General features: G+C 62.4%; 98 protein-coding genes. 45 read left to right on the top strand and 53 right to left on the bottom strand.

The features are described from left to right. The 3 genes from Q363_RS40215 to Q363_RS06530 all read right to left on the bottom strand — a co-directional run. Positions 1 to 186, bottom strand: a 186-nt coding sequence (locus Q363_RS40215; RefSeq protein ID WP_211256126.1) for a hypothetical protein, incomplete at its 3' end; no start/stop codon positions are given. A 265-nt stretch (positions 187 to 451) separates the two neighbouring features. Continuing rightward, on the bottom strand, positions 452 to 1,987 hold the full coding sequence (locus Q363_RS06535; RefSeq protein WP_035348778.1) for a fumarate hydratase: 1,536 nt from the start codon (positions 1,985 to 1,987) through the stop codon (positions 452 to 454). Positions 1,988 to 2,170: 183 nt separating this feature from the next. Then, the gene (locus Q363_RS06530; protein ID WP_035348776.1) at positions 2,171 to 2,854 is read right to left on the bottom strand and encodes an outer membrane protein; all 684 of its coding nucleotides are present in this window, start codon (positions 2,852 to 2,854) and stop codon (positions 2,171 to 2,173) included. Between the two features lie 153 nt (positions 2,855 to 3,007). Between Q363_RS06530 and Q363_RS06525 the strand changes: the two genes are divergently transcribed. Further along, positions 3,008 to 3,544 (top strand): c-type cytochrome, encoded by a 537-nt coding sequence (locus Q363_RS06525; protein WP_035348774.1) that lies wholly within the window; start codon positions 3,008 to 3,010, stop codon positions 3,542 to 3,544. Positions 3,545 to 3,550: 6 nt separating this feature from the next. Here the strand turns inward: Q363_RS06525 and Q363_RS06520 are convergent, their stop codons facing one another. Beyond that, positions 3,551 to 4,759 (bottom strand): DUF481 domain-containing protein, encoded by a 1,209-nt coding sequence (locus Q363_RS06520; RefSeq protein ID WP_084080082.1) that lies wholly within the window; start codon positions 4,757 to 4,759, stop codon positions 3,551 to 3,553. A 415-nt stretch (positions 4,760 to 5,174) separates the two neighbouring features. On the opposite strand from Q363_RS06520, the gene Q363_RS06515 reads away from it, so the two are divergent. The 3 genes from Q363_RS06515 to Q363_RS06505 all read left to right on the top strand — a co-directional run bounded on the left by Q363_RS06515 (position 5,175) and on the right by Q363_RS06505 (position 9,083). Continuing rightward, on the top strand, positions 5,175 to 5,909 hold the full coding sequence (locus Q363_RS06515) for a GvpL/GvpF family gas vesicle protein (RefSeq protein WP_035348772.1): 735 nt from the start codon (positions 5,175 to 5,177) through the stop codon (positions 5,907 to 5,909). A gap of 685 nt (positions 5,910 to 6,594) precedes the next feature. After that, complete coding sequence (locus Q363_RS06510) at positions 6,595 to 8,181, top strand: OmpA family protein (protein WP_051978456.1); 1,587 nt, start codon at positions 6,595 to 6,597, stop codon at positions 8,179 to 8,181. Positions 8,182 to 8,309: 128 nt separating this feature from the next. Next, positions 8,310 to 9,083 carry an SDR family NAD(P)-dependent oxidoreductase gene (locus Q363_RS06505; RefSeq protein ID WP_035348839.1) on the top strand — a complete coding sequence of 258 codons (774 nt, stop codon included), beginning with the start codon at positions 8,310 to 8,312 and terminating at the stop codon, positions 9,081 to 9,083. Positions 9,084 to 9,142: 59 nt separating this feature from the next. Here Q363_RS06505 and Q363_RS06500 read toward each other — a convergent pair whose 3' ends face one another. Further along, positions 9,143 to 9,364: a hypothetical protein gene (locus Q363_RS06500; RefSeq protein WP_035348769.1), complete on the bottom strand. Its 222-nt coding sequence runs from the start codon at positions 9,362 to 9,364 to the stop codon at positions 9,143 to 9,145. 214 nt (positions 9,365 to 9,578) lie between these two features. On the opposite strand from Q363_RS06500, the gene Q363_RS06495 reads away from it, so the two are divergent. Genes Q363_RS06495 through Q363_RS06480 form a run of 4 tightly spaced genes read left to right on the top strand, consistent with a single transcriptional unit; the run spans position 9,579 to position 15,909 of the window. Then, complete coding sequence (locus Q363_RS06495; RefSeq protein ID WP_035348767.1) at positions 9,579 to 12,812, top strand: efflux RND transporter permease subunit; 3,234 nt, start codon at positions 9,579 to 9,581, stop codon at positions 12,810 to 12,812. 22 nt (positions 12,813 to 12,834) lie between these two features. Then, positions 12,835 to 14,040: an efflux RND transporter periplasmic adaptor subunit gene (locus tag Q363_RS06490; protein ID WP_035348766.1), complete on the top strand. Its 1,206-nt coding sequence runs from the start codon at positions 12,835 to 12,837 to the stop codon at positions 14,038 to 14,040. 25 nt (positions 14,041 to 14,065) lie between these two features. Further along, the gene (locus Q363_RS06485; protein ID WP_035348764.1) at positions 14,066 to 15,034 is read left to right on the top strand and encodes an ABC transporter ATP-binding protein; all 969 of its coding nucleotides are present in this window, start codon (positions 14,066 to 14,068) and stop codon (positions 15,032 to 15,034) included. Between the two features lie 8 nt (positions 15,035 to 15,042). Further along, complete coding sequence (locus Q363_RS06480; RefSeq protein WP_035348763.1) at positions 15,043 to 15,909, top strand: ABC transporter permease; 867 nt, start codon at positions 15,043 to 15,045, stop codon at positions 15,907 to 15,909. A gap of 4 nt (positions 15,910 to 15,913) precedes the next feature. Here the strand turns inward: Q363_RS06480 and Q363_RS06475 are convergent, their stop codons facing one another. Genes Q363_RS06475 through Q363_RS40210 form a run of 3 tightly spaced genes read right to left on the bottom strand, consistent with a single transcriptional unit; the run spans position 15,914 to position 18,473 of the window. Next, complete coding sequence (locus Q363_RS06475; protein WP_035348761.1) at positions 15,914 to 16,939, bottom strand: YpdA family putative bacillithiol disulfide reductase; 1,026 nt, start codon at positions 16,937 to 16,939, stop codon at positions 15,914 to 15,916. 59 nt (positions 16,940 to 16,998) lie between these two features. After that, positions 16,999 to 17,706, bottom strand: a complete 708-nt coding sequence (locus Q363_RS06470) for a response regulator (protein ID WP_051978455.1) — start codon at positions 17,704 to 17,706, stop codon at positions 16,999 to 17,001. Next, positions 17,703 to 18,473, bottom strand: coding sequence for a response regulator (locus Q363_RS40210; protein WP_035348759.1), 771 nt, complete (start codon positions 18,471 to 18,473; stop codon positions 17,703 to 17,705). Before Q363_RS40210 ends, Q363_RS06470 begins: the two co-directional genes overlap by 4 nt. A gap of 73 nt (positions 18,474 to 18,546) precedes the next feature. Between Q363_RS40210 and Q363_RS06460 the strand changes: the two genes are divergently transcribed. Both Q363_RS06460 and Q363_RS06455 read left to right on the top strand, forming a co-directional pair. Further along, complete coding sequence (locus Q363_RS06460; protein WP_035348758.1) at positions 18,547 to 20,700, top strand: DUF2339 domain-containing protein; 2,154 nt, start codon at positions 18,547 to 18,549, stop codon at positions 20,698 to 20,700. Next, positions 20,697 to 21,989, top strand: coding sequence for a DUF3999 family protein (locus Q363_RS06455; RefSeq protein ID WP_035348757.1), 1,293 nt, complete (start codon positions 20,697 to 20,699; stop codon positions 21,987 to 21,989). Before Q363_RS06460 ends, Q363_RS06455 begins: the two co-directional genes overlap by 4 nt. Before the next feature lie 2 nt (positions 21,990 to 21,991). Here the strand turns inward: Q363_RS06455 and Q363_RS06450 are convergent, their stop codons facing one another. Next, on the bottom strand, positions 21,992 to 24,643 hold the full coding sequence (locus Q363_RS06450; protein WP_035348834.1) for a DNA translocase FtsK: 2,652 nt from the start codon (positions 24,641 to 24,643) through the stop codon (positions 21,992 to 21,994). 366 nt (positions 24,644 to 25,009) lie between these two features. On the opposite strand from Q363_RS06450, the gene Q363_RS06445 reads away from it, so the two are divergent. Further along, complete coding sequence (locus Q363_RS06445) at positions 25,010 to 25,477, top strand: PA2169 family four-helix-bundle protein (RefSeq protein WP_035348832.1); 468 nt, start codon at positions 25,010 to 25,012, stop codon at positions 25,475 to 25,477. A gap of 6 nt (positions 25,478 to 25,483) precedes the next feature. Here the strand turns inward: Q363_RS06445 and Q363_RS06440 are convergent, their stop codons facing one another. The 19 genes from Q363_RS06440 to Q363_RS06350 form a co-directional block, all read right to left on the bottom strand. Continuing rightward, on the bottom strand, positions 25,484 to 26,398 hold the full coding sequence (locus Q363_RS06440) for an undecaprenyl-diphosphate phosphatase (protein ID WP_245632065.1): 915 nt from the start codon (positions 26,396 to 26,398) through the stop codon (positions 25,484 to 25,486). A gap of 49 nt (positions 26,399 to 26,447) precedes the next feature. Next, a complete protein-coding gene (locus tag Q363_RS06435; RefSeq protein WP_245632064.1) occupies positions 26,448 to 27,506 on the bottom strand; it encodes a hypothetical protein in 1,059 nt (352 codons plus the stop codon). Beyond that, positions 27,503 to 28,534 (bottom strand): threonine ammonia-lyase, encoded by a 1,032-nt coding sequence (locus Q363_RS06430; protein WP_035348754.1) that lies wholly within the window; start codon positions 28,532 to 28,534, stop codon positions 27,503 to 27,505. The genes Q363_RS06435 and Q363_RS06430 overlap by 4 nt, the downstream gene beginning before the upstream one ends. A gap of 38 nt (positions 28,535 to 28,572) precedes the next feature. Then, positions 28,573 to 30,852 (bottom strand): patatin-like phospholipase family protein, encoded by a 2,280-nt coding sequence (locus Q363_RS06425; protein WP_051978454.1) that lies wholly within the window; start codon positions 30,850 to 30,852, stop codon positions 28,573 to 28,575. A gap of 211 nt (positions 30,853 to 31,063) precedes the next feature. Beyond that, the gene (locus tag Q363_RS06420) at positions 31,064 to 32,728 is read right to left on the bottom strand and encodes a ribonuclease J (protein ID WP_035348753.1); all 1,665 of its coding nucleotides are present in this window, start codon (positions 32,726 to 32,728) and stop codon (positions 31,064 to 31,066) included. Positions 32,729 to 32,760: 32 nt separating this feature from the next. Continuing rightward, the gene (locus Q363_RS06415) at positions 32,761 to 33,615 is read right to left on the bottom strand and encodes a 2,3,4,5-tetrahydropyridine-2,6-dicarboxylate N-succinyltransferase (protein WP_035348752.1); all 855 of its coding nucleotides are present in this window, start codon (positions 33,613 to 33,615) and stop codon (positions 32,761 to 32,763) included. Positions 33,616 to 33,663: 48 nt separating this feature from the next. Beyond that, positions 33,664 to 34,584: a 4-hydroxy-tetrahydrodipicolinate synthase gene (gene dapA, locus Q363_RS06410; RefSeq protein WP_035348751.1), complete on the bottom strand. Its 921-nt coding sequence runs from the start codon at positions 34,582 to 34,584 to the stop codon at positions 33,664 to 33,666. A 133-nt stretch (positions 34,585 to 34,717) separates the two neighbouring features. After that, positions 34,718 to 35,983 carry an aminotransferase class I/II-fold pyridoxal phosphate-dependent enzyme gene (locus Q363_RS06405; protein ID WP_035348749.1) on the bottom strand — a complete coding sequence of 422 codons (1,266 nt, stop codon included), beginning with the start codon at positions 35,981 to 35,983 and terminating at the stop codon, positions 34,718 to 34,720. A 382-nt stretch (positions 35,984 to 36,365) separates the two neighbouring features. After that, positions 36,366 to 37,637 carry an aminopeptidase gene (locus Q363_RS06400; RefSeq protein WP_035348748.1) on the bottom strand — a complete coding sequence of 424 codons (1,272 nt, stop codon included), beginning with the start codon at positions 37,635 to 37,637 and terminating at the stop codon, positions 36,366 to 36,368. A gap of 61 nt (positions 37,638 to 37,698) precedes the next feature. Further along, complete coding sequence (gene dapB, locus Q363_RS06395; RefSeq protein WP_035348746.1) at positions 37,699 to 38,385, bottom strand: 4-hydroxy-tetrahydrodipicolinate reductase; 687 nt, start codon at positions 38,383 to 38,385, stop codon at positions 37,699 to 37,701. A gap of 11 nt (positions 38,386 to 38,396) precedes the next feature. Beyond that, positions 38,397 to 39,800: a lysine-sensitive aspartokinase 3 gene (gene lysC / locus Q363_RS06390; protein WP_035348744.1), complete on the bottom strand. Its 1,404-nt coding sequence runs from the start codon at positions 39,798 to 39,800 to the stop codon at positions 38,397 to 38,399. A gap of 26 nt (positions 39,801 to 39,826) precedes the next feature. Continuing rightward, positions 39,827 to 40,939, bottom strand: coding sequence for an aspartate-semialdehyde dehydrogenase (gene asd, locus Q363_RS06385; RefSeq protein WP_035348742.1), 1,113 nt, complete (start codon positions 40,937 to 40,939; stop codon positions 39,827 to 39,829). A gap of 75 nt (positions 40,940 to 41,014) precedes the next feature. Continuing rightward, the gene (locus tag Q363_RS06380; RefSeq protein WP_051978453.1) at positions 41,015 to 41,344 is read right to left on the bottom strand and encodes a hypothetical protein; all 330 of its coding nucleotides are present in this window, start codon (positions 41,342 to 41,344) and stop codon (positions 41,015 to 41,017) included. A gap of 10 nt (positions 41,345 to 41,354) precedes the next feature. Further along, the gene (locus Q363_RS06375) at positions 41,355 to 42,161 is read right to left on the bottom strand and encodes a carboxypeptidase regulatory-like domain-containing protein (protein ID WP_051978452.1); all 807 of its coding nucleotides are present in this window, start codon (positions 42,159 to 42,161) and stop codon (positions 41,355 to 41,357) included. 13 nt (positions 42,162 to 42,174) lie between these two features. After that, positions 42,175 to 43,218, bottom strand: a complete 1,044-nt coding sequence (locus Q363_RS06370; RefSeq protein WP_035348740.1) for an isocitrate/isopropylmalate dehydrogenase family protein — start codon at positions 43,216 to 43,218, stop codon at positions 42,175 to 42,177. A 53-nt stretch (positions 43,219 to 43,271) separates the two neighbouring features. After that, on the bottom strand, positions 43,272 to 43,745 hold the full coding sequence (gene nrdR / locus Q363_RS06365; RefSeq protein ID WP_035348738.1) for a transcriptional regulator NrdR: 474 nt from the start codon (positions 43,743 to 43,745) through the stop codon (positions 43,272 to 43,274). Positions 43,746 to 43,775: 30 nt separating this feature from the next. After that, on the bottom strand, positions 43,776 to 44,837 hold the full coding sequence (locus tag Q363_RS06360) for a lysylphosphatidylglycerol synthase transmembrane domain-containing protein (RefSeq protein ID WP_035348737.1): 1,062 nt from the start codon (positions 44,835 to 44,837) through the stop codon (positions 43,776 to 43,778). A gap of 25 nt (positions 44,838 to 44,862) precedes the next feature. Beyond that, complete coding sequence (locus Q363_RS06355; protein WP_035348735.1) at positions 44,863 to 45,603, bottom strand: lytic transglycosylase domain-containing protein; 741 nt, start codon at positions 45,601 to 45,603, stop codon at positions 44,863 to 44,865. A gap of 97 nt (positions 45,604 to 45,700) precedes the next feature. Then, entirely contained in the window at positions 45,701 to 46,681 is a 981-nt protein-coding gene (locus Q363_RS06350; protein ID WP_035348733.1) for an HAD-IIB family hydrolase, read from the bottom strand. A 42-nt stretch (positions 46,682 to 46,723) separates the two neighbouring features. On the opposite strand from Q363_RS06350, the gene Q363_RS06345 reads away from it, so the two are divergent. The 4 genes from Q363_RS06345 (at position 46,724) to Q363_RS06330 (ending at position 52,143) form a co-directional block, all read left to right on the top strand. Continuing rightward, a complete protein-coding gene (locus tag Q363_RS06345; RefSeq protein WP_035348732.1) occupies positions 46,724 to 47,998 on the top strand; it encodes a threonine synthase in 1,275 nt (424 codons plus the stop codon). 144 nt (positions 47,999 to 48,142) lie between these two features. Next, positions 48,143 to 49,483, top strand: coding sequence for a serine hydrolase (locus Q363_RS06340; protein WP_035348731.1), 1,341 nt, complete (start codon positions 48,143 to 48,145; stop codon positions 49,481 to 49,483). A 76-nt stretch (positions 49,484 to 49,559) separates the two neighbouring features. Beyond that, a complete protein-coding gene (locus Q363_RS06335; RefSeq protein WP_035348730.1) occupies positions 49,560 to 50,351 on the top strand; it encodes an MOSC domain-containing protein in 792 nt (263 codons plus the stop codon). Between the two features lie 427 nt (positions 50,352 to 50,778). Then, positions 50,779 to 52,143: an MATE family efflux transporter gene (locus Q363_RS06330; protein WP_035348729.1), complete on the top strand. Its 1,365-nt coding sequence runs from the start codon at positions 50,779 to 50,781 to the stop codon at positions 52,141 to 52,143. Positions 52,144 to 52,179: 36 nt separating this feature from the next. On the opposite strand, the gene Q363_RS06325 is transcribed toward Q363_RS06330, so the two are convergent. Both Q363_RS06325 and Q363_RS06320 read right to left on the bottom strand, forming a co-directional pair. Then, positions 52,180 to 53,097 (bottom strand): DMT family transporter, encoded by a 918-nt coding sequence (locus Q363_RS06325; protein ID WP_035348728.1) that lies wholly within the window; start codon positions 53,095 to 53,097, stop codon positions 52,180 to 52,182. A gap of 70 nt (positions 53,098 to 53,167) precedes the next feature. Then, positions 53,168 to 55,282, bottom strand: a complete 2,115-nt coding sequence (locus Q363_RS06320; protein WP_245632063.1) for a M13 family metallopeptidase — start codon at positions 55,280 to 55,282, stop codon at positions 53,168 to 53,170. A 260-nt stretch (positions 55,283 to 55,542) separates the two neighbouring features. Here Q363_RS06320 and Q363_RS06315 point away from each other — a divergent pair, with 260 nt between their 5' ends. Beyond that, positions 55,543 to 57,138 (top strand): hypothetical protein, encoded by a 1,596-nt coding sequence (locus Q363_RS06315; RefSeq protein WP_157466576.1) that lies wholly within the window; start codon positions 55,543 to 55,545, stop codon positions 57,136 to 57,138. Positions 57,139 to 57,194: 56 nt separating this feature from the next. Here Q363_RS06315 and rpsT read toward each other — a convergent pair whose 3' ends face one another. Then, positions 57,195 to 57,470, bottom strand: a complete 276-nt coding sequence (gene rpsT, locus Q363_RS06310) for a 30S ribosomal protein S20 (protein WP_035348725.1) — start codon at positions 57,468 to 57,470, stop codon at positions 57,195 to 57,197. Between the two features lie 431 nt (positions 57,471 to 57,901). Between rpsT and Q363_RS06305 the strand changes: the two genes are divergently transcribed. The 3 genes from Q363_RS06305 to Q363_RS06295 all read left to right on the top strand — a co-directional run bounded on the left by Q363_RS06305 (position 57,902) and on the right by Q363_RS06295 (position 60,913). After that, a complete protein-coding gene (locus Q363_RS06305) occupies positions 57,902 to 58,939 on the top strand; it encodes a PhoH family protein (protein WP_035348723.1) in 1,038 nt (345 codons plus the stop codon). Between the two features lie 91 nt (positions 58,940 to 59,030). Further along, entirely contained in the window at positions 59,031 to 59,540 is a 510-nt protein-coding gene (gene ybeY / locus Q363_RS06300) for an rRNA maturation RNase YbeY (protein WP_035348823.1), read from the top strand. Then, positions 59,537 to 60,913, top strand: a complete 1,377-nt coding sequence (locus Q363_RS06295) for a hemolysin family protein (protein ID WP_035348721.1) — start codon at positions 59,537 to 59,539, stop codon at positions 60,911 to 60,913. The genes ybeY and Q363_RS06295 overlap by 4 nt, the downstream gene beginning before the upstream one ends. 10 nt (positions 60,914 to 60,923) lie before the next feature. On the opposite strand, the gene Q363_RS06290 is transcribed toward Q363_RS06295, so the two are convergent. The 3 genes from Q363_RS06290 to Q363_RS06280 form a co-directional block, all read right to left on the bottom strand. After that, positions 60,924 to 61,391 carry an RES family NAD+ phosphorylase gene (locus Q363_RS06290; RefSeq protein WP_035348719.1) on the bottom strand — a complete coding sequence of 156 codons (468 nt, stop codon included), beginning with the start codon at positions 61,389 to 61,391 and terminating at the stop codon, positions 60,924 to 60,926. Next, a complete protein-coding gene (gene parS / locus Q363_RS06285; protein WP_051978451.1) occupies positions 61,388 to 61,801 on the bottom strand; it encodes a type II RES/Xre toxin-antitoxin system antitoxin in 414 nt (137 codons plus the stop codon). The genes Q363_RS06290 and parS overlap by 4 nt, the downstream gene beginning before the upstream one ends. 154 nt (positions 61,802 to 61,955) lie before the next feature. Then, positions 61,956 to 63,020, bottom strand: a complete 1,065-nt coding sequence (locus tag Q363_RS06280; RefSeq protein WP_035348715.1) for a rod shape-determining protein — start codon at positions 63,018 to 63,020, stop codon at positions 61,956 to 61,958. A gap of 163 nt (positions 63,021 to 63,183) precedes the next feature. Here Q363_RS06280 and ald point away from each other — a divergent pair, with 163 nt between their 5' ends. Genes ald through Q363_RS06265 form a run of 3 tightly spaced genes read left to right on the top strand, consistent with a single transcriptional unit; the run spans position 63,184 to position 68,103 of the window. Next, entirely contained in the window at positions 63,184 to 64,296 is a 1,113-nt protein-coding gene (gene ald, locus Q363_RS06275) for an alanine dehydrogenase (RefSeq protein WP_035348713.1), read from the top strand. Between the two features lie 22 nt (positions 64,297 to 64,318). After that, positions 64,319 to 66,727, top strand: coding sequence for a sensor histidine kinase (locus Q363_RS06270; protein WP_051978450.1), 2,409 nt, complete (start codon positions 64,319 to 64,321; stop codon positions 66,725 to 66,727). Next, entirely contained in the window at positions 66,724 to 68,103 is a 1,380-nt protein-coding gene (locus Q363_RS06265; protein ID WP_035348711.1) for a sigma-54-dependent transcriptional regulator, read from the top strand. The genes Q363_RS06270 and Q363_RS06265 overlap by 4 nt, the downstream gene beginning before the upstream one ends. 8 nt (positions 68,104 to 68,111) lie before the next feature. Here Q363_RS06265 and Q363_RS06260 read toward each other — a convergent pair whose 3' ends face one another. The 3 genes from Q363_RS06260 to era all read right to left on the bottom strand — a co-directional run bounded on the left by Q363_RS06260 (position 68,112) and on the right by era (position 70,982). Continuing rightward, positions 68,112 to 69,095: a sugar phosphate isomerase/epimerase family protein gene (locus Q363_RS06260; RefSeq protein ID WP_051978449.1), complete on the bottom strand. Its 984-nt coding sequence runs from the start codon at positions 69,093 to 69,095 to the stop codon at positions 68,112 to 68,114. 170 nt (positions 69,096 to 69,265) lie between these two features. Beyond that, on the bottom strand, positions 69,266 to 69,817 hold the full coding sequence (locus Q363_RS35780) for a GNAT family N-acetyltransferase (protein ID WP_051978448.1): 552 nt from the start codon (positions 69,815 to 69,817) through the stop codon (positions 69,266 to 69,268). Between the two features lie 118 nt (positions 69,818 to 69,935). Beyond that, a complete protein-coding gene (gene era, locus Q363_RS06250) occupies positions 69,936 to 70,982 on the bottom strand; it encodes a GTPase Era (protein ID WP_035348710.1) in 1,047 nt (348 codons plus the stop codon). On the opposite strand from era, the gene Q363_RS06245 reads away from it, so the two are divergent. From Q363_RS06245 to Q363_RS35775, 9 genes are all read left to right on the top strand, one after another. After that, positions 70,951 to 72,222 carry an esterase gene (locus tag Q363_RS06245; protein ID WP_245632062.1) on the top strand — a complete coding sequence of 424 codons (1,272 nt, stop codon included), beginning with the start codon at positions 70,951 to 70,953 and terminating at the stop codon, positions 72,220 to 72,222. The two genes, era and Q363_RS06245, sit on opposite strands and share 32 nt — an antisense overlap. Positions 72,223 to 72,255: 33 nt before the next feature. Then, positions 72,256 to 73,350: an alpha/beta hydrolase gene (locus tag Q363_RS06240; protein ID WP_084080086.1), complete on the top strand. Its 1,095-nt coding sequence runs from the start codon at positions 72,256 to 72,258 to the stop codon at positions 73,348 to 73,350. Positions 73,351 to 73,437: 87 nt separating this feature from the next. Further along, positions 73,438 to 74,745: a rod shape-determining protein MreC gene (mreC, locus tag Q363_RS06235; protein ID WP_035348705.1), complete on the top strand. Its 1,308-nt coding sequence runs from the start codon at positions 73,438 to 73,440 to the stop codon at positions 74,743 to 74,745. Between the two features lies 1 nt (position 74,746). Beyond that, a complete protein-coding gene (mreD, locus tag Q363_RS06230) occupies positions 74,747 to 75,271 on the top strand; it encodes a rod shape-determining protein MreD (protein WP_035348702.1) in 525 nt (174 codons plus the stop codon). Positions 75,272 to 75,307: 36 nt separating this feature from the next. Further along, entirely contained in the window at positions 75,308 to 77,239 is a 1,932-nt protein-coding gene (gene mrdA / locus Q363_RS06225; RefSeq protein ID WP_035348699.1) for a penicillin-binding protein 2, read from the top strand. Between the two features lie 37 nt (positions 77,240 to 77,276). After that, positions 77,277 to 77,819: a Uma2 family endonuclease gene (locus Q363_RS06220; RefSeq protein ID WP_035348698.1), complete on the top strand. Its 543-nt coding sequence runs from the start codon at positions 77,277 to 77,279 to the stop codon at positions 77,817 to 77,819. Positions 77,820 to 77,852: 33 nt separating this feature from the next. Further along, positions 77,853 to 78,953: a rod shape-determining protein RodA gene (rodA, locus tag Q363_RS06215; RefSeq protein WP_035348696.1), complete on the top strand. Its 1,101-nt coding sequence runs from the start codon at positions 77,853 to 77,855 to the stop codon at positions 78,951 to 78,953. Between the two features lie 532 nt (positions 78,954 to 79,485). Next, positions 79,486 to 82,884 (top strand): Rne/Rng family ribonuclease, encoded by a 3,399-nt coding sequence (locus Q363_RS06210; RefSeq protein WP_035348695.1) that lies wholly within the window; start codon positions 79,486 to 79,488, stop codon positions 82,882 to 82,884. A 190-nt stretch (positions 82,885 to 83,074) separates the two neighbouring features. Beyond that, positions 83,075 to 84,052, top strand: coding sequence for an outer membrane beta-barrel protein (locus Q363_RS35775; RefSeq protein ID WP_051978447.1), 978 nt, complete (start codon positions 83,075 to 83,077; stop codon positions 84,050 to 84,052). 69 nt (positions 84,053 to 84,121) lie between these two features. Here Q363_RS35775 and Q363_RS06200 read toward each other — a convergent pair whose 3' ends face one another. The 5 genes from Q363_RS06200 to Q363_RS06175 all read right to left on the bottom strand — a co-directional run bounded on the left by Q363_RS06200 (position 84,122) and on the right by Q363_RS06175 (position 89,782). Beyond that, on the bottom strand, positions 84,122 to 85,486 hold the full coding sequence (locus Q363_RS06200; protein ID WP_035348694.1) for a M24 family metallopeptidase: 1,365 nt from the start codon (positions 85,484 to 85,486) through the stop codon (positions 84,122 to 84,124). A gap of 442 nt (positions 85,487 to 85,928) precedes the next feature. Next, positions 85,929 to 87,560, bottom strand: a complete 1,632-nt coding sequence (locus tag Q363_RS06190; RefSeq protein ID WP_035348691.1) for a cellulose synthase family protein — start codon at positions 87,558 to 87,560, stop codon at positions 85,929 to 85,931. 86 nt (positions 87,561 to 87,646) lie between these two features. Next, positions 87,647 to 88,693, bottom strand: a complete 1,047-nt coding sequence (gene mqnC / locus Q363_RS06185) for a cyclic dehypoxanthinyl futalosine synthase (protein ID WP_035348690.1) — start codon at positions 88,691 to 88,693, stop codon at positions 87,647 to 87,649. 233 nt (positions 88,694 to 88,926) lie between these two features. After that, positions 88,927 to 89,307 (bottom strand): hypothetical protein, encoded by a 381-nt coding sequence (locus Q363_RS06180; protein WP_035348688.1) that lies wholly within the window; start codon positions 89,305 to 89,307, stop codon positions 88,927 to 88,929. Position 89,308: 1 nt separating this feature from the next. Next, positions 89,309 to 89,782, bottom strand: coding sequence for a vitamin K epoxide reductase family protein (locus tag Q363_RS06175; protein WP_035348686.1), 474 nt, complete (start codon positions 89,780 to 89,782; stop codon positions 89,309 to 89,311). Between the two features lie 102 nt (positions 89,783 to 89,884). Here Q363_RS06175 and Q363_RS06170 point away from each other — a divergent pair, with 102 nt between their 5' ends. Further along, positions 89,885 to 90,796 (top strand): metallophosphoesterase family protein, encoded by a 912-nt coding sequence (locus Q363_RS06170; RefSeq protein ID WP_035348685.1) that lies wholly within the window; start codon positions 89,885 to 89,887, stop codon positions 90,794 to 90,796. Between the two features lie 12 nt (positions 90,797 to 90,808). Here Q363_RS06170 and Q363_RS06165 read toward each other — a convergent pair whose 3' ends face one another. Further along, a complete protein-coding gene (locus Q363_RS06165) occupies positions 90,809 to 91,663 on the bottom strand; it encodes a DNA-methyltransferase (protein ID WP_035348682.1) in 855 nt (284 codons plus the stop codon). A gap of 91 nt (positions 91,664 to 91,754) precedes the next feature. Between Q363_RS06165 and Q363_RS06160 the strand changes: the two genes are divergently transcribed. Next, positions 91,755 to 92,585 (top strand): PP2C family protein-serine/threonine phosphatase, encoded by an 831-nt coding sequence (locus Q363_RS06160; RefSeq protein WP_035348816.1) that lies wholly within the window; start codon positions 91,755 to 91,757, stop codon positions 92,583 to 92,585. 15 nt (positions 92,586 to 92,600) lie between these two features. Here Q363_RS06160 and Q363_RS40205 read toward each other — a convergent pair whose 3' ends face one another. Continuing rightward, entirely contained in the window at positions 92,601 to 93,050 is a 450-nt protein-coding gene (locus tag Q363_RS40205; protein ID WP_157466572.1) for a hypothetical protein, read from the bottom strand. 60 nt (positions 93,051 to 93,110) lie between these two features. Between Q363_RS40205 and Q363_RS06155 the strand changes: the two genes are divergently transcribed. The 3 genes from Q363_RS06155 (at position 93,111) to Q363_RS06145 (ending at position 95,346) form a co-directional block, all read left to right on the top strand. Further along, positions 93,111 to 93,965, top strand: coding sequence for a 3-hydroxybutyryl-CoA dehydrogenase (locus Q363_RS06155; RefSeq protein ID WP_035348814.1), 855 nt, complete (start codon positions 93,111 to 93,113; stop codon positions 93,963 to 93,965). 618 nt (positions 93,966 to 94,583) lie between these two features. Beyond that, on the top strand, positions 94,584 to 95,042 hold the full coding sequence (locus Q363_RS06150; RefSeq protein WP_035348681.1) for a MaoC family dehydratase: 459 nt from the start codon (positions 94,584 to 94,586) through the stop codon (positions 95,040 to 95,042). A gap of 55 nt (positions 95,043 to 95,097) precedes the next feature. Next, a complete protein-coding gene (locus Q363_RS06145; RefSeq protein WP_035348680.1) occupies positions 95,098 to 95,346 on the top strand; it encodes a hypothetical protein in 249 nt (82 codons plus the stop codon). Positions 95,347 to 95,432: 86 nt separating this feature from the next. On the opposite strand, the gene Q363_RS06140 is transcribed toward Q363_RS06145, so the two are convergent. Continuing rightward, on the bottom strand, positions 95,433 to 96,062 hold the full coding sequence (locus Q363_RS06140; RefSeq protein ID WP_035348679.1) for a PEP-CTERM sorting domain-containing protein: 630 nt from the start codon (positions 96,060 to 96,062) through the stop codon (positions 95,433 to 95,435). A 328-nt stretch (positions 96,063 to 96,390) separates the two neighbouring features. Between Q363_RS06140 and Q363_RS06135 the strand changes: the two genes are divergently transcribed. The 3 genes from Q363_RS06135 (at position 96,391) to Q363_RS06125 (ending at position 98,973) form a co-directional block, all read left to right on the top strand. Continuing rightward, complete coding sequence (locus Q363_RS06135; RefSeq protein ID WP_035348678.1) at positions 96,391 to 97,365, top strand: MBL fold metallo-hydrolase; 975 nt, start codon at positions 96,391 to 96,393, stop codon at positions 97,363 to 97,365. A 123-nt stretch (positions 97,366 to 97,488) separates the two neighbouring features. Next, complete coding sequence (locus tag Q363_RS06130; RefSeq protein ID WP_035348677.1) at positions 97,489 to 97,977, top strand: hypothetical protein; 489 nt, start codon at positions 97,489 to 97,491, stop codon at positions 97,975 to 97,977. 180 nt (positions 97,978 to 98,157) lie between these two features. Further along, positions 98,158 to 98,973, top strand: a complete 816-nt coding sequence (locus Q363_RS06125) for a rhomboid family intramembrane serine protease (protein WP_035348676.1) — start codon at positions 98,158 to 98,160, stop codon at positions 98,971 to 98,973. An 88-nt stretch (positions 98,974 to 99,061) separates the two neighbouring features. On the opposite strand, the gene Q363_RS06120 is transcribed toward Q363_RS06125, so the two are convergent. From Q363_RS06120 to fabG, 3 genes are all read right to left on the bottom strand, one after another. After that, complete coding sequence (locus Q363_RS06120; protein ID WP_035348812.1) at positions 99,062 to 99,409, bottom strand: helix-turn-helix domain-containing protein; 348 nt, start codon at positions 99,407 to 99,409, stop codon at positions 99,062 to 99,064. A 238-nt stretch (positions 99,410 to 99,647) separates the two neighbouring features. Then, on the bottom strand, positions 99,648 to 100,148 hold the full coding sequence (locus tag Q363_RS06115) for a GNAT family N-acetyltransferase (RefSeq protein WP_035348675.1): 501 nt from the start codon (positions 100,146 to 100,148) through the stop codon (positions 99,648 to 99,650). 3 nt (positions 100,149 to 100,151) lie between these two features. Then, the gene (gene fabG / locus Q363_RS06110) at positions 100,152 to 100,898 is read right to left on the bottom strand and encodes a 3-oxoacyl-[acyl-carrier-protein] reductase (protein ID WP_035348674.1); all 747 of its coding nucleotides are present in this window, start codon (positions 100,896 to 100,898) and stop codon (positions 100,152 to 100,154) included. 63 nt (positions 100,899 to 100,961) lie between these two features. Here fabG and Q363_RS06105 point away from each other — a divergent pair, with 63 nt between their 5' ends. Both Q363_RS06105 and recA read left to right on the top strand, forming a co-directional pair. Next, the gene (locus Q363_RS06105; protein WP_051978445.1) at positions 100,962 to 102,542 is read left to right on the top strand and encodes an FAD-dependent thymidylate synthase; all 1,581 of its coding nucleotides are present in this window, start codon (positions 100,962 to 100,964) and stop codon (positions 102,540 to 102,542) included. Between the two features lie 105 nt (positions 102,543 to 102,647). Then, entirely contained in the window at positions 102,648 to 103,724 is a 1,077-nt protein-coding gene (gene recA / locus Q363_RS06100; protein WP_035348673.1) for a recombinase RecA, read from the top strand. Positions 103,725 to 103,821: 97 nt separating this feature from the next. On the opposite strand, the gene Q363_RS06095 is transcribed toward recA, so the two are convergent. From Q363_RS06095 to Q363_RS06085, 3 genes are read right to left on the bottom strand one after another with little or no spacing between them, the layout of a single operon-like run. Next, entirely contained in the window at positions 103,822 to 104,634 is an 813-nt protein-coding gene (locus Q363_RS06095) for a Spy/CpxP family protein refolding chaperone (RefSeq protein WP_035348672.1), read from the bottom strand. Position 104,635: 1 nt separating this feature from the next. Then, entirely contained in the window at positions 104,636 to 105,163 is a 528-nt protein-coding gene (locus tag Q363_RS06090) for a hypothetical protein (RefSeq protein WP_035348670.1), read from the bottom strand. Further along, positions 105,160 to 105,756, bottom strand: coding sequence for an RNA polymerase sigma factor (locus Q363_RS06085; protein ID WP_035348668.1), 597 nt, complete (start codon positions 105,754 to 105,756; stop codon positions 105,160 to 105,162). Before Q363_RS06085 ends, Q363_RS06090 begins: the two co-directional genes overlap by 4 nt. 97 nt (positions 105,757 to 105,853) lie before the next feature. Here Q363_RS06085 and coaD point away from each other — a divergent pair, with 97 nt between their 5' ends. Continuing rightward, positions 105,854 to 106,348, top strand: coding sequence for a pantetheine-phosphate adenylyltransferase (gene coaD, locus Q363_RS06080; protein WP_035348666.1), 495 nt, complete (start codon positions 105,854 to 105,856; stop codon positions 106,346 to 106,348). Between the two features lie 313 nt (positions 106,349 to 106,661). Here the strand turns inward: coaD and Q363_RS35770 are convergent, their stop codons facing one another. Beyond that, positions 106,662 to 107,456 carry a DUF2490 domain-containing protein gene (locus tag Q363_RS35770; RefSeq protein ID WP_051978444.1) on the bottom strand — a complete coding sequence of 265 codons (795 nt, stop codon included), beginning with the start codon at positions 107,454 to 107,456 and terminating at the stop codon, positions 106,662 to 106,664. Positions 107,457 to 107,972: 516 nt separating this feature from the next. Here Q363_RS35770 and cax point away from each other — a divergent pair. The 3 genes from cax to Q363_RS06060 all read left to right on the top strand — a co-directional run bounded on the left by cax (position 107,973) and on the right by Q363_RS06060 (position 112,015). After that, complete coding sequence (gene cax, locus Q363_RS06070; protein ID WP_035348664.1) at positions 107,973 to 109,049, top strand: calcium/proton exchanger; 1,077 nt, start codon at positions 107,973 to 107,975, stop codon at positions 109,047 to 109,049. 100 nt (positions 109,050 to 109,149) lie between these two features. Next, on the top strand, positions 109,150 to 110,391 hold the full coding sequence (locus tag Q363_RS06065; protein WP_035348662.1) for a beta propeller repeat protein: 1,242 nt from the start codon (positions 109,150 to 109,152) through the stop codon (positions 110,389 to 110,391). A gap of 115 nt (positions 110,392 to 110,506) precedes the next feature. Continuing rightward, the gene (locus tag Q363_RS06060) at positions 110,507 to 112,015 is read left to right on the top strand and encodes an LssY C-terminal domain-containing protein (protein ID WP_157466570.1); all 1,509 of its coding nucleotides are present in this window, start codon (positions 110,507 to 110,509) and stop codon (positions 112,013 to 112,015) included. Positions 112,016 to 112,095: 80 nt separating this feature from the next. On the opposite strand, the gene Q363_RS06055 is transcribed toward Q363_RS06060, so the two are convergent. Further along, complete coding sequence (locus Q363_RS06055; RefSeq protein ID WP_035348658.1) at positions 112,096 to 113,703, bottom strand: flavin monoamine oxidase family protein; 1,608 nt, start codon at positions 113,701 to 113,703, stop codon at positions 112,096 to 112,098. Positions 113,704 to 113,754 lie beyond the last annotated feature (51 nt).

The following is a 113,754-nucleotide window of genomic DNA, read 5'->3' as shown; positions in this document are numbered from 1 at the left end:
TCGCTCCAGCCGCCCGCTCCGTAGTTGCTGTTTGCGAATCTTCCGCACATACTCGAAGCTCACCGCGTAGCGCTCGGCCAGCAGTCGCAGCGACACCCCACCCCGCGCATACGCCTCTAGAATCCGGCAGCGCAAATCGTCGGAAAATGCTCGCCCCATCGTCTCGTGTCGCAGAAAACTCGCCACTACCACTCTGCCCTATGACACTACTCCCTGGGTATAACTACCTTGGAACTGCTCTAATTACCTCTGACTTGCTATACTTGAAACAGATAAGAAAAGCCCCGGACCTCGATCCGGGGCTTTTTCATGAATGTCTTTATTTTTGAATACTTTGCGCGGAGTCCAAACTACAAGCCAAGCAAAATCAATACTTTGCAAACAGGCTAAAACCGAAGTACCGACCTAACCCATTATTTTGGAATACCTTGCACTAAAACCGGTGGAGGGGTCACTGCAGGATCGGTACCCCCGCCAGCGCGCCAGCGATCCGAGCCTTCCACTCCGCCGGACCCGTCTGGTGGACGCTCGTGCCCTCGGAGTCGACCGCAACCGTCACTGGCATATCGACCACCTCGAACTCGTAGATCGCCTCCATGCCCAGGTCGCCGAAGGCCACGAGCTTCGAGCTGCGGATCGCCTTCGAGACCAGGTAAGCAGCGCCGCCCACGGCCATCAGGTACACCGCGCCGAACTCCTCGATGGCGTCGATGGCAACCTGCCCACGCTCGGCCTTGCCGACCATGCCCAGCAGACCCGTCTGCTCCAGCATCTGCCGCGTGAACTTGTCCATGCGCGTGGCCGTCGTCGGCCCAGCCGGCCCCACCGCCTCGTCCCGAACTGCGTCGACAGGGCCGACGTAGTAGATAAACCGGTTCGTGAAATCGACCGGCAGCTTCTCGCCGCGGTTCAGCATGTCGGTCAAGCGCTTGTGCGCGGCATCGCGCCCCGTCAGCAGCTTGCCGTTCAGCAGCAGAACCTCGCCCGGCTTCCACGTCCGCACCTCGTCGCGTGTGACGGTGTCCAGATTCACCCGCCGCGCCTTCGAGGTGTCATACGTCAGCTCCGGCCAGCTCTCGAGCGCCGGAGGCTCCAGCGCCACCGGCCCTGACCCATCCAGGTGGAAGTGGGCATGCCGCGTAGCCGCGCAGTTCGGAATCATCGCAATCGGCAGATTCGCCGCGTGTGTCGGATAGTCCTTGATCTTGATGTCGAGCACGGTCGTCAGTCCGCCCAGCCCCTGCGCCCCAATGCCCAGCTGATTGATCCTGTTGTAGAGCTCGATGCGAAGCTCCTCGATCTTGTTCTGCGGCCCCCGCACGATCAGCTCCTGCATGTCGATCGGGTCCATCAGGGACTCCTTCGCCATCACCATCGCCTTCTCCGCCGTCCCGCCGATGCCGATCCCCAGCATCCCGGGCGGACACCAGCCCGCGCCCATCGTCGGCACCGTCTTCAGCACCCAGTCGACGATCGAGTCCGAAGGATTCAGCATCGCAAACCTCGACTTCGCCTCCGAGCCGCCGCCCTTGGCCGCAACCGTCACGTCGACGTCGCCACCAGGCACCATCTCGACCGAGACCACGGCCGGCGTGTTATCGCCCGTGTTCTTGCGCGAGAACGCCGGATCAGCCAGGATGCTCGCCCGCAGCTTGTTGTCCGGATGGTTGTAAGCCCGCCGCACGCCCTCATCGACCATCTGCTGCACGGTCATCAGCGGCGAGCCCGAGTTCTCCCAGCGCGCCTCCATCCCGACCTTCACAAAGGCGGTCACGATGCCGGTGTCCTGGCACACAGGCCGGTGCCCCTCGGCACACATGCGCGAGTTGATCAAAATCTGCGCCATCGCATCCTTCGCCGCCGGCGACTGCTCCAGCTCATAGGCGCGCGTAAGGTTGGTGATGAAGTCCTCAGGGTGGTAGTAGCTGATGTACTGCAGCGCATCAGCGACAGACTGGATGAAATCGGATTGCTTGATGGTGGCCATGGCACCATCATTCTAGGGTTTCTGAAGTATCGTTGTCGTGGTTGTAAGTCAGGGTGCGCGGTTATCGAAAGGAGTGAGATGGTTCCTCATCCGCGTCTTCCAGGATACAAAGAACATGACCGAACCTCGTGCCAAAACATCCTGACGCAAAGATTCGGTCTATTCCTGCGAAGAGCTACAGAGCTACTTGATGCGTCCGAAGCGATAGATCAACCCGACGTTCACGCCGAGGTTGTTCTGGATCGTTCCTCCCCACGTCGAGCCGAGGTAGAGCGGCGTTACACGAGCGGCGAAGTTCGGGTAGAAGTTGTAGTCAAGGTTCGCGCCGACCGAGAAAACGGCGCGCGTCTCTGAGGGCCAGAGACCGAGGTTCTCCGCAGGGATTCCCTTCGAGCCCGAGTCGAACTTGCCGATGCCTGCGCCTGCCGTGCCGAAGACGCTGACGGCGTACTTCTCCTTGGCATAGACGCGGTAGTTGGGGCCGGCAATGAAGGTGTACTGGGAGATCTGCGGATTATTGATGTTGTAGATCGTGTTGCCGACTTTGGCGTTGCCGTAGGCTCCGCTCGTTTCGGCAAGAATGCCCCACTTCTGCGTCTTGTACCAGGTTCCAGAGAGCCACCACGTGACCTCGTTGTTGCGCTGCAGGTCTTCGCCGGAGCGGAAGCGCAGGTAACCGCCGCCGCCGCCGACCTCCCAGCGATGGCTGTAGGTCTCCTGAATGGTGCGCTCGATGCGCGCTCTGCGGTTGGCGTTGGACTCGCGGCGCTTGCGGCGTGTGGTTTGCCCCTCGAGGTGGGTTGCTCCGCTGGCGAATAAGACTGCCATCAAAACGGCAGCGACAGACTTCACACTGAAACCGAACATCAACGATTACTCCTGCACATGCTGGGCGCTTGCTATGGTGGAACTGAAGGCGCGCCGCGGGAACTCGAACCGCGGGCCAATTCTTATTAGAACATCCCACGGCGGTTCTCTGAGCGCAGATGGGCAAAACGCGCTCAAAGGGAGCTGAGGTTCATGGCGAAGAAGAGCAGTCGCGGTGGTGGCGGCAAGGTGTTTCTGGGTTTTCTGCTGGGAGTGGCAGGCGCCGCAGGTGCAGGATATGCCTGGCTGCACTACGGCGGGAGTACGTCCGCGCTGCATGGAAAGCTTCCTTCGCTGCCAGCGGGGCTCACGGGCGAAGTTGCGAAGACTTCGCCGGAGCATGCGAAGAGAACTCCGCCGTTTGGGACGAGCGAAGACGTCTTTGAAGGCGGAGCGCACGTGTACAAGGCACGTTGCGCAAACTGTCACGGAAGCCCGAAGAGCGACGCCGCCTTCGGCAAACAGATGACTCCGCCGGCAGGGCAGTTGTGGAGACGCGGCAGAAACAGAGTGACCGATGCCAATCCAGGGGATGTCTACGCCAAGATTGCGAAGGGCGTTCCGGGCAGCGGAATGCCGGCTTATGCGCATACGTTGTCGGACACCGAGATATGGCAGGTCACGCTGCTGCTCAAGAGCGCCGGTAAGGAACTGCCCGATCCGGTGTTGAATATCCTCGACGCAAAATGACGCTCGTTAGTGCAGCGTATAGGTCACTCCGGTGATGAACTGCAGGCTGTTCTTCTTGTAGCCGAACGCCGGATTGTTCAGGTAGTTGTCCAGGAAGTTCACGCTCAGGCTGAAGCGGTGGTAGACAGGCAGCGCAAGGCCGAAGGCTCCGATCGCCGACCAGGCGTTGGTGTTGTTCCAGGACTGGATGTAGGTTCCGCTCTGCGTGAACAGAATCTTGCCAGGAAGCGTGCGTTTGTAGGCCTCGCCGAAGGTGGAACCGATCAGGTCCAGATCGGGAGTCGAGACGAGCGGCGGAGCGTATTCGGTGAAGTTCTGCCGCTCGTAGTGCACGTCTGCCTTGACGTCCAGTTGATGAACGGCGGTCTGGAGGACGGTGTAGCCGGCTCCGAAGCCGTAGATCTGCTGGAAGTCCAGCCCTTGGGAGAAGTTGTGGTCGAACATTACACCGCCGAGCAGGTAAAAGCGCGGGGTGAGGTACTTGTCGTGCTCGAAGTCAGTGTGGAAGATGTTGGTCTTCGCAACCGAATCGGGCGTTGGTGGAGTCGTCTGCGGGATCGTCGGTTGGGTCAGCTTGCCGTAGGTCTCAAGCACGTTGAGGGTCGTGCGCGTGCGCGCCGGGAGATAAGCGACCGTGGGAACCAGCCGGACGAGGGAGGCTGCGGCGGTAAACGTCTCGCCGTAGGTGCTCGACTGCAGGACCGTCACTCCGCCGGTCACCGAGCCGTCCCAGTCGCGGAAGAAACCGGGATTTTTGGTCAGCTCCCTGGTGTAGGTCTCTCCGTCGATGACGTGGCCGACGTCCTTGATTGCCATGGTCTGGGTCGTTCCGCTGGGCAGCGTTTGCGTAATCGTGCTGTCCTCGATGGTGACCGGAGCGGCAGGTCGGGGCTCGCGGGAGATCTTTTCGTCCTTTTTGAGAAGCACGAAGTTGCTGCTGGAGCGCAGCTCTTTCACCTTGTCGAGCGAGACGGTCACCTCGCCGACGACGTCACTCTTGAAGACGATGTTGCCGTCGATGCTGCGCTCAAACTGGCCGGTGAGTTGGTCGCCGTTTTTGAAGACGACGACGTCAGGCGGCGCGGCGGGTTTTTCCTGGGCGGAAGCAAGCGGGGCGAACGCGGTTGCGAGCAAGCTGAGGACCGCGAGGCGGAACACAGGGTTCCAGCGACCTCGCGAAGGGACAGGATTCTGCTTCTGCGTGGGATTTACCATTCAACAGCCTGATGGAACGAGATTTAGCTAGCTGGCCTAACGGAGCAGGGAACAGTAACTGGTTTGTTTAGATAGAACTTCCGCCGCTCCGGTTGTCAGAAGCCCCGAGACCGGCCGAGTGCTCCGTCTGTTTTTGCCGGTAAAAAGTCGGCGGCGAATTCGGACGCAAGTGGCCTGAGATGTTGGTATTTAGCTTTCGGTGCATTTTTTTCTTATCAACCTATTGCCAATCGTTATTTCGTGGGCTTAGTATGCGTTTCGGTTCGGTGCAGTTCGCTTATCGCGCACGCGCCAGAACGCAAAACCTTAGAAATGAATCATTTGCTGACCACTTTCGTATCAGTGTGAGTTACACAAACAACTACCTGCCTGGGGTGGTGACGCCCTAGCAGCGCGCAATGGAAGGGTAAAAACGATGTCATGGTATGCCTATTGCATTGCTGAGAGACAGGCCTTTCCGGAGCTTTGCCGGCATCGTCGTCCGATGCCGCTTTCCGGTATCACAGGCCTTTTCGGTAACCAAACCTTTCTCTTTCCAGCCAGCGATCTTGCGGTCATCGTCTCCGAGCACAATTCGGAAGACAATGCGCGGATGGACCAGCAAGCGCAGAAAGACCATGCACGCGTGATTGCTGACTGCTTTAAACACTCTACGGTCCTGCCTTTTCGTTTCGGCACGACGTTTGAGGACGACGATGCCCTCAGGCGCTCGGTCCGATCAAATCAACGTCACTTCCTGGCCAACGTCGAGCGGTTGCGCGGCAAGGCCGAGATGCACCTCAAGGTGCTGGTCGACGACATCTGTCCGGGCACGACTCACCGCGACATGACGGTCGGCCAGCAGTACCTGACGAGCCTGCGCGAGAGCGCGAGCCGTCAGCGCGAACGGCAGTCAAAGGCGCGGGCGCTTTCGGTGCAGATGCACCGGATGTTCCTTCCTCTGGCTGAGGAGATCACGTGCAAGCGTATGGAGTCAGGCAAGATGCTGCTCGATATCGCTCACCTGATCGACAACAAGACGATCGAACGTTACCAGAACAAGTACACGTCGGCGACCCAGCAGATGAAGGAGTGCCAGATGCAGCTCTCCGGACCCTGGCCGCCGTATCACTTCGTCCACCGGCCGAACGCACATACGCACTCGGCATAGGCGATCTCGCAAGAGGGCGGTCCCGGCATCCTTGTCCCCGGACAAGGGTGCCGGGACCGCTCTTCGGCTTTTGGGGGACCCCCATCTATCCGATAAAATTTCTATATTCAATGACTTACGTGATTTTAGCGATGCAAAATATTGAATACATGGGGTTTAGGGGTCAAAATCTTGATTCTAAAAGAGAAAGCCCCGGCTAGTGGCCGGGGTTTCCTTTTCTTGCTTGTATTGCCAGTATAACGGGCCGAGAGAAATTAATCGGCAACCTATATTTCCTTTATTTTTAGTGAGATGTCGCGTTTTGGGGCTTGACTTTATGTTTTGCTGGTGTTTTTTGAAGTGCGTGGTCGTAAGTGGTGGGCGATGAGATATTTGTGGCTGCACGGAGAAAACCCTTGCCGTCGCGCGCGGAAAGACGATCCTAGGAGGGTGCTGAAAGAGTGGCTCGCGGGGGAAAAACGCGACCTCAGCGGCTAAAGCCGCATTCGAAACAGGGCACTTAAGGGCACGGCTGAAGCCGTGCCCTTAAGCAAAACAGAGTTTTCAGCATTCTTCTGGGTGGGTATCTGGCTTATCCGTGAGACTACCTTTGCCATCGACCGCGGCATCGCACAGATGCCCGGGTGCGCGTGGTCGCTGAATTGAGGATCCCCGGTGCCTTCCGAGAGTGAAAGAGAGGACGTTCATGCTGAGGATTGACGATCGAACGATGTTGACTGCCTTAGTGTTTGCCGGAGTTTCCGTCGGGATCACCACCGGTGGGGCGATGGATGTGCGGGCCCAGGAAGCGAACCCGATGTCGCAACAGGCGCCGGCGAGCGATAACAAGATCACGAAAGAGTCCGAGGGCGTGTACCTGTACCGCGTGAAGGTGGTGCAGCGCGATCTGGATGCGGTGAACTATCTGCACCGCAGCGGATCGACGAAGCTCGCGTTCAAGGGGACGCCGCTGCTTCCGATGGCCAAGGGCGAGGCGAAGGTGATGAGTGAGCGCGGCGGCATCACGATCGAGGCGAAGTTCGAGGGGCTGACGCCGGCGAACGGGTTTGGGAAGGAGTACCTGACCTACGTTCTGTGGGCGATCACTCCCGACGGCCGGCCGAACAACCTGGGCGAGGTTCTTCCGGCTGGGACGAAGAACGAAATTACGGTGACGACGGCGCTGCAGTCGTTCGGGCTGGTCGTGACGGCGGAGCCGTACTTTTCGGTGACGCAGCCGAGCGATCTGGTGGTCCTGGAGAACCAGAGCATCGAGGACAAGACGAACGGCATGATGGAGAAGGTGAACGCGCACTACATGCTGCTGCCGCGCGGGACCTATGCGGAGACCGAAGGGTCGAAGACGGTGATGAACCCGATTACACGTGACGAGAAGCTTCCGCTGGAGCTGTACGAGGCGAACAACGCGGTGCGCATTGCCCAGCAGGCGGGCGCGGAGAAGTACGCGTCGGATATCTACAGCGAGGCGATGCTGGACCTGAAGAACGCGACCGACATTCTAGAGGGGAAGAAGCCGGACACGAAGATGGGCATTACGTATGCGCGGCAGGCGGTGCAGCGATCCGAAGACGCTCGGCTGGTGACGCTGCGTAAGCAGGCGGCGGAGCGGCAGAGGGACGCCGAGGCGCAGGCGCATCAGTCGGCGCAGCTGGCGGCTCAGGCCGAGGCGGCTGAGGCGCGAGCGGATGCGGAACGTGCCAAGGCGGAGGCTGCGGCAGCGCGCTCGCAGGCCGAGGCTGCGGCGGCGAGCAAGAGCGCGGAGAGCGCAACGGCGGCGCGTGAGCGTCTGCGGACGCAGCTGAACAGCGTTCTGGCGACGAGCGAGTCGGCGCGCGGGCTGATCGTGAACATGTCGGACGTGCTGTTCGATACGGGCAAGTACACGCTGAAGCCGGAGACGCAGATCAGCCTGGCGAAGGTCTCGGGGATTTTGCAGTCGTACCCGGGGTTGAAGCTGCAGGTGGAAGGATATACGGACAGCACGGGAAGTCCGGAGTTCAATCAGAAGCTTTCGGAGAATCGCGCCGGCGCGGTGCGGGACTTCCTGGTGACGCAGGGGGTTGCTCCGGACAACATCGCCTCGACGGGTTATGGCATGGCCAAGCCGGTGGCCGATAACAATACGGCTCAAGGAAGGGCGCTGAACCGCAGGGTGCAGCTGGTGGTCTCGGGCGATGCGATCGGCGTGCAGCAGAAGGGGCCGGACGCGGCAGAGGCGGCTCCTGCTCCTGCGGCTCCGCCGGTAACGGGGACAGCGAATCCTCCGCAGTAGTGGGCGGTTGGAGGCGCTTGAGATTCTGCGACCTCTCAAATAGAGAGGGGGCGCACCTGCGCCGGAAATTGAGGCGAGTAGGGGTAGTGTCCTATGCGGTCTTCCCGATTTTTCGCTATAAGGAAATCATGAGCGATTTGGCGGGACAGACGGTATTGGTGACGGGAGCGAGCTCCGGGATTGGCCGGGCGACGGCGTTGGCGTTTGCGCGCGAGGGAGCGCGGCTGCTAGTGTGCGCTCGGCGCGAGGAGCGGTTGAAGGAGCTGGAGGCTGAGCTGGCGAACTCGGGCGTAAACGCGGTGCAGAGCTTCGTAGTGGATGTTCAGGATCGCGAGGCAGTGAACGCTGCGATTGCGGCGCTGCCGGCGGAGTGGAGCGCGGTGGACGTTCTGGTGAACAACGCCGGGCTGAGCCGCGGGCTGGCGAAGATGTATGACGACGACTATCGAAACTGGGAGGAGATGATCGACACCAACGTGAAGGGGCTGCTGTATGTGACCCGCGCGGTGGTTCCGGGCATGGTGGAGCGCGGGCGCGGGCATGTGATCAGCCTGGGGTCGACGGCGGGCCATCAAACATACGCCAACGGCGCGGTGTACTGCGCGACGAAGGCGGCGGAGAAGGCGATCAGCGAGGGGTTGAAGCTGGACCTGATGGGGACGGCGGTGCGCGTGACGTCGATCGACCCGGGGATGGTGGAGACGGAGTTCAGCGAGGTTCGGTTTCGCGGGGACACGGAGAGGGCGGAGAAGGTGTATCAGAACATTACGCCGCTGAGGGCCGAGGATGTCGCCGATGCAATTGTGTGGGCGGCGTCGCGGCCGGCGCATGTGAACATCCACACGATCCTGATGACGTCGATCGATCAGGGGAACTCGGTGACGTTCCATCGGCACGGTTAGGCCGAGGTTCTCCGCTGTGCTCGCAGTGCCGGAGTGGAGCGACGGCGTGCGGGCGTGGGCTACAGGTGCACGGTCCAGCCGAGTTCGGCGAGCTTCTCCTCGATATCGGCGAGCGCGTAGGTCAGTGCGCTGCGGCGATGCGGGCTCGAGGTCCGCTCGGAGAGGATGCGCTCCCGCTGGAGTTCGAGCGCCTGACGGAGACGAGTTCGCTCGGGGGCTCCGGCGGGGTTCTCTTCGGAGGCGGGCTTTGGAGCGGACGCCTGTGTTTGCTGTTCTTCCACGGATTTACTCTCCCATCCACGTGACATGGGTTAATTTTACGCCGGACAGGTGAAAGGCCGATGAGTTTGTGGAACCGAAGCGCAAGAGGAACATCTGTTGAATAGGTGATGCAGGCCGTTATCCGCACATGGGAGCGATGATCGACGCTCTCGTGAAACAATGCTTACGTCCCCATCGTCATTGACTTAGGCACCGCACACAGAAGGAATCGTTATGTGGATTGTTCGACTTGCACTCCGGCGACCCTACACCTTTGTCGTCATGGCGGTGCTGATTCTCGTGCTGGGAATCGTGAGCATCGAGACGATGAGCACGGACATCTTCCCGGTGATCGACATCCCGGTGGTGACGGTAGTGTGGTCGTACTCGGGGACGAGCCCGGACGAGATGGAGAAGCGCTTCACGACGATCAGTGAGCGCGCGATGACGACGACGGTGAACGACATCGAGCACATCGAGTCGCAGTCGGTGAGCGGCATCTCGATCATCAAGATCTTCTTCCAGCCTGGAACGAAGATTGAGGCGGCGGTGGCGCAGGTGACGGCGGTCAACCAGACGATTCTGCGGGTTCTGCCTCCGGGGACCACACCCCCATTTGTGCTGCAGTTTAGCGCGTCGAATGTGCCGATTCTGCAGGCGGTCATGTCGAGCGACAAGCTGTCGGAGTCGGACCTGTACGACCTTGGGTTGCAGTTTGTCCGCACGCAACTGGCGACGGTGCAGGGTGCGCAGGTTCCGGCGCCTTATGGCGGCAAGGCGCGCCAGATCATGGTGGATCTGGATGTTGGGCAGCTGTATGCGAAGGGTCTTTCGCCGACGGATGTGGTGAATGCGCTGACGGCGCAGAACCTGATTCTTCCGGCAGGCACGGCGAAGATCGGGACGACGGACTACATTGTGCGGACGAACGCGAGTCCGCAGGTGCTGGAACAGCTGAACGATATGCCGATCAAGAGCGTGAACGGAGCGATGGTGTACATACGCGATATCGGTCACGTGCATGAAGGATTTGCGATTCAGCAGAACATCGTCCGGGTCAACGGGCAGCGGGCGGTGCTGCTGACGATCATGAAGGCGGCGTCGGCCTCGACGCTGGACATCGTGAAGCGGGTGCGGGAGCGGCTGCCGGTGATTCAGGCAGGACTGACGAAGGACCTGAAGATCGATCTGCAGTTTGATCAGTCGCTGTTTGTGCGGGCGGCGCTTGAGGGAGTGGTGAAGGAGGCGGTCATCGCGGCGAGTCTGACGGCGCTGATGATCCTGCTGTTCCTGGGAAGCTGGCGCAGCACTCTGATTGTGGCGATCTCGATTCCGTTGTCGATCCTGACCTCGATCATCGTGATGAAGTTCCTGGGGCAGACGCTGAACACGATGACGCTGGGCGGGCTGGGGCTGGCGGTCGGCATCCTGGTGGATGACGCGACGGTAGAGATCGAGAACATCCATCGCAATCTCGGGCAGGGCAAGGAGATCGAGCCGGCGATCCTGGATGGCGCGGCGCAGATTGCGGTTCCGGCATTTGTCTCGACGCTGGCGATCTGCATTGTGTTTGTGCCGGTGGTGTTTCTGTCGGGCGCGGCGAAGAGCCTGTTCACGCCGCTGGGCATGGCCGTGGTGTTTGCGATGCTGGCGAGCTATCTGCTGTCGCGAACGCTGGTTCCGACGATGGTGAAGTTCCTCCTCTCCAGCGAAGTGGAGATGTACCAGGAGCACGAGCCGGGCGAGGAGCACGCCGCGGCTCCGAAGAATGCGAACTGGATATGGAAGGTACACTTCCGCTTCAATGCGGCGTTTGAGCGTTTTCGCGTGCGCTACACCCGTGTGCTGGACTGGGTGCTGGGGCACGCGGCGGCATCCCTGGGCTGCTTCGCCGTCTTCATCGCCATCTCGGCGTGCCTGCTTCCGTACATTGGGCAGGACTTCTTCCCGGATGTGGATGCGGGAACGTTCCGACTGCATGTGCGGGCCGCACCGGGTACGCGGATCGAGGAGGTCGAGCGCATCTTCGGCCAGGTGGATGCTACGATTCGCGAGGTGATTCCGCAGAAGGAGCTTGGGCTGGTTCTGGACGACATCGGGATTCCGAACGGCAGCTTCAATCTTGCGTTCGGTGACGGCAGCCTGACGGAGGTGCAGGACGGCGAGGTTCTGGTGTCGTTGAACGAGGGTCACCGTCCGACGGTGGAGTACCGGCGTAAGCTGCGCGAGATTCTGAACAAGAGATTTCCCGATGTCACGTTTTATTTCCAGGCGTCGGACATCGTGAACCAGATCTTGAACTTCGGCCTGCCGGCGCCGATCGACATTCAGATCAGCGGGCGCGCGTTCTATCCGAACTACGAAGTCGCGAAGAAGATCCGTCAGGAGGTGGCGGGTGTTCCGGGGGCGACCGATGTTCACATCAATCAGGTGGTCTATTCTCCAGAGCTGCGAGTGAACGTGGACCGCAGCCGCGCACAGACGATTGGATTGACCGAGGGCAACGTAGCCAACAGCATGCTGTACGCGCTGGCGGGGAGCGGGCAGGCGTCACCCAACTACTGGCTGAATCCGCAGAACGGCGTGAATTATTCGGTTGTCGTCCAGACTCCGCAGTACCAGATGGATTCGATCGATAAGCTGACGAGCATTCCGGTGACGGGGACAGGCCCGGCGCGCGGCGTGGTGACGGATTCGTCGTCGCTTGCGGCACCAGGTCCGCAACTGCTCAACAATCTGGCGCGTGTGGAGCATCAGTTCAGTCCGGCAATCACGAACCACTATAACGTGCAGCCGGTCTTCGACGTGTTCGCGAGCGCACATGGACGCGACCTCGGCGGAGTTGCGCGCGACATCGACAGGATCATCGCGAAGTACCAGAAGCAGGTTCCTCCGGGAACGCAGATCACGATGCGCGGGCAGGTGAAGAGCATGCGCGAGTCCTTTACGGGCCTGGGAATGGGAATGATCTTCGCGGTGCTGCTGGTGTACCTGCTGATGGTGGTGAACTTCCAGAGCTGGCTGGACCCCTTCATCATTCTGACGGCGCTGCCCGGCGCTGCCTGCGGCATTCTATGGATGCTGTTTCTGAGCGGCACGACCTTCAGTGTGCCCTCGCTGATGGGCGCGATCATGACGGTGGGCGTGGCGACGGCGAACTCGATCCTGATGGTGACGTTTGCCAACGATCAGCGCGCAGCCGGAATGAACGCGGTGGAGGCGGCGGCCTCGGCCGGAGCGACGCGCCTGCGCCCGGTGCTGATGACGGCGTTCGCGATGATCATCGGTATGCTGCCGATGTCGCTGGGGCTGGGAGAGGGCGGCGAACAGAACGCTCCGCTGGGGCGCGCCGTGATCGGCGGCCTGATGGTTGCCACCTTTACGACGCTGCTGATCGTGCCGCTGATCTACAGCCGCCTGCGCAGCCATGAAGTCGCAAAGATGCATATGGAAGAGGTGCCCGAGTAGGTGGCACCATTGAGTGAGGACGATGACGCAATACGCCAAGGCCGATACTGACCGCTCCAGCCGCGCACCCTACGTGGGGATGACGGCATTCTTTCTGCTGCTCATCGCGATTGGAGTCATGTTCCTGATTCCGAAGCTGCGGCATCGCGACACGCTGGAGGCCGAGGCGCGAGTCGCGGCGGGCCCTCCGACGGCGCTGGTGACGAAGCTCAAGGATGGCGCGTCCGGCGGGCACATCGAGCTGCCGGCGACGGTGCAGGCGTTCGATCAGACGCCGATCTACGCGCGCACTTCAGGCTACGTGACGGCGCGGTACGTGGATATCGGCGACCGTGTGCGCAGGGGCCAGCTGCTGGCTGAGATCGACGATCCGCAGACGGCGCAGGCGCTGATGCAGGCGAGGGCCACGGTTCTGCAGCAGAAGGCCCAGCTGCAGCAGATGCTGGCCAATGCCGCGCTCTCGAAGGTGACGAACGAGCGTTGGCAGGGGCTGGTGAAGGAGGGCGTTGTCTCACAGCAGGATGCAGACCAGCGCCTGGCACAGGCCGACGCCGACACGGCGAATGTGGAAGCGGCGAAGGCGAACATCGCGGCGGGTGAGGCGAATGTGCGCTCGCTGACGGAGCAGGCCTCGTTCTCCCACGTGGTGGCGCCGTTCGACGGAGTGATTCTTTCGCGCGGCATCGACCGCGGGTCGCTGATCAGCTCGGGCAGCCAGACCGGCGTGACCGAGATGTTTACGATCGGCCAGGCGGACAGGGTGCGTGTTTTTGCGAATGTGCCTCAGGCAAGCGCGGTCGGGCTGACGAACGGCCATGTTGCACAGGTGACATTCCGTGAGCTTCCGGGCAAGGTGTATACCGGCGTGGTGGCGCGGACGAGCCAGAGCATCGATCCGAGCACACGGACGCTGCTGGTGGAGGTCGATCTGAAGAACGACGGGCGCATTCTGCCCGGCATGTACGCGACGGCGATCTTCGATCTGCCTCCTGGAGGCGCGGCGCCGGTGCTGTTGCCGGCGAACGCCCTGGTGATCCGTCTGGCAGGCCCGCAGGCTGTGGTGGTGGATGGCGATAATGTTGCCCACTTCCGCTCGATCGTGCTGGGCCGCGACCTGGGTACCGCGACCGAGATAGTCAGTGGCGTGAAGGCGGGCGACGTCGTCGTTCTGAGCCCGGGCGATGCCGTGGTCGATGGAGCGAAGGTCCAGCCGCAGATGCAGCAGTAATCCCGTTGCGTTTCATATAATAGAAATGTTGCGCACCGGGGGAGAGATCGCTGTGATCGTCGAGATCGAAGGCCTCAGGAAGGTTTACGAGGGCAAGCAGCGCGTGGTTGCCGTGGACGGCATCACCCTGAACGTGCGTCCGGGCGAGTTGTACGGGCTGCTGGGGCCGAACGGGGCAGGGAAGACGACGACGATCAGCATTGCGACGACGCGCGCTCTGCCGACCGCGGGACGGGTGCGAATCGCGGGCGTTGATGTGGTGAAGTCTCCGGCGCTGGCGCGGCGTTCAATCGGCGTGGTGCCGCAGTACAACACGCTGGACCGCGCGTGCACGGTGTATGAGAACATCCACTTCCACTGCCTGTACTTCGGATTCTCACGCGCGGACGCTACCGCGCGAACGCGACGGCTGCTGGAGCAGTTTCACCTGACCGAGCGTGCGGATGCCTATCCGGCGCAGCTCTCAGGGGGTCTTGCGCAGAGGGTGCAGATCGCGCGCGCGATCGCTCATCATCCGAAGGTACTGTTCCTGGATGAGCCGAGCGCGGGGCTTGATCCGCAGAGCCGCATCGCAATGTGGGCGGCAGTACGAAATCTGCGCCAGGAGGGCATCACGGTAGTGCTGACGACGCACTACATGGAGGAGGCCGACGAGCTGTGCGAGCGCGTCGCGATCATCGACCATGGGAAGATACTGGTGGAGGATACGCCCGCGGCGTTGAAGAGTTCGGTGGGAGCGCAGCGCGTGTATGAGCTTGACCTGCGGAGTCAGCAAGGGGTTCCGCGGCTGGTGGATGCGCTGGAGCGGAAACCGGGCATCGCCAGCGTGGAGACGACATCGAAAGGAGTGCGCGTTCTGGCTGAGGGGACCGAGGGCTTGCTGTCGGAGGTGGTGCATGCGGCGAATCCCTACGGCCTGCGCGATCTGACGATTACGGAGACCAGCCTGGAGACGGTCTTCATCCGCCTTACGGGACGCGAGCTTCGGGAGTAGCGAGAGATATGGCAGATTTGGCAACCATCGAAGCCGCGACTCCGGCTCCCGCGTCGGCGGGCAGTTCGAAGACGACGCAGTATGCGCGCGCCTTCGCGGGACTGTTTCTGCGCGACCTGCACGTGCTGCGGCGCGAGCTTTTTCCGTTCGTGATTCGCGTGTGCATGAACCCGCTGCTGTTTCTGTTTGTGTTCACGTTCATCATGCCGCACATGAGCGGGGGCGCGGCGATGAATCCGACGGCAGCGATGGCGGGGGGAAACTTCAGCACGGTGCTGCTGCCGGGGCTGATGGCGGTGGCGATCATGTTCAGCGGCATTGCTGCGGTTGCGCTTCCGCTGGCGCAGGAGTTCGGCGTGACGCGCGAGATCGACGACCGCGTGATGTGTCCGCTGCCGGTGGCTGCGATTGCGATCGAGAAGATATCCTTCTCGGCGATGCAGAGCATCATCGCTGCGGCGGTGGTCTTCCCGCTGGCGTACTACATTCCCACGACGCCGGTGGTGGCGCACGTCACCAACTGGCCGTACCTGATCACAGTGCTTGTGCTCGCCAGCCTGACCTCGGGCGCGCTGGGGTTGACGATCGGCACCAGCGTGAAGCCGCAGCAGATCGGCCTGATCTTCGGCGTGGTGGTGATGCCGATCACGTTTCTAGGCTGCGTCTACTATCCGTGGGCGGCGCTCGATCGCATCAAGTGGCTGCAGATGGGCGTGATGGTGAACCCGATCGTGTACATGAGCGAGGGACTGCGCTCGGCGCTGACGCCGATGCCGCATATGGATCCGGCGCTGATCCTGGGAATGCTGGTCTTCTTCCTGGTGCTGCTGACGTGGCTCGGAATCAGGGGCTTTTTCCGCCGGGTGATCGGCTAGGCGGTCAATCGAAGGCTGCGGCGGAGACGCTCTTCGCCTGCAGGTCGGCGGCGATCTGCTTGCCGTGGAAGCGTCCGTTCTCGATGAAGATCTCGTTGGTGCGCTCGCCGGCGACGACGACTCCGGCGAGGTAGATGCCGGGGACGTTGCTCTCGAGCGTTGCTGGATCGCAGACTGGGCAGCGGTCGTTGTCCTCGTCGAGTTTGACGCCGAGCGCCTCGAGGAACTCGAAGTCGGGCCGATAGCCGGTGAGCGCGAAGACGAAGTGATTGGGCAGCGTGCGCTCGCCTTCGGGCGTGCGGAGCGTGACCTCGTCTTCGGTGATTCGCTCGAGGGTGGTTGAGAAGAAGGCCGTGATCTCGCTGTTCTTTATGCGGTTGTTGATGTCGGGCAGGATCCAGTACTTGACGTGGCGGTGCATCTCGGAGCCGCGGTGGACGAGCGTGACGCGCGCGCCGTGGCGCCAGAGGTCGAGCGCAGCGATGGCCGCGGAGTTTTTGCCGCCGACGACGAGGACGTCGAGCCCGAAGTAGGGGTGCGGGTCGTGGTAGTAGTGGAAGACCTTGCTGAGGTTCTCGCCGGGGATGTTGAGGTAGTTCGGCAGATCATAGTAGCCGGTGGCGATGACGAGCTTGCGGGCGCGATGCGCGAGCGGACGTCCGAAGCGGTCGACGGTGTGGACGGTGAAGTTGCCATCAGCGCCGGTCACGCGTTCGACGGTCTCGTACTGGCGTACATCGAGGCGGTAGTGCTCGGCGACCTTGCGGTAGTACTCGAGCGCTTCATCGCGGTTCGGCTTCTGATTGGGGCTGGGGAAGGGCATGTCGCCGATCTCCAGCAGCTCCGGCGTCGTGAAGAAGATCATGTTCGACGGGTAGTGAAAGAGCGAGTTGCAGAGGCAGCCCTTGTCGACGAGCACGGCCTTGAAGCCCGCGCGCTGGGCCTCGATGGCACAGGCGAGACCTGTCGGGCCTGCGCCGATGACCAGCAAATCTGTAAGGGTTTCCGTGTGGGATGCGTGCTCGCTCATACCTCCATCTTAACGGAATGGCTGCCGCCGGCCCGAAATGCATGCTGCCGCGAGCCGGACTAGCTGTCGAGCGTGACGAGCTTGTGAGCGATAGCGAAGAGTGCGAGTTCGAGCCGCGTGGAGACGCCGGTCTTGTCGAAGATGTTCGAGAGATGACGCTTCACGGTCTCTTCGCTGATGGCAAACTGCTTGGCGACGTCCTTGTTGCTGCATCCCTCGACGATGCAGGTGACGACCTCGAGCTCGCGCGGAGTGAGACCGTAGGTCTTCTTCTCCGGCGCGGCGGCGGCCTGCTTCATCAGCTCGTTGAGCGCGGCCACCAGGTTGACGACGCGCTCGCCGCCGATCCAGTAGTCGCCGGAGAGCACGGCGCGCATGGACTTGGAGAGGTCGCCGGCGACGGCATCCTTCAGCACAATGCCGCGTGCGCCGATCTGCAGCGCTTCGATGATCTGCTGGGTGGAGATGGTGCTGGTGAGCATGATGATCTTGACGCGTGGCGACTTGCTCATGATGGCGCGCAGGGCCTCGAGGCCGGGCAGCCGCGGCATCTGCACGTCGAGCAGAAGGATGTCGGGCTCAAGCTCAAGGGTCTCGGTGATGGCGACGTCGCCGTCCTCAGCCTCGCCGACGACCTGGAATCCGGGCTCGCTCTCCAGCATGTTCTTTACGCCAAACCGAACGACAGGATGGTCGTCAGCGACGACGACACGAATAGACGCTACTCCAGTGGGGGCGATGTCGGCCTTCTTTACGGATTCCTTCATGCGTGGCTTCTCCTTGCGACCTCGGCAGCGGAGCTCGGGTCCGGTACAGTTTTGCGTGCGATCAGCATACGCCGGAGCCGATCACAGGCCAGAAGGAATTCATTGAGCGTAGCTACATAATTAGCAGGTATCCCATTGTTTTCCGAGGTGGTTGCAAGAGTTTGCAGTTCGATGGCTCCCACCATTCCGGTGCCTCCCTTGATGGCGTGGGCCTCGCGGCGATAGGTCGCGTCGTCTCCGCGCGCTGCGGCGTCTCGCATCGCAGCCAAGCGCCCCCTTACATCGGTAAGGCACAGGTTATAGAGTTGGGCGAGCGGCTCCGGCCGCATGGACTCCGCAAGCATCCTGTATACATTCTGATCGAGTACGGTTACATTCTGGCGAACCGGTTCCTCTGGAGGCGAAGGGATGCCCTGGAGTGCAGCGGCCAGGGCCTCGGCCGAGAAGGGCTTCAGAAGAAAGGCGTCGTAGCCGTCGGCGTCTCCGCCTGAGGAAACGCTTGCGCTGATGGCGATGAGACGAGCACCGCCGCAGACTTCGCGGAGGCGATGGGCGAGCGAGCTGCCTCGAGTTCCGGGCATCTGCAGATCAACAAGGACGGCGTCGGGCGAGGCGATGCCTTGCACGCCGAGGGCTTCGAGCGCGGCGTCGCCGGACTCTGCGGCGTCGACGGCGTAGCCTTCGCGCAGGAGCAGAAGCGTGAGTAGTTCGCGGCTCAGCGCGTCATCGTCGATCACGAGGATGCGGAACGGCAGCTTGTTGGGCATGTGGGCAAAGAGTAACAGAGAGCGCCCAGGTTTTCGATGTCACGGGCCCTGTGCAGGCGGTACAGTAGACTTCATGGGCTCGGAGGACGTTCCCCAGCAACCGCAGCGTGGTGCCGAAGACGCCGGAGTCGCAGCGGAGGTCCGTCTGCTGGTAGCGCGTGTCGATGCTCTGGAGCGTGAGCTTGCAGCGATGCGGGCTGCCGCACCCGCTCCGGCTGCTCCGCCTCCACGGCCGGCGGCTACTGCGGAGGCTCCCTCGAAGGCAGGTAGTGAGGATGGCATGGCAGGGCCCGTTCCGCTGCCTCCTGCGCCGCCGGTTGCGATTGCGGACGCGCGGCCCTCGTCGTCGCTGGAGAGCCGCCTGGGCGCGCAGGTATTCAACCGCATCGGCATCGTCGCCGTGCTCTTCGGGGCGGCGCTGTTTTTGAAGCTCGCCATCGACAACCACTGGATCGGGCCGGTCGGCCGCATCCTGATCGGGCTGGCGGCGGGCGCGGGACTTGTCCTCTGGTCGGAGCGATTCCGCCGCAAGGGCTTTCCTGCATTCTCCTACTCGCTGAAGGCGATCGGCACCGGTGTGTTGTACCTGTCGCTGTGGGCGGCGTTTCAGCTCTACCATCTGCTGCCTGCGGAGGCCGCGCTGGGCGGCATGATCCTGGTGACGGCGTGGAACGCCTACATGGCGTGGGTGCAGGACGCCGAACTGCTGGCCGCCTACGCCCTGGTGGGCGGACTGGCTACGCCTCTGCTGCTGTCGACCGGAGGCAACCACGAGATCTTTCTCTTCACCTATCTGCTGGCGATCGACGTCGCGACCGTTGTGCTTGTTCGAATGAAGCCGTGGCAGCGGTTGTTGCTGGGGGCATTTCCCATCACGGTGGGGTACTTCATCGGCTGGTACTCGAAGTTCTACGAGGAGCCGGCGTTCGCGGTGACGACGATCTTCGTCGGCCTGTTCTTCGTCGTCTTTGCCAGCGTGCCGCTCGGACTCGCGACGAAGAAGGGCGAGGCTGCTGCAGCGCGAATGCGTTCGTTCGGCCATGTGTTGACCGAGATCCTGCTGCCGCTTGGCAGTGCGGCGTTTGTCTCGCTGGCGCTTTACTCTGTGATGCAGGACTCCGGCCGCCACTGGTTTTTGCCCTGGCTGATGCTGATCCTTGCGGCGGTTTATCTGCTGATCATGCGAATGCCGCAGGGCCCGGTTTCCGCAGCGATGCATCTGTCGCTGGCGGTGGTTTTTCTGACGATTGCGATTCCGCTGAAGGCGTCGGGCCACTGGATTACCGTGGCGTGGCTGGTGGAGGGCGTCTCGCTGCTGTGGGTGGCGGTGCGCGTCGCGAGGTCGCACGCAGATGGCGCGGCAGGGTCGTCATCTGCAAATCCCAGCAGAGTGCTGCGCTGGCTCTCTGCGGGCTCGTTTGTGCTGGGGCTGGGCGGGGTGATCGCGATGCCGATCTGGTTCGGCGCGGGAGTGGTGGATTCGATCTTCAACCATAGTGTTGCGACCGCTCTGATTGGCGCGGCGGCGTTCGGCGCATCGGTGTGGCTGGCGTTGCGCACACGGCGCGTGGATCGCGCGTCGTGGCCGGCGTGGTCGCAGTTCGCCTTCATCGCGATGATTGCGGCGAATGTGGTCGCAATGCTGCTCAGCCTGCGAGAGATTCTGACGTCGCGCTATGGCATTCAGCCGCATGCGGCGTTTGTGAGCGCGGACTTCGGCATGGCGTTGATCGGCATCGCTCTACTGGCGGGTGTGGCATACGCTTCGCTTCGCATCGCGCTCGGTGATGAGACGACGCTGCTGTGGGCGCAGCTCTCCGGGGGCACCCTGATTGCGATCAACGTCGTGGCTCTGCTCACAGGTGTCCGCGAAATCGAAGCGCTATGGCCGGTGACGTCATCCAATCCCGACGCACAGCTTCAGCAGGCGCTCGCTGTCTCGGCGTTTCTGATGGTCTACGGAGCTATTCTGCTGGCTGTCGGATTCTGGAAGCGAACTGCATTCATCCGCTGGCAGGCGCTTATCCTGCTGGTCTTCACGATCGGGAAGACGTTCGTGTACGACATGCGCAATCTCAGCCAGGGCTATCGCGTGGTCAGTTTTCTCGGGCTCGGTGCGTTGCTGATGGCCGTCAGCTTTGCCTATCAGAAGGACTGGCTCGCTCTGCGCGAACCGCGATCGGTGCAGGACGCGAAACCTCTGCACGAGGCAGGACCGGACCGGTGAAGCTTCTCCTCCCCCTCCTCGCGCTCATGTTCTGGCAGGCAGGCGCGCGTGATGTCTCGGTCGAGACCGCAGAGCGCCAGTACTTTCGCTATCAGCGCTCGGTTGTCCCCACGGAGACAGGACAGAACTGCGCGGTCCTCGATGCTGCTGTGTTCGCTCACGGGTCGGCGGCGCTCAAGGACGTGCGACTGTTTCCGCAGACGGCTGTGGCGCGCGAGATCCCCTATGCCATCACGCTCAGCGAGCCCGCGCAGCCGGACGCCGAGCCTGCACGTGTGCTCAATCTCGGGCTACGCGGGCGCACGATCACCTTCGATCTCGCGATGCCTCAGCGTCCCTATACCGAGGTGGTGCTCGATCTTGCAGGCAGGGACTTTATCGCCGCGGCGACGGTGATGGGCGAGAAAGCTCCCGGCTCAGACGGAACGCGGCTGGGCGAGTTCACGCTCTTCGACCTGACGACCCAGCACCTCTCACGCAGCACGACGCTTCCGCTTGAGGAGTCCAGCTTTCCGTACCTGCATGTTGAGCTGAACGTTTCTCCAGCGCCGGGAACGGCGGGGCCGAAGATCTCGCCGCAGATGGTGCGCGGAGTCTCGGTGCCGCCCAGCCGTGAGGCGCAGACGCTGTTCGCGCTGGCCGCGGAGACGAAGACGATCACGCAGCGCGGCCGCCAGACCGTCGCACGTTTCACGCTGCCGGAGCGTGTACCGGTGGAGCGCATTACCTTCGTGCTCGCACCGGAGTTCAAAGGCAACTTCAGCCGCGATGTCGTGATCACCGATCACGCACAGGGAACGCCCGCTTCGGCAGGGGAGACGATCTACGGCACGATCCTTCGGGTGCGGCTCAACCAGGCTGGTCGTGAGATTCGCCAGCAGCAGCTGAGCGTTCCTGCAACTCTGGGGTCGAACCTGCAGAGCGCTGCGGAGGTCGAGGTCGCGGTGAACAACGGCGACGATCAGCCGCTGCCCATCACTGCGGTGCGGCTGGAGATGCGCGAACGCAGGCTCTGCTTCGATGCCAGGGCGCTCGCTCCAGTCACGCTGTTTTACGGAGACGCTGCGCTGGCTGCGCCGCTGTACGACTATGCGCGAACCTTCTCGGCTGCTGGAGCGGTTCACACCGCGCAGATGGGACCCGAGCAGCAGAACCCCGTCTACACTCTGCGACCGGACATGCGCGCGTTGACGGAGCGGCATCCGGAGCTGGTCTGGGTTATCTTTCTGGCGGTGATCTGCGTGCTTGCGGTCATCGCGATCCGCTCCACACGGCATCTGTCGCGCTAGCCTCAGCGCATCGCGGCGTCCGCCTCGCTGATCCAGTTCGGCGACTTGAGCAGCTCGCGAGGCTTGGAGCCGTCGGCCGGACCGACGAGGCCGTCGTTGTACATCATGTCGATCAGGTGCGCGGCACGGCCGTACCCGATGCGCAGGCGCCGCTGAAGCAGCGACGTGGAGGCCTTGCCAAACTCGAAGACGAGGCGCACGGCGTCGTCGTACATCGGGTCGTTGTCGTCGCCGTCGGAGCCGCCTTCGGTGTCGCGGCCAGCTTCGTCCTTCGGGCCTTCGAGGAAGCCGTGGACGTACTCGGCCTCGCCCTGCGCCTTCCAGAACTCGGTGACAGCTGCGATCTCCTTCTCGGTGACGAAGGGAGCGTGCACGCGCTGCACGCGGCTGGTTCCGGGTGGAAGGTAGAGCATGTCGCCGCGGCCCAGAAGGCTCTCCGCTCCGTTGGAGTCGATGATGGTGCGGGAGTCGACCTTGGTGGCGAGGCGGAAGCTCATGCGCGTCGGCACGTTCGCCTTGATGAGGCCGGTGATGACATCGACCGAGGGCCGCTGCGTGGCGAGCACAAGGTGGATTCCGACGGCGCGGGCCATCTGGGCGAGCCGCGTGATCGCCTCTTCGACGTTGGAGCGGTCGAGCATCATCAGGTCCGCAAGCTCGTCGATGATGATCATGATGTAGGGCAGCGGCTCCTGGTTGACATCCTCGAAGAGGTGTCCGCTGCCGTTATCGAAGAGCTTGTTGAACTGGTCGATGTTGCGGACGTGGTTGGCGGCGAGCAGCTTTAGGCGCCGCTCCATCTCGCGCACGGCGTTGCGCAACGCGTTGGCCGCGAGCTTGGCCTCGGTGATGATCGGAGTGAAGAGGTGCGGAATGCCCTCGTACATGCCGAGCTCGACGCGCTTGGGATCGACGAGGATCATGCGCACCTGCTCGGGCGTGGACTTGAAGAGCACGCTCATGATCATGGCGTTGATCGCGACCGATTTGCCGGAGCCGGTGGAGCCGGCGATGAGCACGTGCGGCATCGAGGCGAGGTCGGCGGTGACGATGCGGCCGTTGATGTCCTTGCCCAGCGCAATCGCCAGCTTGCTCTTGGACTGCGCGAAGCTTTCACACTCCACCACGTCGCGCAGCCAGATGGTCTCGCGCTCGGAGTTCGGAACCTGGATGCCGACGGTCGATTTGCCCGGCATGCGCTCGATGAGGATGCTCTCAGCGGCCATGGCCAGGCAGAGGTCGTCGGCGAGGCCGGTGACGCGCGAGTACTTCACGCCGGCCTCGGGCTTGAATTCAAACGTGGTGACGACGGGGCCGGGGTTGATCTGCGTGACCTGACCGTCGACGTCGAACTCGCCGCACTTCTCGACCAGCACACGAGCCTCTTCGCGTAGCGCGTCCTCACGCACGGTGGCGTGCTCTTCGCTGCGATAGAGCAGGGAAGAGGGAGGCAGCTTGTAGCCGCGGACGCTCTTGGGCGTGATGGCGACGGCCTTGATGTCGGCGTCGGCGCGCTTGCCGAAGGAGATGCCGTCTTCGGAGGCTGCGGGAGTGGCGACAGGCTGGGGCGGCAGTGGCTCGGCGACCTTCTTCGCGCGCAGCGGTGCCGTGTCGCGAATCGGCACTGCGGGCGCGGGCTCCGGCTCGTGGTCGGAGCGCAGGCCGAAGTTCGAGACGTCGTCGATTGCGCGCACCGGAGCCGCCGCCTTGGCTAGAGCATCGGCGAAGGGTGCGGCTGCCGCTGTTGCCGTGCTCAGGGGCGTCACGGGAGGCGCATCCACCAGTGTGCGCGGCATCATGCGCCACATGGAGGCCTCGGGGAGAGGGGGGGCGGTGTCCGCAGACCCTGCCACGGGCACTGGCTTCTTTCTTCGCCCCAGCCAGCCGAAGAGGCTTCCGAGCAGGGTCGTGCTTGGCTGGGCGAGCTTTGCCTCGGCCTCGCGGGCCTTGCGTTCGGCCATCTCATGCCCACGCTGGGCACGCAGCTCGGCACGCTCGCGCTTGCTGCCGTACTCCTCAACGGGTAGGTTCGCCCCGCGCCGGCTCTCACGCCAAGCGGACCAGCGCTCCCACATACGCTGTGCGAAGCCGAAGCGCATGGTCGCCCACTCGCGCGCGGTGTTGAAGGTGAACGTCGTAGCGAGGTAGAGCGACAGCGCAACCATCAGGGTCAGCACGATCGATGCGCCGGGAAGATTGAGGTACGCGACCAGCATGTCGGCCAGCAGGCGGCCGCTTGTTCCTTCGATCGGAAGGGTGCCGCGCCACAGCAGGTGGACGGGAAGAAGCGCAATCGCAGCGGGGCCGAAGACGACCCACATGGTAAGCCCCACGGCCTTGGCCATGGGCGAGCCCGCCGGCCGCGACATCATCCAGCAGATGCCGAGTCGCGCCAGCACGAGAGGAAGAAGAAACGCGGCGACACCGATCATCTGCAGGACGGCATCGGAGAAGTACGCGCCTGCGATGCCGGTCCAGTTATACGCGGGCCGTCCCGTTACATAACCGCCGACGGTATTGAAGGAGCGGTCGGTCGGGGTGTAGCTCACCAGGGCCAGCAGGAGAAGCACCGCACCAGCCAGCACGGTCAGCCCGATGATCTCGTTGAGGCGGCGGTTGCGGGTCGGGGTCGAGACGAGTCTAAGAGTCTTCATCAGGGGTGCGCGCAGCCTCTCTTGCGCCGGCAGCCGAGCCTCGGCGGCGGCAGGAACGATCGCCACTCCAGATCGCTACCGAGGGCTGTAAACCACCAGAGCACCTCCGATTATCCCAGACCACGGAGCAACGGCTGCGAAACAAAACCGCTCAGGTACCCGGATGCAAACCTGTGCCTCCGACGCGCATCTCTATGTGTACAACCGCCCGCCGGAGGCATCTCCGGCGGCTCTTTGTATCCGATTGGCAGGGGAGCGGGATTTTCGCGATTTCTCCCGCTTGCCGCCGGCGAAGGTGAATCGCTGACAGCCTGCGGACCCTGCCGAATCGGACTCTCTCTATCTCGCAATGATGAGGTCAACCACATGGCTACCGACGCCGGCAAGCGCAACGAAATGCAGCTCGCTGTGCTCTCTGTGATCAGCACGCTGCTCGATGGGCAGAAGGGGTTCGCTGAGATCGGCGATCACCTGAAGGACGAGACGCTGAAGCGCTACTTTCTGGCGGAGTCCTTGAAGCGCGCGCAGTTCCGCGGCGATCTGGAAGAGGTGCTGCATCAGAACGGGGTTCATGACATTAAGGAGTCCGGATCGGTGGCCGGTACGCTGCACCGCGTATGGGGCGATCTGAAGGCAAAGCTGGGCGGTGGCGACCACGCCCTGCTTGCGACCGCCGAGCAGGGCGAGGACGCAGCGAAGGAAGCCTATGCGGATGCTCTGAAGCAGAACCTGCCGCTGCCGGTCCGCCAGTTGCTCGCCGAGCAGCAGGCGCACATCCTCAGCTCGCACGACTACGTACGCTCGCAGCGCGATGCTCTGGCCGCAAAGAAGTAGCCGCGGCTAGTAGCCAAGGTGGTGCAGATAGAACACGACGCCCGACGCAAGCAGGCAATAAATTCCGAAGAGATACCAGCGGCCCTCTTCAAGCCACGCGCTCAGCCACTTGAGCGCTACCAGACCCGCAACGAAGGCAAGGACCGCTCCCAGCAATCCCATCGTTGCGCTGCTATGCAGGTCGATCGGGGAGCCGATAGCCGCGGCCTCATGCGAGGCCTTGACGAGGCGCATCGCTTCCTTTGCGATCGCCGCGGGAGTGATGATGACGGCGAGCGCGAAGCTGAACCTCTCTGCGCGGTCCTTGACCGCCCCCGCCAGCATGCCGGTCGAGATGGTCGCGCCAGAGCGCGAGAAGCCGCGGAAGGGAAGGCACAGTCCCTGGATGGCTCCCATCCATCCGGCCTGCCCCATGGTGACGCTGTTGCCATAGAGGTTTGTAGGCTCGGCCTTCTGATTGCGCTCCCTCAGCCCGGCGATCAGGATCAGCACTCCTGCGGCGACCAGAGCGGGCGCAATCAGGTCGAGGCGGCCAAAGAGCAGCTCAATCTCGGCCTTGGAGGCGCCTTTGAACGCGATCTTCTCGATGATCTTCATCAGCGGATAGCCGATGACGGCGGTAAGGAAGCTCGCCCAGATGGCGCGGATGGCGAAGCGCTTGAACGCATCTGCACTGGCGAAGTAGGTCCTCTTCCACTGCTTCCAGAAGTAGGCGATCACGGCGAACATCGTGCCCGTGTGCAGCATCACCAGCAGCAGTGTCATGCGAGGATCGGTCGGGTCCAGGCCGCCGTAGTGCCTCTGCAGAATCTTTTCCGCGACGATAACGTGAGCAGAGCTCGAGACAGGCAGCAGCTCGGCGAGACCTTGCACGATGGCAAGCAGAATGACGTGAAGAATCGGCATAGTTTCAATGTACATGCTTCGTCTGAAGATATCGTGAAGATGGTCGGGTGCGAGTGCTCAAGAACTACTCGCGGTCGTTGCCATAAATGGTGATCCCCTGCTGCACGCGGTAGGCGATGCTGACGGCACGCGCGGCGTAGTCCGTCTGCGGAAATTTCGCCTGGACCTGCTGGGCCAGCGACTGCGTGCGAGCTGCGGCGGCATCGGCCTTTTTCTTGTTCTCTTCCACCGTGTACATCGTCACGACGACGGCCTCGCGATAGGTCGCGTTGTAGAGAGCCTCGGCTGTCTTCGGGCCGTCGGGATACTGCTGTGCGTACTTCTCGTAGAGCTCGGCCTCCTTCTCGGGACACTTGGGGAGTCCCTGCCAGTCGCCGCACAGCTTGTTATCGAGCATCGCATAGGCAGCCATCGCCGCGTACTTGCTGCCGGGATAGTTCTTCATGATTTTCTTCATGTCGCCCTCGAAGATCTGCGGCCGCAGAGAGGCGTCCTGCTCCTTGGCAGAGGGCAGCGTGCTGATGTCGCGCTTGTTGAGTTGCCAGCGGATGTCCGCCGAGCGCCATACCGCCTCTGGTGCAAGCGAAGACTGAGGATAGTACTCCCATACGCGCCGATACAGCATGTGCGCCGCCATGGCTGCGCCCTTGGGAGCATTCGGCTGTGTCGCAGCGTCTTCAAGATTCGCAGCGGCGCCGTACAGAATGATGTCGCCGTTCGGCGTCGCGGCGCTCACTACGCCTTTGTCGCGAATCCATCCGGACATTGGCTGCGCGGCTGCATCGTCACCGAATTCCGGCTTGTCCTCCACATCTTCCTGAACGTCGGTGTTGGCGAAGACCTTTACCCACGGCCCGCTGCGTTCGACGACGACCACCTCGTGGCCGGGCGTCACCAGCGAGACCTTCTGCGACTCCGGATCGGCGGCGACGTAGACGACAGCCTCGTGCAGCACCGTCGCTCGTGCGGCGCGGTCGTACCCCGCCTGGTCCTTCTTCTGCGCCCACACCATCGAGCACGCCAGCAGCAGAACCACACCCAGGCCAGACCATCGCAAACGATCGTTTCGCATAGACGACATATTAGACGCGCGGCGGCCCGGAGTAGCGAGAGCGTTGCTCACACCGCTGGCCCTGCAACCATCTCGCGCTCGAGCTGTTCGCGCAGCGCGGGCTCCAGATTTCCCCCGCTCAGCACGACAGCCACCTTGCGGGCACTGGGCAGCTCCTGCGCGTGGAACAGTGCGGCCGCCAGCGAGACCGCCCCGCTCGGCTCGGCGACCAGCTTCGTCGCGGTAAGAATCACGCGCAGCGCCGCCAGGATCTCCTCCTCCATCACCGTGACGATGCCGTCCACGTGATGGATGACATGCGAGAAGTTCAGCACGCCGAGGCTCTGCGTCCGCAGACCGTCGCCGATCGTCCGCACCGTCTTCTCTGCCGGCCACTCGACCAGTGTCTTCGAGTAGAAGCTCTCCTTCGCGTCGGCGGCCAGCTCTGGTTCGGCGCCCCAGACCTTTACGTCGGGCGAGGCGAGGCCGGCCTGCGCCGCCAGCTTGACCGCGGTGGCGATGCCGCTCAGCAGGCCGCCTCCGCTGACCGGGGCGATCACCAGATCCACATCCGGAAGCTGCTCGACGATCTCAAGCCCGCAGGTCGCCTGTCCGGCGATGATCTGAGGAGCGTCGTAAGGTGGAATCATGGCATAGCCGAACTTCGCCACCAGCTCCTCGGCCTTCATCCGCCGCTCCGACGAAGCCGGCCCAACCTCGACGATCTCGGCGCCCAGAGCGCGCGTCGCAGCCTTCTTCACCGCAGGAGCATTCGACGGCATTACGATCACAGCCTTCGCGCCGAGAGCACGCGCCGCATACGCTACGCCCTGCGCATGATTGCCGCTCGAGTAGGTAATCACGCCGCGCGACCGCGCCTCGGGCGTTAGCTGGGAGACCATGTTGTACGCTCCGCGCAGCTTGAAGCTCCCGATCGGCTGCTCGCTCTCGGCCTTGATGTACAGGTCGAACTCAGGCTCGGGGAGTCCTGCCAACTGCAGCCGCGCCCGCTCCAGGCGATAGAGGGGCGTCCGCACAGCTACGCCGCTGATCCGTTCTTTTGCGGCGCCTATCTCATCCAGGGTCACAAAGTCGCTCATACACACCCATGATAACCGGGCGCAGTGAGAGACAGACCTCAGAAGACCCGGCCGAGGCCGAAGTACCACTTACGATGATCGCTGTCACCGATGCTGAGTCCGGCGAAGACCGGCCCGAACAGCGTCTTGATGACTACCACTCCCGTGACATCATTGGGCAGTGTCGGTGTCTGTGCGTTGGCCCCGTACATCTTGCCGATCTCGTAAAATCCGCCCGCGTAGATCGTATCTGCGAACACCGGGTTGAGCTGGGCGAGGCGATGCAGGTAACCGATCTGTCCCAGGAAGTAGTCCGACCCCAACAACTCATTTCTGGCGTAGGCGCTCAGTCGCAAAGGTCCACCCAGGGTCAGTCCGGCCAGTCCCAGGTTGTCGGCGCCGAAGCTCGTGCCTCCCTGTGCGATCATTGGCAGGATTCCTCGCGACCGTATCGGGATAAAGTGCTCAATACGTCCCGTCAGCTGCGAGTACCCGCCGGAGCCGTTTGGCCGTTCCGTGTAGTAGTTGTACAACGTCGAAACCAGGCTTCCCCGCGTCGGCACCATGTAGTCGTCCTGACCCAGGTACTGAAACCTCACTCTGGTGACGAAGGGTGTCAGGGAGAAGTCCTGAGCGGCGCCTTCGCCAATGGTACGTCGTTCGCTGTACCACTGAACGTCTTCGCCGACGCGCACCTCGGTCCGCGCATTGAAGAGATAGCCCAGGTCGACGCCGAGCCCATTCCGCTTCTCCTTATACTCCTCAAGCTGCTCCGTGCCCACGAAGTAGGGATTCACCTGGTGGGCCAGGTAGGCACGCGGTGCGACGAACGCGCGCGATCCCGCCTTCAGCGGCCTGAAGAGCTCTCCGCTCAACACCGCCAGCTGGCCCACCGCACCGTCCAGGCGCAGCTCCGAACCCGGACCGGCGAGGTTGTAAAACGTCGCCCGTAGCCCGAGTCCAAGCTGAACATTATTGGAGTCATTGGCCAGGATCGTTAGGCCGAAGTTCATAAATGGCGGGCCGTAGGTCTTGTTGGCCGGCCGTATCAGCAGGCCCCGCTTGCCGTTGCGCTCGACAATGTTGTAGTTGATGGTCGAATACAGACCCGTCCCCTGCAGCCCCGCAATGCTCTTCTCGATCTGGTCCTTATCGATCGGTTCACCGACGAACTTTTCAAATCGGACAGCGATATCGCTTTGCTGCATGCCTGTGACGCCGTACACCTCGACAAATTGCGGAATCGGCAGGTCGGTCCTGCGTCTCGCCTGCCGCTGTGCTACATAGGCGGCCCAGTCTGCATCGTTCAGCGCATACTTCTCCAACTCCGGTGCCATCTGCTGCGCGGCCTTATAGCCGATCGGGATGATGTCGTCGCTCTTTGAGAACGCAAGCGTTTCAAATTTGCTCACGTCCGACGAGATCACAATGTCGGAGTCCTTGAGGCTCCTCACCTCGTTGGTTGCGACCATGATCGAGATGTTCCGCCCTACCACTCCGGTCAGCGAGTTGAGACTCTCCGGCTTGGGTGGGCCCGCATTCAGGTACGACGAGATCACTACCTGCGCGCCCATCGCACGCGCCACGTCCACCGGCAGATTGTCCACGGCGCCTCCGTCGGAGTAGATCTCGTTGCCGTGATGGACCGGTGCGAACACTCCGGGAATCGACATCGTTGCCCGCAATGCCTGGGGCAGGGGGCCGTCTTGAAAGACATGCGGCTTCCCCGTCGTGATCTCAGTCGCAACGCAGCGAAACGGAATCGGCAGATCGTTAAAGCTCTTCAGGTCCCAATAGGGGAGCATCGTGCGATCGAAGAGCAGGCCAACGGCCGCCCCCGTATTCAGCCCGCTGGGCAGGCTGAAGCCGTGCTTCAAGCCAAACTCCAGCCGGTTCGGGAACGCCAGCTTGTCTTCCTTGCGGCGATAGCTCAGCGCCTGAAACGGAACCTGCCCGCTCAGCACCGTCGGCCAGTCAATCCGCTTCACAAACTCCTTGATCTCGTCCGGTCCAAGGCCCGACGCATACAGCCCGCCGACAAGGCCGCCCATGCTCGTTCCGGCCACGTAGTCCACCGCGATATGGTGCTCCTCCATCCACTGGATCACACCGATGTGGGCAAATCCCAGCGCTCCGCCGCCCTCAAACACCAATCCGACGCTGGGTCGTTTCGCAGCGGCAGGCGCCTGCGAAGGCGTCTTCGTCTCCAGCTTTTCTGTCGTCTGCTGGGCCGTCTGTGCAGATGGCTGCTGCTGGGCAGCAGCAGCAGTAATCCCCAGCGTTCCCGCTGCGCCTGCCAGAGTCAGAGCAAGGCTACGGCAAAGTGCGAAATTCAACATACGATCACCATGCGTTTCACGCGCGTGCGCTGTCTATCCGAGTTCTTGCCGTTTCTTTTGAGGGATTTCCCCTTCGCCACTCATCTTACCTTCGCTAGCGGAGGTTTCCTGCTGCGCGTACCCGCGATGTCACCTGCTCTTACGCCGTAACGCGCATATAAAAAGGACGCCCACACAGGGGCGCCTTTCTCTGCAACCAAGTCCCCCTGCGTCAGATCTCGAGAATCACCGGCATGATCAGCGGTCTGCGGCTCGTACTCTTCTGGATGAAGCGCTTCAGGTCGGTCCTGATCTTCTCCTTGATTACGCCGTAGTCGGCCTTCTCCTCGCCCGATGATCCATCGAGCGTGCGCTGCACCACCTGCCGCGCCTCGGCGACCAGACCCTCCTCCGGAACCGCCATGCCGCGCATCACGATCTCCGGCATGTTCTCCAGCTTTCCCGTGCCTTTGTTGATCGCGATGATCGGCAGCACAATGCCATCCTCGCTCAGGTGCTTGCGATCGCGAATCACCAGGTCCTCGACGACATCGGCAGCCGCGCCGCCTGAGTCGATGCATACACGGCCCACCGTCACCTTGCCTGTCTTCGTGGCCGAGTTGCGATCCAGCTCCAAAACGTCGCCATCCTCCATCAGGATCGCCTTCTCCACCAACCCCATCGACGATGCCATTTCCGCGTGCCGCTTCAGATGGCGGTAGTCGCCGTGGATGGGAACGAAGAACTTCGGCCGGACGAGGTTGATCATCAGCCGCAACTCTTCCTGGCTGCCGTGCCCGCTCACGTGAATCAGCCCCGAGGCACCGTCGTCGTAGATCACCTGCGCATCGCGCCGCTCCAGGTGATCGATCACCCGGTAGATTGACTTCTCGTTGCCCGGAATTACACGTGAACTCAGCAGCACGGTGTCGCCCGCCTCGATGTGGGCGAACTTGTGGTTATTCACGGCGGCGCGGGCCAGCGCGCTCATCGGCTCGCCCTGCGTGCCCGTAATCATGATGCAGAGCCTCTCCGGCCCGAAGTCCTTGATCTGCCCCGGATTGATGATCAGGCCGGGCGCGGGTTCCAAATAACCCAGGTCCTGCGCGATCTCGGTCGAGTTGTCCAGCGATCGGCCGATGATGGCAACCTTTCGCCCGTGCTCGGTCGCCAGCTCCATCGCCATCCGTATGCGGTGAATCGACGACGAGAAGCAGCTGAAGAAGAGCTTCTTCTTCGTCTGTCCGAAGATCTCGTCCAGCCGCGGCCGTACTGCCTTCTCGCTCGGCGTATATCCGCGGCGGTCCACGTTGGTCGAGTCCTGCAGCAACGCCAGCACGCCCTGCTTGCCCAGCTCGGCAAACGCCTGCAGGTCGAACGGCTGTCCGTCGGTCGGCGACAGATCGACCTTGAAGTCGCCCGTGTGCAGCACCACGCCCACCGGCGTGTGGATCGCGAGCGCAACGCAGTCCACCAGCGAGTGCGTCACCCGGATCGGCATGATCGAAAACGGTCCCAGCGTCAGCCTGTGGCCGGGGATGATCTCGTTCAGCTCCGCGTCGTCCAGCAGGTTGTGCTCTTCGAGCTTGCCCTCGACCAAGGCCAGCGTGAACTCCGTGCCGTAGATCGGAACGTTCAGCTCTGACAGGATCCAGGGCAGCCCGCCGATGTGGTCCTCGTGACCGTGCGTCAGCACGATGGCGCGAACCTTGTCGCGGTTCTCCGTCAGGTAGCTGATGTCCGGGACGACAATGTCCACACCCAGCAGCTCTTCTTCAGGAAACATCAGGCCGGCGTCGATGACGAGAATGTCATCCTGCCAGCGGAGAGCCATGCAGTTCATCCCGAACTCGCCCAGCCCACCCAGTGGTATCAGCTTCAACTTATCTTGTGCCATGAAACTTCAATCTTATCAGCAAGCCCGCACGGTCACCGGAGCACGTCCTCCAGCACCAGCGAAAGCTCTGTCTTCTCATCGCGATACTTCACGATGACCGGCGCCGCAACGCTCAACCCCCACTCCGCGCCCTTGCCCTTGGTCACCGCGCGCGAGCCCGGCACAACCACCGCCCCCTCGGGAATCACCAGCGGAGATTCAGCCGTCGCCTTATACACCTCGCCCTTCATCAGGTCGTAGACCGGCGTCCCGCGCGTCAGCACCGTCCCGGCCGCGATGACAGCGCGCTTCCGCACGATTGTTCCTTCGTAGACGCCTGTGTTGCCGCCTACCAGCGCATCGTCTTCGATGATCACCGGGCTCGCATTCACCGGCTCCAGCACGCCGCCGATCTGCGCCGCGGCGCTCAGGTGCACGCGCTTGCCAATCTGCGCGCAGCTGCCGACAAGGGCGTGCGAGTCCACCATCGTGCCCTCGTCCACATACGCGCCAACGTTCACGTACGCTGGCGGCATCACCACAACGCCCTTCGCGAGATACGCTCCACTGCGCACGCTCGAGCCACCCGGAACCACGCGCACTCCGTCGGCCGCACCAAACCGCCGCGCCGGATACGTCGCCTTGTCGACAAAACGAAACCCGTCCGGGCAGCCCATCTCCACCATCTGCCCCAGCCGGAAGCCCAGCAGAATCCCGCGCTTCACCCAAGCGTTCACGCGCCAGCCTAGCGGCATCGAGGCATCGGGCTCCGCCGAGCGCAGCGTCCCAGCCTCAAGCGCCCTACGCAGCTCGTAGAAAGCCGCCTCCGCGTCCTTGTTCCCAATCGCCTCCGCACCCTGCGCAAACCAGTGCTCGATCTTCCCCTGCAGCGAACCGTTCAAACTCACTTGTCACCTTTTCTTACGAGAAATCTCAATGCCGTTGTTAACCCGGTGCTAGGAAGCCTGCCGATGCTGACCCTTCGCCGCAGCCGGTTCCAGCAGGCCAAGCTCTGCCACCAGCGTCTCCAGCCGCTTGCGCGTGCCATCGGTCACCGAAATCATCGGCAGCCGCAGCACATCGTCCCCACGTCCGATCATCTTCAGCACGGCCTTCACCGGCGCCGGGCTCGCCTCCCAGAAGTGCGCCAACATCAGACGGAAGTACCTCTGGTTCACGCTCCGCGCCGTGGCCCAGTCACCCGAGATCGCCGCCCGCACCATCGCCGACATCTCCGCCGGAATCACATTCGAGGCCACCGAGACCAGGCCCGTGCCGCCCAGCGCCAGCACCGGCAGCGCCATCGAGTCATCTCCAGCCATGATCTTGAAGCCTCGCGGAGCCGTCGTCGCCAGCTCCGTGATCTGCACGATGTTGCCGCTCGACTCCTTCACCCCAATGATGTTCTTGATCTCCGCCAGACGAAGCACCGTCGCAGGCTCAAGATTCGCGCCTGTTCGTCCGGGAATGTTGTACAGCAGCACCGGAAGGTCGACCGCCTGCGCGATCGCGCGGAAGTGCTGGTACTGCCCCTCCTGCCCCGGCTTGTTGTAGTAAGGGTTCGCGGTCAGGATTCCCGTGACTCCCTTGACGCGCGCGAGCTTCTTCGCCTTGAGCACGGCCTCGGCGGTGGCATTGTGCGTGCATCCGCCGAAGACCGGCACGCGGCCAGCCGCCGCTCCGGCGACCACCTCCACCACGCGCAGCCACTCGGTCTCACTCAGCGTCGACGCCTCGCCCGTCGTTCCGCAGGGGATGAGAAACCCGATCCCGCTCTCAATCTGCCAGTCGACCAGCGACTCAAGCGCCGCCTCATCCACATCGCCATTGCTCCGGAAGGGGGTGACCAGCGCAGTTCCACAACCCGTCAGTTCCATAGTGATTGAAAGTTTACCGCGTCAGGCGCGTGAATTTCACGGGCGGCCTGCTGTCTGCGAATTGCGGGGCAAAAAGAAACCCCGGCGGCAAGACCGGGGCTTCTCTTCGCGTTGTAACCTCCGCCAGTCCGGATCAGGCGCGATACAGCTCCGAAGGAATATGGAACTCCGGAATATGCAGCGAGGCGCCGTTGACTGCGCCCGGAGGCATGTCCATGCACTTCACAAACGCCGTCTGGAACTTCTGCATCTCCTGCTTCGTTCCCACGGTCACGCGTACGTAGTTCGGCATAGCCGCCCACGTGCGTCCGATCGCGACGTTCTCCTTCAGCATGGCCTGCTGGAACTCCTTGCCCGGGCGCTTCACGTCCACCATGAACATGTTCGCCTGCGAGCCCGGAATCGTCTTGTAGCCGTGCTTCTCGAGGAACTCGAGCGTCTCCGAGCGCACATCCGAGTTGATCTTCCGGCGCAGCGGGACCAGTTCCTTGTCCTGCAGGCTTGCGCGCGCGGCGGCAGAGCTCGTGATCGAGATGCTTGCCAGGCTGCGGCTCGGCCCGGGAACGGTGCCCATCTTCTGCAGCAGGTCAGGACGTCCTACCGCGAAGCCTGCACGAAGACCGGCCATGCCGTAGATCTTCGAGAACGTCCGCATCACGATGATGTCCTTGTCCAGCGCAACCTGATCGATCACCGACTCATGATCCGAGAAGTGGTGATACGCCTCATCGACGATGACAACCGAACCGGCAGGCTTGTTCGCCAGCAGCCACAGAATGTCCTCGCGCGGCGTCATCGTGCCCGTCGGATTGTTCGGGTTCACGATGTAGTACGCGCCGGGCGCGGGATGCGCCTTCACCATCGCCTTCACGTCGTGCGCGTAGGTCGGGGTCAGCGGCACCGGGAGCTTCGGAGCCTTCATCGTATCGGCCGCACGAGGTCCCTGCTCATAGCTGGGGTCGCCGTAGACCAGCGGCTTGTCCGGCCCGATATTCGACATCAGCGCCAGGTCCAGCGGGCCGCCCGATCCGGGGAAGAGCGCCGAGTAGCCGCGCTTCAGGCCATAGACCTCATTGAAGGCGACCAGCGTCTTCATCGACTCGTCGTAGTGATAGCGGCCGCCCAGCGGTCCCGTCACGCCGATCGCCTGCAGCGCCGACGGCGCCGGCCCAAGCGGGTTTTCGTTCGAGCTGATGATGATCGTGTCCGGCGAGAGCTGCCGCATCTCGCCCACGTCCGACATGCCGCCCAGTCCGCGGCGTCCGCCGCCCTGCGCGGGGGCAGCTGCAGCGCCCTGCTGCACAGCCGCGAGCGCGGGAAACGAGGCGGCCGTTGCAGAGGCTGCCCCAAGGATTCGCATAAACGACCTGCGCGATACACCAGCGTGAATGCTGCTCATAAGGCTCTCTCCTCTTGTCGCGTAAATACGCGAGATAGCGATTTGATACACGGATGCGACGACGCAACGACAGAGAGTCGTGCGCGAACGGCGAAGATCGGCAATTCGAACTTGCCCTGCGGAGCGTCGCGGCCACGCAGTAACTACGATGTGAGGGGATTCACGGATACTGACGCGTCAGCCCCGTAATGAGTTTCAATGTACAGCGAAAATCCGCGCAGCGCACAAAAATCTTTTGGCAAGGCGAAAAATTCTTCAAAATGATGAGGAAAAACGGAGAATTTTCCGCTATCTGTAACCAACGAAGGCGCAAAAATGGCAACAGAAAGCCCGGCGACCTCCGCCGGGCTTCCTCAACAGACACTCCTGCGGCGAGGAGTTCCTACACCCACGCACCTTTACGCATCAGCGGCTCGGCGGTACTGTCGGCGGCAATCCCATCGACATCCATCTTCGCCGACCCGATCATCCAGTCCACGTGGATCAGGCTCTCGTTTGCTCCGCGCTTTGCAAGCTCGGCGTTATCCATCTTCTCGCCGCCGATGAGGCACGTCGAATATGCCTGCCCCAGCGCGATGTGGCTCGCCGCGTTCTCATCAAACAGCGTGTTCCAGAACAGAATCCCGCTCTGCGCGATCGGCGAGTTGTGCGGCACCAGCGCCACCTCGCCCAGCCGCCGCGCGCCGTCGTCGGTCGAGATCAGCCGGTTCAGCACATCCTCACCCGCCGTCGCCGTCGCCTTAACAATGCGTCCCGCCTCAAAGCGCACAGCGATGTTCTCGATCAGCGTTCCCTGGTGCGATAGCGGCTTCGAGGCCCGGACCACACCATCCACGCGGTCCTTGTGCGGAGTCGTAAAGCACTCCTCGGTGGGAATATTCGGCTGGCAATAGACTCCGTTGCCGGCCGGCGTCCCGCCACCGGCCCAAAGATGATCGTCCGCCAGCCCAACCTTCAGGTCCGTCGTTCCATCGGCCGACTTGAAGTGCAGCGCAGAGAAGCGCCTCGCGTTCAGAAGATCCACACGCTTCTTCAGCCGCTCGCCGTGCTCCCTCCACTCGGCGACGGGATCGGCCGCGTTCACGCGCGACGCCGCAAAGATCGCCTCCCAGAGCTTCGCGACGGCAACATCCTCCGCCTCGCCCGGGAAGACCAGCTTCGCCCACTCTGGCGTGGACGCAGCGACGATCGTCCAGTTGATCTCGTGCCGCGTAATCAGCTCCATCGCCGGCTTGCCCGCCTTCGAGGCAGCAACGTTCGCCCTCGCTACCTTCGCAGGGTCCTGCTTCGCCAGCAGCGCCGGATTCGCGCCCGCAATCGCCAGCCGCGCTGCCCCGCTGCGGAAGCCGTTGGCGATGCCATCCTGCAGCCACGCCGGCGCATAGTCGAAGCTCGCGTCCTGCGCGTACTGAAACCGCGCCAGCACGCTCGGATCGTCACCGTACAGCGTCGTCACCAGCAGCGCTCCGGCCTTGTACGCCTGCTCGGTGATCTTGCGCGCCAACGGCAGCGCCTCCATGGGAGCCGACATGATCAACTCCTGCCCCGCCTTCAGGTTCAGCCCCACCTTCACGGCCACCTCGGCCAGCCGGTCCAACTTTTCGTCCAGGGTCAGTTCCTCAAACTTCGTCGCGACTTCTGCTGCAGCACTCATCGAAAATCTCCTCACTCATTAGACGCTCGTCTATGGCCCAAGAATCGCGCCTTTCCATCTGCTACATCTGCGAATAGATGTCCTTGAAGTCGTAGCAGCCCTTCCGAGTCGCCAGCCACTCCGCGGCCCGCACTGCGCCCTCGGCAAACCCGCGTCGCGAGTGTGCCTCGTGCGCCAGAACCAGCTTGTCGGCCTTGCCCTTCGCCGTCAGCACATGCAGCCCGGCTGCATCGCCCTCGCGATGCGCCGTGATCGGCACGTTCTTCACTCCGGACGACGCCTGCACCACACCGGCCAGCGTCAGCGCCGTCCCTGACGGCGAATCCACCTTCGTCACATGGTGGGTCTCTTCGATCGAAAACTCGTAGCCGCAGCTCTTCAGCGACTCCGCCATCTTCTTCGCCAGCTGCAACATCACCTGCACGCCGATTGAGAAGTTCGTGCCGTACACCAGCCCAGCCTGCTTGCGCTCCACCAACTCGCGCGCCTTGTCCAGCTTGTCGTACCACCCCGTCGTACCCACAACCATTCTCGCGCCCGTGGCCAGCACCGCGCGCATGTTCTGCACCACCGCCTCCGGCGTCGTGAAGTCGATCACCACGTCGAAGCCCGCGACAAACGGATGCGTCAGCGCCGCCGCATTCGCATTCTCCTTCGCGTCCAGCACGTGGACGCCGTGTCCACGCTCCGCTGCAACCTCGGCCACCAGCTTGCCCGTCTTGCCATGCCCCAACACCAGTACGCGCATCGTCTTCCTTCCTATACCTTGCTCTCTGCGGGGACACGGGCCGTCACATCGAACACCGTCTCGTCGGGATCCGTGAAGAAGTGCTGGTGCAGGCTGCGAATCGCCTCCTCCACGTCCTCTTCGTCGATCATGAAGCTCATGTTGATCTCACTAGCTCCCTGCGAGATCATCCGCAAGTTCACGTGGCTGATCGCCGTGAAAACCTGGCCCGCGATGCCGTTGTGACCGCGAATGTCCTCGCCCACCATGCAGATCAGCGCCTTCGAGCCCTCCATCTTCACATCGGCGATCTTCGATAGCTCCTCGCAGATCTCCGGCAGCTTCTCGTTCGAGTCCACGCTCAGCGAGATGCTCACCTCGCTCGTCGAAACCATATCGATCGCGCACTTGTACTTGTCGAAGACGTCAAACACGGCCTTCAGATACCCATGCGTCATCAGCATGCGGCTGGCGACGATGTCGATGATCGTCAGCTTCTTCTTCGCCGCAATGCTCTTGAACGGGCTTTTGCACGGCGGAGCGACAGCGGTGATCTTCGTGCCTTCGTTCTCCGCATTACGCGAGTTCAGCACCCACACGGGAATGCTCTTCTGTACCGCCGGAAGAATCGTCGCCGGATGCAGCACCTTCGCTCCAAAGTAGGCAAGCTCGGCCGCCTCTTCAAAACTGATCGTCTTCACCCGCAGTGCATTCGGGCAGATACGCGGATCGGTCGTCATGATGCCGTTCACGTCCGTCCAGATCTCGATCGCGCCCGCATGCAGCCCGCCGCCCACCAGAGCGGCCGTATAGTCGCTGCCGCCGCGTCCCAGCGTCGTCGTGATGCCGTCAGCATTCGATCCGATAAACCCGCCCATCACCGGTATCTGGCCTGCTTCGACGAGCGGCAGGACGTGTTCCACCAGCTTCGCCTCGATCGCAGGCTCCTGCGGAGCAGCCTTGCCGTAGTTCGAGTCCGTGATGATGCACGTGCGCGCATCGACGTGCGCTCCGTTCAGCCCCTGCTGATCGAAGGCAGCCGCGACCATGCGGCTCGACAGCCGCTCACCGAAGCTAACGACGAGGTCGCTCGTGCGGTCGGTCAGCTCGCCCACAGCCGCAATGCCGCGCAGAAGATCATCCAGCGCATCGAGCTCCTGGTGAACCGCGCCCTGCAAGCTCAGAAACCGCGACTCATCCAGCAACTCCGTCGCCGTGTCGATATGCCGGTGCCGCAACCGCGCGCTGATCGCCAGCGCGCCCGCCTTGTCGCCTCGCCCTGCGGCACCGGCCGCAGCCAGCAGTTGATCCGTCACCTTCGCCATCGCCGAGACCACCACAATCGCCGAGAGGCCCTTCTTCCTGCGCCCTTCCACGATCGCCGCTGTCCGCCGCATCGCCTTGGCATCCTCTACCGAGGTTCCGCCAAACTTCATCACGACAAGCTGTTCCCGCGCTACGCTCAAGCCAGCACCGCCTGACCCTGCGTTGCCCCTGTCGGAACCCCCAGCTTGTCCAGCCTGCCCGTGCGCGCCAGAATCTCAGCGTTCAGCAACGCAGCCCCCGCCGCGCCGCGAATCGTGTTGTGCGAAAGCACCACAAACTTCCAGTCCAGCAGCGGACACTCGCGCAGACGCCCCACCGTGGCGGCCATGCCATTCCCGCGCATGCGGTCCAGCCGCGGCTGCGGACGATCCACCGCCGTATCGAACTCCACCGGCTGCTCCGGAGCCGTCGGCAGATGCTGCCCGCGCAGCGGAGCGAACTCACTCCACGCCGCCAGAATCTCCTCGCGCGTCGCCTTCTTCCTGAACTTGACGCTCACGCACTCCGTGTGGCCGTCTTCCACCGGCACGCGATTGCAGTGCGCACTCACCTTCGCATCCAGCATCTCAATGTGGTCGCCGCGGACGTGGCCCAGCAGCTTGCCGACCTCCTCCTGCATCTTCTCCTCTTCGTTCTTGATGAACGGGACGACGTTGCCCAGGATGTCCAGCGACGGCACGCCCGGATACCCCGCGCCGCTTACCGCCTGCATCGTCGAGACGAACATGCTCTCGATCCCGAACCGCTCCTCGAGCGGCTTCAATGCCAGCACCAGTCCGATCGCCGAGCAGTTCGGATTCGTCACAATATATCCGCCGCTCTCACGCCGCCACGCCTGCGTCTCGATCAGGTCCAGGTGCCCGGCGTTCACCTCCGGCACCACCAGCGGAACGTCCTTCACCATCCGGAACGCGCTCGAGTTCGAGATCACGGCGCAGCCCGCAGCAGCGAACTTCGGCTCCAGCCCGCGCGCGATGTCCGCGCCCAGCGCGGCAAAGATAATCTTCGGAATGGGCAGCCCACCCTCGCACAGCTCCGGCGTATTCGGCTGCACAGTCATCGCGGCAATCTTCGCCGGCAGCGGAGTGTCCAGCTTCCACTTGCAGGCCTCCCCATAGGCCTTGCCCGCGCTGCGGTCGCTCGCCGCAAGCCACGTAATCTCAAACCAGGGGTGATTGTGCAGAAGCTGAATGAATCGCTGACCGACCATGCCGGTCGCGCCAAGAATGCCAACCCGTCGCCGTTCCATAGTCTCTTAAGAATAACGCGGCCCGTCACTCGCCGTCACGAAACGGCTGTCTGCCGTCGCATATCGCGCACCCGGCTACCCGTCCCCGCGACGCCGCTGATACGTATGCCCTCCGCCAGCCCACACCAGCACCGCCACCACCAGATGAATCAGGAACCACAGGCTGACCCCCTGATCCAGGTAGATCAGGTACAGTACCAGCGCGCGCGGTAGCAGGATGGCAAAGACAAGCGGAATCCACCCCACCAAGTGAAACGGAACCAGCACTCCCTGGAACCACGCCACCGCCAGCGAAACCCGCGGCAGAAACAGCGCGAAGACCAGGAACCAGAAGGGAGGTCGATGCGAGATCAGTGTCAGGCTGAACCCGCGCTCCACAACCTGCTGCCACAAAAACGTCGCCATCGCGCCTCCGCTATTTCATCGAGTAAGTAAACTCCGTCTTCGTGCTCTCCTTCGGGGACACCGTCACCTTCATCGTCTGTTCGCCCATCTTCTCGTGAGCCGCGGCCAGCGTATACGTTCCCGCGGGCAGACCCTTGATCTCAAACTTCCCATCGGCATCCGACACAGCAAAGAACGGCGTCGCCGAGACATTGATGAACGCATTCATCCACGGATGGTTGTTGCACCGCACCGGCATCATCATCTCCGGAGTATCGAACTGCTTCTTCTCCGGAGCGCCCTTGGCCCCCTGCGACACATCGACGACAGGATTGCCCGTCGGCATCGTGTGGATGTTGTGCATCGTCCCGTCGGAGTTGCGGAACTCCACCGTCCCACCGCGCATCACCGCGATCACGTGCGGAGTGTACTTGCAACCCATCTGGTCCATCACCACTGGCGCAGTCGATTGGGGAGCCGCATTCATCGCGGCCCCCGGACCATCTTTGATGTAGAGGTACACGTTCGCCAGCTTCCCGCCGTGAACCACATACTGCTCGGTAAGGTTCTCGCCGCCCGTAATCGAGCACACAGGATCCTGGCTCATGTCGATCTTCAGCCGCTCCGGCGCCTTGCCGGCGAAGTTCACCGTGCCGCGAATCGTGCCCGTCGTCGACTCATCGATCGCCGCGCTCTTCGGCGCGCCAGTCTCGTTCGGCTTCGTACCCTTGCCGATCACTGCGCCGCGCTTGATCGCCTCGTTCGGCTTGCATCCCGCGATCGCAATCAAAGTGCCCATCGCCAGCAAAAAGGTCGCCGGCCAGCCAAAGATCCTCATCCTGCTCCTCTCCCTACTTGGCAGCCACAGGCGAGTCCATCGCCTCCAGCACCGCATCCGCGAACGCCTTCGTTCCGGCCGTCCCGCCCACATCGCGCGTCAGCACCTTGCCCTCGCGATACACCTGCTCGATGGCCGTCTGCACCATCTCCGCGGTCGCCTTCTCGTCGATGTGATGCAGCATCAGCACCGCCGACTGCAGCAGCGCCGTCGGATTCGCCATGTCCTTGCCCGCGATATCGGGAGCCGAACCATGAACCGCCTCGAAGATCGCACACTCACGCCCCAGGTTCGCGCCAGGAACCAGCCCCAGCCCGCCCACAAACGCGCTACACAGGTCGCTCAGAATGTCGCCGTACAGGTTCTCGGTCAACAGAATGTCGTACTGGTAAGGATTCAGCACCAGCTGCATGCACGTGTTATCGACGATGTGCTCCTTGTACTCAACCTCAGGAAACTCCTCGGCGACCCTGCGGCAGCAGCGCAGAAACAGTCCGTCCGACAGCTTCATGATGTTCGCCTTGTGGATCGCATGAACCTTCTTGCGCCCATGCTTGCGCGCATAGTCGAAGGCGAACTGCGCAATCCGCGACGAGCCCTTGTCCGTAATGATCTTCAGCGACTGCACTACTCCCGGCACAATCTCGTGCTCCAGGCCGGCGTACAGGTCCTCCATGTTCTCGCGGACGATGATCAGGTCGATATTCTCGTACTTCGTCTTCAACCCCGGAAGGCTCTTCACCGGGCGGAAGTTCGCAAACAGCTCGAACTTCTTGCGCAGCGTCACGTTGATCGAAGCAAACCCTCCGCCGATCGGAGTCGTCACCGGTCCCTTCAGCGCAACGCGATTCTGCTCGACCGACTCGTACAGCGCCTTCGGAATGTACTCGCCCGCCTGCTCGAAGGCCTCCGCGCCCGCCGCATAGCGATGCCACTCAAACCCCACGCCGTTCGCCGCGCCTGCGGCTTCGACGATCTTCACCACCGCGCCCGAGACCTCCGGCCCAATGCCGTCGCCCGGAATCAACGTAATCTTGTGAGTTCTCTTAACCGCCATCTCTCTCCAGCTTTCTTTCGTTGGTTGCTTGAAATCCCTTGCGGATCTCTCTGTTACTTTCTCTTCTTCTGATCTTTCCCGCTCACCAGCTCGTCCAGCTCCTGCTTGAACTCGCCAACATCCTGGAAGTCGCGATACACGCTGGCAAACCGGATATACGCCACCGTATCGATCTCCTTGAGCCGCGTCATAATCAGCTCGCCCACCTCGCTCGTCGAGCGCTCCCGTTCCGGCGAATCAACGACGTAGGCCTCCGTCTCATCCACGATCTGCTCCAGCTTGTTCGCCGAGACAGGCCGCTTCTCGCAGGCGTGCAGAAGCCCGCTCAATACCTTCTGCCGGTCAAACTTCTCCCTCCGGCCGTCCTTCTTCACCACCATGTAAGGAATCTCGTCGATGCGCTCGTACGTCGTGAACCGCTTGTTGCAGCCCTCGCACTCACGTCTGCGGCGAATCGAGTCCGCCTCTTTGCTCTCTCGCGAATCGACCACTCGATCCTGGGTAAAACCGCAGTAAGGACACTTCATCGCTATGTCTTGATTCTAGCAGTGCTCACGCTAGCTTCCTGGCTCCGCCGCAGCGGCTTCGGTCTCCTTGCCTGCCTCTTCGCTCTCCTCGGCCACCTTCTTCAGGCTCACGTGATCGACCCGCGCGCACAACAGCCCAGCGGGAATAATGCACAGAAATGTCACCGCCAGCAGTAGCGCGCCACACGCTGTCGCAGCCTCAATCGGCGCGCCATAGAAGGCGTGCATCGCCGTCGCCGTCACCGCAATCTGCGTGAACCACCCAATGATCGGAAGCTGCAGCAGGCTGCCGCCGAGGCTCGCCGCCATCAGCAGCATCGCGCGCGAGAACGACAGGTTTGCCAGCTCAGGAGTCTGGATGAAGGCATGCGCCGTCTGCACATACGCCGACGCAATCATCCCCCACATCACCAGCGAGATCGCCGTCACGACCAGAAGCTCCTGCCACGTCTTCAGGGCCTTCAACCCATCGCGAAACCCTTCAATCTTCTCCGCGATGCTCTCGGCCACGTTCTTCGAGAGCGGCCTCAGTACGTGCCGCGCAAACCCCGCCACTGCGCCGCCGGCCACGCGCACGGCAATCGCAAACACCGCAATCGCCAGCGTCACCAGCAGGCTGCCCCGCCCCACGCGCATAAACAGGTCGTAGCTCGGCGTGTTCTTCGGAGCGAACGCCAGCGCGCTTGAAAAAATGGCCGCCGCCGCGCCCAGGTCGAACATCCGCTCCAGCGTATACACCGCAACCTGCGAGCTCAGCGGAAGCCCGGTCTTTCGCGCCACCAGATAAGGCCGCGTCAAATCCGCAAGCCGGCCAAACAGCGCCACTGCCGTAAATCCCACGAACTGCGGACCAATCAGCGACCCAACCGACACGTCCTTCATCGGCTTCACAAAGACGCTCCACCGAATCGCCCGCAGCCAGTACGTCGCGTAGATCAGAAGAATCCCCGCCAGCGCATGGCCCTGGTGGATGTGCCGCAGCTGCTCCCAGAAGTTCGCCCAGTCAAAGTGAATCCGGTCACGGTAGACGAAGACCACCACGGCGAGCGCAACGACAACCCCGGCCCACAACACCGCTCCTCGATTCTTCATCGCAGCTCCCTCGGCTCCTGGCCCTTCACTGCGCCTGCGCTACCTGCTCGCCCACACGAGCCGCCTGCTTCCGCCGGTTGAACTCCCGAATCACCCGCGCCACATAGGCCCGCGTCTCCCGGTAGGGGGGAATCCCATGATACCGGTCCACCGCCGCCGGCCCGGCGTTATACGCCGCCAGCGCCATCGCCACATTATCGTGATAGCGCGTCAGCAGCTGATCGAGATACGCCGTTCCTCCGGCGATGTTCTCCTCCGGCCGGAACGCATCCTCTACCCCAAGCTCGCTCGCCGTCCCCGGCATCAGCTGCATCAGCCCACGCGCTCCCGCACGCGAGACCGCCCGCACCTGCCCTCCGCTCTCGGTCCGAACCACGCTGGCAAGCAAATCCGCGTCGATGTTGTGCTCCGTCCCCGCATGCGCCAGCATCGTGTGCATCTCCTCGCGGGTCAGCGCTGCCACCGGAGCCGTCACCGCAGCGGCAGGTGTAATTCCAGCCGGCACCGGAGGAGGATCAGGAATCGCCTCCACCCGCACCACCGCGTCGGCCGCCACCTCAAGGTAGTTCGCCGCAGCATCCTTACCCGCGCTTATCAGATACAGCCGGACGCGATCCCCCACTGCCTCGCGACGCACGCAGTCCAGCTCAAACCCATTCTTCAAAGTCACATGCTCGGCCGCCCGCGACACCGGGCACACCATCGCGACGACCGCAAGGGCAGCACATCCCAGGCGAACGACTCGCCAAACCGGACTGGGCCTCATCGCCACTCCCAAGAGCCTACCACTGCTTGGCACTGACGATCTCCCTCGTTACACCCACAAACGTGCCATTGGCCGGATCGTCGTCTCTCTCTCGGGCTCATACCCCATGCAGCGCCCGATCCAGCACTGCCTCTACCGCCACGGCCACCCCGTCCTCCAGATGGTGCGCCCCCACGCTCCACCCACGCCCCACGGCAACCTCCTTCAGGTCCTCCGGAGCGTTCGCCATCAGCACCGCGCTCCCCGCCGCCTCCAGCATCGAAACATCGTTCCAGTTGTCCCCGATCGCCAGAATCTCCTCCCGCTCCACCCCGCGCTCCCGCGCCAGGTCCAGCAGAGCCCGCCCCTTGCTGCACCCCGCCGGCAGGATGTCAACGATGCTCAGATCCCTCTCCGGATACTCCGTCCGGTGCAGCGCCGCCTCAGCCTGCGCCGCGCCCTCAGCCGCCAACCCCGCGCCCTCCCGCCGAACCTCGCTCCTTCCCAGCGGCTCCAGCCCCACTCCCACCACCTTCGGATCACCCAGCAGCAGCGCCTCCGCCTCCCGCATCCGCTCGATCGTCCCGCACAGCATCATCTGGATCAGCCCCTCGCGCCCCAGCGCCGCCTCCATCGGTACAACCCTCTCGATATAAGGCTCATTTGCCGCCATCCACTTCCCGATGCTGCCGTTGAGCTCGTCCATCTCCTCCACCACCAGCGCCCCGCGGGTGTCGTCGCCGTCTTCCCGCACACGGTCGAACGTCACCAGCAGCGCCCGCCGAAACTCCCCAATATGCCCGCACAGCCACTCCGCCGTCCGCTGCTCCAGCAGAGTCCTCTCCAGCAGCCGCCCCCCCAGCGTCCGCACCACCCCGCCATTCGAGCTGATCAGCCCGCTCTCCTCGCTCAGCCCCAGCCCCCGAAGCACCTTCATCGCATAGCTGTGCCGCCGCCCCGTCGCAATCACGACCTCCACTCCGGCCCGCTCCGCCGCCTTCAGAGCCGCCACATTCCGCGCGCTCACCTTGCCGTCGGCGCCCAGCAGCGTCCCATCCACATCCACCGCCACCATGCGCAGGCGCTTCCTATCAGCCATCCCTCCATTCTCGCATCGCACGTCATCCGGTAGCATCGAACTATGCCCCGTATCGCATCGCTCGAGTGCTCCCGCTGCCACAACCACGTCTCCCCCGAAACTCCCCAAACCCTCTGCCCCCTCTGCGCCGGCTCCCTCTACGTCCGCTACGATATGGACGAGCTCAAGCGCACCGCCCGCCGCGAAGACATCGCCGCGCGCGCAGCGGCCAGCCCAACGAGCCTCGGCATGTGGCGCTACGCAAACGTCCTTCCCAGCGGTGCGCCAGATAATCCGGTTGCCCCCGTCACCCTCGGCGAAGGCTGGACCCCCATGCTTCACAGCAAGCGCTACCCCGGCCTCTACATCAAGGAGGAGGGAGCCAACCCCACCGGCACCTTCAAGGCCCGCGGCCTCGGCCTCGCCGTCACCATGGCGAAGCACTACGGCCTCCAGCACCTCGCCGTGCCCTCCGCCGGCAACGCCGCCGGAGCCCTCGCCGCCTACGCCGCCGCCGCCGGAATCGCCGCCCACATCTTCATGCCCCAGGACGTCCCCTTCGCCAACTACGTCGAAGGCATCGCCTACGGAGCCGACGTCAACCTGATCGACGGCCTCATCTCCGACTGCGCCCGCATCGTCGGCGAGCGCATCAAGCAGCAAAGAGACTCCAACACCCCCGCGAACGAAGTCTGGTTCGACATCTCCACGTTGAAAGAGCCCTACCGCGTCGAAGGGAAAAAAACCATGGGCTACGAGCTAGTCGAGCAGCTCGGCTGGACCTACCCCGACGCCGTCTTCTACCCCACCGGAGGAGGCGTCGGCCTCATCGGCATGTGGAAGGCCTTCGAAGAGATGGAAGCACTAGGCTGGGTCACCGGCAGGCGCCCGAAGATGTACGCCCTCCAGGCCTCCGGCTGCGCCCCCATCGCCACCGCCTTCGACCACCACAAGCCCACCAGCGAGTTCTTCCCCAACGCCGACACCTTCGCCGCCGGCCTCCGCGTCCCCAAGCCCTACGGCGACTACATCATCCTCGACATCCTGGAAAAATCCGGCGGCAAGGCCATCGCCAGCGACGACGCAACTATCCTCGCCAGCATCCTCGACTACGCCCGCAATGAGGGCATCTTCCTCTCCCCGGAAGGAGCCGCCGCCACCGCCGCCTACGACCAGCTCATCCAGTCCGGCGAACTCTCCCCCACCGACAAGGTCGTCCTCTTCAACACCGGAGCCGGCCTCAAGTACACCGACATGACCGCCGAAGCCATGCACCTCCGCCGCCCCGGCACCCTGCCCACCAGCCTCCCCGTAGGAGGCATCATCACCCCGCAATAGAATTCTCGGCTTGTCATGGCGTCATCTCGACCGAAGCCGCTCACAGACTCATCGTGAGCGGCGAAGTGGAGATATCCCTGTATTTCGTCGGCATCGCCTCCTACATCGAGGAACATTTTCCGTCCTCGAACGTACAGGAGCCTCATGCGCCAATTCGCCGCCGTCCTCCTCTGCCTCACACCTCTCTCCGCCCTCGCCCAAACCAACCCCACCCCGCGCATGCAGCAGATCATCGCCAGCTACGCCGGCGAAAAGACCTTCATGGGCACCGTCCTCGTCGTCAAAGACGGCCACACCCTCATCGACCAGGGCTACGGCTCCGCCGACCTCGAGTGGTCGATCCCCAACTCCCCCACCACAAGGTTCCGCCTCGGCTCCATCACCAAGCAGTTCACCGCCGCCGGCATCCTTCTCCTCCAGGAGCGCGGCAAGCTCAACATCGACGACCCCGTCAGCAAGTACATGCCCGACGCCCCCGCCGCCTGGTCCAAGATCACCATCTACAACGTCCTCACCCACACCTCCGGCATCCCCTCCTTCACAGGCTTTCCCGACTACCGCACCACCGAGTGGAAGGACACCAACCCTGCGGAGCTCGTCGCACGCTTCCGCGATAAGCCCCTCGACTTCGAGCCCGGCACCAAGTTCTCCTACTCCAACTCTGGCTACGTCCTCCTCGGCTACCTCATTGAAAAGGTCTCCGGCCAGACCTACGCCGACTTCCTGCAACAAAACATCTTCACCCCGCTCGGCATGAAGGACACCGGCATCGACTCCAACGCCGCCATCCTCTCCCAGCGCGCCCAGGGCTATCGCCGCTCGCCCCGCGGCATCGAACACGACGGCTACATCAGTATGACCATCCCGTTTTCCGCCGGGGCCCTCTACTCCACCACCGGCGATCTGCTCAAGTGGGAGCAAGCTCTCTTCGGCGGCAAAGTTCTCAAGCCTGAGTCGCTCGCAAAGATGACCACGCCCTACAAGTCCGACTACGGCTGCGGCCTCTTCATCCGCACCGTCGACGGCCACAAGCTCATCACCCACGGCGGAGGCATCGAGGGCTTCAACACGTCCCTCAACCACTACCCCGACGACAAACTGACCATCATCGTCCTCGGCAACCTCACCGGTGGCGCGCCCGATCAGGTCGCACGCTACCTCAGTCGCGCCGCCCTTGGCCAGCCCTTCACCCTCCCCTCCGAACGCAAAGAGATCACCCTCCCCGCCACCACGCTCCCCGACTACGCGGGCACCTACCGCGTAGCCGACCTCGATGCCGATCTCGTCATCGCCGTCAACGGCCCCCGCCTCTCCGCCAAGCTAGGCAAGCAGAACCCCGTCGACGTCTTCGCCGAATCCGATTCACATTTCTTCCTCAAAGTCGCCGACGCCCAGGTCGAGTTCTTCCGCGACCCCGCCACCCACACCATCTCACGCCTCGTCATCTACCAGAACGGAGCGCAGCACGAAGGCAAAAAGCAATAGCGCCAACAGGTCGCCGCACCGACAGTACGTCCGCCGCAAAAAGGTCTACAATCCCTCCTCACAGGAGGGACCTCTTATGAAAACCGTAGGAACGGTGGAAAGCCTGTGGCGTTACCCGGTCAAAAGCATGCGCGGCCAACAGCTGGAAAGCGCCTTTGCGGGCTTCTCCGGAATCTATGGCGATCGCATCTACGCCATCCACGACGATGGAGCCCCCGCAGGATTTCCCTATCTCACCGGCCGCGAACGGGAACACATGCTCCTCTTCCAGCCTCAGTTTCGCAACGCCGACCGGGCAATGAAGCCCGAAAATCAGTCCGAGGCAGAAGCACTCGCCCCTGGTGTCACTCCCGTCTATCCCAGCCTGGACGATCTCACCGTGGATGTCCAGACACCCGATGGGAACTCCATCCCCATCGACGACCCGGCTCTCCTTCATCTGTTGAGCGAGGGCCTGCGCGAGCGCCATCACCTCCGCCTTATGCGCTCCGAACGCGCTCTCACCGACTGCCGCCCGCTCTCCCTCTTCTCTCTCCAAACCGTCGAGCGGCTCGGCGATGAACTGGGCACCTCGCTCGACAAGCGCCGCTTCCGCGCCAACCTCTACCTCAACCTCGGCAGCAGCGAAGGCTTCACCGAAGATCAGTTCGTCGGCCACACCCTCAGCATCGGCGAGAAGGTGATGGTCGCCATCGTCGACCGCGACCCACGCTGCAAGATGATCACCCTCGATCCCAACACCGCCGAGCCCAACCCCGAGGTCATGAAGCGAGTCGCTCGAGAGCACGACGGAAAAGCCGGGATCTACGCCGCAGTCCTCGTCGAAGGCACCATCCGCCCCGGCGACGAGGTCCGCCTGGTCAACTGAAATCTGACTTTCCTGCATCCGGCCTCCGTAAAGAATCTCTCCGACGACCCCGCTCCGGCCCTGGCACCGTCATTCTGAGCGGAGCGAAGAACCCCCGCATTTCGCCCATCCCCGCACTCCCGATCCGGTGGGGAATAAAATCTGTGCCCGCACGAATTTTCACAGGGGAAAAACCTCAAAAACCCCAGCAAATCTCGCTGTCAAGTCCAAAAATGGCCTATCTCCATCATAAATAGAGATTTATAGAGTGCCGATTTACCCCACCCGATCCGGTAGAATAAAAACATCAATCGAAAACCGAAGCCCCGGACCCCGGGGCTTTCCTTTTTGCTACTTCCACAAGCCCCGGTACATCGAAGTACCAGGCTAAGTTTTCTGTTTCGAATACTTTGCGCAAAAAGTAGGGGAGGGAGGAGGTACCGCAGCCATGAACGCACGGCAGCAGATCCGGAACGTCCTCCTCCTCGCCCTGCCCCTCATCGCGGCCGAACTCGGCTGGATGGCGATGGGCATCGTCGACACCGTCATGATCGGCCACATGCAGAACGCCGCGGTCAACATCGCCTCCGCCGCCCTCGGCCAGGTCCTCTACAACACCCTCGCCTTCGGAATCGCCGGCGTCCTGCTCTCGCTCGACACCTACCTGTCGCAATCCCACGGAGCGGGCCGCTTCGACGAGGCCAACCGCTGGCTCTACCACGGCCTCCTCCTCGCCGCCATCCTCGCCGCCGCGCTCTTCGGAATCATCGAACTCGCCCCGCTGGCGATGCGCCGCATGCCCATCAACGCGCAGGTCATGGAAGGAGCCATCCGCTTCCTCCACGCGCTCAACTGGGGAACCCCCACGCTCTTCCTCTACTTCACCCTCCGCCGCTACCTGCAGGCCTTCAACCACGTCCGCCCCATCGCCTTCGCCCTGATCACCGCCAACCTCACCAACGTCCTCGGCAACTGGCTCCTCATCTACGGCCACTCCTGGGGACCCATCCACATCCCCGCCTACGGAATCGCAGGCTCCGGCCTCTCCACCTCCATCTCGCGCGCCTACCTCGCCCTCTTCGTCGTCGCCGCCGTCTGGCGGGTCGAGCACCAGCACCACTACGGCCTCAGCTCCATGCTCCGCCACATCGAGACCGCGCGCCTCAAGCGCCTCACCATCCTCGGCGCCCCCGCCGGCGCCCACATCTTCACCGAGATCGCCATCTTCGCCACCGTCACCTTCCTCATCGGAACCCTCGGCCCCCTCCAGCTGGCCGGTCACGAGATCGCATTAAACTGCGCCAGCTTCACCTTCATGGTTCCCTTCGCCATCTCCGCCGCCGCCGCAGTGCGCGTCGGCCAAGCCATCGGACGCAAGGCGCCTCGCGAAGCCGCCGCCGCCGGCTGGACCTCGATCCTTCTCGGCGCTGGAATCATGGCGACCTTCTCCCTCGTCCTCGCCCTCTTCGCCCACCCCATCGCGCGGGCCTTCACCCCCGACCCCGCCGTCATCGCCGCCACCGTGCCCCTGCTCTTCGTCGCCGCCGCCTTCCAGTTCTTCGACGGCCTGCAGATCACCGCAACCGGCGCTCTGCGCGGAGCAGGGAACACCCATGCCGGCCTCATCGTCCACATCATCGGCTACTGGATCATCGGCCTTCCCGTCGGTTCCTGGCTAGGCTTCCGCATGGGCTACGGGGCCGTCGGCCTCTGGCTTGGTCTCTGTGCCGGGCTCATCGTCGCAGGCGTGGCGCTCACGACGGTCTGGCACCGCACCACGCAGAAGCTGCCCGAAAAAAGCCTCGTCTCCTGAAGACCTGAAGATCCGCTGCGCGCCAAGCCCGCCGTGTCAACCCGCAGGCTGGTGCTCCGGCACGTGAGCCTTCGAGCGCGTCGTCAGCGTGATGGCCGCGCCCAGAATCAGCGCGCCACCGGTCCACGCGCTCGGCCCCAGGTGCTCACCCAGCGCGAAGACGCCGAGCAGGCTGCCGATCAGCGGCTCCATGTTCAGCAGCACCCCGGCCTGCGACGCCGGAACCTGTGTCATGCCCCAGTTCCACAGCAGCGTCGTCGTCGCCGTGCACAGAACGCCGCTGGCAGCCAGCGCCAGCCACGCCTTCATCGAGACGTGCGCGACCGGTGGCATCCCGTAGCGCACCGGCACCCACACCAGCAGCATCAGCGTGCCCAGCAGCAGGCCGTACGCCGTGACGACGATCGGTGAGTGTCGATCCATCAGCCGTTTGTTGAGCAGAATCCAGCCCAGAGCGATCGCCAGCGAGAGCACGATCAGCAGATCGCCCGCAAGCGAGGGCTCGCCTGCGCCCGTGCCATGGCGACCCAGCGCGATCAGCGCCGCACCCGCCGTCGAGACGGCTAGCGCGATCCAGCCCGTCGCATCGAGGCGCTCATGCGCGAACAGAGTCGCACCCACCGCGAGGATCACCGGCATCGTCCCCACCATCAGCGCGGCGTGCGAGACCGTCGTCAGCGAGAGCCCGTAGAACTGGATGAGGAACTGAACCGGAACTCCGAGAAAGGATGCCGTCGCAAGGACGCGCCACTCACGAAGAGAAAGGCCGGGGCGATGCGTTACCAGCAGCGGAGCCAGCGCCGCCATTGCAAAGAGAAACCGATAGAGCACCATATGCGCGAACGACATCTCTGCCAACGCGATCTTGCCGAAGAAGAAGCCGCAGCCCCAGAGCGAGCTGGCGATGGCGCACGCGACGAAGCCGAGAGTGCGCCGTTTGTGGACAAAAGACATACTTCCACTGTCGCACAAATGAAACGGGCGCAGCCTTGAGCCGCGCCCGCTGTTGACAGCCTTGTGTCAGCTACCAGACGCGGCAGCTGTTGGCCGGTACCATCGGCGTGCCCTTCTTGCACCCGAAGGCCGCTGCAAAACCCGGCTGGTTGACGATAGCGCCGGTCACGCGGAAGTGATCCGGCGAGTGTGGATCGGTGAGCACCTGCTGGCGGATTACCTCCGGCCGCGAGTTCTCGCAGTAGTTCTGCGCGTACCCGATGTAGAAGCGCTGCGGTGAGGTGTAGCCGTCGATCTTCTTCGTCAGGTCCACCTTGTTGATCTTCGCCCGCTCAAGATACGCCATGTATGCGAGCACCAGGCCGCCGTTGTCGGCCGTGTTCTCGCCCAGCGTCAGCTTGCCGTTCACCTTCACGTCATCGACTGCAGTGAAGGAACCGTACTGGTTCACCAGGCAGTCGGTCCGCGCCTCGAACTTCTTCGCGTCCTCGGCCGTCCACCAGTCGCTCAGGTTGCCCTTGGCGTCGAACTTGCGGCCTTCGTCGTCGAAGCCGTGCGTCAACTCGTGGCCGATGACCGCGCCGATGTGCCCATAGTTCACCGCATCATCCTGCTTGGGGTCGTAGAAGGCTGGCTGCAGAATGCCTGCGGGGAAGTTGATGTCGTTCATGCTGGGGTCGTAGTAGGCGTTGACGGTCGGCGGCGTCATGCCCCATTCGCTGTGGTCCACCGGTTGGCCGATCTTGCCGAGCTGGCGATCGTTCTCGAACGCCGTCCCGCGGAACTTGTTGCCGAGCGCGTCGTCGGCCTTCACCTCGAGCTTCGAGTAGTCGCGCCACTTGTCCGGATAGCCGATCTTGTTTGCGATGCCCTTCAGCTTCTCCTTGGCGCGCACTTTGGTCTCGGCGGACATCCAATCCACTTGATCGATGTCGCGCTCCATCGCGTTCTCGATGTCGTGGACCATCTCCAGCATCTTCGCCTTGCTGTCTCCGGCGAAGTACTGCGAGACGTAGACCTCGCCCAGCGCCTCGCCCAGCGCGCCGTTCACAGCGTTCGAGCAGCGCTTCCAGCGCGCGCTCTGCTGCGGCTGCCCCGTTAGCTTGCGGCCGTAGAAGTCGAAGTTCTCGTCGTCGAAGCGCTTGGGAAGACGGTTGGCCGCGCCCGTCAGCAGGTGGTAGCGCATGTAAGCCTTGAGTGTGTCGAGATCGGTCTCCTGCACCTGGGCGATCATCGCGTTGATGAAGGCCGGATTGGCATTGTTCAGCTCCTTGATCTCGGGCGAGCGCATGGCCTCGCGAAACGCATTGAAGGAATCCGCGGGAAAGGTCTGCTCAAAGATCTCGATGGTCTGCAGGTGATAGATCTTCTCCGGGTCGCGCCGTTCGGTGACCGGCATGGAGGCCTTGGCCAGCGCGGTCTCGAAGGCCATCATCGCCGTGGCGTCCTTCTGTGCCTGCTCGGCGGGCGTGCCGGCCAGAGTCAGCATCTTCGCTACGTGCTCCACATACTGCTTGCGGACGGTCTCGTCCTTCTCGCCGGTGCGCAGATAGTAGTCGCGCTCGGGCAGGCCGAGTCCGCTCTGGTCGACGAACGCGATCTGCTTGCTCGCGTCCTTGAAGTCCTGCTGCTCGCCATAGCCGAAGAAGACGTCGATGCCGTTGCGCTGCAACTCGCCGACCAGCGCGGTGAGGTCGTTCTTGTCGTTGAGGGCGTCAATCCTGTCGAGGTACGGCTTCAGCGGAGCAAGTCCCTTGGCCTCGATGGCGTCGGTGTCGATGCAGCTCTTGTAGTAGTCGCCGATCTTCTGCTCGTTGGGCGTGCGATTCTCCCCACCGGCCGCGGCCTTGGTCAGGATGTTGTTCAGCGACTGCGTGTTCACGTTGTACAGAGCGTAGAACTCATCCACTGCCGGCTGGTCGGCGGGAATCGGGTGGTTCGCGGCAAACCTGCCGCAGGCGAACTTGTAGAAGTCCGTGCAGGGGTCGACAGAGGGGTCGATGGAGGAGGAGTCGAAGCCCGGAATGGCCTTGTAGACCTCGGCCCTGACCGTCTTGTCGTCAGCGACCCGGCTCTGCCGGCTGTTCTGCTGTGCCTGAACCCCGGTCGCGACCCCAGCCGCCAGCAGGGTTGCCGCGAAACTCAGCGCGGCCACGCGAGGGGGAACCACCTTCTGTATATTCACCTTGCACTTCCCTTCGATTCTTTCCGTTTGGAACCTTCTGATGTTGTATCACTGGTATTGTTTACCGTTGACAGACGCTTCGTGCTTCCATTGGCGAGCACCCTTCGTCTGTGAAACAGTAGAAGGCAGGACGCCCTTCCGGGCGAGATACGCGCGCCATTATGCCGGTTCCCAGCATCATCCACGCGAGTCCCCGGCTCTGCAAGCTTTCGAGCCTTCTCCTGCTCGTTGTTGTGTCTGTATTTGTGACGAAATGCGCCGTGGCCAAGGGTCCTGAGCCGGCGGAGCGCATCCCGCTGGAGCCCTTGGGCTTCCAGCCTCTCTCCACACAGTTTCTGCTCGCCGGCAGCTCTATGCTGACGGTTGACTTTGTCGACGATAAGCATCTTCTGCTGACCTACAGCACCAAGCGGCTGCTCAAGCGCCTGCCGGACTGTCCACCTACCGACCAGGATCGCATGATTGACGCCGTGCTGCTGGAGGTTCCCGGCGGCAAGGTTCTGGCGCGCACCTCATGGCGCTTCCACGACCACGGCCAGTACCTGTGGAACCTCGGCAAAGGGCGCTTCATGCTGCGGACTCGCGACACGCTCACCACCTTCGCCCCGATGGTCAACCTGGCTCGCGGCCACGCCTTCCGGGAGAGGCCATTCCTTACCACCGAGCGCCGGATCGGCGGCGTGCTGCTGTCGCCCGACGCCGACCTGATGATCATCGAGACGGTGGACCGGCAGCGAGAGGCAATCCTGCCAACGAGTTCGGGCGCGACGCCGGGTCTCTCGACGGAGGAGAGCGCGTTTTCCGAGACTCCCGTGCAGATCAACTTCTTTCGCCTGTCGGCCAGGGCCGGCGAAGAAGTAGGGCTGCGGCCGGGCGGCGGGTTTCGCGCGCGGGTTCCCGGACGCATTCCTGCCAACTCCGCCGGCTACGTTGCGATGCTCGATCAGGGGCAGCGGCGCTGGGCTTTCGACTTCCACTCCTACAGCGGCAAGGTCAAGGAACTCGCTGCCTTCGACTCAACCTGCAGGCCCGTGCCGATCCTGGTGAGCCGCAGCGAGTTCATCGCCTTCGGCTGCGGCCTCAACCACGCCCCGCAGCTAGTCGGGGCCTTCAACATGCGCGGCGAGCAGATGTGGCAGCAGAACCTGACCGAGAGCTATATCGCTCCCACGTTCGACTACGCCCCTAAGGGCGGGCGATTTGCCATGAGCCGCGTGCTGACCCACAGCGGTGTCGTGCAGGCCGACGCACTCATCCCGGAGCTGGTCGCCGGTCAGAGCATCATCGTCTACCAGACCGACAGCGGCCGCCAGGTGCTGCGCATCGATGCCTCGCCGGTAGAGCGTGCCGGGCAGAACTTCGCGCTCTCCCCGGACGGGATGAGCCTTGCGGTAGTTCGCGGGGATGCGATCGAGATTCACAGCCTTCCGCCGCTGACCGAGAAGGAACGCGATGCGGTAAAGCTGGCAGAGGCTTCCGCCCCGCAGGACGACGGCGCGATGGCGCAGTTTGGAGAGGCGAGCGCGGGCGGCGGCGACGTGGCAGCCGATATGACGAACGGCGACTCCGCAAATCCTCCCGCGCAGGCTCCTGAGGCCACTCCGGCTGCAAAGACAAGCGAGCCTGAGGTCGCACAGCCGCCCACGCCACAGGCTGCGCCGGCGCCTCCCGCAGGAACAGATTCCTCGAATGACGCTGCCACATCGAAGCCGCAGGAGAGCCCGGCGAATACAGCGGGAGCGGAGAGCTCCGCACCAACCGAATCGCCGCGAAAGCCGCCAACTCTCTACAACGAGGGCGAGCATCCCGGAGATTCCAGCGGAACGACTCAAAAGCCGGGGTCGCCGAAGCAATGAAGAAGGCCAGCTCCTCAGAAGCTGGCCTCGGTCGAACTGGTAGATGGGGAAGGTGCTTAGGGGGCCTTGGTGACCGCAGCCTTCACGCGGGCGTTCAGGCGGCTCTTGTAGCGGCTGGCCGTGTTCTTGTGGATCACGCCCTTTTGAACGCTCTTGTCGAGCACCGAGACGGTGGCGCTGTAGACAGCCTTCAGGTCCTTGCTGTCGCCCTTGGCGATCGCCTCGCGCAGAGAGCGCAGGGTTCCGCGGAGCTTGCTCTTGTTGGCGCGGTTGACCGCAGTCTTGGTCTCGGTCTGGCGTGCGCGCTTCAGCGACGATACATGATTTGCCATGTTTAAACTCTCTCTTCTGACCCGCTTATGTGTCGGGGAATTTGGGATGCAGACCTCAGGCTGGCCGGAAACACAGCCTGAACCATCCTCTGCAATCTCTAAGTCTACGGAAATCCGAGGCTAAGGTCAACCGAAAGAACGGCGGGAATCCTGCATTCCGGTCAGTTTTCCGGCAAACAGACCGAGGCAGCCGCAGTTATTCCTTTAGATTCATTCCCCATCATTCAGGGGCTTGACGAGCGTCCCGGTGCGGGCTACTCTGTGCCCATCTTCGGCACACGATTGGCAACTCTCGCCATCCCGGTCGCAGCCCCCACACAAACAACCTTCCCTGTGCCGTGCCTTGACCGGGCCGCAACCTGTCGCTCGTACCTTGTATCCAATAAAGCAGAAGATAACCGCGCTTCGCCTGACGGAGGTCAGCCCCAAACTTGATCAGAACAGCCATCGAAATCACCCCAGGTATCGAACCCCTCTACGGAACCCACGACGAAAATCTACGCCTGTTAGAAGACGGGCTACACGTCACGATCGACCTTCGATCGGACGCCATTCATGTGACCGGCAACGCCGACAGCGTCGCCCGGGTGGAGCGCGTCTTCGCGGACTTCGACGCGCTGCGTCGAGCAGGCGTGAACCTGCACAACGGGGAGCTGCACGGGATGCTCAAGATGGTCGTCGCCGATCAGGCCGTGACGCTGAGGTCGCTGGTCGATTCCGGAAAGCAGCGCTCGAACGGCGTCAAACGAATGGTTCAGCCGCGCTCGCCCAATCAGCGCAAGTACGTCGAGGCGATCGAGCAGAACGACATGGTCTTTGGCCTCGGCCCCGCCGGAACCGGCAAGACCTACCTCGCCGTCGCGATGGCGGTCTCGGCGCTCGTTGCCAAAAAGGTCAGCCGCATCATCCTCGTTCGTCCGGCCGTCGAAGCCGGCGAGCGCCTCGGCTTCCTTCCCGGCTCGCTCCAGGAGAAGGTCGATCCCTACCTGCGCCCGCTCTATGACGCGCTCTACGACCTGCTCGACCCGCAGAAGGTCGACAAGATGCTCGAATCGAACGTCATCGAGGTCGCGCCGCTCGCCTTCATGCGCGGCCGCACGCTCAATGACGCCTTCATCATCATGGACGAGGCGCAGAACACGACGACTGAGCAGATGAAGATGTTCGTCACGCGCCTCGGCAACAGCTCGAAGGCCGTCATCACCGGCGACCTGACGCAGATCGACCTGCCGAACCCCAAACGTTCCGGGCTCTTCGAGGCGCTGCACGTCCTCGACGGCGTCGAGGGAATCCGCTTCTGTCACTTCGAGGACGTTGACGTGGTGCGGCATCACCTCGTTCAGCGCATCGTACGCGCGTACGACAGCTACGGCCGCGCCCAGCAGGAGCTTCCGCTCTCGATGGGCGAGTCTGCGATGTCGGAGCCTCCATCGCTGGCAAGCGACAAGCATGTGGCGAAGCCGCAGTAGCGGCAGTGAGATACTATCGTCAGCAGAGGGGAGCGCGAACAACGCTTCACTCTGCTGACGTTGCACTTTGCGCGATGATCACCACCAAGCGATGATCACCATCGAACCTCCCAGTACCCGTTCCAATCCAATGCCGCCTGCGAAGTCCGGCCTGACGCGCTTCCTTCGCCGCGCCCGCGAGGTGGTTGGGCTTGCGGGCGCAGTCGAGGTGCTCCTTACCTCAGACGCCGAGATCAAACGCCTCAATCGCGACTTCCGCGGCAAGAACAAGCCGACCGACGTGCTCAGCTTTCCCGCTCCGGAGGAGATCGCTGCGCAGCACGCGGGCGACCTCGCCATCTCGCTCGATACGGCAGCGCGGCAGGCGGAGAGCTTCGGCCACTCGCTGGGCGAAGAGGTTCGCGTTCTGATGCTGCACGGCCTGCTTCATTTGACCGGAATGGACCACGAGGTGGACTCCGGCGAGATGGCCGCTCGCGAGGCCGAACTGCGCCGTGAGCTGAAGCTGCCCGCGACGCTGATCGAGCGCACAACAGGTTCGCCGGCTCGGCCTGCGCGCGCGCCGCGAAGGAAGACGGCGGCGAAGAGGCGGCGCGCATGAGCCTCGGATACTTCATCACGATGACGCTGCTGCTGGCCGTGCTCGCGCTGGCCGCTTACGTCGACCGCGTCTACTCGGAGATGGGCAAGTTTCTTGCCCGCGAGTACCAGGACAACATCGACACCTGGGAGCAGACGATCGAGCCGCGGCTGCGGCTCGGGCGCGAGTCGATCGCGCTGTCGGCCTCGGTGCTGCGCCAGCTGACGCTGGCCGCGATCGCGCTGCTGTGGGGGCTGCATCTCTACCAGAACACGAATGCGCTGGTGGAGATTCCAGGCACGGGAGCGATTGCCCGCGGGGCGGCCGAGCTGATCCTGCTGATCCTCATCTTCGACCGCCTGATTCCGCAGATCCTCTTTGCCCGCTCGCGAGGACTCTGGATTCGCAAGCTCACCATCGTGCTTCAGGTGCTCTTCTACCTCATCCTGCCGGTGACGATCGTGCTGCAGCTGCTGCTGTCGATCGCGGCGCTGGCGGAGCCTGAGGACACGAAGGAGGAGGAGCATCCTTCCGAGGCGATGGAGGCGCTGCTCGAGGCCGGCGAAGAGGAGGGAATCCTCGAGGAGTCGGACCGCGAGCTTGTGCGCTCTGTCGTCGAGTTCGGCGACAAGGTAGTAAGCGAGGTGATGACGCCGCGGCCGGAGATCTTCGCCGTTTCCGGGACGATGACGCTGCGCGAGTTTACCGCGGAGATCAACGAGCACGCCTTCTCGCGCGTTCCCGTCTACGCGGAATCACTCGATCACGTTACCGGAATCGCCTTCGCGCGCGACCTGCTGAAGGTGCTCGACATCGAAGCCGGAACCCGAACCGTGGCGCAGATTCAGCGGCCCGCCGCCTTTGTGCCGGAGACCAAGAAGGTCGCCGAGCTTCTGCGCGAGATGCAGCGCGAGAAGCAGCACATGCGCATCGTCATCGACGAGTACGGCGGCGTCGCGGGCCTGGTATCCATCGAAGACCTGCTCGAGGCCATCGTGGGCGACATCGCCGACGAGCACGATGAGCCGGAGCCCGACGAGGCTCCTGTGCTCGGCCCCGACGGCTCGTACACCGTGCCGGGAAGCTTCGAGGTCGCGCGGCTGAAGGAGCTGTTCGCCGACCAGATGGAGCACGCCGAGACACGCCCCGTTGAGGACGGCGAGACAACCGAAGAGCCGGTAGCGCACGAGGAGGAGTCCGATCCGCTGCGGCTGCCGGAGCGCTACGAGTCGACGACGCTGGGAGGGCTGGTCTCCGAGATCGCGGGCCACATCCCGGCTCCGGGCGAGGTGGTGGAGCAGGACGGCCTGCGGCTGGAGGTTCTGTCCTCAACGGATCGCCGAATCGATCGCGTACGGGTCAGCCTGACGGGACATCCATCCAGCACCTTCTAAGTACGTTTGCCTACTTGCGCACCCGGAAGAGGCGTTGATCGTATGCTATCCACCGCGACCACTCGACCGTCACTCTGCTTGCATCCGAGTGACGCGGGTTCAGCAAATAATTCGTTGACTCCGGCGACGGCGCAGAAGGCACGGCAAGCAGCGCAGAGTAGGAGCCTTCAAGCCACGCGTCTCCCAGCATCTGCGTCGATTTGCTGTCCTCACGCCAGCTTGGATTCAAGTTCTCCGGCGCGACCGCATCGGTCGAGGTGCCATCCGCCACATGGATCTTCATCAGCCGATAGCTTTCGGGGAAGAACTCCGGAGTGCCTCTCAGATTGACGAGCACCTCGACTAAAGCCAGCGCAGGATGCTCGGCCAGGTAGACGATGCGTTTGCCTCTTCCAGCCGTGTGCCAGCGGCCCTCTGTCTTTTCTCCGCCCAGCCCTTCCAGATCGCTGTGCCTGCTGATTCGCCACAGCGTCCTCACACGTACACGCCTTCATCGATCTGCCACAGCATGTCCTCCACCAGCCGGCCGCCGGATTCGGTGTGCAGCAGGCTTAGAGGGGATCGATTGCCGATGCGTTCGTCTTGCGACCGAAGCCACCCAAGCGCCTTCTCGCGGTCTCCAAAGACCTCCTCGGCCAGTACGGCGATTCGCGCCAGGCGAACCAGCCGGTCGGTCTCCTCATGCGAGAGGTGCTCGCCCCGCGCCCTGCGGTGCTGCAGGGTTCGCGGCGAGATCACGATCTCCGAGACTTCGGAGAAGGTCAGCCCCTTATCCCGCAGAAGCGCAACCGTCTCCGTAGGGAGCCCCTGCTCCACAATCTCGGCCAGGTCGAACTGAGACTTCGGTGTAACTCCGATGTAGTCACCGATATTGGGGTGCGCAGCCATAGGAACCTCTTCCGGCATTATGCCATACATGATACTGGCAAATTGTCGCTCTAGGAGGAAGGTACCAGGCTAACGTGCAACGATTGAATGCCTTGCACAAAAAGACAGGAGGGGGGCCCTATCCGCGCCAGATAGCGGAATAGGGCACTTAGGGCTAGTCGATCGAGATCTTGCGGAGGAGCTTGAAGTCCGAGAGCATCTTGCCGGTTCCGAGCACGACTGAGGCCAGCGGGTCGTCGGCGATAGAGACCGGCAGGCCCGTCTCCTCGCGGATGCGCTTGTCGAGGTTCTTGATGAGCGCGCCGCCGCCCGTGAGGACGATGCCGCGGTCGGAGATGTCGGCCGAGAGCTCGGGCGGGGTGCGCTCGAGGGCAACTCGAATGGCGTTGATGATCGTCGCGATGCACTCGGAGAGGGCTTCGCGGATCTCGGAGTCGTCGATGGTGATGGTCTTCGGCACGCCTTCGATCAGATTGCGTCCCTTGACCTCCATCGAGAGCGGCTTGTCGAGAATGTAGGCGGAGCCGAGCTGCATCTTGATCTGCTCGCCGGTGCGCTCGCCGATCAGCAGGTTGTACTTCCGCTTCAGGTACGTGATGACAGCCTCGTCCATCTGGTTCCCGGCCACCCGGACCGAGCGCGAATACACAATGCCTGCCAGCGAGATGACGGCGATGTCCGTGGTACCTCCGCCGATGTCGACGACCATGTTTCCGCCGGGCTCGGTGATGGGCAAACCCGCGCCAATCGCGGCGACCATCGCCTGCTCGACGAGGTGGACCTCGGATGCCTTCGCCCGATAAGCGGAGTCCATGACGGCGCGCTTTTCAACCTGGGTGATCTCGGAGGGCACGCCGATGACGATACGCGGGTGCACCATCATCTTGCGGTTGTGCGCCTTCTGGATGAAGTAGTTCAGCATCTTCTCCGTGTGCCGGAAGTCGGCGATGACGCCGTCCTTCATGGGCTTGATGGCGACGATGTTGCCGGGGGTGCGGCCGAGCATGTCCTTGGCCTCTTTACCGACGGCCTCGACCTCGTTGGTGACCTTGTTCACTGCGATGATGGAGGGCTCGTTGACGATGATTCCCTTGCCGGCAGCGTAGACGAGGGTGTTGGCCGTGCCGAGATCAATGGCGAGATCGCTCGAAAACAGGCTGAAGAGGGACCGCATATTGTGGATGCGGGAGTAACGCGTCTGAAAGTTGTTCGAAGACATTTTGGGCTGGTTCGTTCCTAGAGGGCAGAGGTATTACCGCTATTGTAAGGCTTTCCTGCGAGTGTACTGCGGGAAGAGGTGTTTTGCGCTCCTGGAGGCAAAGTAGCGCAGCGGCCCGGGATTGTCACGAATAGATACAATCGGGGTACGGAGTGAGATAACAATGATTCTTGGCGTGCCGAAGGAAGTGAAAGACCACGAGAGCCGTGTAGGCGTAACCCCGGCGGGTGTTAAGGCGCTGGTTGAAGCTGGACATACGGTTCTGGTGGAGCAGAAGGCGGGAGCGCTTTCGGCCATGCCGGACGAGGAGTACGAGGCCGCGGGCGCCAAGATGGTGGCATCCGCCGACGACGTGTGGCGCCGTGCCGAGATGGTGGTGAAGGTAAAGGAACCGGTGGAGTCGGAGTACCGGCACTTCCGCGAGGGGCTGGTGCTGTTTACCTACCTGCACCTGGCTCCGCTGACCGAGCTGACGGACGCCCTGCTGAAGAAGAAGGTTACTGGCATCGCCTATGAGACGGTGCGCGACCGTACCGGAGCGCTGCCTCTGCTGACGCCGATGAGCGAGGTCGCCGGGCGGCTGAGCGTGCAGGTAGGCGCGGAGTATCTGACCAAGGAGCACGGCGGCCGCGGGCTGCTGCTGGGTGGAGTTCCGGGTGTGCCTCCAGGGAACGTGTGCATCATCGGCGGCGGCGTGGTGGGAACGAACGCGGCGAAGATGGCTCTGGGCATGGGAGCGAAGGTGACGCTGGTGGACCTGAGCCTGAACCGGCTGCGCGAGTTGGACGATATCTTCAACGGGCGCGTCTTCACCATGGCCTCGAACAGCTACAACATTGAGCGCGCGGCGCGCGAGGCAGATCTGCTGGTGGGCGGCGTGCTGATTCCGGGAGCGGCGGCGCCGAAGATCGTCACCAAGACGATGGTCGCGAAGATGAAGAAGGGCGCGGTGATCGTGGACGTGGCGATCGACCAGGGCGGTTGCATCGAGACCGCGCGCCCGACGACGCACAGCGATCCTTCGTACGTGGTGGACGGCGTGGTGCACTACTGCGTGACGAACATGCCGGCGGCGGTTCCGAATACGTCGACGCTCGCGCTGACCAATGCGACGTTCCCATATGTGATGAGGCTCGCGAAAGTTGGTGCCAAGGCGGCGATCAAGGAAGACAATGGCATCGCCGAGGGCGTGAATACGTACGACGGCGTTCTGACGTATGAGGCAGTGGCGGCGGCGCAGAGGCGCGAGTGGAAGTCCGTAGCGGAGCTGGTGTAGCCGCTCGGAGAGAGGCGGAGCGATGGCCATCACGGACAACAGGCGAAAGATCCTCGTGCTGGGGACCTGCCTGCTCGTGCTGTTTGTCGCGCTCGCGGCCCTGAATGCCTTCAATAAGCGCTTTCTCGATCCGGAGACGACGGGTCAGATCTTCATCTACACGGGCCTGTCGGTGGTGGCGTTTCTGCTCTTCGTGGCCGTGCTGGTGATGCTGGTTCGCAACGTCCTGAAGCTGTATGCGGACCAGCGCAGCCGCGTGATGGGGACGAGGCTGCGAACGAGGATGCTGTGGGGAGCGGTGCTGGTGAGCCTGCTTCCGATCTCGTTCATGTTCGCCTTCAGCTATCTGTTGCTGAATCGCGCGGTGGATCGCTGGTTCTCGCAGCCGGTGACGGAGATGCGCGACGACGCGAACCGGATGGCTTTCGAGCTGGCTCGCTATACGACGGCGAATGCGCGTGCGGAGGCGGATTCGATTGCGTCGCGCCTACTGGAGACCAAACTGCAGCGGGGCAAAGCTGCGACGGCTCTGCGAATGACTCGCAGCGAGATGGAAGCTGTGCTGCGCCAGCACGAGATCACGCTGCAGAACGGCTTTGCCGTGGTGTACGAGGAAGGACGCGCAGCGGCTTCGTTCCACGTGCCCAGCAGCGACGGAGCAACCGCGCAGGTGAGGACGTGGCTTCCGGAGCAGGGCGGCATAAGCGCCGGCGGTTCGAGAGTGGTGCGCGATGGCCAGCTGACCGAAGGCCAGCCGCTGAAAGGCCCCACGGACGCGGCGATTCTGGAGGCAGCGAAGCGCACCGACGAGCCTGTCTTCAGCCTGGGCGATACGGACTATGCGCTGGGCTCCGCGACGATGCGGCAGGGGCAGGTGGTGGTGGTGGGCCTGCCGATGCCGCACGGCATGGCGGCGACGATGACGCGGCTGCGCTCGGCTGCCGACCAGTACTGGACGCTGTTTCGTGGACGGCGCCAACTGCGCAACCTCTACATGATGTTGCTGCTGATGATGACATGCCTGGCGCTGTTCGCTTCAAGCTGGCTGGCGTTGCATCTTTCAAAGCAGGTGACGAAGCCCGTGGAGGCCTTGGCAGACGCGATGGAGGCGATCGCCGCGGGCGACTATGCGCATCGCGTGAAGGAGAGCGCGACCGAGGAGCTGGGCGAGCTGGTGGGGAGCTTCAACCACATGGCCGCCGACCTTGAGGGCAGCCGCAGGGCCGTTGACGAGTCGACGATTCAGCTGAGTGCAGCGAACTCGGCGCTCGAGGCGCGTAGGGGCGAGCTGGAGACGATGCTCGAGACGATTCCGAACGGCGTGGCGACTCTCGACCCGGAGCGGCGCATTATTCTGGCGAACCGCGCGCTGAGCGAGATGATGGACCCCGGCGGGCAGAGGCCGTTTCTGGGCTGTCCGATGGAGGAGGTATTTCCGAAGGACGTTGCCGAGGTGCTCGATCGGCTGATCAAGCGCAGCCACCGGATGGGCTCGGCGTCGAGCGAGGTCGATATGACTCCTCCCGAAGGAGAGTTTGGCGCCACGCTGAACCTGCTGGCGACGGTTGCGCTGCTCGAGACACCGATCGGCAACGAGCGCATGCGCCGCGAGCACAGGGGCTACGTGATTGTGCTGGAGAACGCGACGGAGCTTCTGCGTGCGCAAAAGCAGTCGGCGTGGAAGGAGGTCGCGCGACGCGTGGCGCATGAGATCAAGAACCCGCTGACGCCGATCTCGCTGAGCGCCGAGCAGATTCGGAGGCACATCGACCGGCTGGCGGAGACGCTGCGTTTCCACGCGATCGAGTCGCCTTCGCCCGCGGTGATACACCGGTCGAGCGAGGTGATCTCGAGCTCGGTGGAGAGCATGCGGTCACTGGTGGATCAGTTTGGCGCGCTCGCCGAGTTTCCGACGGCGCAGCCGCGGCCCGCGGACCTCAACACCATCGTCGAGAACTCGCTGGCGATGTTTGCGGGGCGTATGCAGACCATCACGGTCGTCAAGTGGATGGGCAAGAATCTTCCGCTGGTGATGGCCGACCCTGAGGCGCTGAAGCGCGCGATCGGCAACCTTATCGACAATGCGGCAGAGGCGATGCAGTCGAGCCTGCTGCGCGAGCTGAGAATCACGACGAGCCTGCTCGAGAACGGCATGGTGGAACTGACCGTCGCAGATACGGGTTCCGGCCTGACGGACGAGATGCGCGAACGCCTCTTTCTGCCGTACTTTTCGACCAAGCAGCGCGGCACCGGGCTGGGGCTCGCGATTGCGGCGAAGATCGTTCAGGAACATCAGGGGACGATTCGCGCGGAGAAGAATGTCCCCGCCGGCGCGAAGTTCATCATCGAGCTGAGGGCCGCTGCAGGCGCGGATGGGGGACAAGAAGGGTCTGCAACAGCGGTGCACGGCAACGGGGGAGTGACGGCTTGAACCACGTGTTGATCGTCGACGACGAGGCGGAGATTCGCGAGTCCCTCGAGGGCATCCTGCGCGAAGAGGGATACGTGGTGACGACCAGCGCGACCGCCACCGAGGCGCTGGAACTGGTGCGCGACGCCGACTACGATGTGGTGCTGCTGGACATCTGGCTGCCGGATCGCGACGGACTGGAGACGCTGGGAGAGATTCGTCGGCTGGAGAACGCCAGCGTTCCCGAGGTCGTCATCATCAGCGGTCACGGAACCATTGAGGCCGCAGTGCGTGCGACGAAGCTGGGGGCGTACGACTTTCTCGAGAAGCCGTTGTCGCTCGAGCGGACGCTGATCGTGGTGAAGAACGCGATGCGCGCACGGCAGATGCGCGAGGACAACGCGGAGTTTGCGCGGCAGCTGACGTCGCGGTCGAACGTGACCGGACAGAGCGTGGCGATGAAGGCGTTGCGCCAGCAGATCAAGCTGATGGCCCCAACCAATGGCCGCGTGCTGATCTACGGCGAGAGCGGCACCGGCAAGGAGCTGATCGGCAAGGCGATGCATGCGGCGAGCCTGCGCAAGGACCGCCCCTTCGTCGAGCTGAACTGCGCGGCGATTCCTGAGGATTACATTGAGAGCGAACTCTTCGGCTACCGCCACGGCGCGGTTCTCGGGGGCCCGCAGGAGAAGCGCGGAACCTTCGAGCGCGCCGACGGCGGCACGCTGTTCCTGGATGAAGTGGGCGACATGAGCCTGAAGACGCAGGCGAAGGTGTTGCGCGCGCTCGACGAGCAGAGATTTCTTCCGGTAGGTGCCTCGCATCCGGTTCACGTGGATGTGCGCGTGATTGCGGCGACCAACAAGGACCTCGAAGAAGAGATCGCGCGCGGAAACTTTCGCGAGGACCTCTTTTATCGCCTGAACGTAATTCCGTTTTACGTCCCACCGTTGCGCGATCGCAAGGAAGACATCCCGCTTCTGGTGAAGGAGTTTCTCGAGGAGTTCGGCCCGCGCTACGGCAGACCGCACATGGAGATGACCGAGGATGCGCTGGCTGCGCTGCGCCAGTATCACTGGCCGGGGAACGTGCGCGAGCTGCGCAACCTGGTGGAGCGCGTGCTGATCCTGAACCCGAAGATAAATCGCATCGAGAAGAAGCACCTGCCGATGCTGGTGTATCGCGGACCGAAGCTCACGGAGTCGGGACGCATCAACACGAAGAGCGAGGAGTTCTCAAGTCTGGTGGAGGCGCGCGAGGCTTACGAGCGTGAGTTCATCCTGAAGAAACTGGACGAATTTCACGGCAACGTGAGCCGCGCGGCCGAGGGGCTGGGGCTCGAGCGCAGCCATCTCTACCGCAAGATGAAGGCGCTGGGCGTGACGGTCAAGGAATAGTCATTCCTTCAGCCAAACTGCGCAAGATCCTTCATCTGCGCAAGGATGCGCTCGAGGTAGAGCTTCTCCTGGCGGACGTCTTCGATCTGCTGCGGGCCGGAGGTCTCACGTTCGATGGTAACCGCGCCCTTGTAGCCCGCAGAGCGCAGGCCGCTCAGGACCTTCGCGAAGTCGACCTCACCCTTGCCGATGACGACCTCTTCGCCGAGCTCCGACGGATTCGTCGGCCACTTGCCGTCCTTGGCGTGCGTGGAGCGAACATACGGACCGAGGATCTTGACTGCGTCGACGGGGTTGGCCTTGCCGTAGAGAATCAGGTTAGCGGTGTCGAGGCCGACGCCCAGCGCTGGATGATTGATGTCCCGGATGACGCGAAGCATTGTGGTCGGGGTCTCCTGGCCGGTCTCCATGAGGAAGCGCTGGCCGTTGCCGGCGCAGTGCAGCGTGAGTTCACGAATAGCGGCAATAGTCTCTTCGTAGAGCGGATCGCGCGGGTTCTCCGGGATGAATCCGCAGTGCGTCTGCACCTTGTCGATGCCGAGCAGCTTCGCGAAGTCGGACGTCTGCTTGAGCGCATCAACGCGCGCAGCGCGGTAGGCGCGGGGAACGACTCCAATGGTCGAAGGACCGTCGAGGAAGTTCCACTTGAGTGGTTCGGGGCGGACGACCTCGGCGGTGGTGGCGATGACCTGGTGCCGGTCGAGAGAGTCACGCAGCGTAGAGGCGAGTACCGGGGTGAACTTGCCGATGTAATCGTCCAGCGAGAGGAAGCAAGTGGGTATTCCGAGCTGGCGGACGACGGCTATCGCTTTGTCGGGATCCGGGAACGGTTTGATGAGAAGGCCAAGCGCGAAGGGTTCATAGCGGGGCGCTATCGGTTTTTGCGCCAAGCCGTTGTATTCAAGGGCAAGCGCTGCGGCGGCCTGTGCGGAGAGCCTTAGAAAACTGCGTCGATCGGTGCGGAGGCTTTGCTGCAGGTAACCAGTGGGCAAACTTCCCGCCTTTCATGGTTGTAAGGTGCAAGGTGTCGCGGCACGCCGCTGGCGGTAACAAAAGCCAGCGATTGTTTAGTTGGAGGAGAATATGGGCTCAGTTTATTCGCCGTCAAGATGAGCGCATCGTCTCGGCTGGCAAGAGACTGCACCGCGAAAGAAGCTCGCGATCACGGCCGAAGTCGCAGTCGATAGCGAATGGTTCCGGGCTCTGCTCCGTCGCCATCGAAGACGAGGCCGCACTTCTCCATCACCCGAATGGAGCCTGTGAGCGACGGAAACGTGTGGGCGATGATGCTGGTAATTCGCGTGTCCGCGCGCAGGTGATCGATCAGAGCGCGCGTGCCTTCGGTCGCGTAGCCCCGGCCTTCAAAGGATGGCAGGATGCTGTAGCCGATCTCGCATGTGGCGGGCGGATCGTCTTTGGCGAAGGCTCCCAGACAGCCGATCAGCGTGCGCGCTCCATTCGGCTCCGGCAACGCAACATAGCGGTGCCAGCTGGCCTGGTCCGGATGAGCGGCGAATTGATTGAGCATGAAGGTGAGGACGTGCGGCTCCCAGTGAATGGGAGGCCACTCGGGATGAATCGTGCAGCCGATGGCCGCGCCGAGCAGATGGAAGTCGCCGTCGGCGGCCTGCTCGGCGAGGATGGTGTCGGGTGTAATCGCGACTAGCGCCAGGCGAAGCGTACGAATTTCTTTGATAATAAGTGGCGATGACATTGCGAGGATCTCCTGAACCGTTTGGAAGGCGTAGCGAGGCCCGAGAACCAAGAGCAGCTTCGGGCAGGGACACGCGCGATTCAGGCAGTCATAGGAAGGGCTTGAGTGTAGCAGGGAATCAGTGTCCGGTGCCCTGTTTGGCGGCGATCTCTTCCAGCTGCCGGCGCCAGTCCAGGTCTTCGACGAAGGTGGAGGAGCTGCGCCAGTCCTCATGCACCTTCACGAAGAGTTCGAGGAAGACCCGGGTCCCGATGAGAGATTCGATCTCCTTGCGGGCCGTGGTTCCGATGCGCTTCAGCATCTCGCCGTTCTTTCCGATCAGGATGGCCTTCTGGCCGGCGCGCTCGCAGAAGATTGCCGCGGCGATCTTCGTCACAGGCAGCTTGCCGTCCTTCGTCTTTCGCATCGAGGCAGGCTCTTCGTACTTCTCGATGACGACGGCGGTCGCGTAGGGGACCTCTTCGCCGGTGAGCAGAAGGATCTTCTCGCGGATGATCTCGGCGACGAGGAAGCGCTCGGGCTGGTCGGTCAGCTGGTGCTTGGGGAAGTAGCGCTGACCATCTGGAAGCTGCGCGACCGTCTGGTCGAGCAGAAGGTCGAGGCCCTGCTTCTTGCGTGCGGAGATGGGAATCACGGCAGCGAAGTTATGCAGCGCGCTCCAGTGCGCGATCAGCGGGAGAAGATCGGCTTTGGGAACAGCGTCGATCTTGTTGAGCACGAGGATGACCGGGCAGGAGAGTTTGCTGACGAAGGAGAGCGCGAAGTCGTCTTCCGCGGCGGAGAGCTTGCGCCGCTGCGCTGTGGGAGATTTGTTGGTATCGTCGTTCTCGCGCGGCAGACGGTGCGTGACGTCGACGATAAAGAGTACGAGGTCGCGCGACTCGAGCGCGTCCTGCACCTCCTGCATCATGCGGCGATCAAGCTGCGTGGCGGGCTTGTGGATGCCGGGCGTATCGACGAGGACGACCTGGGCAGCGGGGCGGCCGGCGTCGGTCTTCGTCTTCTTGCGCAGAGGAACTTCAAGAACGCCATGGATGCGCGTGCGCGTCGTCTGGGGCTTGTGGGTGACGATTGCGAGCTTCTGGCCGAGCAGGGCGTTCAGCAAGGTGGACTTGCCCGCGTTGGGGCGGCCGATGATGGAGACGAAACCGGAGCGAAATGCCATTGCTCCTTATTATGCGCCGCATTATGCGGCGGCGTTTCTTCAGTTACACTTCTCCCGTATGAAGTACACCCTTTGGAATCTTTCTCTTACATTGTCCCTGGCGATTATTTCCCTCGCGGCTGCGGCACAGCCGCCCCAGAAGCCTGCGCAACCGGCCGATCAGGCCGTACGACCAGCAGGGCCGGTCCGTTCGCCCGAGGTCCACGCCGATCGCACCATTACGTTTCGGTACCGCGATCCGGCGGCCCTGAAGGCTGCAGTGGCGATCGATGTGAACGGCGCGCCGCTGCCCATGGAGAAGGATGCAGACGGTATCTGGTCGGTGACGACGCCTGCGATGGCTCCGGAGATCTACGGCTATCATTTCGTTGTCGATGGAATATCGCGGCTGGACAGCTCGAATCCACAGGCCACTCCCAATCTGGTGGGTCTGTCAAACCTGGTCGAGGTTCCGGGCGATGGACCGCAGCCATGGGATGCAAGAGACGTTCCGCACGGCATCGTGCACCATCACACCTACAAGACAGCGACGGTGCTTGGCCTGTCAGAGAACCAGAGCGACTACTACGTCTACACGCCTCCGGGCTACGACGAGAAGGCGAAGCAGTCTTATCCGGTGCTCTACTTGCTGCACGGCTGGAGCGACGACGCCTCGGGCTGGACCGCGGTCGGACAGGCGAACCTGATCCTCGACAATCTGCTGGCCGAGGGAAAGATCAAGCCGATGGTGGTGGTGATGCCTCTGGGCTACGGCGATATGGCCTTTGTCCACGACCACGACGTCTGGAACCACGCGTCGACCATCGACCACAACGTCTCCCTCTTCGAGAAGTCCCTGCTGACCGAGGTCCTGCAGCAGGTGGAGGCGGAGTATCGCGTCTCGAAGAGGCGCGAGGACCGCGCCATCACAGGGCTCTCGATGGGCGGCCTGGAGTCGCTGACGATCGGGCTCGAGCACACGGACATGTTCGCCTACGTCGGCGGATTCAGCTCGGCGGTCCATCAGCTGGACGCCACCCAGACATTTGCAACGCTTGACCCGAAGAAGGCGGACCTGAAGCTGCTGTGGATCGCCTGCGGGGTGGACGATCAGCTGATCGCGCCAAACCGGAAGTTCATCGAGTGGCTGAAGGGAAAGAACATGCCCGTGACCCAGATCGAGACGCCGGGTCGGCATACCTGGTCGGTGTGGCGCGATAACCTGATTCACTTCACTCCGCTGCTCTTCGGGGAGAAGTAGCGCGGAATGATGCGTGCGGCGCGACTGGTAGCGGTGCTCTGCTGCGGGCTGACGGCGTTAGCCCAGCAGGCGGCGAAGTTTCGCTCGACGGAGACTCACGCAGACCGCAGTGTGACCTTCCGGTTCTCCGCACCAAAGGCCGCAAAGGTTGAGCTGCTGCTCGAGAACCGCGCGGCGAGACTTCCCATGCACAAGGAAAACGATGGCGTCTGGACCGTGACGACCGAGCCGCTCGCGCCGGAGATCTACGGCTATCGCTTCGCGGTGGATGGACGCGCCGAGACGGTGCGCGATCCGCAGAACCCCGCGAAGCGTTACGGCAACAGCCTTCTGGCGATTCCGGGAACACCGCCGAAGCCGTGGGAGCGGACAGCTGCTCTGCGGGGCACCGTGACCCATCACACCTACACGACGAAGACGGTGGTGGGGCTGCCGGCGAACCGCAGTGAGTTCGTGGTCTACACCCCGCCGGGATACGACCCGAAGGCGCGGCCGTACCCCGTGCTCTATCTGCTGCATGTCTGGGGGGACGATGCCGGCAGCTGGGTTGAGTTCGCGCAGGCGGACGTCATTCTCGACAACCTGATCGCCGAGCGAAAGGCCCGGCCGATGGTCGTGGTGATGCCCCTGGGCTACGGCGAGATGAGTTTCACGAAGGACTACAAGGTCTGGGACGACCGTGCGGCTGTAGCGCGGAACCTCAGCCTCTTCAGCAAGGCTCTACTGACCGAGGTGATCCCGCAGGTCGAGGGGGCGTACAACGTCCGGCTGGACGCTGCAGGGCGGGCGGTCCTTGGCGCCTCGATGGGCGGGCTGGAGAGCCTCGTCGTCGGGCTGAACCATCCGGAGACCTTCGCCTGGGTGGGCGGCGAGAGCGCCGCGTTGCAGCATCAGGACTTCGGGGAGCTGCTGGCGTTGTTTTCCCCAAAAGCCCCGGGGCGGCGGCTCGTCTGGATGGTCTGCGGCAAGGACGACGAGCTGGCCGGTGACAACCGTAGGCTGGCCGACTGGCTGCAGGCGAAGGGGCAGCAGGTCAACTTCGAGGAACCGGATGGGACGCACAGCTATATTGTCTGGCGGGAGGGGTTGGTCCGGTTTGTCCAGGTGATCTTTCCGGCGGGCGGTTGATACGGGCGGGCGGAGCCGCCGTCAAAGATGCACCAGCGCCGCCAATCTGCACGACGGGGCTGCTCGCGGGATAATAAGTGCAAGCGCATGGAATCCTTCTTCAGTCGATATAAAAACGTACTGGTCCTGGTGACGGTCCTGCTGGCGCAGACCATCGGCCTGGCCATCCAGGTGCGCCGTCCCGTGGAGTCGGGCGCCCCGGACAGCGAGAAGGTGACGCTACTGCGCCACTGGGTGGTGGCGATCGTCATGCCGTTCGAGAGGTTCTTTCACGGCATCGGCTACAACGTGCGCCACGGATGGACCAACTACGTGGACCTGCGCAACACCCGTCAGCAGAACCGCGACCTGCAAAACGAGATCGCGCGCCTGCGGCTGGAACAGGCACAGCTGGCCGAAGACGCGATGCAGGGCCATCGCCTGCAGGAGCTGCTGAAGTTCCAGCAGCACTACGTGGCCTCGACGGTCGCAACGCAGGTCATTGGAAACAGCGGCACCGACCAGTCCCGCGTGCTCTACATCGACAAGGGAGCGAGCGACGGCCTGAAGGTAGACCAAGCCGTGATTACGCCCGATGGCATCGTCGGCAAGCTGCGCGAGGTGTTTCCGCACACCGCGCAGGTGTTGATGATTAACGACCAGACCTCGGGCGCAGGCGTCCTGCTGGCTTCGACGCGCATCCGCGCGATTCTTCACGGCAGCCAGGGCGGGCGCATCGTGATCAACAATCTCACGCCGGACTCCCGCATCAAGCCGGGCGAGCAGGTCCTGACCTCCGGCGGTGACCAGGTCTATCCTCGCGGGCTGAACGTCGGAACGATCGAGTCGATCGCGCCGGACCCGGAGCACCAGCCCTACACGACCATCGTGGTGAAGCCGGCAACGAACCTCTTCCAGCTCGAAGAAGTCCTCGTGATCACGGGGACGCAGAGCGATCTCACCGCGCAGGCCCGGAAGGACCTGGCCCAGGGAGTCGCGACGGCGCAGGAGATAGCCGCCGCAAAGGCCGCCGCCGATCAGGCCGCCGCCGAAGCCGCGGCGAAGTCAGCCGCGCAGATCGTCTCCGCCAGGCTGCCCAGCATTCATGAAGCAGAGACCGCCCCGGACCCGAATGCTCCGGCAGGCGCGGCAGACGCGGAGAAGCCCACCGCGGCAAATCCCGCGGGCGTAGTCCCGAAGCCTTTGCCGACGCTGCATCCGGACCGCTACACCCCGGGGACGACGCCGCCGGCCTCCTCGCTCACACCGGGTGCCGGACATCCTGAGGGCCATGTTCCCAGCTCGTCCACGCCGTCGCCAGCCGGCGAGCGGACCGCACCGCCGCCCGCAGATGCCGCAGCGCCCTCGACGAAGAAAGACACGACAAAGCCGGAGGCCACGAGTCCTGACAACTGAGATGCCGAGCCTGAGTTACACATCCCGCCGAGAGCTCGAAGAGCACAGCTTCTCGCCAGCGGTCACGCTGCTGGTGCCTGTGGCGGCTATCGTCTTGCAGGTGCTGCTAGCGAAGCTCTACTGGCGGCTGTCCATCCTGGACCTTCCCCTGATCGTCGCAATCTTCTTCGCCGTCTCGCGGCGCAACCCCGCGGCCGGAACCCTCACCGGCGCAGCCATCGGCCTGGCGCAGGACGCTCTGACGGGCCGTCCGATCGGCGTCAACGGCATGGCCAAGTCGGTGATCGGGTATATCGCGTCCAGCATCGGCGTGCAGGTGGACGTGGACAATCTCACGACGCGCGTGGTGATGAACTTCGGCTTCTCGCTGCTGAACAGCCTGCTCCTGTTTCTCATCAACCGTCGTCTGCTCGGACAGGCCGACCTCCATCTGCAGTGGGTCCACGAGCTGATACGGGCCGGGGCCAACACTTTGGTTGCGGTCCCGATCTTTCTTCTGCTCGACTATACGAAACGTCCCGAATAGCGCGATGAAACGTCTAACTTCTGTTCAGGAACAAGCATGGAACTGACCCCACAAAGCGAGCTGGAGCTGGGCAAGGCCGAAAAGCTGCCGGCATCGAAGCTGCACGCCGCGCAGTACATCATCGCGCTCGTGCTTGTGATTCTGGCCGCCGGCCTGTGGCGCCTGGAGGTTGTGGGTGCGGACAACTTCCGCGCGCTGGCCGAGGCCAACCGCATCCGCAAGGTCCCTGTGCTTGCGCCGCGCGGCAGGCTCTTCGATCGCGAAGGCCGGCTGCTGGTGGATAACTACCCGTCCGTATCCTGCTTCCTGCTGCGGGAGCAGGTGAAGGACCTGAACGTGGACCTGCCGCTGATCGCGCAGGGGCTTCACATCTCCGTCGACCAGATTCAAGCCACCATCAAGCGCTATCAGTCCTCTCCGAAGTATCAGCCCATTCCGCTCAAGCAGGACATCACTCCCGACGAGCAGGCCTTCATCGAGGCCCATCGCAACGAGCTACCCGAACTCGAGACGCTCGACGAGCAGCGCCGCCTCTATCCGCGCGATGGCTTCGCGGCGCACCTCATCGGCTACGTCGGCGAGATCTCCGAGGACGACCTCAACAAATCGAAGTACGCCTTTTATCAGCCGGGCGACGTGGTCGGAAAGTCAGGCGTCGAGGCCACCTACGACGCTGTGCTGCGCGGCGTCGACGGCAGTCGCGACGTCATCGTCAATTCGCACGGCAAGGAGATAGGCCGTCTCGGCCAGACGCTCGCGCAGCCGGGTAAGGACCTCAAGCTGACCATCGATCTCGATATTCAGATAGCTGCCGAAAAAGCTCTGGAAGGCAAGACTGGTGCGATCGTCGCGATGGACCCGCATACCGGCGAGATTCTTGCTCTTGCCTCGCGCCCCACCTTCGATCCCAACCAGTTCTCCGTCCGGCTCTCGAAGAGCTACTGGAACGAGATCCTCACCAATCCCGACCATCCTCTTCTAAACAAGGCCATCCAGGCCCAGCTGGCCCCGGGATCGACATTCAAGATCATCATGTCCTACGCTGGGCTTCAGGAAGGCATCGCCCAAACCATGCACGTGCCCTGCAATCACGGTGCGACCTTCTACGGACACTACTTCTCCTGCGACCGCAACCACGGTATGGTCACCATCGACAACGCCATCCCCTACTCGTGCGATACCTTCTATTACACGCTCGCCGACCGCCTCGGTATTGACACCATGGCTCGGTACGCTAACTCTGTCGGCTTAGGGCAGAAGACCGGTATCGACCTCCCCGACGAGGTCTCGGGCACCGTACCCTCAACCGTCTGGAAGATGAGGAACTTCCACGAAAAGTGGTACGCCGGCGAGACGATATCGGTCGGCATCGGTCAGGGTGCTGTCACCGCAACCCCCATCCAACTCGCTCGTGCGCTCTCCGGCATCGCCTCAGGCGGAGTCCTCCGGCGTCCCCATGTTGTCTTTCCTGATGAAATTCCTCCGGAGGAACTGGAAGCGGTTCATGAGACCTTTCCCGGGTCCGGCGAAAAGACCATTCCTCTTTCCCCTGAGAACTGGCAGACGATCACCGACGCCATGTACGCCGTAACGTCCTCACCGATTGGTACTGCCTACATTGCCCGCCTGGAAGGCATCGACTTCGCAGGTAAGACCGGGACGGCGGACGTCGTCGGCGGGCGTCAGAAGAACAGCACGAACAAGAGCACCATTCCTAACGCCTGGTTTGTAGGAATGACACCCCGTCGCAACCCCGACATCGTCGTAGCAGTTCTGTGGGAGCACGGCTACTGGGGCAATAACTCCGCCAGGCTCGCATCAGGAATTATCAATGTTTTTGTGGAGAAGCAGCGGAAGCGTAACAACAACATCCGCATCGCCGAGACACCAAAGCCGGTGACGACAGCTTCATCGGCTCCGGAAGGAACCGCTACGACCACAGCGCCGCCGCGGCCGACCAGCAATTAACGGGACATCAGAGCAGAGCGGGGAGCATACTAAGGCTATGGCTACGGCCCATGCAATTTCGGCGGAAGAGCGCTTTATCTCCGAAGAGGAGTACCTACGAACAAGCTATCGGCCTGACTGCGACTATGTGGACGGGAGGGTCGAAGAGCGGAACGTGGGCGAATACGAGCGCGGACGTGTGCTGCACCTTCTGGATAGAATCTTTGGAAACCATGAGAAGGAATGGGGAGTGATCACCGTTCCGGAGTGTCGTCTTCAGGTCGGCCCGAAGCGCTTACGGATTCCCGACCTGCTGGTTCTGCGCCGCGGGCAAAAGGTGAACCGCATCGTCCGGGAGGCCCCGCTGCTCTGCATTGAGGTCCTGAGTCCGGAAGATACCTGGGCAAAGATCCGAGCGCGCCTGAACGACTACCTCACCATGGGAGTCGAGCACGTGTGGTGTTTCGATTCCGATGCGCGCGAGGCCCGCAGATACACGGCAGACGGCTTTGAGGTGGTTCGCGAGGCCGAACTGGCCGTCGCCGGAACGTCGATTCAGGTGAATGTTGCGGAGGTCTTTTCGGTTCTCGATCAGGACTAGGGCGACTCCCTGATCCAACCGAACTGAGCAAGTATGTTTCGTCTCTCCTCTTACCGCGACTTCGACTGGGTCCTTCTCGGCTTCGTCATGCTGCTGTCGGTCATCAGCGTGCTCGAGATCAAGTCGGCGACGCTGCACACCAAGTTCCACGGCTTCGAGACCAAGCAGATCGAATTCCTCGTCGTAGGCATCGTGCTGCTGTTTCTCGTCTCGATGATCGACTATCACCGCCTGATTGACATCGTCCCCTGGGCCTATGGAATCAGCATCCTCTCGCTGATTGCCGTCAAGCTGGTCGGCCAGAAGGTGCTGGGCGCGCGCCGCTGGATCAATCTCGGCGGCGGCGTTCACTTCCAGCCCTCGGAGTGGGTCAAGCTCGTTCTGATCATCGCCGTGGCGCGATACTTCTGGAACCTCGGGGGCAGGGAACTCAGCTGGACCGACATCGGTAAGGCCTTCGTCCTGGTTTGCGTCCCGATGATGCTGGTGCTGGCGCAGCCGGACATGGGAACCTCGCTCACTTACCTCCCGGTGCTGCTCTGCGGGCTCTTCCTCGGCGGAATCCGCTTCAAACAGGCTGCGATTCTCGCGTTGATCTTCGCCGTGCTCATCGGAGGCGCCTGGAAGAGCGGCAAGCTGCTGAAGCCCTATCAGAAAGCTCGCCTGACCTCGTTCATCGACCCCGACGCCGACCCCAAGGGCAAGGGCTACCAGATCCGCCAGTCGCTCATCGCCGTCGGCTCGGGAGGCATCTGGGGCAAGGGAGCCAACAAAGGAACCCAGACCCAGGGCGACTTCCTGCCCATCCCCTACACCGACTTCATCTTCGCGGCCTTCTGCGAGGAGCACGGCTTCGTCGGCGCGGTTGGCGTGCTACTGCTCTACTTCCTCATCCTCATGCGACTGATCCAGAACGCGCAGACCGCCGCCGACCTGCCCGGAGCCTTCCTCATCATGGGGGTCGTCGCCGTCATCACCTTTCAGATCGCCGTCAACGTCGGCATGGTCGTGGGGCTGATGCCGGTGACTGGAATTCCCCTGCCGCTGATGAGCTACGGCGGATCGTCCATCCTGTTCACCTTCCTCGCCCTCGGAATCGTCATGAACGTCCGGATGCGCAGGTTTGTTAACTGAAGAACTCTCCCCCCACTGGCGGCTGTCTCGTCTTTAGTGCAATACTAGGGACAGCACCTGACCGGCGGTAGATGCCACGTCAGTGTTTTATCCCCGCTCCTGCCAGGCGCACGCGCCGGAGAGCGGCGAACAAGATTTGAAGAAAAGGCCGGCCAGGCGAGAGATCGAATCCGTTGGCCGGACAGGTTTCAGGGAAGATGAGTGCATCCGGATGGCAAACGGCCCCGCCTCAAGCGATTGATCTTGAGGTTGTTATGGTCACAAAGTCCGCATGCCCGCAGCTGCTGCTCGAAGATTCCCCTGGCGTATCCGATCTCTGCGGTCCCGCACCATCCCGTTCCCGGGCCCCGCGGGCAGAGTGGTTTACCCATCTCGTGAACGGATCTCCGTTCATCGTCCAATCGAGTCTACGCTCCTCCCGCACCCTGTCCGTCCCAATGGTGAGTCTTCCTTAGCGATCGCAAAGGAAGACTCCCGATGCTCTCCGCCTCGTCTGCCGCCCACCATCGGGCAGAAAGAAGAGCAGAGCACAATGTCGAAGGAAATCTATATTTCAAGCACGCCGCATGAGACGCGGCTTGCCATCGTCGAAAACGACGCACTCACCGAGATCTACTACGAGCGCGAAAACGAATACACCTTGGCCGGTTCGATCTATAACGGCCGCGTAACCCGCGTGCTGCCGGGCATGCAGTCCAGCTTCGTGGACATTGGCCTCGAGCGTGACGCCTTCCTCTACATCACAGACTTTATGGAGGAGGCCGGAGATTCGGCCGACTTCGAGGCCGAGGGATCGCAGCGCGGCGGACGCCGCGACGGCCGCGACGGCCGCGACCGCGGAAGCCGCGAGCCAGTAACCCTTGAGGGCAACCAACTAGGCGACGATTCGGGTCGTTCTGGGGAGCGTCCGTCGGAGCGTTCCGACCGCGGAGACCGTGGCCGCGGAGGCCGTGGCCGGCGTGACCGCCGCGACCGTGGCGGCAATCGGGACCGCCAGCCCGCCGAGTACGCCGCATCACCTGAGGCCGAGACCCCGTACCCCGCACCGTATCCCACAGAAGAAAACTACGTCGCAGACGAGCCAAGCGAAGAGATCCGCGCCGACCAGCCCGAGGCCGCACTCGGCGAAGGCGCTCCCGGAGCCGATGGAAGCCGCCGCTGGCGCGGACGCCGCGGACGCCGCCGTGGCCGTGGCCAGCGCGACGATGCACGCCAGCAGGCCATCGGAGCCACAGAGCCGCAGGCCAATGTGGCGGACACCGACCCCTACGAGTCGTCCCTCGAGATCGACGGCTCAGCCGAACCGCAGCGTGAGGCCGCCGCTCCAGGATTCGCCTCCGGAGTTAACGAGTTCCCGCAGGAGAGCTTCAACCGCGGCGACCGTTCTGGAAGCACAGACCGCTCCGGAAGAGGCGATCGTGGCGGGCGCGACGATCGTGGCCGCGGCGGCCGTGACCGCGAACGTGGCGGACGCCGCGTCCCACGAGGCTTTGCTCCCCGCACCTCCTTCTACGGCATCGAGAGCGCATATGACGAGACGGCTGCGCAGGATGCACCGGCGCTCGAGCCGATCGTGCTCCCCGGCGAGTCGCTCTCGAAGTATCGCACCAGTGGCGAGCAGCCGCAGGCAAGCGCACCAAAGCTGGCCGAGCCGGTCGTGGCCGCCCCCTCCGCTCCCAGCTTCGAGATTCCAGCCGGCTGGGACGGCGGCCTCGTGCTCCCCGGCGAGTCGCTCTCGCGCCATCGCAGGCAGGAGCGCCAGCAGCCCGTCGCTGAAACCACCGCCATCGCTGTCCCGGAATCCGTAGCCGCCGTGCCGGAGGCCATCGAAGAGACGATTGTGAGCGAGGCGCAGCCCACGAAGCTCGCCGAGCCGGCCGACTACGAGCCCACCGAAGCCTCCGTCTCCTACCGCTTCGACCCCATTCCGCCCAGCGAGTTCCGCCAGAGCGCGCCGGAGGAGGTTGAGCCCGAGGTCGAAGAGACCGTCCTTGGGCATCCCGAGGAACACACCGAGCTGCCCCACGCCGAGATCGAGCAGCTTGAGCTCAGCCCCGCCGCGCCCGAGCCGCAGGCAGAGCATATCCACCCCACACCCGCGCACGAGCCCGAAGGCGTCACCCACGAGATCACCTCGATCCACGGCAGCGGCGAGATGGACTCGCCCGCGCCGGTCGTCGCCGACCCCGTCGAGGCCGAGGCCGCGCACCAGGCCTTCGAGCCCGGCACCGGAGCGATCGAAGAGGAAGTGATCGACGATGAGGACTACGACACCGCCATGCTGCATGCCTCGTCCGTCGAAGAGCTCGACGATCTCGACGAGGAGGAGACGCTCGAGGGCGCAGCCGACCTCGGCACGATGATCCGCGAGATGTCGATCGACGAGATCACGCGCTCCGGCGTCGAAGACGAAGACGACCTAGAGGAAGAGGACGCGATCCACGACGGCAGCTTCGAGACCTTCGAGGCCGACCAGATCGACGAGGCCGAGGAGACCGAAGACGGCTTCGTCCAGGAAGAGGACGTCGAGGGCGAGCCGCTGGCCGCCGCCGAACCTGACGGCACGGTTCCGGCGACCGATCGCTCGCACGACTTCGACCGTCGCCGCGGACGTCGCGATGGCCGTCGTGGTGGACGCGACCGCGCCCGTCACGCCGGAGGAGGCGGCGGCGTAGACCGCGATCGCAACGGCGGACGTGGCCGTGGCCGCAGCTCCATGCAGGCGACCAATCTTCCCGCTATCAGCGAGCTGCTGAAGCCCGGCCAGGAGATCCTGGTTCAGATCGCCAAGGAGCCCATCGCCAAGAAGGGCGCGCGCATCACCTCGCACATCGCCCTTCCCGGACGCTTCCTGGTCTTCATGCCCACCGTCAACCACACCGGCGTCTCGCGCAAGATCGAGTCCGACTCCGAGCGCCGCCGCCTGAAGGAGATCCTGCTCAGCGAGAAGGGCGACGCCGCCGGCGGCTTCATCGTCCGCACCGCCGCAGCCGGCGCAACAGAAGAGGAGCTGCGCAGCGATCTGCGCTTCCTGCTCAACCTCTGGGCCGACATCAAGCAGCGCTCCGAGTCTTCGAAATCGCCTGCGCTCATCTACCACGACCTCAACCTCGTCGAGCGCATTCTGCGCGACCAGGTCACCGACACCTTCTCCGCCATCTGGGTCGACAGCGAGAGTGAGTACGAGCGCGTGCTGCGCTTCCTGCAGCGCTTCCAGCCCTCGCTCATCCGCCGCGTCAAGCTCTACACCAAGGAGACACCGCTCTTCGAGCAGTTCGGCATCACGGAAGAGATCAACAAGGCGCTGCGTTCCAAGGTCTGGCTCAAGTCCGGCGGCTCCATCGTCATCAACCAGACCGAGGCACTCGTCGCCATCGACATCAACACCGGCAAGTACGTCGGCAAGACGGCGCGGCTCGAGGACACTATCGTCAAGACCAACCTCGACGCCATCCCCGAGATCGTGCGCCAGATTCGCCTGCGCGACCTCGGCGGCATCATCATCATCGACTTCATCGACATGGACGAGCGCAAGAATCGCAACCGCGTCATGGCTGCACTCGAAGAGGAGCTGAAGAGCGATCGCGCTCCATCGAAGATTCTTCAGTTCAACGACTTTGGTCTCGTCGCTATCACGCGCAAGCGCGTCAAGCAGTCGCTCGAGCGCACGCTCTCCACGCAGTGCAACGTCTGCGCCGGTACCGGCATGGTCAAGTCGCCCGTCACCGTCTGCAACGACATCTACGTCGAGATGCGCAAGATGGCGCGTCACCTCGATCGCGGCGACGTCATGCTGCGCGTCCATCCCGATGTCGTCAAGCAGCTCAAGTCATCCACCAAGTGGTTGCAGGAGATGGAGGAGATCGTCGGCAAGACCATCCTCGTCAAGTCCGACCCCAGCCTTCATCCCGAGCAGTTCGACATTCACTAGAGCCCGCGATTTCTGCGTGATTAGGGGCATCCCAAACGGGTGCCCCTTTTTGTGTTCTCCTGTAACCGTCACAAACCCGGCATCTTGCCGTATATCCAAAGTCCGGATTTCTGCGTCTTACATACACAACAAGCCCGCCCAAACAGGGTTACTGATCTTCAGGAAGTACCGATCACAGGGAGTCACACGGATGCACTTGATCAAAAGGAATAGTCTCACTGCGGCGCTGGTTCGTACTGCGGCCATTACTCTCCTCGGCGCTGCTGCCACGCTCTCTCTTCACGCACAGGATTCCTCCTCGGCGCAACCGGGAAAGGCAATCAATCTCAAGGCTCTCCTGATGGCTCCCGTAGATCTCACGAAGCCCGAAAACCTCAGCTACAGCTCAAGCGTTGGCGCCGACGAGACGGCATCGGCTGAGGACTTCGACCTTCGTACCGGCGCAGAGCAGCCCCCGCCGCGCCGCCCCTACAGCCGCCGCCCCAACTACAGCGACAAATGGCACCATCCCGACGGCTCGAATAAGTACACCTTCGCTGCCGGCGGCGGATTCGTCTCGCCGACCGGCTCCTCCGGCAAGGAACTCGACCTGAGCTGGAAGTTCCAGGCCGCCGGCGGCTACAACTTCAACAAGAAGTTCGGCGTGCTGCTCCAGTACGACTACGACAAGTTCGGCCTTACCGGCGGCAACCTCGACCGCCAGTTCGCCCGCTACAACTCCCTCGGCGTCGTCGATCAGAACGGAAACCCCGTCAGCTTCCAAGGCCTCGACGGCAATGCGCACATCTGGTCCATTACGCTCAACCCGATGTACACCTTCTACCAGTCCGACACGAAGGGCGCGTATGTCATCGGCGGCGGCGGCTTCTACCGCAAGATCACGAACTTTACCCTGCCCCAGACCGGCGTCTACTGCGACTTCTTCGGCTTCTGCTACGTCTTCACCCAGAACCAGACCTTCGATCACTACTCCAACAACGCAGGCGGCCTGAGCGGCGGCATCGGCTTCACCTACCGCTTCTCGCGCTTCGCCTCCGAGAAGCTCTACGCCGAGGCCCGGTACGAGTGGGTCGACAACTCGCAGAGCACGAACTCGATCAACGGCCTCTACCCGGAGAACAACAAGCGCACCGGATTCTTCCCGGTTACCGTCGGCATCCGTTGGTAGAGATCACATCAGCGAAAGCAAAGGCCCGGCAAAAATCGCCGGGCCTTTCTGTCTGCATGGAACACAGACTTACTGCTTCATCGCAGCCTCAACGCCACTCGCCTCATGCGGAAGATCGGCGACCAGATCCACCAGCTTGCCGTCCGCGTCCACGTAGAAGACGTCCTCGATGCGCACGCCGATGCCTTCCTCCGGAATGTAGATGCCCGGCTCGATCGTGAACACCATCCCTTTGTCCAGCGGCTTCGAGTAATCCATCGGGTCATGCACGTTGATCCCCACCGAGTGCCCCAGCCCATGCACGAAGTACTTGCCCAGCGGCTCGCCGTGCAGGTCCTTGCCGTGCGTGTTGATGTAGTCGAACGCAACCTTGTCCAGCGTGTCCTTCACCTCAGGCCCGCGTTGCGTGACGCCGCCCAGCCTCATCTTGCCCGCGACAAACGCCGCCGACGCCGCCCGCTGCGCACCCAGCACAATGTCGTAGATCTCCTTCTGCCGCGCCGTAAAGTGACCGTCGACAGGCATCGTGCGCGTAATGTCCGACGCATACATGCTGTACTCGCCCGCCTCGTCGATCACCACCACGCCCCCGGCCTTCATCGTCGCCGAATTCTCCGAGTAGTGCAGCGTCGTCGAGTTCTCGCCCGAACCCACGATCGGCGCATAGCTCGGCCGCTCGCATCCCTCCTGCATCATCTTCGCAATCTCAACGCCAGCAACCATCCGCTCGCGCACGCCCGGCTTGATCGCCCGCATCCCCGCCAGCTGCGACGCCATCGAAGCGTTCGTCGCCTTGCGGATCAGCTCGATCTCTGCCGGACTCTTCACCGTGCGCAGCGCCATCGTCAGCGTGCGCACATCGTGCGCCTGCAGTCCCGCGCCAATCCCCAGCGCCGCCGCCGAGAAGTCCACCGCCGCCTTCGACTGCTGGCTATCCAGCTGCGACCAGATCGTCTGCCCACGCCTCCGGTCCTCGCCCACGAACTTCGTCATCACCTCGGGCAGAGAAGTGATCGGCATCACGGCATCCACCCCAATCTTCTCCGCAGCACCTGGGGAAGCCGCGTCCAACTTCGCACCTGTGTACTTCTCGGTGATCAGGTCGCGCGCCGGCAGAAAGAGAATCTCGCTGTACCCATGCGCGGGAACCACATCGCCCAGCCGCGTCGTCCTCTCCGGACCCGGCCCAATGATTACCAGCGCAGCCCCCGGCTCGTTCCACCCCGTCAGATAGTAGAAGTCCTCATCCTGCCGGTACGGCATGAAGTCCAACACCGGCTCCTCGGCCGCAAACAACACGGCAACCCCACCCTCCAGCTTGCCGGCCAGGGCAACGCGCCGCTGGCGGTACTCCGCCTTGGGGACAGAATCGAGTGCACACAAGGTAATCGGGGTGCAAAGAAATACAAGCGCAAGAACACAGCGAAGCTTCATAACGATTCTCGGTTGTTCAGAAGTTTTGCTACAAACTTTCCCTTCAGCGTCAGTCGAACCCGGTCTTCTCTTCCGAGAATGAGTGTACGCATACGGAAAACCAAAAACCTCTTTTCGGGGCGTACTTCAATCTCAGACCATGGAATAAAGAGGGGAGGGTGTCCGAAGCGGAATAGAAACAATATCCCTAGGTACAATCCTTCCCGGTTGCTACTGAGCCAGAGCACATTGTGATATCCCACAATGTAACGAAAGGTCCCGCTCGTCAAAGACCTCTTCGCGAGCGGTCTATCAGACGCTGGAAATGAAGCATGGAGGCGGTGCCATCCCGAAACGAAACTCAGTACAAAGCTGACTACCAGCCAAAGCGTACAAAAGTATGCGACAAAACCAATGACAAACTTCAAAGGATGTTGATCAGCCAGAGCCTGCAAATCCATGTCTATATTCCCATCGGATACGGCTTCTCGTGGAACTCCTGCCCGGCCGCCCCAAACCGCTCGAACCGCCCCTGCAGCAGGCTTAGCAGGCCCGTGTACCAATAGCCGAAGACGAAGAGCACGAGGAACGGAACAGTGAAGTAGTTCTCCGTGATAAACGCGTACCAGACCGTCAGCGCAAAGAAGCAGCCGATCGCCAGTTCAATCCAAGGAATAATTCCCAGCCGCTTGCGATACTTCTTTGCCTGGCTCTTCTCGCCCTTCTTTGCCACGCGATACTTCGGCGTGCGCGCGAACGCCGACTGCACCCCAAACAGCGCCTCCATCACGGCCTTCGCATTCGTGATCGTCAGCCCAACACCCAGGGCCATCAGGAACGGCAGGTACAGAAACGTCTTGAACCAGTTCTTCGGAAACAGCTCCTTCTGGCTCACCAGGTAGAAGCTCGAGATCGACATCGTGCTCGCCATAAACAGCGGCAGGTCGATCAGCAGCATCTGCAGCCACCCCTGCCAGCTGCGGATAATCATCGCCGGCATCAGCAGCACGCTCAGCACAATCATCAGCGGATAGCTGAGGTTCGCCGTCAGGTGATACCACGCCTCCAGCTTCGTGTGCCACGGCCGGTCGCTCTTCATCACCCGCGGAAGAATCTTCTTTCCTGTCTGAATCAGCCCCTTCGCCCACCGCGCCTGCTGCGTCTTGAACGCCGTCATCTCGATCGGCAGCTCAGCCGGGCACTCCACATCCTGCAGGTACTTGAACCTCCAGCCCACCATCTGCGCGCGATAGCTCAAATCCGTGTCTTCGGTCAGCGTGTCGTGCTGCCATCCACCCGCGCTTCCGATCGTCTCGCGCCGCCACATCCCCGCCGTGCCGTTGAAGTTGAAGAACACTCCTGCGCGCGAGCGGCCGCCGTGCTCCAGCACAAAGTGGCCGTCCAGCAGAATCGCCTCCACCTGCGTCAGAAAGCTGTAGTCGCGGTTCAGGTGCGTCCACCGCGTCTGCACCATGCCAACCTCAGGCTCCGCGAAGTGATGAATCACCTGCATCACCCACTCGCGCGGAGGAACGAAGTCCGCATCGAAGATCGCCACGAACTCGCCCTTCGCCGACTTCAGCCCCGCATCCAGCGCGCCCGCCTTGAATCCATGCCGATTCGTACGGTGGATGTACGTGATCGGTTGCGGCTCCATTCCCGCAAATCCGCGCGCATACCGCTCGACGATCTGCGCCGCAACCTCGGTCGTCTCATCGGTCGAATCGTCCAGCACCTGGATCTCGAACCGGTCCCGCGGATAATCCAGCCGGCAGCACGCATCGATCAACCGGTCGATCACAAACTGCTCGTTGTAGATCGGAAGCTGGACCGTCACAAACGGCAGCTTGTCTTCCTCAAACTGCGCCGGAGGCTCATTCCACTTCGCCGCATTTTTCCTGTTCTTGTAGTACAGCCACACCAGTTGATACCGGTGGATGCCGTAGAACGCCAGAATCACCATCACGAGGAAGTAGGGAATCAGCAGCGCCGTATCGAACGAGTTCCACCGATACAGCCCCTTGAACGTCTGGTCCAGATAGTGCGACTTCCAATAATGCGAGAGTCCGCGCGGGGCCATCAGCAGCGCGAGCATCGACGTCACGGAGGAAAGCAGAGATGGAATGAGAGAAAACAGTTGGGGCTCCAGCGAGGGCTGAACGTCGTTCGAAGCGATTCTACCTAATTCAAAAACATCGTCCGGTACAAAGTATCCCGCTGCACCGGCCTGAAGCCCGCATCCCGAATCACACGCCGCAGCTCCTCCTCGGTCGTGCAGTTCGAGGTGCCCGCAGCCTTCACAACGTTCTCTTCCAGCATCACCGAGCCCACATCATTGCCGCCGAACCGCAGGCCCATCTGAAGCACCTTCAGCCCCTGCGTCACCCAGCTCGACTGCACATTCTCAATATTGTCGAGATACATTCGCGAGATCGCCAGCGTCTTCAGATACTCGACCGACGTGGCCTCATCCCATCCGCGCCCGCCCAGAGCGGTATTGTTCGGCTGAAAAGTCCACGGGATAAACGCCGTGAATCCGCCCGTCTCCTCCTGCAGCCGCCGCACCACGTCGAAGTGATTCACCCTCTGCTCAAACGTTTCGCCCACGCCGAACATCATCGTCGCGGTCGTCCGCATCCCCAGCTCATGCGCCGTGCGATGCACGCTCACCCAGTCCGCAGTCTTGCACTTCAGCCGCGCAATCTTATGCCGAACGTCATCGTCCAGAATCTCCGCGCCGCCTCCGGGAATCGACTGCAAGCCCGCATCGCGCAGCCGCATGATCGTGTCCCTCAGGCTCAGCTCCGAGTACTCCGCGATCGCCAGAATCTCGCTCGCGCTCAGGCAGTGCAGCCAGATATTCGGGAACCTCTCCTTGATCCCGCGAAACAGCCGCTCGAACCAGTCGATCTTCAAATCAGGATGCAGGCCGCCCTGCATCAGCACGCCCGTGCCGCCCATCTCCTCGGTCTCGCGAATCTTCTCGTAGATCGTCTCGAAGTCGAGGATGTACCCCTCGCTCGCCAGCTTGCCCTTCAGCGGCCGATAGAACGCGCAGAAGGTGCAATACTCCGTGCAGAAGTTCGTGTAGTTGATGTTGCGGTCGATGATGTAGCTGACCACGCCCTCCGGATGCAGTCGCCGCCGCACCGCATCGGCCTCCATGCCAATCCCGATCAGGTCGTCGCTTCTAAAGCAGTCGAGCGCTTGTTCGCGGCTGATTCCCATAACCCCATTCTACCGCTGGCAGGCCGCAGCAACATATTCCTCCGCCCCACCACGAGAATTGTCATTTCGTAGGCCCCACCACGAGAATTGTCATCCCAAAGGCCCCGGCACCAGAATTGTCATCCCAAAGGTCTCACCACCAGAATTGTCATCCTGAGCGAAGCGGCGCAGCCGCGCAGTCGAAGGACCTGCGTTTTCTCCGCGCAGCCAATGAACCCGCAACAGCCAGCCCACTACTTCCTAAGCAGCAAACCCACAATGATGAGCAACAGCACCACGTTCAAACTTACCCCAACTTTGATCCATCGGCTCGCCGCCGCCAGCCTGCGCTCCAGCGTCTCCACGCGCTGCTCCATCGCCGTCCGCGCCTGCCGAACCTCATCGCGCATCTCGGCGATCTGCGCCTCCTGCTCCTGCATCTTGCGATACAGCCCCGCGTGCGCCTTCGTCACCTGCCCCAGGTCCGCCTGCACACCCTCGGCCATCGCCGCCAGCGCCGCCTGGTTGGCCCGCTCGCCCGCCTGCTTCGAGGCAAAGTACCTGTCGGCGATCGGCACCAGCCGCGCCACATGCGGTAACAACTCCACCAGCTGCATCAGAACCCTCGGCCACATATCAAAGAGCCTGCCTTTCCACCGTCGCCAGCTTTCGCGTCCGCATCCTCTGCGCCGCCAGCACGCAGCCCGTCACCAGCAAAATCATCGTGATGATCCCCTGCGACCACAGGCAATAAATGCACCACTTCTCCAGCACGTAGGCCTCAAGGTAACTCAGAAAGCAAGCAAACATGAACGCGACTAGCGAGGCCTGGAACGCCAGCCACCACCACCCCGCCAGCGCCAGCACCGCAATCAGCGCATAACCCGCGATCCCCACCGCTGCAATCGGAACATGCACTCCGCCCTTCGGGTCCTCATCGAACGTCCGCGGAGGAAACACCGCGAACCGGCTGTGATTCACCGTCCCGCAGTCGAACTTCTCCGTCACCGCGCAAGGAGGAGCCTTCGCCGGGTCCATGTAATGCACATGCAGCGCCATCGACGAGACCACGATCCCCACCACAGCCAGCAGAGCCACCAGATATTTCATCGCTTTGATTCTACGACGCGTCTGCGATGCCCCGCCTCCACGCCCTTTCCGCATTCTTCCCGCCGTCACATATCGGAGCTAACCGGGAGCTAAAATGTCCTCGTGAACACCACACGCCGCGACTTCCTCACCCTCCTCGGAGCCACCAGCCTCGCCGCGGCCGCCCCGCGCTCCCTCTTCGCCGCCACACCCGAGCCCTTCTCCTTCCTCTTCGTCACCGACGCTCACATTCAGCCCGAGCTCAACGCCGCCATCGGCACCAGCATGGCCTACAAAAAGGCCCGCACCTTCAAGGCCGACTTCGCCATCCAGGGCGGGGACCACGTCTTCGACGCCCTCGGCGTCCCCAAGCAGCGCGCCCTCGCCCTCTTCGACCTCTACGACAAGACCGAGCAGGACCTCGGCCTGAAGGTCTACCACACCATCGGCAACCACGACGTCCTCGGCATCTACCCCGCCAGCGGCATCCCGCCCACCGACCCCCAGTACGGCAAAAAACTCTTCGAAGACCGCTTCGGCAAGCGCTTCTACTCCTTCGACCACAAGGGCCATCACTTCGCCGTCCTCGACTCCATCGGCGTCACCGACGACCGCGCCTACGAAGGCCGCATCGATGCCGAGCAGCTCAAGTGGCTCGCCGCCGACCTCGCCGCGCTCCCCAAATCAACCCCCATCATCGTCTCCGTCCACATCCCCCTCGTCTCGGCCTTCGCCTCCTACGTCCCCGAGTCGGCCAGCCTCTCCGCGCACCACTCCCTCACCGTCGCCAACGCCAACGAGGTCCTCGCCCTCTTTGAAGGCCACAACGTAATCGGAGTCCTCCAGGGCCACACCCACATCAACGAGAACGTCGACTACAAAGGGGTCAACTACATCACCAGCGGAGCCATCTGCGGCAACTGGTGGAAGGGAATCCGCATGGGAACCCCCGAGGGCTTCACCATAGTCAACGTAGCCAACGGCAGAATGACCACCCACTACGAGACCTACGGTTTCAAGGCCGTAGCTTCGTAAACTACGCAGCCATTACAGATACCTCGCCAGCCTTCGCCGCATCACCTTCACCGCCTCCGGATTCTCGTCAACCATCACAAACCTGCGGCCATTCTTCGCCGCTGCTTCGCCCGCCGTCCCGCTCCCCGCAAAAAAATCCAGCACCGTCTCCCCCGCGTTCGAGTGCACCTTCACAATCCGCTCCAGCACCCCCAACGGCTTCTGCGTCGCATAGCCAGTCTTTTCCTTCCCCGTAGGCGAAACGATCGTGTGCCACCACACATCCGTCGGAGTCTTCCCCCGAGCCGCCTTCTCCTCGCCCACCAGCCCCGGAGCCATATAAGGAATCCGGTCGCACTCCTCCAAATTGAACGTGTAGCGCCTCGGGTCCTTCGTGTACCAAAGAATGTTGTCGTGCTTCGCCGGCCACTTCTTCTTCGACCGGGCGCCATAGTCGTACGCCCAGATGATCTCGTTCTGAAAGCACTCCCGCCCGCACACGCCGTCCCTGCTGAACACTTCGTCCAGCATCACCTTCGCGTAGTGCACCTCGCGGTAGTCGATGTGGAAGAACAGCGACCCCGCCGCCGACAGCACGCGATACGCCTCCTCCATCCGCGGCCGCATAAATCCAATGAAGTCGTCGAAGCGATCCCCGTATCCCGCCCCGGCTCTCTCGCCCGTCACCCTCTCCGTCCGGTAGCGCCTCCCGCCAAAGCCCACGCGATCCCCGGCCTCGTCCCGCACCGTCTTCATCTGTGGCCTGTGCTGCTCCCGGCCCGTATTGAACGGCGGATCGACGTAGATCAGCTCCACCGACCCGCTCTCCATCTCCCCGAGCGCCTTCAGATTGTCCGCCAGCACGATGCGGTTACCACCCCGGTCCATCCCACATTCCTTTCGTCCCTCCTAACACTAACTCAGCCTTTGCCTTCGACCGACTTGCGTGTATCGTTTTCTGCGTATCAAATTTTCGTTCGTGGCAGCCAATAAGATCATCTACGCAATGTTGTCCGATCGCGGGCGCGTTCGCCGCAACAACCAGGACGCCTGCGCTGCCTCTCCCGTCTCCGGTGTCTTCGTCGTCTGCGACGGCATGGGCGGAGCCGCCGGCGGCGAAGTCGCCAGCCATCTCGCCGCCGAGACATTCCTCGCCCAGCTCGCTCCCGACGGAGCCCCGCCCGCGCGCATCCAGTCGCGCATCAACGCCGCCGTCCAGGCCGCCAACACCGCCGTCTACCAGCAGGCCCGGAACACGCCTCAGCTCTCCGGCATGGGAACCACCCTCGTCGGCCTCCTCCACGCGCCCATCCCCACCCGCGCCGAAGACGAAAGCCCCAAGCCCACCGCGCGCAACCATCCCAACGCGCGCTCTACTGACCCGCCCACCCTCTGGCTCGTCCACGTCGGCGACAGCCGCGGCTACCTCCTGCGCCGCGGCAACTTCAAGCAACTCACCTGTGACCACTCCCTCGTCGAAGAGCAGCTCCGCGCCGGCCAGATCACCGCCGCCCAGGCCGCCGAATCCCCCATGCGCAACCTCATCACCCGCGCCGTCGGCTCCCAGGCCACCGTCGACCCCGAGATCCACGGCTACCGCCCCCGCCCCGGCGACCTCTACCTCCTCGCCTCCGATGGCCTCACCCGCGAGCTCAGCGACGCCGAGATCACCGCCATCCTCTACCAGGCCGCCTCTCCCGTCTCCGAAGCCAGCCTCCACACCGCCTGCAAGAAGCTCGTCGAGGCCGCCAACGCACGCGGCGGCGCCGACAACATCACCGTCCTCCTCGTAGCCCTCGCCACCGCATAGTCCCACCCGCAACGCTCATGGATTGAGAGCATGCATCATCACAGATGCACGCGCCTCCACACTGAGGCACTCGCATGCACAGGTGCAGGCCCCTCCACAGAAATTGTCATCCTGAGCGAAGCGCAGCGGAGTCGAAGGACCTGCATTTTGCTTTTGCTTTTGCCTTTGCCGTTGCTTTTGCCTTTGCCGTTGCTTTTGCCTTTGCCGTTGCTTTTGCTTTTGCTTTTGCTTTTGCCTTTGCCTTTGCCTTTGCCTTTGCCTTTGCCTTTGCCTTTGCCTTTGCCGTTGCTTTTGCTCTTGCCTTATGCTTTTGCCTTTGCCTTTGCCTTTGCTTTTGCCTTTGCCTTTGCCTTTGCTTTTGCCTTCGCCTTCGCCGTTGCCGTTGCCTTTGCCGTTGCCTTTGTCGTTGCTTTTGCCTCTGAGGTAGGTGCGGGCTTTAGCCCGGACACTCTCTCGCGCCAACAAAAGGGGCTTCAGCCCCTGGGGTTGTCTTCCTCAAACACGCCACCTGCTAAACTTCGCCCCATGCCTCCGATCCAAACCATCGCTGTCCTCGGCGCCGGAACCATGGGCAACGGCATCGCCCACGTCGCAGCCCGCTCCGGCCTCCACGTCCTCCTCTACGACATCGATCAGCCCGCGCTCGACCGCGCCCTCGCCACCATCCACAAAAACCTCGTCCGCGAGGTAGCCAAAGAAAAACTCACCCAGCAACAGGCCGACGAGGCCCACTCCCGCATCGCCCCCCACACCAACATCAGCCACCTCGCAGCCGCCGACCTCGCCATCGAGGCCGCCACCGAGCGCCTCGAAATAAAATCAGCCCTCTTCCGCAACCTCGACCACATCCTCCGCCCCGAGGTCATTCTCGCCACCAACACCAGCTCCATCTCAATCACCAAACTCGCCGCCCAGACCCGTCGCCCCACCCAGGTCATCGGCATGCACTTCTTCAACCCCGTCCCCGTCATGCAGCTCGTCGAGATCATCCGCGGCCTCCAGACCTCGCAGCCCACCTTCGACGCCGTCCACGCCCTCGCCCTCCAGCTCGGCAAGACCCCCGTCGAGGTCAACGACGCCGCCGGCTTCGTCTCCAACCGCGTCCTCATGCCTCTCATCAACGAGGCCATCTACGCCGTCATGGAAGGCGTCGCCACCCCCGAGGCCGTCGACAAGGTCTTCCAACTCGGCATGGCCCACCCCATGGGCCCCCTCACCCTGGCTGATTTCATCGGCCTCGACGTCTGCCTCGACATCATGCGCGTCCTCGAACAAGGCATCGGCGACCCTAAGTACCGCCCCTGCCCCCTCCTCATCCGCATGGTCGACGCCGGCTGGCTAGGCCGCAAATCCGGCCGCGGCTTCTACACCTACGCCTAGCACGGTCTCGTTTCCACCACCATCGCCCGTCATTCTGAGCGAAGCGAAGAACCCCCGCATTTGCTTTTGCTGTTGTTCTTGCCGTTGCTGCTGCCGTTGTCTATGCCGTCATTCTGACCCTGAGTCAGCGAAGCGAGCCGAAGGGGAAGAATCTCAGCATTTTCGCTTTTTGCCGTTGCCTCTGAGGTAGGTCCGGGCTTTAGCCCGGACACTCTCCCCCTTCGACCTCGCCTCGAGCACGCATGAATTACCAAAAACCCAGCAAAATCGCGTGTCAAGCCCCCACATTCCCAAAATCCCCCGCAAACCATTTGAAATATGCAACTTACCCCACAAGTAAGAGGTGCCGATCAATTCCTTCAAACCCGCTAAAATAGAACTAAGGATCGAAGAAGCAAAGGCTCGGGACCACTCCGGGCCTCTCCTGCGTGAAGCTAACTCATTTGTTTTCTATATTTTTACAGTTAAACCCTTTCAATGGAATATTTTATCCTGTTCAAAACGAGTATATTGCTGAAAACAGGAAACATAGCTCGACAATGGGGGAGGGGTACCCCAGGATCGTCGTAAACCCGATACACTGAAGCGTCGTAACCAAAAACATGAGGGAACCGCCAGATGCCCCAAGAGCTATACTTTGAAGACTTCTACGTCGGCCAGAAGATGAACTCGGTCGGCAGCGCCAAGGTAACCGCCGAAGAGATCAAGGAGTTCGGGCAGAAGTACGATCCCCAGCCCTTTCACCTCGACGAGGCCGCAGGCGAAGGTTCCTTCTTCAAAGGTCTCGCCGCCTCAGGCTGGCTCACCGCCGCCATCGTCATGCGGTTGCGAGTCCAGTCCATCACCGTCGCCGGAGGCATGATCGGCGCCGGCGTAGAGGAGATGCGCTGGACCCACCCCGTCCGTCCCGGCGACACCATCCGCACCGAAATCGAAGTCGTCGGCGTCCGCCAGTCCAACTCGCGCAAGGACTACGGCGTCGTCCGCACCCGCACCCTTGCCCTCAACCAGCGCGACGAGGTCGTCCTTCGCTCCACCGTCAACTTCCTCGCCCCGCTCCGTCATCCGGTTGCATGATGAACCGGTCGAACGATCACACACGCGGTTGAACCATGAAACACGCGGTGGAATCATGAAAGAAGACCAGCTAGCCTTCCTTAAATCGAGTCTCGACCAGGTCGTCGTTCTCGAGACCGCGCATGGCCAGCGTCTTCTCGTCCAGATCATCATCGTCGTCGACGAGGGCGAAACCCCCGACCTCTTCTGTGTCGAGGTCGATCCCGCAGGTACAGGCTTCCTCCCCCGACAGGGAGCGACGCACTCCATCCTGCTCGCCGACATCGTCAACGTCGCACCGCCTCCACCGCTCCCGCTGCCCTGACGGCAATACGAAAAGCCCGAACCTTCCGGTAAGGAAGGCCCAGGCTCTTCAGGGCTATCGTTGGCTCCTGTATCCAACAAACTCGTTCAGGCTGCAAACCGGCGGCGAATCAGGCCACCGAGAGCGGTCACGCCAGTGCCAAACAGCATCAGCGTCGACGGCTCCGGAACCGAAGGCGGCGTGGTTCCAGGCCCGATAGCTGCCACGTTGCCTGTATTGGTTGACTTGTCGAGGGTGACAGCGATGTCGGAGGCGAAGTAATAGCCACCAGCATTCGCAACAAAATCCGAGATCAATGCATTCTGCACCGTGAAGGACAGAGGGCCATGCGAATTGCCGCTCTGGCCGCCTTGGCAGGTTGTGCATTCTACCGAGAACAGGAAGCTTCCGAAGGTAGAAGCGCTGTCCGGCGACGGTCCGAGAGCAAAACCCGAACTAATATTTGTGATGTCCCCAGTCACGGCATTCAATACGTTGAACTCCAGAGCATCGCCAGCGCCAGTGCCGGCGAAACGCTCATTGTTGGCAGATGCCAGAGCTAGGGTCACGTTGACGTTGGCTCCCGTCTGCGAGAGCGTAATGGTGCCAAATGGTCCAGCGCCGCATCCGCCGGAACATCCATTTTGTGTGAGTGTGAAAATCGTGTCTGCGGAGGCCGAAGAGGAAGCAAGGCCCAGAATCACTGCGAGAGAACCAAGGAGAATAGCCCGTTTCATTATGTGCACAACCCTTCCGATTGAAAATGCCCAAATCACAGAGATTAAGTGAGCGCGTCACTTGGGGCGCGAACCTATCGCTTCACTTGGACTATGCCAAAGGGAAAGCACATACGAGACCATTCCAGCTGAGAGGACAGAATAAAAAATATCTATAAAAATCAATAACTTAGCCGACAATTCGGGCTTTCCGCACCGACAATGGCCCATGGTGTGACCGGAATTTGCGATGCCCGAGGGAAAATCATTTCCCTTTCCTTTGTTACCCAGAACCATCGCAAGCACCTCCTGTCCTTATCTCCACAGCAGTCCGGCGTATCGTAAGGGAATGATGCGCATGACCGTGCTCGCCTCCGGCTCCAAAGGAAACAGCACTGTCATCTCCTCTTCCACCACGCGCGTGCTGGTCGACGCCGGACTCTCCTGCCGCGAGCTTCTCCGGCGCATGAACCTCGCTGGTGAAGACCCTCGAGCCCTCGACGCCATCCTCATCACCCACGAGCACCAGGATCACGTCGCCGGTCTCGGTGTCCTCGCCCGCAAGCTCGGCATACCGGTCTACTTCACCGAGCCCACGCATCGCGCCTGGGTCCGCATGCTCACCCCGCGCACAACGATGTCCTACGCGCAATGGCTCGATCACGTCCAGCGCGAAAAAGAGGCCCGCGACAGCGAGCCCGAGCCCGGAATCTGCGACAGCATGTCCGCCGCCGTCGAGTCTTCCGGCTCAGCCGAGCAGGCAGCCGAGGATCCCGACGAGCCCGAACCAGAGCCCGCGCGCGCGAAGCCCGATCCGACGTTCCTTCCCGCGGTCGAGTACTTCCGCTCCGGCTGTTCGTTCTCGATCGGCGACATCAGTGTCACGCCGTTCACCATCCCACATGACGCCGCCGATCCCTGCGGCTTCGTCTTCTCCGCCGAAGGCGCCCGCATGGCGCTCGCAACGGACCTCGGTTACATGCCGCCGAACGTCAAGGCGGCGCTCAAACGCATCGACGTCCTCCTGCTCGAGTCCAATCACGACCTCGAGATGCTCAAGGATGGACCATATCCCTGGAGCGTGAAGCAGCGTGTACTCTCCCGCGTCGGCCATCTCTCCAATCTCGCCACCGCCGAGTTCCTCGAGCGCGACTACGACGGCGCAGCCTCCTACATCGTCCTCGGACATCTGTCGGAGTCGAACAACGTTCCCGAACTCGCCCGCCTCGCCGCCGAACAGGCCCTTTCCAGCCATCCGACTCTCCTCGGCAACCGAATCCTTCTCGCCGAACAATCGGCGCCACTGGAGCCGATCTGCCTCTAAGTCTAGCCAGCTGAGTAGCATACTCCGGCGAATGGCTCCGAGTTACCTTCTGAGCTTCCACCAAAAGGAATCTTTTCCTTCCGCAGTGCTATCAAAACCAGTAGAATGAAGTCTGATAGAGCAATGAAAACAGCAGCGTTAGGACCTTTTGCCAACCGCCGCGAACGTTCCGCCTCCTGTACCGATCAGGTAGTCGGAGACATTCTCTCGGGTTGGCGTTATGACATCTCGGGACTCTCGCCGGCCATGCGCACAGACTACGAGCAGCACCTGACGGAGTGCGCCCACTGCCGCAAGCGCCAGCACATCGCCCGCACCATCGATGTCCTCCTGATCTCCATCAGCACACTCTCCATCGTCGCCTTCCTTCTGGCGGCCGTCATCATCCACCGGGTCGAGCTGATCTCGCACATCGGCAGGGTGCAAGTGCACCTGTACCAGGCTCACGCCGTTGCCATATCGCTTGAGGCTGTCGCCGTCACCGGACTTGTCCTCTCAACACTGCTCTGGGTTCTGGTCGCCATCGCTACGCCGCTTCCCGGCTTCCTCGGCGAGATCGTGCAGCAACGCATCCCAGCTCAGGTCCGCGACCGCTTCACCAAAGCAGCTTAGCGGCAGGGAATTGGAAAGTAGGGAACAGGGAATAGAAAGATGAAGGAAGGCCATCGGCCTTCCTTCACGATTTTGTAGAGTGTCCTTTGCTTCTTCTTCTCATCTTCGGCGCCTTTCTCTCTCTACTCCCTACTCCCTATTCCCTACTCCCTGATTTGATAGCTTAGACAAGAGACCATCATGTCATCTTCTTCTTCTCAGCCGGAAGGCGAACTCCTTCCGCCAGTCGATCCACCGGGCGCTTATGTCGCCGAGCCGCCGCCTCCGCCGCGTCGCAGACCGCGCAGCATCCTCTCGGCGCCGGGAACCTACGTGCTGGTCGGAATCAACTGCGCCGTCTTCGTCTGGATGGTCCTCCACGGTGTCTCCCCCAGCGATCCAACCGTCGACCAGCTCAGGCACTTCGGAGCGGCCAACGCCTGGCTCATCCTGCATGGGCAGTGGTACCGGCTGCTCACCGCCACTTTTGTTCACGTCGGACTCATCCACATCGCGACCAACATGTGGTGCCTCTGGAACCTCGGCCTCCTCGGAGAGCCACTGCTCGGCCCGCTGGGAATGATCGCCGTCTACCTCCTCACCGGAGTCGCCGGCAACCTGCTCAGTCTCCTGGTCAACATCCTCATGCGTGACTTTGTCTCGGTCGGGGCCGGAGCATCAGGCGCCGTCTTCGGGATTGCAGGTATCCTCATCGTCCTGCTCTCCAACAAGAAGCTTCCCATTCCGTCCTTTGAGCTTCACCGCCTGCGCCGTTCGGTCATCCAGTTCGCCGGCCTCAACCTCATCATTGGCCTCGGAACCGTCATCCTACCCGTGATTCGTATCGACAACTCGGCTCACGTCGGCGGCTTTCTCTCCGGCCTGGCTCTCGGGGTTCCTCTGGTTCCACGCATGACCAGCGGCCGGACCCGATATCTAGAACGGCAGAAGCTCACCTTCGCCGGAGCCGCCTTCATCCTGGCCCTCTTCGGCTACTGGATCGCCAATCTCAGGTAAGACAGGGGTAGGGAATAGCGGACGCAAAGAGAGGACGGAAGGCCGACGGCCTTCCGTCCTCTAATCACGAACCACTAATCAATAACCACTAACTTAGGGTCGTCTGGGCGAACTTCCTCACCATCGCCAGCAGCAGCCGACGGTCGCTCTCTCCCAGGTGCGCCGAGTAGCGCTGTACCTGCGTCAGGAAGCGGATCTCATCCTCGCCGAGGTGCAGCGATGACATCTCCTTGCTGACAATCTCTTCGGCGAAGAACTCGGCCAACTGGAGATCCAGAGCGCGGGCGATCTTCTGCAGCGTCTCGAGTGAGGGAACCGTGTGGCCGTTCTCCACCCGCGAGAGGTAGCAGCGCAGCAATCCGGTCCGCTTCTCGATGTCGCCCTGCGACATTCCTTTCTGCAGCCGGTAGCCCCGGATCGTGTTTCCAATGTTCATTGCAATTGAAAGAGCCTCTCTGGACTCGTTCTCCATCTCGGAAGGAAGTGTTTGCATGTCGGCCATTAGCCACAAAGTAAACACACGCCATCACTTGGTCAATCCCTATCTTCGGTCAGGGCAGAAAGTCCGTACCAGCCGAGGTTCATCCAGAGCCGGTTACACGGCGAAACCTTAACCCTTACTTGAACCCCGCGCCAGAAAGGAACCAAATACAACAACAAACTTTCAGGCGTTATCAGACGTTCTTATCTTTCAATGATTTGCAGAAGAACTGCACCCCGGCGACATCGTTGTCGTTGTATCGGTCGACGGGAACGAAACCGTAGCTGGCGTAGAGGCGGTTTGCCTCGGGCATGGCAGCGGGAACGGTATCGAGGTACATCGCTTCGAATCCAGCTTCCGTCGCCCATGCGAGCGAGCGTTCGATGAGGCTCCGTCCCAGACCGAGGCCGCGGAAGCCGTTGCCGACCCATAGGCGCTTCATCTCGCAGGCGCGCTCGGTCCGGATGATCTGTCGTATGGCGACACAGCCTGCGGAGGCGCCATCGACCTCTGCCAGGAGAATCGTGAGATAGCCCTCAGGGAGCTTCGCGAGTTCGCTCTCGTAGTTGGTCAGGCAGATGCTTGCTGCACCGGAGCGATTGCTGGCGAGGTGCTCGCTGTACTCGCGCATCAGGCGGCGCACCGTGGCGATGTCCTGCTCGCCTGTGGCCTGCCTGATGACGATCTGCGGCATGGCTCAGCCCATGTACATTCCGCCGTTCACGTCGAGCGTGTGACCGGTGATGTAGCTGGCTTCCTCGGAGGCGAGGAAGGCGACGGCGTGGGCGACGTCGAGGTCGGTCCCGACGCGGCCCAGCGGAATGTACTGGAAATTTGCCTTCTTCTGGTCGTCGGTAAGGACGGAGGTCATCGCGGTCTCGATGTAGCCGGGGGCGACGGCGTTGACGGTGATGGTCCGGCTGGCGAGCTCGCGGGCGAGCGACTTGGTGAGGCCGATGAGGCCGGCCTTGGAGGCGGCGTAGTTAGCCTGGCCCGCCTGGCCGGTCTCGCCTACGACCGAGGTGATGTTGATGATGCGGCCCCAGCGGTTCTTGACCATGGCCGACATGACGGCCTGCGTGAGCAGAAAGGCCCCGGTGAGGTTGGTGGTGAGGACGCTGTCCCAGTCGGCGCGCTTCATGCGCATGGAGAGGATGTCGCGGGTGATTCCGGCGTTGTTGACGAGGATCTCGACCTTGCCGAAGTCGGCGAGGACAGCCTTGGCTCCGGCCTTGATGGACTCTTCGCTGGAGATGTCGAGGATGTAGGCCTTGGCGGTTCCACCGGCGGCTGTAATCTCCTGGGCAACCTCGGCGAGTTTGTCTGCGTTGCGTGCAGCAAGTGCGACCTGGGCGCCGCGGCGGGCCAGCTCAAGTGCGCAGGCGCGCCCGATGCCCTGCGAAGCTCCTGTTACCAATGCGATACGACCGTTGAGAGTGCTCATGTACCTCCGTTAAGTCAACCATTCGCATTATACGAAGCGCGATGACGTATTCTGAGTCTCACCATGTCAGGCGATCCGAAGAATCTCCCTTCTGCAGGCAATCCAGCACCCAGCGAAACCGATGTCTATGCCATTCACGGAGCCGACCCCGAGGTCCTTGCGTACGCGATGGCCAAGTACTCCCGCTCTGCGCTGAGCATGAAGGAGTCGCTGACGGAGATCAGCTCGCAGCGCGCCGAGCAGTTCCTCAACACCTTTTATTTCCAGTACGGTCATCGCTCTATCGCCGACCTCGCGCACATTCCGTTTGCCATCGAGCGGCTGAGCCTGCTGGCCGCCATCGAGCTGGTCGACGAGCAGCGCTGGGACGGTCAGGAGCGCTCGACGCGCTACCAGGACTTCCGCCGTTCAGGCTGGTACACGCCCGATCTAGGCCCGCAGACTGCTGCGTTTACCGCGGCCGTCGAGGCGCTCTTCAAGGCCTACCAGCGCATCGGCGTCGGGATGCTCGACGGCCTGAAGGCGGCGATTCCGCGTCCCGAGGAGATGAAGCCCGAGGCGTACGAGCGCACGCTCAAGGCGCGCGCCTTCGATGTCGCGCGCTATCTGCTTCCGTTGGCGACTAACACTTCGCTCGGCCAGATCGTCAACGCGCGCACGCTGGAGACGCAGGTCTCGCGGCTGCTCACCAGCCCCTTTGCCGAAGTACGGCAGATCGCCGAGAAGCTTCGTCGCGCCGCAACCGAGCCCGCGTGGAACGTGCATCAGATGGATGCGAAGGTGCTTTGCGAGGAGATCGGCTCGGTCGATGGAAACTGCGCCGCGCGCGTAACCGAGCTGCTGATGCGTCCCGTGGCGACAGCGCCGACGCTGGTGAAGTACGCGTCACCGAACCCTTACCTTGCGGAGAGCCGCAGGGAGCTAACCGCTGCGGCTGCGGAGCTGATGGCTGGTCAGCCGATCGATCCCGCTCCAGTCGTCGATCTGCTCGACGACACCGAGTCGCTCGAGGTGGAGCTGGCAACCTCGCTGCTCTATCCGCACTGCCACTACTCGTACCGTCAGGTTCGCGCGAACGTGGCTGCGCTGACGGCGGCGCGGCGCGACGACCTGATCGCGCTGGGAACGAAGCATCGCGGACGCCACGACGAGCTTCTACGCAGCTTCAGCGCCGGCCAGGGCTTCCGCTTCGACATCCTGATGGACATCGGCGGCTTCCGCGACATGCACCGCCACCGCCGCTGCGTGCAGCTTCTGCAGGGCTTCACCGACGCGCATGGCTACGACGAACCAACCTGCCCGGGCCAGCCGACGCTCGCCGAAGCCAACCTCGAAGGCGAGTACAAGGCAGCCATGGACGCGGCGTTCGCAGCCTATCGGGCGCTCCGCGACTCAGGCGTTCCCGAGGCTGAGCAGTCGGCGCAGTATCTGCTTCCGCTGGGAACGCGCTGCCGCGCGATGTTCAAGATGGACTTTGCCGAGGCGCTCTACATCTCCGAGCTGCGCTCGGGCGTTGCTGGACACTTCAGCTATCGCCGCGTGGCGTGGGAGATGTATAGGACGGTGGCGGAGAGGCATCCGGCGCTGGCCTCGCACTTCCGCATCGAGGATGTGAACCAGCCGGTGGATCTTCTCAAACGCTAAGCTGGCCGATAGATCCGGCGACCGTAGTTGTATTCGCTTTTTCTTTGCTATCCCGCATTTAAATGCTAGAATCCGCTTTGACGTTACCACCAGAGGAGAGTTTTCGTGGCAGATGACCGTAATAAGGCGATAGAGACAGCGCTTTCACAGCTTGAGAAGCAGTTCGGCAAGGGCTCGATTATGAGGCTCGGAGCCAAGGAGGCGATTGTCCCGATCTCAGTCATCTCCACTGGTTCGATCTCGTTTGACGCGGCGCTTGGAGTCGGTGGCGTTCCGCGCGGACGCGTGGTCGAGATCTTCGGGCCGGAGTCATCGGGTAAGACGACGATTACGCTGCAGATCATCGCCGAGGCGCAGAAGGCGGGCGGACTGGCGGCGTTTGTGGACGCCGAACATGCGCTCGATCCGGCGTATGCGAAGAAGCTGGGCGTCGACGTGGACAACCTGCTGGTGAGCCAGCCGGACTACGGCGAACAGGCGCTGGAGATTGTGGATGCTCTGGTGAAGTCGGGTGCGATCGACGTGCTGGTGGTCGACTCGGTGGCGGCGCTGGTGCCGAAGGCCGAGATCGACGGCGAGATGGGCGACTCGCACATGGGTTTGCAGGCTCGTTTGATGAGCCAGGCGTTGAGGAAGCTGACGGGAACGGTGGCGAAGTCGCGCACCTGCCTGATCTTTATCAATCAAATTCGCGACAAGATCGGCGTCATGTTCGGCAACCCGGAGACGACGACCGGCGGCCGCGCGCTGAAGTTCTACTCCTCGGTGCGCATCGACATCCGTCGCATTGGCGCGGTGAAGGACGGCGAAGTCGTGGTGGGCTCGCGCACCAAGACCAAGATCGTCAAGAACAAGGTGGCCGCGCCCTTCCGCGAGGCCGAGTTCGACATCCTGTACGGCGAGGGCATCTCGCGCGAGGGTGATGTGCTGGACCTCGCGGTGCTGCACAACATCGTCGAGAAGAGCGGTGCGTGGTACAGCTACTCGGGCGAGCGCATCGGCCAGGGGCGCGAGAACGTTCGCAACTTCCTGAAAGAGAACAAGGACACCTTCGGCCGCATCGATGCGGAGCTTCGTAAGAAGCTCGGGATCGGGGCCAGCGACGGAACTCCCGAGGTTCCGGCGGTGCCGGTGAACGGAGCCGCTGCGGCCACCGAGGCCGTCAAGAGCCGCCGTTCGTAGACCTTCTGGATTCGAAATAAATATAGAAAGCCACTCGCCTCGCGGTGAGTGGCTTTCTGATTTCAGGCAGATTACTCCGGCTCCGTTGAGCCGCTTTCTAGAGATCGAGGTCGTCGTCGGGAGCGGAGTCCAGAAGGTCGATGGTCACGCCCGGCTCTTCGCTGAAGACTCCGATGGAGTCGCCTGAAGGCAGCGGAGGAAGTTCAAGCATACTGAGCGGGCCATGAGGTCCGACGGAGAGCCCGCGCTCTATGGAAAGTCCCGGTCCCCTGAAGCTCTCGGGGCCGCCGGGGCCTTTCGGACCTTTGAACATCATGTCCGGTCCTCCAGGTCCTCCGGGCCCCCCGGGTCCGGGCTGGAACTTGAACATCATGCGGCGATTCTCGCGCTGCTCGGCCTGGAGCTTGGTCCACTGATCGGCGGAGAGAACGCCGCGGATGCCGAGGAGCATGCGGGCGTTTGCCTTCTCAAGTTCGGCGCGGGCGCTGGCGACGTGGTCGATCTGTGCGAGGACCTTGTTAGTGTCGGGAGGATTGGCCGAGAGCATGGGTTCGAGCATGACTTCTTGCTTTTCGACGTTGGCCTTCAAGTCGATCAACTGGATGCGGCTCTGCTGAAAGATGTCGTCCATGCGCTTCTGCTGGTCGGCGGTAAGGGAGAGCTTCTGGATGATGTCAGGATTCTTCCACCAGATGCCGGGAGGCGCGATGCGGAGATCGGCGCGCGACCCCGGGACACCGGGGGTGACGACGCGGTACTGGACGTCGCGGACGGTCTTGGCATGTGCCCTTGGAGCCGGGCCGTCCGGTGGTGGCGGAGGCGCGGGGGCCGTGGAGGTTGTTTGAGCCAGGGCGGAGGAGGTGCACAGAAGAGAGAGAGAGGCCAGAGTGAGGAGATGGTGTCGTGTCATGTCAGTTCTTCCTTTGATCGTTGAGCTGGTTGTGCCGGCCGGCCGTGGGGTCGTCGAGCGGCTGCATCGGGGAGGGGATTGAGGAGGAGAGCGTCTCGTCGATCTCTTCTAGAAGAGCTTCGTCGGACTGGCTGCTTTGGGGCTGGGGGGTGACGGTGGCCGCCGGGGTCTTTGGGGTGGCCGGGGAGTCGTGGTGCAGTGCGAGCGGAAGGGTGATGGCGACGACGAGTGTGGCTGCGGCGGCCCAGAGGGCGGGCAGGGGGAGGCTCCCCCAGAGGCCTGCACGGGGCGGAGTGGAGAGCAGCAGCTGGCTGGTGCGCGGGCGGCTCCACTCGCTGGTGGCCCAGCCGTCGGCGGTGGAGCGGAAGGCTGCCAGCGAGTCCCGGAGTTGGGCGAGGTCGGAGGAGCAGCGCTCGCAGCTGCGGAGGTGGTCCCGCAGCATATCGAGGCGGCCGGCCTCGTGGAAGTCCGCGGTCGGTTGGGTGAGGATGAGGTCCGAGAGCTGTTCGTGGGTGAGGTGTGGAGTCACGGGGTTTTCCTTGTGGATGCGGCGTGGCGCGTGCGGATGGCGGCCAGGGCGCGGTAGAGGTGGCTCTTGACGGTGCTGAGAGGGAGGCCGGTGGCGGCGGCGATCTCGGGGAGCTCCATCTCGTCGACGAAGCGGAGGAGGAAGACGGTGCGCTGGCGGTCGGAGAGGCTGCCGACGGTCTGCCAGATGAGGGTCATCTGTTCGGAGGCGATGAGGCGGGATTCGAGGGGAGAGTCGCGGTGTGGGAGGAAGGCGGCGATCTCGGTGGCGTCGACGGAGGAGGCGGAGGCGCGGCGCCAGAAGCGGAAGCGCTGGGTGCGGGTGTGGTCGCGGAGGAGGTTGAGGGCGATGCGGGTGAGCCAGGTGGCGATGGAGCAGTCGCCGCGGAAGGAGGCGCGGGTGCTCCAGGCGCGGAGGAAGGTCTCCTGGGTGAGGGTGTGGGCGATGTCGGGCTCGCGGAGGCTGGTGAGGAGGAAGCGGAAGATGCGCTGCTGGTGGGTGGCGACGATGCCGTCGAGGTCGTCGAAGGGGGTCGCTGCCGCGGTGGATTGCATGTCGGGGATGAGGTTCGGTGTGATGGCGTCGGTGGACATGCTTTTCGGTTCCGGCTAACCAGACAGACGGGTTTGGGCGGGGTAGGACTACAGCCGTAGAGATTATTTTCGACGGTGCAGGTATGCTGCAATTGGGATGCATACGGTCAAGGCAATCTATCCGGGGACGTTCGACCCTCTGACGAACGGGCATTTGGACCTGATCGCGCGGGGCGCGAAGATTGTGGACCACCTGGTGGTGGCGATCCTGCGCAACTCGGAGAAAGGCGCGCCGCTGTTCACGGTTCCGGAGCGGGTGGAGATGATCACCGAGGCCACCCGGGGTTTCGGGAACGTTTCGGTTACGACCTTCGACGGGCTGCTGGTCGATTTTGCCCGGGAGCAGGGTGCGAAGGCGGTTCTGCGCGGCATACGGGCGATTTCGGACTACGAGTACGAGTTCCAGATGGCGATGATGAACCGGAAGCTGGACCCGGAGCTGGAGACGCTGTTCATGATGCCGGCGGAGAAGTACACATATGTCAGCTCGCGGCTGATCAAGGGTGTCTTTCAGCTGGGCGGCGACGTCTCGGCGCTGGTTCCTCCGCTGGTGGTGGAGCGGCTGAAGGCCAAAGTGCCGAGCCGGGTCTAGGTACCCTTCCCCCCCCGTGCCTTTTTGTGCAAAGTATTCGAAAAAGAAGACTTAGGTTGGTACTTCGGTTTTCCGGTCTTTGACTGAGGGTTGGAACCCGGGCTGGCGGCTCAAGACTTTCGACGCTGATTTAATTGTAGCGAACTGCAGGTAATTAATCGGCAACGCGCAAAACGTTTGTTTTGTTTAAGATAGCTCATATTGGGGCTTGACACGCGATTTTGGGGCAGATTTGGGTTGTTGCAGATTTGGGTTGTTGCAGATTTGGGTTGTTAGTGCGGTTGTCTCACAGCATTTTGCGGGTTTACACCTCTTATCGACCAAATAACTTCCGTAGCGGCGCGATAGAGGCTATGGAAAACTGAAAAGCGTTGTTATGTTCGCCAACGAATCCATTCGACCTCGGAAGGTATTGATGGAGGTATCCGATTTCAAGATTGAATTCAGGTGAAAGTTTCCACCCCAAGGCACCGTACGTCCGGTTCTGATCGAGTGCAGATGTCCCACCATGAGGTCCGAAACGAACCAGCACCTCGTCATATGCCGCAAAATAGTCTGGCCGGGCATCCTTCGTGTTGAAAGGCAGTGGGAACTGCGTATAGAGGCGATATCGCGCACGCTCGCCGAAATGCCAATCGTATACACCCTGTCCTTCGCTACTCTGACCAAGCCAACGCTGCTCCAGTCGAAATCGATGCTGCGCCGTTGCCCGCTTGCCTGAATAATTCGCTAGTGTGTGTGTCCAGCGAAACTCCTCCGCTAACCGCTGCTCCGGTTGAGGCCCGGTGCGTCGACTGTCCGCAAGTGGTCCACCCTGGAAAGGGTAGTCGCGCACATACGCATATAGCACAGAGACCACGATGTTTTTCGGAAAGTACCGGACAATGCCGGGACGCAACAGGAGCTGAGTTGGTTCTTGTCCAACACCTTGCGCACGATACTGTGCCTCCAGGTGAATACCATAGTTTTTTGTGACGGGATGATCTCCAAAATACATGTACCAGGAAGACTTTTCAGCACCGCGAAGCGGAGGTGTGCTCTGTGCAAAGCCAAGCTCGGGAGAGGAAGCAAATAAGACGGCTGCAAGACTCCAAAAAAGTTTTACCAAGACACGACATCTCCGTAAGGCAGTTCGTTGATAGGCCCCTCAAAGGTTAGATTGCTCCTTTCAAGAAAACCGATGGTTGGATTCCACTGGATCGTGTTTCAGTCTGGGTGCACTCCACAAGATGCGTTGCGGGGTTCCGGAGATGGATGGAATATCGCTGTTGGATGTGCCCTTCCTGGCGTACTCGCAGTTGAACTCGGCGTTTTAGCTGGAGGGCGCAGGTGTGGAAGCGGTGGGGACAACCCTGTGTCAATGGAGCCAAGGTGGGGCAGAAGTTTTTCCTCGGGGAATTACTGGAGTCGATGCTATATGGATGCAGCCGAGTGATCCGGTGTCACTGGTGGGCACGGCTGGTGTTGATCAACAACGTTACTTCTGCATCGTCGGCTAACCGGAAGCCGGTGAGACAGCCGATTGATGGCGTTAGATCGCCTCAATTGTTGAGGGACGTTGAGCTGTCCCAAGGGCCGCTTTGTTGCATCCCGGGAGGGTAGAGGCTATTTTTAGTAGACCTTTATGCTCAAATGGCTGCTTGTCTTTGTACCGATCACGATCGGGCTTGAACTGCTTCGGCCAGAGGCCCACACCTACATTTTCATAACAGCGTGTCTGTCGATTGTTCCTCTTGCAGGAATACTGGGGCGTGCGACAGAGCAGATCGCTCACCGGTTAGGGGAGGGGATCGGCGGTTTGTTGAACGCAACGTTCGGCAATGCAGCCGAGTTGATCATCGCGATCGCCGCTCTGCAGAGGGGCCTTTACGATGTGGTGAAGGCATCTCTGACGGGATCGATCATTGGCAATGTTCTTCTGGTATTTGGGTTGTCTGCCTTTGCCGGAGGGTTGCGCTATAAGTCTCAGAGGTTCAATCCGACTGCGGCCAGTGCACAGGCGATACTGCTTACGCTGGCCGCGGTCGGGCTCATCGTTCCGGCAGCCTTTCATCATTTGAAAAACTATGGGCCGCACCAACTGGAGAACCGGCTGGGCCTCGACATTGCGATCGTTCTTCTTCTGACGTATGTGGCGCACCTGATCTTTTCCCTTTACACGCACAAGTCTTTATTTCAGGGTGGAGGTGCGGACTCGACGGAGCACGAGGAAAAGCCCGTCAGTCTGGTCCGATCCGTGATTACGCTGGCTGTCGCTACGGCGCTGATTGCGTGGATCAGCGAGATTTTAGTTGGATCGGTACAGCAGGCTGCCGCTGCATTTGGAATGACACAGGTCTTCGTCGGCGTGATCGTCGTGGCCATCATTGGCAATGCGGCGGAGCATAGCACTGCGGTGTTCGCAGCAATGAAAGACAAGATGGAGCTATCGTTCGGCATCGCGGTGGGAAGCAGCATTCAAATCGCGTTGCTCGTAGCACCGCTGCTTGTGATTTTGAGTCGCTTTATCGGGCCGCAACCGATGGACCTCGCATTCACTCCTGCGGAGGTATTGGCGATCTTTCTTTCGATCCTGATCACGGGCCAGGTTGCGTCGGACGGAGAGACAAACTGGCTTGAAGGAGTGCAGTTGTTGGCCGTCTATGTCATCCTGGCGATTGTCTTTTTCTTTTTGCCGGACTTCTCCTCTGTCCGCACGTAGGTGGGGGTAGAGCGAGCTGCTGTATTTGCAAACCTTGCAATAAACGCGCATCGCAGTAGATTTGAGGTGAGTGCTCGAGCGGAGTGGGGGTGTTCCGGTCATGGCAGTCATGCACATTGGTCGCGGGGGTGTCGGGTGGAAGAGGCTGGCGCTGGTTGTGTGCGTTGTCGCGGCCACGATGGGGGCGTGGGGTCAAGGTGGTGCGGGATCGGACGATGGCGCGAGGAGAGACCTGGAGAGCTGTCGTGTTCACCGGGTGACGAGCCTCCCGGGGAGCCATGGGTATGCGGGGGATTTTATCGAGGCGATGGCGGGCGATGGGGACGTGGTGTGGGGGCTGACGGCGGATCTGAGTGAGGCGGTTCCGGCTGCGAGCAGGGCGATGTATATCTCGCGGTCGGAGGATGGCGGCGCGATGTGGACGCAGGTGGCGCGGGTGGACTCGAGGTACTTCGATGCGAGGATTGGGGAGGGGCTGAGGAATGGTTTTATTGTGGCCCCGGGTGGGAAGTATTTTGTGATCACGACGCAGCGGGGGGCGTTCCAGGTGTTTCCGCAGCCGAGCGGGAACGCGATGGTGAAGCCCATTGCGGGGCCTGTGGTTCCGGATACTCCACCGAAGGTGCAGATTACAAAGAAGCCGGGGGAGCCGGTGAGGGCGAATGTGGTGGAGATGACGGCGGATGAGAGCCGGCTGATTATCGGGTATGGGTACTTCGACCGGTCGCCGCTGCTGTTTCGGTATCGCAGAGGGGCGGATGGGTCGTGGATTGAGGATGGGCAGATTGGGAATCTGCCGACGGAGATGGATCTGCTGACGGCGCAGTTTGACGATCCGAAGAATGCGCAGCCGCGCTTTCTATATTTGGGGACGGGAGACCAGGTATTTTTGCTGAACCTTCGCACGATGGGATGGAGCAGAGTGGATGGGGTGGGGCCGGACTCGGCGATCCATGGGATGACGGTGGTGGGCGGGCTGCACCTGGCGGCGTGCTGGGGAGTGTATAACCCAGTGGGGCCGGGGATGGTGAGGCGAGTGACGAATGCGAAGTTTCTGCTGCATCGGATGTCGGATGAGGCGGGGTCGAACATTCGGGCGTATGGGATTGAGGTGGATGCGCGGCGGCCGCAGAGGTTGGTGGTGACCGCGATCACGGGCGTGTACGTGAGCGAGGACAGCGGGCAGAGTTGGAGAAGGCTGAACGATCTTCCGGATGGGGAGTATCGGTCGGCGCACTTCAATGCGGATGGGACGGTGATTGTATCGGGGATGCCGGGGACGTTTCTGGTGAATCCGTTTTCGGATGTGTGTGAGCCTCGGCTGAAGCGGCGTGGGCGGTAGGGATGTGGGAAGGTTGTACTTGATTTTGTTACATCTGGTGCGAGATTGGTGCGAAGAGGGCCTGACCGTTTGCTATTGTTAGGTGCAGGGATCGTCCCCCTCTGTGATGAGAACCATGTTCTGCCAAAGACGTGGGCTCGTATGGTTGTGGATGGTGTGTGCTGCGCGGGTGGCTTTTGCGTGCGATCAGCTTCCGGCAGGACAGACGCTGTGGGTGCGGCTGACGGCTCCGGTCTCGACGTATACGGCGAAGGCAGGGGACCAGGTTCATGCGGTGGTGACGCGAGACTTGGTGTGCGAGAACGAAGTCGTGTTACCGATGGGCTCGGGCGTGGATGGAGTGGTTCGGAGCAAGCGCAAGGTTGGGTTGGGGATTCGGCACGAGACGGCGGCGTTGGAGCTGGAGTTCGAACGCGGTGACAGCGGCTCCGGTGTGCCGGTCGAGTTTACGGCGCGGGTGGAAGAGGTGGAGAATGCACGGGAGCTGGTGCGCAAGGGAGTGATCCAGGGGATACGGAGCTCGGATACGTTTCAGGGGCGCATCAACAGCCGGTTGATCCATCTGCCGACGTGGAATCCTTACTCGGATCCGGTGCTGATCGCGTACAAGGCGGTGTTTCCGATCTTTCCGGAGCCTGAGATCTACTATCCGGTTGGTACGGATATTCGACTGCGGACGACGAGTGAGATCTCGGTTCCGCCAATTGCAACGAGCAGCGAGCGTGAGCCTTCAGCGGTGGTGCGTGAGTCTTCGCCGGTGGTGAAGGAGGAGTCGGAACGGCTGGAACGGCTGGTGAGCGGGCTTCCTTCACGCGTTTCCACGAGCAAGAATGTGGACGCGGATCTGATCAACGTGGTTTTTCTGGGGCCGGAGGATGCGGTGAGGTCGGCGTTTCGTGCGGCGGGATGGGACGATGCCGATCCTGTGTCGAGGCATACGGCGATGAAGAGCCTGTATGCGCTGCTGAATAACAGCGGCTACGCGCGACAGCCGATGATGACGTTCTATCTGAACGGCAGGCCTCAGGATATGAGCTTGCAGAAGAGCCTGAACAGCTATGACCGCCGCGATCATCTTCGCATATGGAAGTGGGTGCCGGCGGAGAGCGGCGAGGCGGTGTGGGTGAGCTCGTCGACGCGCGATACTGGGGCGGCGCTGGCGTTGAAGCACATGAGCTTTGTGCACCATATTGCGCCTGCGATCGACGAGGAGCGGGCGATGATCATTCGCGATCTGGGCTTTGCGGGGTGTGTGCGCTCGGTGAGCTCTGTGCCGCGGCCTGATGTGCCGACGGAGACGCATAACGCTGTCGGCGATCCGATGCATACGGACGGCTCGGTGGCTGTGGTTCGGTTGCAGCCGTGCACGGCTACGGAGTTGCCGCTGAGCTCAAAGGCGAGCGGAAGCTACAGGCCGAGCAACCATGTCTTCCGGTTTTTCCGGCGGCAGATTCTTACGTTCCGCAACGACATCGTGCGCGCCAATGTGATCTATGGCGTCTACGACGTGGGACGCATGACGGTGACGGCACTGCGCAGGCCGGCGGTGCAGCGCCAGGGGTTGTTGGCGGAACGAGCAAACGCAGGTCCTTCGACTAAGCCAATCGCGATAGAACCGCGATAGGCTCCGCTCAGGATGACACTTCCTACATAAACCGAGCTTGAAGCAATTAGCTTAGTCGATTCGCTTAATGTCGATACAGCCTAGGCCTGGATCTGTTTGGCGATGCGTTCGATGGCGTGGTGGGCGGAGAGGATGGCTCCTTCCTGCCAGCCTACGAGGTGCGAGATGTAGTCTCCGGCGAAGTAAGTGCGGCCCTGCGGCTCGTCGAGTTGCGCGTAGGGGGCCTGACTGCTGGGGAGGTAGATGTTGGCGAAGCAGCCCAGCGAGTAAGGAACCCTGCTCCAGGGGACGAAGATGGGTTTGGCGAGGAGCTGAGACTTGCCGGGGTGAAGCTTCTCGACGGCGGAGCGCGAGGCTTCGAACTTGGCTTCGACGGTGCGCAGGGCTCCGAAGGGAGTGGGCTTGCCGATGAAGGCTCCGCCCATGGCGCCGCCGGAGGTGTCTTCGCGCTCGGAGCCGAAGCCGGCGACGAGGACTCCGGTGGGGGAGAAGAGCTTGTCGGTGGGGTACCAGACGAGGTTGATCTTGTCGTCGTTGAGGAAGGAGATTCCGCCGTAGATATTGTTCTCCTTCTCCCAGAAGCGTGGGGACTCCCAGGCGATCTTGAAGAGAGCGGTCATGGGCATGCCGATGAAGGCCTGCTTCGTCGCTGGGGAGAAGTTGTTTTTTGTGTTGCAGAGAACGGAGATGGGCATGGTGCAGATGCAGAAGTCGGCGGTGATGGTCTTTGCGGACTTGTCATGGCCTTCGCCGCCTTTGTCGTAGGCGACGGTGACGTTGTTGTCGCTGGTGGTGATCTCGCTGACGACGCAGTTGTAGTGGATCAGCGGCTCGAGGGATTTGGCGAAGGCATAGGGGATGCGATCCATGCCGCCGATGGGCTGGAACATGGTGGCCTGCCAGTCGATCTGCTCCTCGTAGAACTCGCCGTAGGTGAAGTCGGCGGCGAGGAGATCGTGGAAGGGCAGGGGCTTGTGGATGACGTACTGGGCGAGGCCTGCGCCGCGCGGGGTGACGAAGCCGGCGCGCATGGTTCCGGTGTACTTGCCGTCGCGGTTGAGGTCGCCGAAGGTGGAGAGGAAGTCGCGGAGGAGGGAGAGGTCCTCTTTGGAGAGCTCGTCGTCGAGGGTGTGCTTATTGATGGCCTTGGTTAGGAGCTCGGCGAGGTAGCCGCGGGTATCGTGCACGACCTGGCGCTGCTGGATGGGTTTGCCGCCTTCGACGGCGGGGGACTGCATGAGGGCGGAACGGGAGGTGTTGACTTCGACCTCGAGGGGAACGCCAAGTTCCTGGCAGTAACCGAGGAGGTTGGTGTGGATGGAGGGGATGCGGGCGGGGCCGGGGTTGAGGTATCCGCTCTGCCAGTTGCACTCCTGTGTGGTGCCGTCGGTGAGCTCGACCTTGGAGCCGTTGCGGACGGTCCAGCAGCGGCCGCCGGGGCGCGAGCGGGCCTCGAGGATGGTGCAGTCGAAGCCGGCTTTGCGGAGCTCGTAAGCGGAGGTGAGGCCGGCGATTCCGCCGCCGAGGATGACGACCTTTTTGCCTTTGCCGAAGTCGGAGGGAAGCTGCGGGAGAGTGGAGGCGATGGCAGCGGGGAGGAGGCCGAGTGCCTGCATTGCCGAGAAGGCAGCGGAGTATCCGCCGATCTGGGCCATGCGCTGGATGAAAGCGCGCCGAGTGAAGCTCATGGTGTGTGCTCCGTACGGGTGGTGATTTTTTGAGGGGCCCTTCTTCGGCAT

It is taken from the genome of Edaphobacter aggregans DSM 19364 (assembly GCF_000745965.1).
Lineage (GTDB): Bacteria > Acidobacteriota > Terriglobia > Terriglobales > Acidobacteriaceae > Edaphobacter > Edaphobacter aggregans.
This window is presented reverse-complemented; position numbering and strand designations above follow the sequence as displayed.

What these genes read in the sequence shown, in the direction of transcription:
- Q363_RS06535 (WP_035348778.1), bottom strand. Translation starts at nt 1,987, where the DNA reads ATGGCCACCATCAAGCAATCCGATTTCATCCAGTCTGTCGCTGATGCG.
- Q363_RS06530 (WP_035348776.1), bottom strand. Translation starts at nt 2,854, where the DNA reads ATGTTCGGTTTCAGTGTGAAGTCTGTCGCTGCCGTTTTGATGGCAGTC.
- Q363_RS06525 (WP_035348774.1), top strand. Translation starts at nt 3,008, where the DNA reads ATGGCGAAGAAGAGCAGTCGCGGTGGTGGCGGCAAGGTGTTTCTGGGT.
- Q363_RS06520 (WP_084080082.1), bottom strand. Translation starts at nt 4,759, where the DNA reads ATGGTAAATCCCACGCAGAAGCAGAATCCTGTCCCTTCGCGAGGTCGC.
- Q363_RS06515 (WP_035348772.1), top strand. Translation starts at nt 5,175, where the DNA reads ATGTCATGGTATGCCTATTGCATTGCTGAGAGACAGGCCTTTCCGGAG.
- Q363_RS06510 (WP_051978456.1), top strand. Translation starts at nt 6,595, where the DNA reads ATGCTGAGGATTGACGATCGAACGATGTTGACTGCCTTAGTGTTTGCC.
- Q363_RS06505 (WP_035348839.1), top strand. Translation starts at nt 8,310, where the DNA reads ATGAGCGATTTGGCGGGACAGACGGTATTGGTGACGGGAGCGAGCTCC.
- Q363_RS06495 (WP_035348767.1), top strand. Translation starts at nt 9,579, where the DNA reads ATGTGGATTGTTCGACTTGCACTCCGGCGACCCTACACCTTTGTCGTC.
- Q363_RS06490 (WP_035348766.1), top strand. Translation starts at nt 12,835, where the DNA reads ATGACGCAATACGCCAAGGCCGATACTGACCGCTCCAGCCGCGCACCC.
- Q363_RS06485 (WP_035348764.1), top strand. Translation starts at nt 14,066, where the DNA reads ATGTTGCGCACCGGGGGAGAGATCGCTGTGATCGTCGAGATCGAAGGC.
- Q363_RS06480 (WP_035348763.1), top strand. Translation starts at nt 15,043, where the DNA reads ATGGCAGATTTGGCAACCATCGAAGCCGCGACTCCGGCTCCCGCGTCG.
- Q363_RS06475 (WP_035348761.1), bottom strand. Translation starts at nt 16,939, where the DNA reads ATGAGCGAGCACGCATCCCACACGGAAACCCTTACAGATTTGCTGGTC.
- Q363_RS06470 (WP_051978455.1), bottom strand. Translation starts at nt 17,706, where the DNA reads ATGAAGGAATCCGTAAAGAAGGCCGACATCGCCCCCACTGGAGTAGCG.
- Q363_RS40210 (WP_035348759.1), bottom strand. Translation starts at nt 18,473, where the DNA reads ATGCCCAACAAGCTGCCGTTCCGCATCCTCGTGATCGACGATGACGCG.
- Q363_RS06460 (WP_035348758.1), top strand. Translation starts at nt 18,547, where the DNA reads ATGGGCTCGGAGGACGTTCCCCAGCAACCGCAGCGTGGTGCCGAAGAC.
- Q363_RS06450 (WP_035348834.1), bottom strand. Translation starts at nt 24,643, where the DNA reads ATGAAGACTCTTAGACTCGTCTCGACCCCGACCCGCAACCGCCGCCTC.
- Q363_RS06445 (WP_035348832.1), top strand. Translation starts at nt 25,010, where the DNA reads ATGGCTACCGACGCCGGCAAGCGCAACGAAATGCAGCTCGCTGTGCTC.
- Q363_RS06440 (WP_245632065.1), bottom strand. Translation starts at nt 26,398, where the DNA reads ATGTACATTGAAACTATGCCGATTCTTCACGTCATTCTGCTTGCCATC.
- Q363_RS06430 (WP_035348754.1), bottom strand. Translation starts at nt 28,534, where the DNA reads ATGAGCGACTTTGTGACCCTGGATGAGATAGGCGCCGCAAAAGAACGG.
- Q363_RS06425 (WP_051978454.1), bottom strand. Translation starts at nt 30,852, where the DNA reads ATGTTGAATTTCGCACTTTGCCGTAGCCTTGCTCTGACTCTGGCAGGC.
- Q363_RS06420 (WP_035348753.1), bottom strand. Translation starts at nt 32,728, where the DNA reads ATGGCACAAGATAAGTTGAAGCTGATACCACTGGGTGGGCTGGGCGAG.
- dapA (WP_035348751.1), bottom strand. Translation starts at nt 34,584, where the DNA reads ATGGAACTGACGGGTTGTGGAACTGCGCTGGTCACCCCCTTCCGGAGC.
- Q363_RS06405 (WP_035348749.1), bottom strand. Translation starts at nt 35,983, where the DNA reads ATGAGCAGCATTCACGCTGGTGTATCGCGCAGGTCGTTTATGCGAATC.
- Q363_RS06400 (WP_035348748.1), bottom strand. Translation starts at nt 37,637, where the DNA reads ATGAGTGCTGCAGCAGAAGTCGCGACGAAGTTTGAGGAACTGACCCTG.
- dapB (WP_035348746.1), bottom strand. Translation starts at nt 38,385, where the DNA reads ATGCGCGTACTGGTGTTGGGGCATGGCAAGACGGGCAAGCTGGTGGCC.
- lysC (WP_035348744.1), bottom strand. Translation starts at nt 39,800, where the DNA reads ATGAAGTTTGGCGGAACCTCGGTAGAGGATGCCAAGGCGATGCGGCGG.
- asd (WP_035348742.1), bottom strand. Translation starts at nt 40,939, where the DNA reads ATGGAACGGCGACGGGTTGGCATTCTTGGCGCGACCGGCATGGTCGGT.
- Q363_RS06380 (WP_051978453.1), bottom strand. Translation starts at nt 41,344, where the DNA reads ATGGCGACGTTTTTGTGGCAGCAGGTTGTGGAGCGCGGGTTCAGCCTG.
- Q363_RS06375 (WP_051978452.1), bottom strand. Translation starts at nt 42,161, where the DNA reads ATGAGGATCTTTGGCTGGCCGGCGACCTTTTTGCTGGCGATGGGCACT.
- Q363_RS06370 (WP_035348740.1), bottom strand. Translation starts at nt 43,218, where the DNA reads ATGGCGGTTAAGAGAACTCACAAGATTACGTTGATTCCGGGCGACGGC.
- nrdR (WP_035348738.1), bottom strand. Translation starts at nt 43,745, where the DNA reads ATGAAGTGTCCTTACTGCGGTTTTACCCAGGATCGAGTGGTCGATTCG.
- Q363_RS06360 (WP_035348737.1), bottom strand. Translation starts at nt 44,837, where the DNA reads ATGAAGAATCGAGGAGCGGTGTTGTGGGCCGGGGTTGTCGTTGCGCTC.
- Q363_RS06355 (WP_035348735.1), bottom strand. Translation starts at nt 45,603, where the DNA reads ATGAGGCCCAGTCCGGTTTGGCGAGTCGTTCGCCTGGGATGTGCTGCC.
- Q363_RS06350 (WP_035348733.1), bottom strand. Translation starts at nt 46,681, where the DNA reads ATGGCTGATAGGAAGCGCCTGCGCATGGTGGCGGTGGATGTGGATGGG.
- Q363_RS06345 (WP_035348732.1), top strand. Translation starts at nt 46,724, where the DNA reads ATGCCCCGTATCGCATCGCTCGAGTGCTCCCGCTGCCACAACCACGTC.
- Q363_RS06340 (WP_035348731.1), top strand. Translation starts at nt 48,143, where the DNA reads ATGCGCCAATTCGCCGCCGTCCTCCTCTGCCTCACACCTCTCTCCGCC.
- Q363_RS06335 (WP_035348730.1), top strand. Translation starts at nt 49,560, where the DNA reads ATGAAAACCGTAGGAACGGTGGAAAGCCTGTGGCGTTACCCGGTCAAA.
- Q363_RS06330 (WP_035348729.1), top strand. Translation starts at nt 50,779, where the DNA reads ATGAACGCACGGCAGCAGATCCGGAACGTCCTCCTCCTCGCCCTGCCC.
- Q363_RS06325 (WP_035348728.1), bottom strand. Translation starts at nt 53,097, where the DNA reads ATGTCTTTTGTCCACAAACGGCGCACTCTCGGCTTCGTCGCGTGCGCC.
- rpsT (WP_035348725.1), bottom strand. Translation starts at nt 57,470, where the DNA reads ATGGCAAATCATGTATCGTCGCTGAAGCGCGCACGCCAGACCGAGACC.
- ybeY (WP_035348823.1), top strand. Translation starts at nt 59,031, where the DNA reads ATGATCACCATCGAACCTCCCAGTACCCGTTCCAATCCAATGCCGCCT.
- Q363_RS06295 (WP_035348721.1), top strand. Translation starts at nt 59,537, where the DNA reads ATGAGCCTCGGATACTTCATCACGATGACGCTGCTGCTGGCCGTGCTC.
- parS (WP_051978451.1), bottom strand. Translation starts at nt 61,801, where the DNA reads ATGGCTGCGCACCCCAATATCGGTGACTACATCGGAGTTACACCGAAG.
- Q363_RS06280 (WP_035348715.1), bottom strand. Translation starts at nt 63,020, where the DNA reads ATGTCTTCGAACAACTTTCAGACGCGTTACTCCCGCATCCACAATATG.
- ald (WP_035348713.1), top strand. Translation starts at nt 63,184, where the DNA reads ATGATTCTTGGCGTGCCGAAGGAAGTGAAAGACCACGAGAGCCGTGTA.
- Q363_RS06270 (WP_051978450.1), top strand. Translation starts at nt 64,319, where the DNA reads ATGGCCATCACGGACAACAGGCGAAAGATCCTCGTGCTGGGGACCTGC.
- Q363_RS35780 (WP_051978448.1), bottom strand. Translation starts at nt 69,817, where the DNA reads ATGTCATCGCCACTTATTATCAAAGAAATTCGTACGCTTCGCCTGGCG.
- Q363_RS06245 (WP_245632062.1), top strand. Translation starts at nt 70,951, where the DNA reads ATGATGGAGACGAAACCGGAGCGAAATGCCATTGCTCCTTATTATGCG.
- era (WP_035348710.1), bottom strand. Translation starts at nt 70,982, where the DNA reads ATGGCATTTCGCTCCGGTTTCGTCTCCATCATCGGCCGCCCCAACGCG.
- mreC (WP_035348705.1), top strand. Translation starts at nt 73,438, where the DNA reads ATGGAATCCTTCTTCAGTCGATATAAAAACGTACTGGTCCTGGTGACG.
- mreD (WP_035348702.1), top strand. Translation starts at nt 74,747, where the DNA reads ATGCCGAGCCTGAGTTACACATCCCGCCGAGAGCTCGAAGAGCACAGC.
- mrdA (WP_035348699.1), top strand. Translation starts at nt 75,308, where the DNA reads ATGGAACTGACCCCACAAAGCGAGCTGGAGCTGGGCAAGGCCGAAAAG.
- Q363_RS06220 (WP_035348698.1), top strand. Translation starts at nt 77,277, where the DNA reads ATGGCTACGGCCCATGCAATTTCGGCGGAAGAGCGCTTTATCTCCGAA.
- rodA (WP_035348696.1), top strand. Translation starts at nt 77,853, where the DNA reads ATGTTTCGTCTCTCCTCTTACCGCGACTTCGACTGGGTCCTTCTCGGC.
- Q363_RS06210 (WP_035348695.1), top strand. Translation starts at nt 79,486, where the DNA reads ATGTCGAAGGAAATCTATATTTCAAGCACGCCGCATGAGACGCGGCTT.
- Q363_RS35775 (WP_051978447.1), top strand. Translation starts at nt 83,075, where the DNA reads ATGCACTTGATCAAAAGGAATAGTCTCACTGCGGCGCTGGTTCGTACT.
- Q363_RS06200 (WP_035348694.1), bottom strand. Translation starts at nt 85,486, where the DNA reads ATGAAGCTTCGCTGTGTTCTTGCGCTTGTATTTCTTTGCACCCCGATT.
- Q363_RS06190 (WP_035348691.1), bottom strand. Translation starts at nt 87,560, where the DNA reads ATGCTCGCGCTGCTGATGGCCCCGCGCGGACTCTCGCATTATTGGAAG.
- mqnC (WP_035348690.1), bottom strand. Translation starts at nt 88,693, where the DNA reads ATGGGAATCAGCCGCGAACAAGCGCTCGACTGCTTTAGAAGCGACGAC.
- Q363_RS06180 (WP_035348688.1), bottom strand. Translation starts at nt 89,307, where the DNA reads ATGTGGCCGAGGGTTCTGATGCAGCTGGTGGAGTTGTTACCGCATGTG.
- Q363_RS06175 (WP_035348686.1), bottom strand. Translation starts at nt 89,782, where the DNA reads ATGAAATATCTGGTGGCTCTGCTGGCTGTGGTGGGGATCGTGGTCTCG.
- Q363_RS06165 (WP_035348682.1), bottom strand. Translation starts at nt 91,663, where the DNA reads ATGGACCGGGGTGGTAACCGCATCGTGCTGGCGGACAATCTGAAGGCG.
- Q363_RS06155 (WP_035348814.1), top strand. Translation starts at nt 93,111, where the DNA reads ATGCCTCCGATCCAAACCATCGCTGTCCTCGGCGCCGGAACCATGGGC.
- Q363_RS06150 (WP_035348681.1), top strand. Translation starts at nt 94,584, where the DNA reads ATGCCCCAAGAGCTATACTTTGAAGACTTCTACGTCGGCCAGAAGATG.
- Q363_RS06145 (WP_035348680.1), top strand. Translation starts at nt 95,098, where the DNA reads ATGAAAGAAGACCAGCTAGCCTTCCTTAAATCGAGTCTCGACCAGGTC.
- Q363_RS06140 (WP_035348679.1), bottom strand. Translation starts at nt 96,062, where the DNA reads ATGAAACGGGCTATTCTCCTTGGTTCTCTCGCAGTGATTCTGGGCCTT.
- Q363_RS06135 (WP_035348678.1), top strand. Translation starts at nt 96,391, where the DNA reads ATGATGCGCATGACCGTGCTCGCCTCCGGCTCCAAAGGAAACAGCACT.
- Q363_RS06130 (WP_035348677.1), top strand. Translation starts at nt 97,489, where the DNA reads ATGAAAACAGCAGCGTTAGGACCTTTTGCCAACCGCCGCGAACGTTCC.
- Q363_RS06125 (WP_035348676.1), top strand. Translation starts at nt 98,158, where the DNA reads ATGTCATCTTCTTCTTCTCAGCCGGAAGGCGAACTCCTTCCGCCAGTC.
- Q363_RS06120 (WP_035348812.1), bottom strand. Translation starts at nt 99,409, where the DNA reads ATGAACATTGGAAACACGATCCGGGGCTACCGGCTGCAGAAAGGAATG.
- Q363_RS06115 (WP_035348675.1), bottom strand. Translation starts at nt 100,148, where the DNA reads ATGCCGCAGATCGTCATCAGGCAGGCCACAGGCGAGCAGGACATCGCC.
- fabG (WP_035348674.1), bottom strand. Translation starts at nt 100,898, where the DNA reads ATGAGCACTCTCAACGGTCGTATCGCATTGGTAACAGGAGCTTCGCAG.
- Q363_RS06105 (WP_051978445.1), top strand. Translation starts at nt 100,962, where the DNA reads ATGTCAGGCGATCCGAAGAATCTCCCTTCTGCAGGCAATCCAGCACCC.
- Q363_RS06095 (WP_035348672.1), bottom strand. Translation starts at nt 104,634, where the DNA reads ATGACACGACACCATCTCCTCACTCTGGCCTCTCTCTCTCTTCTGTGC.
- Q363_RS06085 (WP_035348668.1), bottom strand. Translation starts at nt 105,756, where the DNA reads ATGTCCACCGACGCCATCACACCGAACCTCATCCCCGACATGCAATCC.
- coaD (WP_035348666.1), top strand. Translation starts at nt 105,854, where the DNA reads ATGCATACGGTCAAGGCAATCTATCCGGGGACGTTCGACCCTCTGACG.
- cax (WP_035348664.1), top strand. Translation starts at nt 107,973, where the DNA reads ATGCTCAAATGGCTGCTTGTCTTTGTACCGATCACGATCGGGCTTGAA.
- Q363_RS06065 (WP_035348662.1), top strand. Translation starts at nt 109,150, where the DNA reads ATGGCAGTCATGCACATTGGTCGCGGGGGTGTCGGGTGGAAGAGGCTG.
- Q363_RS06060 (WP_157466570.1), top strand. Translation starts at nt 110,507, where the DNA reads ATGTTCTGCCAAAGACGTGGGCTCGTATGGTTGTGGATGGTGTGTGCT.
- Q363_RS06055 (WP_035348658.1), bottom strand. Translation starts at nt 113,703, where the DNA reads ATGAGCTTCACTCGGCGCGCTTTCATCCAGCGCATGGCCCAGATCGGC.